The following is a 115,343-nucleotide window of genomic DNA, read 5'->3' as shown; positions in this document are numbered from 1 at the left end:
GCCACAGCTTGACCGTGATCCCCGCGTGCGCGAGCGAGGGCGCCACCTCGTCGGTGAAGCAGCGCGAGTGGCGGGCGGTGAGCTCGGCGGTGGTGCGGCTGATCAGGTCGAGCTGCTCGCGGGCGGTCAGCCCGTCGGCCGAGCGGACGGCCAGCCTCGTGGCGTGCCGGCGCATCAGGCCGGCCACCCGGACCATGTAGAACTCGTCGAGATTGCTCGCGAAGATGGCCAGGAACTTCGCCCGTTCCAGCAATGGGGTCGAGACGTCCTCGGCGAGTGCGAGGACACGGCTGTTGAAATCAAGCCAGGACTTCTCGCGGTTGATGTAGCGGTCCGGCGGGAGGTCCGAAGGGGTCGGCGTGCGGGGCGCCTCCAGGGGCTCCAGCAGCGCGCTTCGGGCCTTCCGCTGCGGCTGATCCGGGCGGGTCGCCACCAGCTCGCTCATGCTTGTCCATGCTGCCAGGCTTGAGTGAACGCGGCAGCCTCGAAGTATGACGATGTGAGGTAATCATGAGGATTGGTTGTGCCGTCCGGGCTGCTGAGATGTCCTGTGCCGCTGCCGTTCGGTGACAGTCGTGCCGCGATGTGGCATTTGTTAACGGACGGGAAACAGGCCAGAGTGACGATCGGTGGCGTGGTGGAGACTCCTGGGGCACCCGGTGGCCGGCTCACGCCCGCCGGGCCGGCGTCTGCCGTGCCCGACATCGCGGGCGCGCAGCGGGTCACCTACCGGGTGAGCCAGCGGTTCCGGTACACCTACGACGGCAGCGCGACGAACCTCGACCACCGGCTTGTCGCGGTGCCCCCGGCGCGGCACGGCGGCCAGTTCCGCCGGTCCGTCGACCTGCGGGTCTCCGCCCCGGAGGCGCGCACGACCTGGCAGCGCGGGCCGGACGGCCTTCAGATCGCCAACATCCGGATCGACGTCGTGCCGCCGACGCTGGACTTCGATGTCACCGTCGTCGTCGAGCGGATCGCCCGGGCCGGGTGGCCGACGCTGCCGGCGTCCGCGCTGAGCAGCCGGCGCCTGCTGACCGCCACCGCTCTCACCGCCCCCACCCCGGCGATGATCGACGCGGCGCGCTCGATGGCCGGGCCCGACCCGGTCGCCACGGCCCGCCGGGTGTGCGGATGGGTCCACGAGCGCATCGCCTACGTCTCGGGCAGCACCGACGTCGGGACGACCGCCGCCCAGGCGCTCGCCGGCGGGCGCGGCGTCTGCCAGGACCAGGCCCACGTGATGATCGCGATGTGCCGCGCGGCCGGTATCCCCGCCCGGTACGCACAGGGGCACATGCTGGGTGAGGGCGCCTCGCATGCCTGGGTGGAGGTGCTGGTGCCCGCGGCCCTCGCTCCGCCCGTCGGCGGGGCCTCGCCCGTCGGCGGGGCTGACGCGCTCGCCGGGGCGGGGGCGGTCGATCCGGGGCCGGCCGAGGCGTTCACCCCCGGCGGTGTCGGCGCGGCCGCGGTGGCCTTCGACCCCTGCCACGACCGGCTCGCCGACCTGCGGTACGTCACGGTGGCGGTCGGTCGCGACTACCAGGACGTCGCACCGACCTCGGGTCGCTACGTCGGCGCGGGCCGCGGCGTCCTGGTCGCCACCGCGCGGGTCGACGTCGTCTAGAGGGCCGAGCTACTTCCGACTCAGGACCAGCCCGCCCCGCCACCGCCACACCGACCGGCCGACCGGCACTACCACTGTCGCCGGCCCGGTCGGCGCCGGCGCGACTGCCGGCGCCGGCGCCGATGCCGGTGTCGCGGCGAACCGGCGCTCGTCCGGTTTGGCCGTCCGCGACGTCTCGTCTGACGCCATAGGGTGCCCGACGCGCCGCGCGCACCACAGGTGGACACTCTTTGTGTTTGCCTGATCACAAGATACGGTGACCCGAGGGGCTCTCCGACGAGCTGGTCTCTCGGCGTCGATTGATCGAACACGCACGAGCTGTCCTGGTTCGCGGGAGTTCCCGACGAGCGTGCCGCGGCCTGCGCCGCGGTCAGTGACCCCTCGCGAGTGATCAGGCCCAGCGGGTCCTGATCACCCGCGACGCACCGTCATCCGCGAAAGCCGTCATAACCCTCGGTCGCCGCCGGCTGACCCCACGGACGTCGGTGCGCAGAGAACCGGCCCAGGTGCCGGTGGGGCGGACCACCGGACCACAGGGGGAGGAGGGTGGGCGTGCCTCTACTGCTCGACGGCGTCGGGATCGCGGCGGGTCTCACCGCGGCCGCCGGCTGCGTGTGGACAGGCCGCCGGCTCGGGCGGGCCCACGGCAGATGGCTGATCTGGGTCGCCGCGGCGCTGGTGGCGTGGACGGCCAGCCAGTCGGCGTGGGTCGCCGACGGGCGTGACGGCCAGCGGCCCCGCCGGCCGTCCCTGGCGGACGTCGGCTACCTGGCGATGCCCGTCCTGGCACTCGCGGCGCTCGCCGCGACCCCGACCGCGCGGGCGCGCCGGCCGGTGAACCAGCCGGATCTGCCGCCCCTGCCGGCGGGTGTGCCGATCGCGGGCGGGCCGGGGACCTCAGGTGGCTTCGGCGGTTCCGGTGGCTTCGGTGGTTCCGACCGGGTCCGCCGGTCGCGGGCGGAGCGCACCGGTGACGGCGTCGCGGGCCTGGTGGACCGGCTGCTGCTTGCCTGCTCGGTGATTCTCGTCGGCTGGGGGCTCGGGGTGCGCCCCGCGCTCGCCGCCGCCGGCACGGACGGGTGGAGCCGTGCCGTGGCGGCCGTCTATCCCGCCGGGGCGGTGCTGCTCGTCGTCGCCGCGCTGCACGCCACGGCGTTCCGGCGGCCTCCGGACCGGGTCCGGATCCTCGCGGCCGCCGTGGGCCTGTTCCTGATCGTCGCCTCGACCTCATGGCTTCGCGGGCCGACCGACGCCGCCGCCTTCCCGGCGGTGGTCGGGGTCGTGCCGATCGCCGGCTGCGCGTTCGTTCTGCTGGCCGTGCTGCGCGCGGCCGGCGGCGCCCGGATCGGGACGGCGGGCTTCGTACTCCCGGCGGCCGCGCACGCCGCGGGTCCAGAGCACGCCGCGGGGCATGCGCACGCCATGGACTTCGGTCACGCCGCGCGGTTCGGCCATGCCGTCGGGTACGGACACGCCGTGTCGACACGCGCCGGCACCGGCGGCGTTCGCGGGGCAGGCGGTGGACGGGCGGCTGGCGGCGGAGGGGCGGCCGGGGGCGTTCGCGGGGCCGGCGGCGGTCGCGGAGCCGGCGGCGCCGACGCGGGCGACGGGTCCGAGCGCTGGGGCTTTCTCCTGGTGCCCACGCTGGTCGCCGGCTGCGCGACGGCGACGGTGCTGGCCGGCCTCGCCGGCGGCCACCGCCTCGACGGCGTCGAGATCGGGCTGGCCGCGGTGGTAGTCGCCGGGATGGTGGCCGACCGCCTGGTGGCGGCCCGCGCGGGCCGGCGGCTCGCCCAGCGGGTCCACGCCGCCGAACGGGAGATCCACCACCGGGTCTTCCACGACCCGCTCACCGAGCTGGCGAACCGCGCGCTGTTCCAGCACCGGCTGCGCGGCGCCCTGACCGACCGCTGGCGCTCCGGCGACGACCGGTCCGGTGGCGGCATCGCCATCCTGTACTGCGATCTTGACGACTTCAGCGCCCTCAACGACAGCCTCGGCCCGGCGGCCGGTGACCATCTGCTGCGCACCGTCGCGCAGCGGCTGCGGCACTGCGTGCGCACCACCGACCTGGTCGCCCGGGTCGGCGCGGACGAGTTCGCGGTACTGCTGGCCGGCGGCGACGAGTCGCCCGAGGTGGTCGGGGAGCGGGTGCTGGCCGCGCTGCGCCACCCGATGGCGGTCGGCGGGCGGCCGCGCTCGATCCGCGCCAGTGTCGGGCTCGCCGTCGCCCGCCGCACCCACGAGACCGGGGAGTCGCTGCTTCGGCACGCCGAGACGGCCGTCCACGTGGCCAAGTGCTCGGGCAAGAACCGGCTGGTGACCTACCGGCCGGGGATGGCCTCGCCGGAGGCTGGCGCGCACCTGGCCGACGCGCTGGCCACGGCGCTGCGCCGCGGCGGGCGCTCGGCGGGCTTCGACGTCCACTACCAGCCGATCGTGCGGCTGCGGGACGGGCACCCGGTGGCGCTCGAGGCCCTCGCCCGCTGGACCGACCCCGGGCGCGGGCCCGTCCCGCCCGGCACGTTCGTCGCCGCCGCCGAGAACGGGGGGATGGTCGGCCTGCTCGACGACCTGGTGCTCACCCGGGCGTGCACCGAGGTCGCGCTGGCCTACCCGGCCGGCTCGCGGCTGCGGCTGCACGTGAACGTCTCGGCGAGCCGGATCACCGACACCAGGCTGCGCGACAGCGTCGCCCGGGTGCTCGCCGCAAGCCGGCTCGACCCCCGCCGGCTCGTCGTGGAGGTCACCGAGACCAGCCGGATCGCGGACCTCTCCGCCGCGGCCGACGTGCTCTCGGGCGTGCGGGACCTGGGGGTGGCGATCGCGCTGGACGACGTCGGCGCGGGCAACACGAGCCTGGCCGTCCTGCACCGGCTGCCGGTGGACGTCGTCAAGCTGGACCGCACGCTCATCGAGTCCCCGATGGACGGCAGCCGGGTCTCGAACCTGCGTCGCTCGATGATCGACGTCGCCCACGCGCTCGGGGCGGTCGTGGTCGCCGAGGGCATCGAGCGGGAGTCGCAGCTGGTGGAGCTGGACCGTCTCGGCTGCGAGCTCGGCCAGGGTTTTCTCTTCGCGCGGCCCGGGCCGCTGTCGGGTCTGCCGCCCATCGGCGGCGGTCCCGGCGGCGGTCCCGGTGACGGCGAGGACGGCTATGGCTCCGGCGGGGGGGAAGGTGGGTCCCAGAAGTGGTGAGGCCCGGTCCAGCGGCGCCTCGTGCCCTGGCGGTGGGGCGGGATGAGCCCGAACACGGTGGCGGCCGAGCCGGAGCCGGCGCGGTTGACGGCGCCACCCGCCAGCACCCAGGCCCCGATGGGCGGGAGCGCCTCGAGGTGCGCCAGGTTCTCCAGGGAGACGCGGTGCTCGCGGTAGAGCGCCCTGGAGACCGCGTACGTGTCGTCCGAGCCCGGGTCGGGGCCGAAGGTGTCCGACCCCAGGGCACCCCGCCGCCCGAGCCGGCCGGTCTCGATCAGCCAGCGCACGGCGGCCAGCCCGAAGCCGGGCTGATGGATGCCTCCGTGCCCGTCCAGGTTCGGGTAGGCGGGCGTACCCCAGCGGCGGTCCCATCCCGTCCACGCGATCACGGCGGCACCGGCGGGGATGCGCCCGTGCCGGCGCTCGAACGCCGCCAGGTCCGCCAGGCTCACCTGGTAGTCGGGATTCTCGGCCGCCGCGGCGCGGACGTCGATCCGCACCGCGGGCAGGAACAGGTCCGCCGGGTGCAGCTCGTCGGCGAGCGCCCCCGCGGGGTCGAAGTGGCCGGGCGCGCCCCAGTGGGTGCCGGTGTGCTCGCCGCGGCGCACCAGCTGGAGATAGTAGCCGTCCCGCTCGATGGTCGCCGCGGTGGTCAGGGTGAACTCGGGATCGCCGGGGAACACCGGCGTCGTCGCCGGGTCGTGCACGTGCGCCAGGCTGACGACGGTCACCGCGCCGAGGCCGTCCCCCGCACCCCCCGCGCGGGCGGTGCGGGCCCAACGGGGCCGGTTCACGCAGCGGTGCGCGGGGACGGGTCGGCCGCGAGCGCTCGGGCGGTGGCCGGGCCCAGCCCGAGGGCGCGGGCCGTGTTGAGATCGGCGACGGTGTCGACGTCCCGGCGCAGTCCGGGAACCGTGTCGGCGAGCAGGGCGGTGAGGTCGACGGCCCCCGAATCGAGGTGCGCCTCGAAGCTGCCGGGGCCGAACGAGGGACACAGTGAGGCACCGGGAGCGGCGCTGAGTAGCACCGTGCCGGTGCCGACCGCGTCCGCGAGCACGCCCCTACCGGACGGCGGCGCGGCCGCCAGCGCCCGTCGCAGCTCGGTCGGGCGCAGCGCGGGGAGGTCGGCGGAGACCGCGGCGACGGCGCATCCCGGGTGTATCCGGCGGGCGAGCGCGGCGCCGTGCGCGAGCGCCGGGTTGAGCCCCCGGTTCGGCTCGTCCGCGGCCACCAGCAGCCGGCCCGTCCGCGTGAGGCCGTACATGCCGCCCACACCGGTCGTGCCGCCCACGCCACCCGCGCTGCCGCTCCCTGTGCTGTCAGTGCCGGCCGGGATCTCGGACCGGTCCCGCGCGAGCTCGGTGAGGGCGCGCCGCGCGCGGGGGTCGTCTGTGACGACGACGAGGCCCACGACGCCCTCGCCGGCGTCGAGCACCGCCCTCGCGGTGTCCAGAGCCATGGCCAGCGCGAGCGCGCCGCGGTCCGGCCGGTCGAGCCGGGACTTCGCGGCGGTCAGCGGCTTCAGCGGGACCAGGACGACCCAGGGCGGGGCGGTCTCGGTGGTCAGCACAGCGCCGACGATAGGACATCCGACCCGCCGCGGGCGGTCCCCGCGGCGTCCGGCATCCGCCCGCGAGGCGCCGGGCGACGGGCCCGCCGGCGGTGCCCGGGTCCTCCCGTCATGGCACGAACTCGACAGTCTTCCCGGCGCTGAGCAAGACTGCCCACTCATGGGACGACCATGGCGGGGCGGGTTCTGGATCGCGCTCGCCGCGGCCGTCATCCGTCCGCTGTCCTGCCTGCTGACCCGCCGGCGCTGGTCGGGGCAGGGGAACATCCCCGCGTCGGGGGGCGTCATCCTGGTCGCCAACCATCTCTCGACGGTGGACCCGCCCCTGCTCGCGCACTATGTGTACGCCGCCGGGCGCAGTCCCCGGTTCATGGCGAAGAGCGACCTGTGGGAGGTTCCGATCCTGCGGCGTGTGCTGGCGGGCGCCGGGCAGATCCCGGTCTACCGCCGGGATCCCAGCGCGGGCGGCGCGCTGCGTGACGCGGTCGCGGCGCTGCGCGCGGGGCGCGCGCTGGTCATCTACCCGGAGGGCGGCATCACCACCGATCCCGACTACTGGCCGATGCGCGCCCGCACGGGCGTGGCCCGGCTCGCTCTCGCGACGGGCGCGCCGGTGATCCCGGTGGCCCAGTGGGGCGCGCAGCGCATCTGGGGGCGCGACCGGCGGCCGCACCTGTTCGCCCGCCCGGAGATCCGCGTCCACGCGGGCCGTCCCGTCGACCTGAGCCGTTTCGCCGCCCGGTCCGGTGCGCCGACCGACCCGTCCGGTGTGGCTGACCCGTCCGGTGCGTGGCTGCTGCGTGCGGTGACCGACGTGGTGATGGCCGATCTCACCGCGGTGGTGGAGCTGGTCCGGGGCGAGCCGGCGCCGCCGCCGGCCGGTTCCGCGGTGCCGGCTGATCCTGTGCCGCCGGCCGGTTCCGCGGAACCGGGTCCGGAGATTCCCTGTCAGCCGGAGGCGGCGGCGTCGCCCGGGGCCCGCCCGCCCGACCCGGACGCGCCGCGGGCCGGGAGCGCGCGGTGAGGCGCGCGGCGGTCCTCACCGCCGGCTCCTGGGGGACGGTCTTCGCCAAGGTGCTGGCCGACGCGGGCGCGCGCGTCACGCTGTTCGCCCGAGACCGGGCGATCGCGGACGCGATCAACGGCCGGCACGTCAACCCTCGCTACCTGGCGGACGTCCGCCTGCCGGACCTGGTCCGCGCCACCTCGAGCCCGGAGCGGGCACTGTGCGAGGCCGACCTGGTGGTGCTCGCCGTCCCGTCGCAGGCGCTGCGCTCCTGCCTCGTCGAGTGGGCGCCACTGGTGGGGCCCGGCGCCGTCTACGTGAGCCTGATGAAGGGCATGGAGGCCGGGAGCAGCCGGCGGATGAGCGAGGTGATCGCGCAGGCAGCCGGGGTCGGCCCGGAGCGCATCGCGGTGGTGAGTGGCCCGAACCTGGCCCGCGAGATCGCCGTCGAGCACCCCGCGGCCACCGTGGTGGCCAGTGCGTCCGCGGCCACGGCGCACGCCGTCCAGGCCGCCTGCTGGACGCCGTACCTACGGCCCTACACGAACGCGGACGTCCTGGGCTGCGAGCTCGGCGGGGCGGTGAAGAACGTGATCGCGCTCGCCGCCGGGATGCTGGAGGGCATGGGCTTCGGCACCAACAGCCTGGCCTCGCTGATCACCCGCGGGCTCGCCGAGACCGCGCGGCTCGGCACGGCGCTCGGCGCGGACCCGATGACGTTCGCCGGGCTGGCCGGTCTCGGGGATCTGGTGGCCACCTGCGGATCACCGCTGTCGAGGAACCGGAGCTTCGGCGAGAAGCTCGGCCGCGGCATGACCCTCGACCAGGTGCTCGCCGAGCAGCGCCAGGTGGCCGAGGGGGTGCGCTCCTGCCGGCCGCTGCTGGCGCTGGCCGACGGGCTCGGGGTCTCCATGCCGATCACCCGCCAGGTCGAGCGGGTGCTGTACGAGGGGCTGCCGCCGCTGGAGGCGGTCAAGGACCTGATGAGCCGCGAGCCCGGCCCCGAGTACCACCTTTGACGCGGCGCGGAGCGCGGCGGCGGTGCCGGGAATCCGATGGACGGTAAGTCACGGGTCTGTCACGATGTGGCGCATTATGGGATTCTTCGAGGATGTCCCGCAGCCCGTGCCGGCGGCGCCCCTGCCGGTCTCACTGACGGCCTCACTGACGGGGCCCGTGCGCGCTCCCTGGCTGGCGCCGCCGGACCACCAGCTCGGCGGGGTCGTCGCGGCGCCACCCTCGCTCGGGGTCACCGGGGACACCGCCGTCTCGATCGGTGGTGTCGTCGCCTACCCGAGCGGGGTGGAGATCACTCTGGAGGTCCGCCTGCGGCCGGGGACGGCGGCCGGCGCCGATCCGCGGCTGTCCGTGGCCTGGGCACGGGAGGCGCAGCGGATGGTCCGGTTCGGCGTCGTGCTCCCCGGCGGGGCCCGGGTGATCGCGGCCGATCCCGGCGTGCCCCTCGCCGCCCGGCTCGACGCCACCGCGGACACCTCGGGCACGCAGGACGACCCGTTGCTGACCGTCGTGGACTCCTGGGGCCCGGTGGAGGACTGGGCTGGCCCCGGCTTCGTCCAGCCGCCGCAGCCGGCCTACGGGTACGGGTACGGGCCCGGCCTCGCGTATCGCACGTTCACGGCCGGGTTCGCCGGTGGGCGGGCGCCGGACGTCCACCGGCTGCGGTACTGGCTGTGGCCGCTGCCGCCGGCCGGGCCGCTCACGCTGGTCGTCGACTTCCCCGCCCGCGGGCTGGCCGAGTCGCGCGTCACCGTGGACGGCTCCGCGTTGCGCGCGGCTGCCGAGCGGGCCGTGACGCTGTGGCCCGCGGGGGACGGGCTCGACGAGCCCGGCACGCCGCCGGTGGACGTCCCGACCGAGGCCGCGCGGGTGCGGGCGGCCTTCCGGCGCGCCTTCACCGGCGGGCAGGGTGAGGACCACGCCCTGAGCGCCGTCGAGGGCGGGCCGGGGCTGCGGGACGTCCTGGAACGGGTGCGGGAGCGGTTCCCGAGGCAGACCACGGGCGCGCGGGTACTGGTCGGCGAGCCCGTCTTCGTCGATCCCGGGCACGCGCGGGTGCTGTTCGAGGTCGTGGTGCCGGGAGCCTCGCTGGGCGGGGTCTCCGTCGGCGCCGCGGTGCTCGTCGCCGGGGACTGGAAGGTGACGACGCAGACCTACACCGGGGTGCTCGCCCGGTCCGGGATCGGGGTGTTCGCCGGCTGACTCGACCAGGCCGGCCGGCCTGGTCGAGTCAGCCGGCCTGTCGGGTTGTCCTCCGCTCCGGTGGTCAGATGTTCACCGTGCGGATGCGACTCCCGCCAGTCGGGGCGGTGTGGCCCGCCCGTAGGATCACGGCTCGTGGTTGGGCTGCTGGGGCTCACGTCCCTGGTTCGAGGCTTTTCCTGTTCGCCCCTGACCCGGCGGTGCGTCGATGAACGAGGTTGACCTGGCGCGGCTTGCCGCCGTCCTGCCGGACTACACGCTCGGCGACCCGTTGGGGAAGGGCGCGTCCGGCCTGGTGCTGGCCGGGTGGCACCGCGGCATGCATCGTGACGTCGCGGTCAAGGTGATGGCGCGCGGCTACGGCCGGGCGGACGACGGGTTCGCCGCCGAGGCGCGCATCGCGGCCCGCTTCGACCATCCGCACGTCATCCGCGTCTATGACTACGTCGAGCGGGACGGGCTGCGCGTGCTCGTCATGGAGATGCTCGCCGGCGGCACGCTGACCCGGCGCCGCGCCAGGATGAGCCCGCAGGCGGCCTGCGCGGTCGGCCTCGCGGCGGCGTCGGCGCTGACCTACGTCCACGGCCGCGGCGTGCTGCACCGCGACATCAAGCCCGACAACATCCTGTTCGACGCCGCCGGGCAGCTCAAGGTGGCCGACTTCGGGATCGCGAAGATCGTCGACGGGACGAGCCCGGGCGCGAGCACGGTGATCGGGACCCCCCGCTACATGGCGCCCGAACAGCTCTCGGGCGGTCGGCTGATGCCCGCCAGCGACCTCTACTCGTTGGGAGTCGTGCTTCTCGAGCTGCTGACCGGTGCGGAGGCGTTCGACCCGGCGACCTTCGTGCGGCCGGCGGGCGGGCTCGACCGGCCGGCGGGCGGGTTCGGCCCGCACCATGTCGCGACGCCGGCGGCGGACATCGCCGGCCCGGTCGCGGCGGTGGTCGCGAGCACGCTGGCCCGGGACCCGCAGGCGCGGCCGGAATCGGCGAAGGCGTTCGCGCTCTCCCTGGCCCGGGCAGCCGCCGCGGCGTACGGACCGGACTGGTTGGACCGCTGCGGCCTGCCGCTGCACCTCGACGCGGACGTCCGCTCCGAGGCCAATCGCCGCCTGCCGGCGGGGGCCGGGCCGCGGGCGTGGCGCCAGGGGCCGGCGCCGGCCCCAGCCATCGCCGCGGCTCCGGCCCTGACCCCACCTCCGGCCGTGGGGTCCGCACCCGCCGAGGCGGGGTCCGGGGCGCGCGGCCGGACTCCCACGGTGGCCGGGAACCCGACCGTCCGGGGCACGGGGAGCCGCTTCGGCATCGGGCGGCGGGTGGCTCCGCGTCCGGCCGGCCCGCCGCTGGCGGGTCACGCCGGCTGGGTCCTGGCGGCGGACTTCTCCTCGGACGGAGCGATCATGGCCACCAGCGCCAAGGACGGCGAGGTGCTGCTGTGGGACGTCGCCGAACCGGCCGCGCCCCGGTCGATCGGGCGCCTGCCGGACGGCCCCGACGACGGCGTCACGTCGGTCGTGTTCTCGCCTGACGGGCGCACCCTCGCCGGCACCAGCTGGGACGGCTCGCTGCGGCTGTGGGACGTCACCCGGCCCGGTGCTCCCCATCTGCTGGGCAGGCCGCTGAGGGCCCACGCGGGGCCCGTGCGCTCGGCGGCGTTCGCCACCGACGGCCGCATGCTCGCCACCGGAAGCGACGACCGGTCGGTCCAGCTGTGGGACATGGCCGACCGTGGCGCGCCCCGTCCGCTGGGCGGGCCGGTGACCGGCGCGACCTCGTTCGTGACCTCGGTGGCGTTCGCCCCGGACGACCACCTGCTCGTCGCCGCCGGCTACGACCGGGACGTGCTGTTCTGGGACATCACGAACCGGCACGCGCCGCGCCGGCTGGCACGCACCGTCGCCGGGCCCACGTCCGCGCTCGTGGCCGCGTTCGCGCCGGACGGACGGACCCTCGCGACCGGCGGCGTCGACGGTGTGATCCGGCTGTGGGACGTCACCGTCCCGGACCGCCCGACCGCGCTGGGCCGTCCGCTGGCAGGGCACGACAACCGTGTCTGGGCGCTCGCCTTCGCCCCGGACGGCCGCACCCTGGCCAGCGGTGGCTTCGACAATGTGGTCCGGCTGTGGGACACCTCCGAGCGGACCCGCGCGCGGCCGCGTGGCCGGCCGCTGGCGGGCCACGCGGACTGGGTGATGTCGGTCCGGTTCGCCCCGCACGGCCGGATCCTGGCCAGCACCGGCAAGGACCAGACCATCCGGTTGTGGTCCCTGCCGTGAGCCGTTCGCCGGCTCAGCCGGTGGCGCGGCTCCCCGCGGCGCCGGTGCTGTCGGTGCTGTCGGGCGGAACGTCCGCGGGCACGGTCTCGATCAGCGCGCCGATCGAGCGGAGCTTGCCCACCGGGTCCTCGTATCCGCGCTCGAGGAACCGGGTGCCGCTGATCAGGCTGGACCCCTCGGCGACCAGGGCCGCCATCACATAGGCGAACCCGGCACGTAGATCGGGGATCTCCAGGTCGGTGCCGCGCAGCCGGGTGGGACCGCTGACGACCGCCGAGTGCTCGAAGTCCCGGGACGCGAACCGGCACGCCTTGCCGCCCAGGCAGAACGTCGACAGGGCGATGTCCGCGCCCATCTCGTTGAGCTGGCGGGTGTAGCCGAAGCGGTCCTCGTAGATCGTCTCGTGGATCACCGAGGCGCCCTTGGCCTGGGTCAGCAGCACGGCCAGTGGCTGCTGCCAGTCGGTCATGTACCCGGGGTGGACGTCGGTCTGCACGTGCGTCGCGGTGAGCTCGCGCGCCCGGTGGAAGGTCAGCCCGTGCGGGCTCACCTGGAACTCCCCGCCGAGGCGGCGCAGGTGGTTCAGGAAGGTCGCCACGTGCTCCTGGCGGGCCCCGACGACGTCCACCCGGCCGTTGGTCGCGACGGCCGCAGCGGCGAACGAGGCGACCTCGATGCGGTCGGGGATGGCCTCGTGCGTCGCCCCGCGCAGCGCCTCGACGCCCTGCACGACGATCGTGCGGTCGACCTCGACGTCGACCAGCGCGCCCATCTGCTGCAGGAAGAGGATGAGGTCGATGATCTCAGGCTCCACCGCGGCGTTCGAGATCACCGTGGTGCCCTTGGCCCGCACGGCGGCCAGCAGCAGGTTCTCGGTGGCCCCGACGCTCGGGAACGGCAGCGTCACGTGCGCCCCGTGCAGGCCCAGGGTCTTGACCTCGACCGAGCGGAGCTGCTCGATGATCTCCGCGCCCATGGCGCGCAGCCCGCGCAGGTGGAAGTCGACCGGCCGCTTGCCGATCCGGCAGCCGCCGGGCAGCGGGACGACGGCCTCACCGACCCGGTGCAGCAGCGGGCCCATCATCAGGATGGGGATGCGGTTGACCCCGGAGTAGGCCTCGGCGAGCGAGGCGTCCTCGATGCGCGGGGTCGTCACCCGCACCGTGTGCGAGTCGAGCCACTCGACCTGCGTTCCCAGCTCGGCGAGCATGCCGAGGACGACGTCCACCTCGACGATGCGCGGCACCCGGCTCAGCGTGCAGGGCTCGGGGGTCAGCAGGGTGGCGACGAGCAGCTTGGTGACCGAGTTCTTGGCGCCGGAGACCTCGACGGACCCGGTGAGCGGCGCACCGCCGACGATCCTGTACCAGTGGCGGTCCGAACCCGCGGGTGTGGTCGTACCGGAACTGGGTTCCCTCACGGGCTGCCTCCACGGCGATGAGTCGGATGCGCCAGGTTTTCGGTGCGTCAGCTCCTGGCTGAAGCCGGGGAGATTCAATCAGACCGAGTGACCGGCGCCACGGGGCGTCCGGGCACGTGCCGCGGTGGCGCGATGGGCGAACATGTGTTCGAATACGTTCCGTGCGGATGATCGCGGAGAGCTACCGGCCCGGACCACTGCCGCCGGCGACGCCCCGCCGTGGGTGGCGGAGGTCCGGATCAGACGGTGCCGGCCCGGGTCAGATGGCCGTGGTCGACGGGCCCGATCCCGGCGCCGAGCGGGAAGCCGGCGGCGAGCGCTCCGGTCACATATGTCTTGGCCGCCCGCACCGCGGTCGGGACGTCGTCGCCCCGCGCCAGGTGCGCGGCGATCGCGGAGGCGAGCGTGCAGCCCGTCCCGTGGGTGTGCTCGCGCGGCAGCCGTTCGGCGCGCAGCAGGATGTCGGTCGACCCGTCGGTCAGCAGGTCGACGGCGTCGCCCGGCAGGTGGCCCCCCTTGACCAGCACCCACGCCGGGCCCAGGGCGAGCAGGGCCGCCGCGGCGCGATGCAGGTCGGTCTCGTCGGTGACCTCGATGCCGGTCAGCAGTCGCACCTCGTCCAGGTTCGGGGTGACGACGGTCGCGCGGGGGAGGAGCTCGGTGCGCAGCACGTCCACCGCGTCGGCGGCCAGCAGCGGGTCGCCGTGCTTGGAGACCCCCACCGGGTCGACCACGCACGGTGCCCCCAGCCCGGCGAGCTCCCGCGCCACCACCCCGACGAGGGGCGCGGAGGAGAGCATCCCGGTCTTCACCGCGTCCACGCCGATGTCGTCGGCGACGGCGCGGATCTGTGCGCGCACCGCCTCCGGGGGGAGGTCCCAGACGCCCTGCACGCCGAGGGAGTTCTGCGCCGTCACCGAGGTGATCGCGCTCATCCCGTGCACACCGAGCGCCAGCATCGTTTTGAGATCCGCCTGGATGCCGGCGCCGCCCCCGGAGTCCGATCCGGCGATGGTCAACACCCGGGGCGGGGCCGGGTTCGGTGGTATCGCTGGCGTCATGGCGTGTGGATCCTCACAGTGAGGTCTGGAGCGGGCCTGGCGGGCCTGAAACGGCCGAGTTCACCGGCTGAGGGGCGCGGTTCCTCCGTGCCAGTCGGGCGATCAGAGCAAATTCCTCGCCGCAGACCCTCTCATCCGGCCCGTTTGCCTGTTACCTTCTGTCAGCCCGTGTCTGCTCGACGGGCTGTCGACGTCCGACGAGGGAGCGTCTGTGGTCCACGCGTATATCCTTATCCAGACCGAGGTCGGCAAGTCGGCATCGGTGGCCAAGGAGATCGAGCAGATCCCGGGGGTCACCCAGGCCGAGGATGTGACCGGTCCCTATGACGTCATTGTGCGCGCGCAGGCGGCCAGCGTCGATGACCTGGGAAAACTCGTGATGTCACGAGTCCAGTCGGTTGACGGCATCACTCGTACCCTGACGTGCCCCGTCGTCCATTTCTGACTCGGCACGACCCGTCCGCCGGCTCGTGCCCCAGGGCACGGGCTGCGCGGCGGGTCCGGCTTCTCCCGCTCTGTATCGCGGGTCTGACGGGTCTGGCGGGTCCGCTCACCGCGTGTGGTGGGCCCGGGCCTGTGGCGATCACCGGCGCGCCCGCGCCGGCCGGTGCGGACCGGGCGTCCTGCGAGGCACTGACCGCCGCTCTGCCCGACTCGCTGGGTGACGGTCTCGACCGCCGTGAGGTGGAGCCTCCCGTTCCGACCACGGCGGCGTTCGGGTCCGACCCGGTCGTTCTCACCTGTGGAGCCTCCGGCGTCGCGGCGACCTACCGGCCTGACTCGACCCTCTCCGAGGTCGACCAGGTCGCCTGGTTCACCGAGGACGTCGGTTCCCAGGTCCGCTACTCCACCCCGACCAGGACCCCTCAGGTGGTGCTGACCCTGCCGGCGGACCGGCAGGCGTTCGAGGTCCTGGTGGCCCTGGCGCCGGCGGTTCGCGCGCACACCAGGTCCACGACCGCCTGACGCCGGGTCCGGGGCGGGCCAGGCTCTGGGCTCAGGCCGCCGGGCCCCGGGTTCGGGTCCGGGTGGCGTCGGGCCTCGCCTCACGGTGGCGTCAGGCCGGCGTCAGCGAAGGCCCGCGCCGTCGCGCAGGGCGAGCTGGACGAGGCGGTCCACCAGGGCCGCGTAGTCGATCCCGGAGGCCGCCCACATCCGCGGGTACATCGACATCGGGGTGAACCCGGGCATCGTGTTGACCTCGTTGAGGACGATCTCGCCCGAGGGCGTGACGAACATGTCGACCCGCGCCAGCCCGGCGCAGTCCAACGCCTCGAACGCGGCGACCGCGGTCGCGCGGACCCGCTCGGTCAGCTCACCCGGCAGGCGCGCGGGCACGTCGAAGACGGCTCCGTCCGAGAGGTACTTTGCCTCGAAATCGTAGAAGCCGGCCGACGAGGTGATGGTGACCTCGGCCGGCACGCTCGCCTGTGGGCCGGAGCCGTCGAGGCTGTCGAGAACGCCGCACTCGATCTCGCGGCCGACGACCGCCGCCTCGACGAGTGTCTTCGGGTCGCTGGCCCGGGCTGTCTTCAGCGCCGTGTCGAGGTCGGCCCAGGCGTCCACCCGGCTGATGCCGATGCTGGAGCCGCCGCGCGCGGGCTTGACGAAGACGGGGAGCCCGAGCCGCTCGCGGTCGGGCTCCGACAGCGAGCGGCCGGGCCGCAGGACGGCGTAGGGGCCGACGGGCAGGCCGGCTGCGGCGAGCATGCTCTTCATGTGCTGCTTGTCCATGGCCGCGGCGCTGGCGAACACTCCGGAGCCCACGTAGGGCAGCCCGGCCATCTCGAGCAGGCCCTGGATCGTGCCGTCCTCGCCGAACGGCCCGTGCAGCAACGGGAAGACCACGTCAACGGGGCCCAGGTCGCGCAGCGCCGCGGACGGGTCGTGCACCACCACCGGCGCCGCGGACGGGCTCGGGGGCAGCGTGACGGCCAGGCCGGTCGACGCGTCGACGACGGGGAGATCCGTGCCCACCGGGGCGAGCGCCGGACTGTCGTCGGGCAGCACCGCCCAGCGGCCCTCGGTGTCGATGCCGACCGGGATCACGTCGTAACGGGACCGGTCGAGCGCCCGCAGCACCCCGCCGGCGGACACGCACGAGATCGAATGCTCCGTGCTACGGCCGCCGAACAGAAGGACGAGCCGAACCCTGCGCGTGGAGGCTCCCATGCCGGGACAGTAGCCGATGCCCATGGAGCCCTGGCCGAAGCCCTCCAGAGGGCCGCCCGGCCTGTCTACAGGCCGCCGCGGTGCCGCCCGGTCAGGTCGCTGTGGCGGGATCCGGGCGCCGGCCGGGTCAGCCGCGGGTGACCTTGCCCGCCTTCAGGCACGAGGTGCAGACGTTGAGCCGCTTGGGCGTACGGCCGACCATCGCCCGGACGGTCTGGATGTTGGGGTTCCAACGACGGCGGGTGCGCCGGTGGGAGTGGGAGACCGACATGCCGAAGCCCGGCCCCTTGCCGCAGACGTCACACACCGAAGACACGAGAACACTCCGTCAATCGCGATGGCCGGGAACTGCCGGCCGCTCTAGCCTGTAGTCGACTGCGAGGCTACCCCAGTCGTGGCGATCGAGGTCGCCGCGGCCTGCGCCGGTGGGTGAGAGACCCGCGCCGATGGGCGGAAGAGGCGATCGGCCTGCCCGGGCGTCCGTGGCGGGGACGAGCCGGCTGTCGAGAGTGGCCGGCCCCCCGACGTCCGAGACCGGGACGAGCCGGCCACCGAGAGTGTCGGTGGTGCGGTGCAGTATCGAAGAGTGCTCGACCTTGACACCCCGCTGAAGGGCCCGCTGGGAACGCGCACCGCCGCGCTGCTCGCCGACGGCCTGGAACTCGACACCGTCGGGGATCTCCTCGACCACCTCCCGCGGCGCTACCACGAGCGCGGCGAGCTCACCGATCTCCACGAGCTCGCCGTCGGCGAGATCGCCACCGTGCAGGCCCGGGTGACGAAGGTCGTCCGGCACCAGGGCCGGCCCGGGTCGGGCGGCGGGCCCCGCCGGCGCGGCGGTGGTGGCCGCACGGAGATCACGGTCACCGACGGCCGCGGTGAGCTCTCGCTGGTGTTCTTCAACCAGCAGTGGCGGGCGAAGGAGCTCGTCCCCGGCACGACCGCGCTGTTCGCCGGCAAGGTGGCCGAGTTCCGCGGCCGGCGCCAGCTCATCCATCCCGAGGTCCATCTCCTCGACGCGCCAGACCCCGAAGACGACGCCGACGGGGCCGACGGCATCGACGGAGCCAGCGGTGCCGATGGAGTCGGCGTCGTCGAAGGAGCCGGCGGTGCCGGGAGCGGCGCCGCGGCGGCGGGCGAGCCGGCCCCGGTGGCCGCCGGATTCGCCGGCTCCCTCGTCCCGATCTACCCGGCCACGGCGAAGATCACGAGCTGGACGCTGGCGCGCTGCCTGCGGCTGGTGCTCGACTCGCTCGGCGAGCTGGACGATCCACTTCCGGCGGTGCTGCGGTCCCGGCATCGCCTCGCCAGCCTGCGCAGAGCCTACGAACTGGCCCACCGCCCGACCTCGCGGGCCGACATCGCCGTCGCCCGCACCCGGCTGAAGTGGGACGAGGCGCTCGTCGTGCAGGTCGCCCTCGCCCAGCGGCGCCGGCGCGCGGAGCTGGCCGCCACGGTGTCCCGGCCGGGGTGCGCCGGCGGCCTGCTCGACGCGTTCGACGCCGCGCTGCCGTTCGCGCTGACCGACGGCCAGCGCGAGGTGGGGGAGACCATCGCGGCCGAGATGGCCAGGGCGTTCCCGATGCACCGGCTGCTGCAGGGCGAGGTCGGCTCGGGCAAGACGGTGGTCGCCGTGCGGGCCATGCTCACCGCCGTCGACTCGGGCGGCCAGGCCGTCATGCTGGCACCCACCGAGACGCTGGCGGCCCAGCATCACCGCAGCCTGCTCAAACTGCTCGGCGACCAGGCCCGGGCCGGTGAGCTCGGGGTGGACGGCCCCGCGACCAGGGTGGCGCTGCTGACCGGCTCGATGCCGGCCCGGGCCCGGCGCGAGGTGCTCGCTGCCGTCGCCGACGGCAGCGTCGGCCTCGTCGTCGGCACCCACGCGCTGCTCGGCGCGGACGTCGCCTTCGCCGACCTGGCCCTGGTCGTCGTCGACGAGCAGCACCGGTTCGGCGTGGAACAGCGCGACGAGTTGCGCTCGCGGGGCCGGCGCCCGCCGCACCTGCTCGTCATGACCGCGACGCCCATCCCGCGCACCGTGGCCATGACGGTGTTCGGTGATCTCGAGGTCTCCACGCTGAACCAGCTCCCGGCGGGGCGCTCGCCGATCTCGACCTTCGTCGTCCCCGCGGCGAAGAGTCACTTCATGGACCGGATGTGGGGCCGGGTGCGCGACGAGGTCGCCGCCGGGCACCAGGCGTACGTGGTGTGCCCCCGGGTCGGCGACGGCGAGGGCGGCGAAGGCGGAGACGGCGGCGAGGAGCCGTCCGGGCCGCCCGCGAGCGGGGCCGGCCCGCGGGAAGGGGAGCGCGTCGGCGCGACGGTCACCGAGGTGCTGCCCCGGCTCGCCACGGGCGAGCTCGCCGGCCTGCGCGTCGAGGGCCTGCACGGGCGGCTGCCCTCCCCGGTCCGGGACGAGATCATGACCCGCTTCGCCGCCGGCGAGGTGGACGTCCTGGTGGCCACCACAGTGATCGAGGTCGGCGTGGACGTCCCGAACGCCACCGTCATGATCATCATGGATGCCGACTGGTTCGGGGTGTCCCAGCTGCACCAGCTGCGCGGCCGGGTGGGGCGGGGCAGTGCGCCCGGGGTGTGCCTGCTGCACACCTCCGTCGACGGCGCCGCGCCGGCCGCCGAGCGCCTGCTGGCCGTCGCCGCGACGTCGGACGGCGCCGAGCTGGCCCGGCTCGACCTCGCCCAGCGGCGGGAGGGCGACGTCCTCGGTGCGGCCCAGTCCGGCGGGCGCCGGTCGCTGCGCCTGCTCGAGCTGCTGCGGGACGAGGACCTCATCCGCGCCGCACGCGAGGAGGCCGGGGCGCTCGTGGCGGCGGACCCCGAGCTCGAGGGCCAGCCGGCCCTGCAGCGCCGGCTCACGGCCGCGTTGGACGAGGCCAGCGCGGCCTTCCTGGAGAAGGGCTGACCTGGCGATGACGCGGATCGTGGGCGGGCACGCCGGGGGGGCGGCGGCTGGTGGTGCCGCCGGGCGGCGCGACCAGGCCCACCTCCGAACGGACGAGGGAGGGCTTGTTCAACACACTCGCGACGCTGGTGGATCTCGCTGGAGCAAGGGTCGCGGACCTGTACGCGGGCTCCGGCGCGGTCGGGTTCGAGGCGTTGTCCCGCGGCGCGGTGCACGCCCTGCTCGTCGACCGGGACGCGACGGCGGTGCGCACCCTGCGCCGCAACGCGGAGGCCCTCGGCCTGGCGGGCGCCGAGGTGGTGCGCTCGGCGGTGGAACGGGTCCTGTCCGCCACCCCGGCCGAGGCCTACGACGTGGTCTTCCTCGATCCGCCCTACGCCCTGCCCGGCGCCGAGCTCGACGGCGTGCTCGGGCAGCTGGTCGGCGGCGGCTGGCTGGCCCCGGGCGCGGTCTGTGTGGTCGAGCGCGCGTACCGGAGCGGTCCCGTGACCTGGCCGGACGGCCTCATAGCACTGCGTGAGCGCAGGTACGGAGAGGGGGTCCTCTGGTACGGTAATCGATCATGAGGAGGGCAGTCTGTCCCGGATCGTTCGACCCCATCACCAACGGTCACCTCGACATCATCGTCAGAGCGAGCAAGCTCTTCGACGAGGTCGTCGTCGCCGTTCTGATCAATAAATCGAAGGCACATCTGTTCACGATCGAAGAACGGATCGACCTCATCCGGGATGCGGTGCGCAGCCATCCCGACGCACCCACCAACGTCGTAGTGGACTCGTCGCACGGCCTGCTGGTCGACTTCTGCCGGGTGCGCGGCATCCAGTCCATTGTCAAGGGCCTGCGGGCCGTCAGTGATTTCGACTACGAGCTGCAGATGGCGCAGATGAACCACTCGCTGGCCGGAGTGGAGACCCTGTTCATGAGTACGAACCCGCAGTACGCGTTCCTCTCCTCGAGCCTTGTCAAGGAAGTCGCCCGCTACGGCGGCGACGTCTCCGGGCTGGTGCCGGACGTCGTCCTCAAGGGCCTGCGGGACCGCTCCGCGCCCTAGTCGCCCGAGTGTGGACCGATCGCCGGCGGCACCCCTGTGGGTGCCGCCGGCGGGAGTCTGCCATCAAGTAGTCGTTGTGTTTCTGTTGTGATGGCGTGTGCGTGGCGGGGTCGTATCGTCGCGTCGCGTCGATATCGGGCTTCCGGGTCCTCCTGGCGGGTCCGTGTCGGTTAGCGGAGTGTCGCTGCCGGGTGCTCCGTCGGCCGGTCGTAACCTACCGGTCATGGATGATCTCGCTGAGCGCCTCGACCTGATCATCGCTGTGGTCGAGGGGGCGCGGGCGATGCCGCTGACGACGTCCTGCGTGCTCAACCGCGCCGAGATGCTCGAGGCGCTGGAGGACCTGCGGGCGCGGCTGCCCGAGCGGCTGGCCGACGCCGACCGGGTACTGGCGGACAGCGAGGCGATCATCGACGACGCGCACCGGCGGGCCGCCGCGATCGTGGCCGACGGCCGGCGCGAGGGCGTCCGACTGGCCTCGGGCAGCGCGGTGGTCGCCCAGGCGGAGGCCGACGCCGCGGCGATCATCGCGGCCGCCCGCCAGGCGTCGGACGACATGCGCAGCCAGATCGACTCCTACGTCGACGGCAAGCTGGCCGGGTTCGAGGAGGTCCTCGACCGCACGCTCGCCTCGGTCGCCCGGGGCCGTGAGCGGCTGGCCTCCCGTGGCGCTGTGGCGGGCGGGGCCGGCGCCCACGGCGGGGCCGGCGGTCCGGCCGGCCCGCACCAGTTCGGGGGAGTGGGGCCGGCGGCGGCCGCACCGGTGGGCTCGTGGTCGGCGGCGGTCGGCGCCGGCGGAACGGACCTCCACCCGGCGGTCTCCGGCGGCCAGGCGGGCCCGGAGGCGGCTTTCTCCGGCGCTGGCGGTCCGCACGCTGGCGGTCCGCACGCTGGCGGTCCGCACGCCGACGGGATGCACGGCGGTGGGATCGATCCGGCTGGCGTCAACGCCGCCGGCGCCGGCCCGGCCGGTCTCGGTGGGCCGCTGAACGCCGCCGCCGCGCCCGGGCAGCGGATGGACCCCGACCGGCCGGAGGACGGCGAGCGGTGGGCCGGTGTGCCCGCCGCGCGCGGTGGCATGACGGGCCATGTCCGGCTGACCTCCGGCGCGGGAGCACCGATCGGATAGTCTGGTGGTCCGTGCCCGGTGACGTGGGCGCGTCCTCTCGACACATCCAGGTCGTCACCCAGGTCGTTCGGCCTCCGGGCCGGGCCGGCCGGCGTCCACGCCGATCGGTTCACGGCCGGCCGGGTGGCGGCGATTCGGGAGGCTCGGGGCGGGTGTATTCCGGGTCCGTACGACCGGTGCCCGTCCCCAGGTCACTCCGACACCGACCGCGACGTGAGAACATCTGCTGTGACAGCCATGACCACACAACGAGCCCGTCGGCGCGCCCCCAGGGGGCCCTACGTCCTCGACACCCGAGAGCTCGGCCGCCGGCCGGGCTCGCTGCGGCGTGTCGAGACGACGATCATCCAGCCGTCGGATTTCGGCACCGAGCTGGTGCGCGTGCCCACCGGTGCCGCCGTCGAGCTCGACCTGCGGCTCGAGTCCGTCATGGAGGGCGTCCTCGTGAGCGGGGTGGTCACCGTCCCCCTCGTCGGCGAGTGCGGCCGCTGCCTCGACGAGGTCTCCGACTCGGCGTCCGTGGAGATCCTCGAGCTGTTCTACTACCCGGAGCGGGCCGTCGAGACCGAGGACGAGGACGACACCAGCGTCCTCGTGGACGATCACGTCGATCTCGAGCCGGTGGTGCGTGACGCCGTCGTGCTCAGCCTCCCGCTGTCGCCGGTCTGCCGTCCCGACTGTGCCGGCCTGTGCGTCGACTGCGGTGGGCGGCTCGACGATCTCGGGCCGGACCATTCCCACACCCAGCAGGACCCGAGGTGGGCGGCTCTGTCCGGCCTTGCCGAGGCCCCTGCCACCACCGATAACAAGGAGAAGGACTAGTGGCAGTCCCGAAGCGGCGCACCTCGCGCAGCAACACCCGGTCCCGTCGGGCGCAGTGGAAGGCCAAGGCGCCGGCGCTGGCCAAGTGCTCGCGCGGGCACACGATCCGGCCGCACACCATGTGCCCGACCTGCGGCCGTTACAACGATCGCCAGGTGCTCGACGTCTGACCACGGTATGGCACGTGTCGCTGTCGACCTGATCGGAGCGGGCTCCCCGCCGGGCGACCTGCTCGGCGAGATCACCGCCGTCCTCGATGCCGATCCGCGGGTGACCCTGACCGTGGTGGCGCCCACGGACACGGTCGCCCCCGTGCTCGCCGAGTACGGTGTGCTCGAGGGCGGCCGCGTCCGGCTGGTGAACGCGTCACGTGGCGTGGCGCCGGGCCCCGAGGCGCTGCGTGAGGTACGTGCGCTGCGTGAGGCCGGGGTCCGCGTCGCGGCCCGTCTCGTCCGGGACGGCCACGCCGACGCGATGGTCTCCGTGGCCCCGCTCGAAGCGGTCATCGCGGCGGCCGGGTTCACGTTCGGGCTGGTGCCCGGCGCGACCCGGGCCGCCGCGGCCGCGGTCGTCGGGCCGGCCGAGTCCCCGGTGATCCTCTGCGACGCGGGCGGCTCGGTCGACGTGACCGCCGACGAGCTGGCCCAGTTCGCCCTCGCGGGCGCATGCCTGGCGCGCGTCCGGCACGGTGTCGGCGCTCCGGCGGTCGGGCTGCTGTCGGCGCGGCCAGCCCTCCTGGACCCGCTGCGCCGCTCGGCCGGTGACCTGCTCGCGTCGCTGGGCCTCGACCTCGTCGGTCCGGTAACCGCCGACAGGCTCCGGACCGGAACCGGCGTCGACGTCGTCGTCACTGACGGATACACCGGTGACGTGGTGCTCTCCGCGCTGTACCCCAGCGCGCGCCGGGCACGGCCCGAGACGGACCCGGCCTGCTGGCAGGCGAACAGTTCGGACCTTCAGGGGGGAATCATCGTGCTGGGAGTGGACGGTACGGCCGTCCGAGCGGGTGGGCCGGCCGCGACGGCCCCGGTGGGGCCGGGAGCGCTGCCGGAGGCTGTCCGCGCCGCCGTGGGCGCCGCGCGCGCCGGGCTTTCCGGGGCGGTGCGGCAGGCCATGGCGACGCTCGTCGACCGCCGCCGGGAACTGGCGGGGCTGTCCCGATGAGCCGGTCGCAGTCGGTTCCCCCGCCGCGGGACGGATTGGTCGAGGCGCTCGACGTCCACATCGACCCCGAGCTGCTCGACCGCGCGCTGACCCACCGCTCGTACGCGTACGAGAACGGCGGGCTGCCCACGAACGAGCGGCTGGAGTTCCTCGGCGACGCGGTGCTCGGTCTGATCGTCACGGCCGCGCTGTTCCGCCGGCATCCCGACCTCCCCGAGGGGCAGCTCGCCAAGCAGCGTGCCTCGGTGGTGAACATGCGGGCACTGGCCGACGTCGCGCGGCTGATCGGTACGGCGGGTATCGGGCCGTACCTGCTCCTCGGTCGCGGCGAGGAGGCGACCGGCGGGCGGGACAAGCCCAGCATCCTGGCCGACACGCTGGAGGCGGTGATCGGGGCCGTCTACCTTTCGAACAGCCTCGACGTGGCCTCCGGGTTCGTCCACCGGCTCTTCGACCCACTCCTCGACGAGGCGGCCGGGCGCGGCGCCGGGCTGGACTGGAAGACCTCGCTGCAGGAGCAGACGGCTCTGCTGGGCCTCGGCCCGCCCGACTACGCCGTCACCGAGGCCGGCCCCGATCACGCGAAGCGGTTCACCGCGTTCGCGCGGGTCGCCGGCGAGGTGCTCGGCGAGGGTGAGGGCGGTAGCAAGAAGGAGGCCGAGCAGCGCGCCGCGGCCGCCGCCTTCGCGGTGCTCGAGAAGCGCTCGGCGGTGAACGCCGAGGACGAGCTGACGGCCGGCGCGGCCGCCGATCCGGGCGATACCGCCACCGCTTCCGGCAAAGGCGCCTCCGCTCCGGGTAACGGCGCCGCCGGACCGGGTGGCACCGCCGCCGGTTCGGGTAACGGAGCTGCCGCTTCGGTCAACGGCGCCGCGTCGGGCCGGGCGTCCGCGGTGGACGGAACGGGGCCGGCGAGCGGTGCGGACGTGGACGTGGCGGTGAGGGCCGGCGCCGCCCAGGGCGACTCGACGCCGGCAGCGCGGGACTCCCGATGACTCTCGCCATTGGTGATGCCTGAGCTGCCCGAGGTCGAGGTCGTCCGCCGGGGCCTCGAGCGCGGGGTGGTCGGCCGCACTGTCGCCGAGGTGGAGGTCCATCACCCGCGGGCGGTCCGCCGCCATCTCGCCGGGGCCGACCACTTCGCCGCCTCGCTTGTCGGGCAGACGGTGGCCACGGCGCGCCGGCGCGGCAAGTACCTGTGGCTCGGGTTCACGCCGTCTGAACCGCCCAGGCCTCCCGAGGCGCTCAAGCCGTCTGAACCGGCCGAGCTGTCCGAACCGGGCGGCCCGGCGGTCGGTGACGCGCTGCTCGGTCATCTCGGGATGAGCGGCCAGCTCCTCGTGGTTCCGGCGGACAGCCCGGACCAGGTACACCTGCGGGTCCGTTTCCGGTTCACCGACGAGGGCCGCGAGCTGCGCTTCGTGGACCAGCGGACGTTCGGTGGTCTTGCTGTGGTCTCGGGCGGGGCGGAGCTGCCTGCCCCGATCGCCCACATCGCGCCCGACCCGCTCTCCGTCGACTTCGACCCGGAGCGTTTCGTCGACGCGCTGCGCCGCCGGCGCACCGGCCTCAAGCGCGCCCTGCTCGACCAGACGCTGATCAGCGGCGTGGGCAACATCTACGCGGACGAGGGCCTGTGGGCCGCGCGCCTGCACTACGCCCGCCCGACCGAGACGGTGACCCGCGCCGAGGCGCTGCGGCTGCTTGACGCGGTCCGCACGGTGATGACGGCGGCGCTGGCCGCCGGCGGTACCTCCTTCGACCGGCTCTACGTCTCGACCGAGGGCGTCAGCGGGCTGTTCGAACGCTCGCTGGAGGTCTACGGACGCGGCGGCCAGGCGTGCTCCCGCTGTGCCTCGACCATCCGCCGGGACGCGTTCATGAACCGCTCGAGCTTCAGCTGCCCGGCGTGCCAGCCCCGGCCCCGTCGGGTCCGGTGATATTCTTCGAACACACGTTCGAATCGCTTCGCGTCGAATCGCTTCGCGTCGGATCGGGAGCAAGCCGGTCCAGCACAGGTCGGTCCAGCACAGGTCGGTCCGGCACAGGTCGGTCCGGCACGCGGCGGTCGGGCGGGAAGCAGGATCCCGCAGGTATTCGACTCAGCCTCGTCGGTGGCCGTGACCGGGGGCGCTGGCGACGACAGCCATGCCCGGTCCGGCGGGGCCTCACAGACTGTGTTCTCTTCTGGTATCCACTCCGGAGGAGGACCGTGGACGGAGGCGCCATGAACCCCGACGCTCTGCTCGGCCGCGTGCGCAAGCTGCTGGCGATGGCGGAGGCCGAGGGCCTGCCTGACGCGGCCCGGGAGAGCTACAACGCCAAGGCGGCGGAGCTCATCGCCCAGTACGGCATCGACCGGGCACTGATCGAGGACGGTTCTCCCACCGGCCCGGCCGCCGGCGACGTCGTGATGGGCATCGACGCGCCGTACGCGCGGGACAAGATCTCTCTGCTCGCCAGCGTCGCCGACCCCCTGGGCTGCCGGCTCGTGCACCGCACGGCGCCGTCTCCGGCGGGCAGCGGCGGAGCAACCCTGCACTCCGCGCATCTGTTCGGCATGGCGGTCGACATCGAGCGGGTGCAGATGATCTACACCTCGCTGCTCGTCCAGCAGGCGCACGGCCTCGCGGCGGCCCGTCCGCCGGCCTGGGAGGATCCGCGAGCTTTCCGCCGGTCCTGGATGGCGGGCTTCGCCGTCGCCGTCCGGGACAGGCTCGCCCAGGCCGAGGAGGCGGCGCGCCGCAGAGCGGAGGAGAGCCGGGCGGCCGGCCCGGCCGCCGCCGGGCCGGCCGCCCGGCGTTCGGTCGCGGTCGTGCTGGCCGGTCGGGAGGGCCTGGTCGAGGCACATCTCGCCCGCGTCTATCCGCGTTTGCGTACGACCCGAACGAGGCAGCTCTCCGGATCCGGCGGTCGGGACGGCTATCAGGCCGGCCAGCGGGCAGACCTCGGGGAGGGCAGGCGGGTGCCGTCGCAGCGGCGGGCGCGGCGGCAGATCAGTTGACCGGATGACGGGGCCGTGCGCAGATCCGCCCGAGGGCTGACCTGGAGTCGGTGTGGCGCCAGGAGTCGGTGCGACCAGGACCCGGCCGCACCGACTCGTCAGATACCTACAGCTTGCCGCCGGGCAGGTTGGGCACCGCGGTCTGAGTCGGCCGCTCGCCGCGAGGCGGCGCGTAGCCCGGCCCGATCACCTCCTCGGAGGGTGCCGGGGCCGGCGTCACGGTGCGGACGCCCTCGGTGCTGGCGTGCGGAACCGGGGTGACCCCACCGTCCTGATGAAAGTCCTGACCACAACCGGAGAGGAGGAGTGCGGCACCTATCGAGCCCGCGGCGGCGGCACACGCGAGAGATCGCCGAATCGCAGATCGCCTCGGCGTGTGCACGCGGTCACCAACGGTGGTCTCGCTTGACGGCGTCCCACGTCGCGGCCCGGCCTGAACGGTGGCCTGGGCGTCCCTGTTGAGCTGCGCGCTCTCGATGCACATGGTGTCCACAATGGCTAGTACCCTACCGCCCCGATGAACGAGGTTCGCGCGACGAAGGACGCCTCCGGCGGGGACGTGGTCCGCCTCACCGCCCGGGTCGAAGGTCTTGTCCAGGGAGTCGGGTTCCGTGACTACGTGCGCACCAAGGGCCGTCGTCTCGGGCTGGTCGGCTCTGCCACCAATCTGCCCGACGGTGCCGTAGCGGTGATCGCGGAGGGTGAGCGGGGCGCCTGCGAGGCGCTGCTCGAGCTGTTGGTGACCGGTCACACCCCGGGGCACACCGAGCGGGTCGATCATGTCTGGGGCGAGCCGCGGGGCGGATTGGCTGGCTTCCTGCGGCGCTGAAGCGCGTCGGACGAAGGGCGCGAACGCGTCGATTGAACAGACGCGCAATCTGCGGCGACGCGTGTACGAACGGCGGCGAACTTCGCGGAGAAGCCTTCGGCGGCGTGAGTGCGTTTTTGCCCGGTGGGACCACGCCGTCACCGCGTCGATTGTTGATCAATGCTGTCCGCTGTCACTTCGCGCCGCCCTGCTTCCCTTGCGGCATCGCATGATCGTGGCTGGTGGCAGGCCCGAACGTGGGAGGAAGGGGATGAGGAACAAGCCACCTGTCGAACTCGCCACATGGCGGAGCGGGGGTGAACGTGCTGCAACTGGTCCCGGGTCATGTGTCCCGTCGGGTGTACGCCGGCGAGGATTTTCCGATGTTCGGCGGACCGGGCAGGGGCCTTGTGGCATGCTCTTGACTTTCGGTCGCCTGACGTGGGATTCTTAGGTCATTCTCTGGGCCGCGCTCCGATCTTTCTGGTCCCGTCGCGCCCAACATCCCGCTAGGTCACTCATCGTGGAGGACCATCACCATGGCGAAGGCCCTTTTCGGCCACGTCGGTTCCGGCAGCGACATGCGTCTCTCGTACGAGGTACGCCGTCTTCGCGCCCGAGTAGCTGAGCTCGAGTCAGAGCTTGCACGCGTCCGGGCGGTGAACGAGGCACTCGTGGACGGTGTCGACGTCCCTGCCGACGTGCGCGCGCTCGACGTGGAGCCTGCGCTCACCTGAGCCCCCGAGCCCCGACATCCGGGCACCCTGTGTGCCCCATATGCAGTGTCCAGCACGGCACGGACCCCCCTGGTTCATCAGCCGGGCAGGCTCCGTCGCGCCTGCGTGCGTCCCACTCGGGTGTGCCCTAGTGTCCCACGGGCACACCCAGGTGCGCCCGTGGGCGATCATGCCTAATTTCCATCGCTCAGGGTAGGCGTTATGTAGCCTTGAGTCTATTTGGTGTGCTCGGGTGCTGATCCACCGCTGGCTCCGCCTTTGTGGACGGTGCCCTCGCGGGCTGGCGTGCCGCCTTCGCGCACACGACAGCGGCCGTATGACTGCGGCCGCACATACGGATCGGGCTGCCGGTTCTCCGGTCGGCGCGGTCCCGCTCACGGTGCCGTGCGGTCCCGCGGCGACGTGCGGGGCAGGACGACGCTCGCCGGGGCGCCGGGCGTCCCTCGGTACCATGAGCGGGACGAATGTCGGTCGATCTTCGTCCGGGTCGGTGGTCGCCGGCCCGGTAGCGGGGGTTGCCGTTCCCTCCGCCGCCCGGAGCCCGGTGCATCTCAAGAGCCTTACCCTGCGGGGTTTCAAGTCGTTCGCGAGCTCGACCACCTTGCATCTCGAGCCCGGTATCACCTGTGTCGTGGGTCCCAACGGCTCGGGCAAGAGCAACGTCGTCGACGCGATCGCCTGGGTGCTGGGTGAGCAGGGCGCCAAAGCCCTGCGCGGCGGCACCATGTCGGACGTCATCTTCGCCGGCACGCCGTCGCGCCCCGCACTGGGCCGTGCCGAGGTCCTGCTGACGATCGACAACACCGACGGCGCGCTGCCGATCGAGTACTCCGAGGTCACCGTCGGGCGGTTGATGTTCCGCAGCGGTGAGAGCGAATACACCATCAATGGCACCACCTGCCGGCTCCTGGACATCCAGGAGCTGATGAGCGATTCCGGCATCGGTCGCGAGCTGCACGTGATCGTCGGCCAGGGCCAGCTCGACGCCGTCCTGCACGCCCGGCCCGAGGACCGCCGCGCGTTCATCGAGGAGGCGGCCGGTGTCCTGAAGCACCGCAAGCGCAAGGAGAAGGCGCTCCGCAAGCTCGAGGCGATGGCCGCGAACCTCACCCGCCTCACCGACCTGTCCGCCGAGCTGCGGCGTCAGCTCGGGCCGCTCGGTCGCCAGGCGGAGATCGCGCGCAAGGCGGGCGTGATCCAGGCGGCGCTGCGCGACTCCCGGCTCCGGCTGCTCGCGGACGATCTGGCCACCGCCCGCTGCGCGATCGCCTCCGACGCCGCCGACGAGGACGTGCTGCGGCTGCGGGTCGCCCAGACGGAGAAGGCGCTGGCCGACGGGCAGCGACGGGAGGCTGAGCTCGAGGCGCGGCTGGCCGCGGTCGTCCCCCGGGCGGCGGCGGCGGCCGAGACCTGGTACGGCCTGGCCTCGATCCGGGAACGGCTGCGGGGGAGCAGGTCGCTCGCCGCCGAGCGCTCCCGCCTGTTGGGCTCGGCGGAGGAGCACCGCGGCGGTCGCGACCCGGAGGAGCTGGAGCAGGAGGCGACGGCCGTCCGAGAGCAGGAGCTCGCGCTCACCGAGCGTCTCGAGCTGGACCGGGAGACCCTCGAGGAGGTCGTCGCCCGCCGGGGCTCGCTGGAAGAGGAGCTTGCGCGGGAGGAGAAGGTGCTTCTCGCCGCGGCGAAGGCGGCTTCGGACCGCAGGGAGGGAATCGCGCGGCTCGGCGGGCGGGTCGAGGCCGCCAGGTCCCGTGCGGGGGCCGCCGAGGCGGACATCGTGCGGATGACCGAGGCACTGGATGCCGCCCGCGCCCGGGACGCCGAGACTGCCGGGTCCCGCTCTGCGCTCGACACGGAGCTCGCGAGGATCGAGACCGCCCGCGACGAGGTCGCGCAGCGGCACAGCGAGGCCGTCGCCGTCCATGAGGCGGCGAGCGAGCGCCTGGAGGTCCTGCGCGACGCCGAGCGGGCGGCGGAGCGCGACCGTGCCTCCTGGCAGGCGCGCCGCGACGCGCTGGAGCTCTCCCTCGAGCCGGCGGACGGGGCCAGCGCCCTGCTGCGCGCGGCGGCAGGGGAGACGACACCGGCCGACGCTGGTACCGGCGCCGCCGGCGATGGCGGCAACAGCGCGGGAGAGGGGGCTGGGGGCGGTGGCCGCAAGCGCCGGCCGGGCCGTGGCGGGCGGAACGACCCGCGGCAGGCGGTTCCCGCGCAGCTTCCGCCGCTGGAGCCCTCCGTCCAGGTCATCGGCCGGCTCGCCAGCTTCGTCACCGTCGCGCCGGGTGCGCAGGCGGCGATCGCGGCGGCGCTGGGCCCCGCCGCCGACGCGCTGCTCGTCGGTACGCCCGCCGACGCGCTGGCCGCCCTGCGCTGGCTGCGTACCGCCGACGCCGGCCGAGCCGCCCTCGTCCCGGCCGACCGCGTGGACCAGCCCCACCGGGCTGATCAAACGGATGGGGTCGACCCGGCCGATCAGGCGGACGGGGCCGACCGGGCCGAAGCGGGCGGTGGTTCCCCGCAGGGACGTCCCGCGGACCGGAAGCCGGACCTGCCGGCCGGCGCCGTGTACGCGTTCGACCTGGTCACGGTGGTCGACGCCCGGTACGCCCCGGCCCTGCGGGAGCTGCTCGCCGACACGGTCGTCGTCGACGACCTCGACGTCGCCGGGCGGGTGATCGAGCACAGTCCGGAGGCCAGGGTCGTCACCCGGGACGGGGACGTCGTCGGGCCCCGGTCGGCGGTTGGCGGCAGCGCCACGCCACCGTCGGTGCTCGAGATCCAGACCGCCGCGGACGAGGCCGACCGCGGCGCGACCGAGGCGTCCGCCCGCCGCGAGGCGGCCCGTGAGGAGATGGGCCCTGCGCGGGCCGAGGTCGAGCGGGCCCGCGCCGCGATCGACGCCGCGCTCGCCGAGCGCCATGCCGCCGACGCGCGCCACCGGGCCCTGTCCGAGCACCTCGCTCAGATCGAGCGGACCAGGGGCTCCGCCGCCGGGGAGATCAGCCGGCTCGAGCGGTCCAGGCTCGCCGCGGAGACGGCCCGCGACCAGGCCTACGGGGCGCTCACCGAGCTGGAGTCGCAGCTGGCGGCCAGCTCGTCCGAACCGGACGTCGGGGAGCGCTCGCCCGCGGAACGCGACCGGCTGGTCGCGGCGACCTCCGCGGTCCGCGCGGCGGAGGTCGAGGCGAGGCTGTCCGTGCGGACCAGTGAGGAGCGCGCCCGCAGCCTGCACGGTCGGGCCGACGCACTCATGCGTTCGGCGGCCAACGAGCGGGCGGCCCGGGCCGCCGCGGCCCGGCGCCGGGAGGTCCGCGAGCGCCAGTCCGCGACCGCGGCCGCGTTGGCCGACGCGGCGGGCGTCGCGCTGGAGGCACTCGAGAGGTCGCTCGCCGCCGCCGCGACCGAGCGGGAGACGGCCGAGACGGCGCGGCGGGACACCGAGGCCGAGCTCGGCACGGTGCGTGAGCAGGTCCGCGGCCAGGCGACCGAGCTCGCCGCGCTGCGCGACGCCGCGCACCGCGACGAGCTGGCGCGGGCCGAGAAGCGCCTGCGGGTCGAGACCCTGGAGGCGAAGACCCTCGAGGAGCACGGCGTCGCGGCGGACGACCTGATCGCCGAGTTCGGCCCGGACGTCCCGGTGCCGCCCGACGAGCCGGACGGCGTGCCGACGCCGTTCGACCGGGCCGAGCAGGTGGCGCGGGCGGGCCGGGCGGAGAAGCAGCTCGCCCGGCTCGGGAAGATCAACCCGCTGGCCCTGGAGGAGTTCGCCGCGCTGCAGGAGCGCGCAGCCTTCCTCTCCACCCAGCTGGACGACCTGAAGAGCACCCGGCGTGATCTTCTGCTCGTGGTCGACGAGGTCGACGCGCGGGTCCGGGAAGTGTTCGAGACAGCGTTCGCCGACACCGCGCGTGAATTCGAGGTGGTCTTCGCCACGCTCTTCCCGGGCGGTGAGGGACGGCTCGTCCTGACCGATCCGGACGACATGCTGACCACCGGGATCGAGGTCGAGGCGCGTCCACCGGGGAAGAAGGTCAAGCGGCTGTCACTGCTCTCCGGCGGCGAGCGCTCGCTCACCGCCCTCGCGCTGCTGCTCGCGATCTTCCGGGCCCGGCCCTCGCCGTTCTACGTCCTGGACGAGGTCGAGGCGGCCCTGGACGACCGGAACCTGGGCCGCCTGCTCAACGCCGTGGAGGGGCTGCGGCAGAAGTCGCAGCTGATCATCATCACGCACCAGAAGCGCACGATGGAGATCGCTGACGCCCTCTACGGTGTGTCGATGCGCGGTGACGGCGTCACCACGGTGATCAGTCAGCGGCTGCGCCAGCGCGCCTCCGCCTGACAGTCGGTGACGGCTGGTAGTGGCCGCCGAGTCGGGGGCTGTGCCCTGTCGCCGGCCCCGCTGCGGGCCGCCGGACGGCCAAACCACACCGCGAGCCGGTAACGAGGGCGCGTGACCACTCCTCCGGGCCGCCCCGCTTGCGGTGGTCACGGGGTGGGCGAGCGATGGTTGCCCGGCGATCTGTAAGGATCGTGTCGTGGAGCTGGTCATCCTCATCGTTGTGATCGCCGTGGTCCTGGTCGGCATGGTCGGCCTCGTGGCCGGCACCGCCCTGCGCTCACGCTCCCGTCGGGGCGGGTCGCGGGACGCGGACCGGCCGGACGCGGGCGCCGCGCCGTCCGCTCGGTCGGGTGTCGCCACACCGACGATCCCGCCGACATCCCCGCAGACCGGTGCGGCCCCACCCGGCCGGTCGGGCCTGCCCGGCGAGACGGCGGACTCGCCGGCCGGGCTGGTCGGGCAGGGCGGGCCGGCCCCCGCCGGCGCGGCGGGCACGGCGGGCGCGGACAGCGTGCCGGTCACCGGGCCCGAGATCGTCGCCCCGCGGGCCCCGATCGAAGTGCCCGCGCCCGCGACGGGCCGGATGGTACGGCTGCGCGCCCGGCTCGCCCGTTCGCAGAACGCGCTCGGCCGCGGTCTGCTGGCGCTGCTGTCCGGGGACAACCTGGACGAGGAGGCGTGGGAGGACGTCGAGGCGACACTGCTCGTCGCCGACGTCGGAGTCACGGCCACGGCCGAGATGGTCGAGGCGCTGCGCGAGCGCACCAGGGTGCTCGGGGCGCGCACGGCGGCCGACGCCCGGCTGATGCTGCGCGACGAACTGCTCGCCCAGGTCGGCACGACCACCGACCGGTCGCTGCGGACGTCCGCGCCGGACCGGCCCGCCGTGGTCCTTGTCGTCGGCGTCAACGGCACCGGAAAGACCACAACCTGCGGCAAGATCGCTCGGCTGCTCGTCGCGGACGGCCGCTCGGTCGTGCTGGGCGCGGCGGACACCTTCCGCGCGGCCGCCGCCGACCAGCTGGAGACCTGGGGCGGCCGGGTCGGGGCGACGACCGTGCGCGGCGCGGAGGGGGCGGACCCGGCGTCGGTCGCCTTCGAGGCCGTCAAGCGCGGGATCGACGACGGTGCTGACACCGTGCTCGTCGACACGGCCGGGCGGCTGCACACGAAGGTCGGCCTGATGGACGAGCTGACGAAGATCAAGAGGGTCGTCGGCAAGCAGAGCCCGGTGGACGAGGTCCTCCTGGTCCTGGACTCCACCACGGGGCAGAACGCCCTCGTCCAGGCCCGGGTGTTCACCGAGGCGGTGGACATCACCGGCGTCGTGCTGACCAAGCTGGACGGCACCGCCAAGGGCGGGATCGTCATCGCTGTGCAGCGGGAGCTCGGTGTCCCGGTCAAGCTGATCGGCCTCGGTGAGGGCCCGGACGACCTGGCGCCCTTCGAGCCGGAGGCGTTCGTCGACGCGCTGCTGGGCGAGCCGGCCTGACGGCCGCGCGACCGTCAGGCCGCGCCTTTACGTGGCCTCCGCGGTGCGGCCGCGGTTCCGCGGAACCGCGGCCGCACCGCGGCGCGCCTGCTCACTGCGAGGGGGCACCGGAGGACCACAGCTCCGGCCGCTCGAGCCACTTCCGCTCGGACCTGGGTTGATCTAGTCTTTCCGCCTGTGCGGATCCATCGGGATCCGCGGACAGCCGCGCCCCAGGCCGCGACCGGGTCTTGATCGGTCGGGCATGTGAGCCTCCGGCGAGGTGTCTCGCCCTCCTCAGCGCAGAGGGCGGAGCCGGCCGGCGTCGTGCCGGGATCCGTGCGGGCACGCCTCGCCGGGCCGGGCGTCCCGTCCACGGCGGGCCTCACGTCGTCCCGGGTCCCGGTTCCGGATCGGCGCGGGGTGCGTACGCTGGTGCCTGCGGTCCGTCTGCGATCTCGGAGTGTGTGCGCGTGTTCGACACCCTTTCCAGCCGCCTCGACAAGGTCTTCACGTCGCTGCGTGGCAGGGGGCGGCTGACCGACGCCGACATCGACGCCACCGCCCGTGAGATCAGGGTGGCGCTGCTGGAGGCCGACGTCGCGCTGCCGGTCGTCCGCGGTTTCGTCGCCGCCATCCGCGAGCGGGCCCGCGGGGCCGAGGTGAGCACCTCGCTCAACCCGGCGCAGCAGGTCATCAAGATCGTCAACGAGGAGCTCGTCGCCATTCTCGGCGGCGGCACGACCACGTTGCGCTTCGCCAAGACGCCGCCGACCGTGATCCTGCTCGCCGGCCTGCAGGGAACCGGCAAGACGACCCTCGCCGGCAAGCTCGGCCGCTGGCTGCGAGCCCAGGGGCACACGCCGCTGCTCGTCGCCGCCGACCTGCAGCGCCCGAACGCGGTGAACCAGCTCCAGGTCGTCGGCCAGCGGGCCGGGGTCGAGGTCTTCGCCCCGGAGCCCGGCAACGGTGTCGGTGACCCGGTGCGGGTCGCCCGCGACGCGCTCGCCCACGCCCGTCGCCACGTCTTCGACGTGGTGGTCGTCGACACGGCCGGCCGCCTCGGTGTCGACGAGGAGCTGATGCGCCAGGCCGCCGACATCCGCGACGCCGTCTCGCCGGACGAGATCCTCTTCGTCCTCGACGCGATGATCGGCCAGGACGCCGTCTCCACGGCCCAGGCCTTCGCCGACGGAGTCGGCTTCACCGGTGTCGTGCTGACCAAGCTTGACGGTGACGCGCGCGGTGGTGCCGCGCTGTCGGTGGCCCGGGTGACCGGGGCGCCGATCATGTTCGCCTCCACCGGCGAGACCCTCGACGACTTCGACGTCTTCCACCCCGAGCGGATGGCCTCGCGCATCCTCGGCATGGGCGACATGCTCACGCTCATCGAGCAGGCCGAGAAGGCGTTCGAGGTCGAGCAGGCCGAGGCGATGGCGGTCAAGATGGCCAACTCGGAGTTCACGCTCGAGGACTTTCTCGAGCAGATGCTCACCGTTCGCAAGATGGGCCCGATCGGCAACCTGCTCGGGATGCTGCCCGGAATGGGGCAGATCAAGGACCAGCTCGCCCAGGTTGACGACCGTGACCTCGACCGGGTCGTCGCCATCATCCGGTCCATGACGCCGGCCGAGCGGCGGGACCCGAAGATCCTCCAGGCATCCCGCAAGGCCCGGGTGGCGCGCGGGTCCGGCGTGACCGTCACCGAGGTCAACCAACTACTGGACCGCTTCGGTGAGGCGCGCAAGATGATGCGGCAGATGGCCGGCGGCGCCGGCCTGCCGGCGGGAATGGCACGCGCGAAGGCGGCCCAGGCCCGCAAGGCCGCCAAGAAGGGCAAGGGCGCGCGGCGCAGCGGAAACCCGGCGGCACGCGCCGCGCAGGCGCAGGACCGCCGCAACGCGCCCCAGGACGGCCCGCCGGCGCTCGGCCTTGGGGGCGACGGCCTGCAGGGCATGCCTGACCTGTCCTCGCTCATCCAGCAGGGTGGCTTCGGGGGCGGCGACACCCCGCCGCGGCGTCCCCGCCCAGGCCGCTGACCCGCGCGAACCCACCCGCCCGGCGGGGGCCCTGGCGAAGACCCGGGTGCCCCGGGCGTTGCGTCGGCAGGTGATCTGGCAGACTGTAAGGTCATACAGGCCCTGCCTGCCGGCGTCGGCGTGGCCGCTCTCAGGTGAGTTCCCTCAGGGACCTCCGTGGTGGCTGGTCGTCGGCGGTGTTCTCCCGCCATCGGGGCGTCACGGCTAGTCCGTGTGTTCCGGTGGTCATCGATATGTCTGGAGCCGTACGACCACCGTGGCAACAAAGATCAAACTTCAGCGCCTCGGCAAGATGCGCGAGCCGCACTACCGCATCGTCGTCGCCGACGCCCGCACCAAGCGGGACGGCCGGGTCATCGAGGCCATCGGGCAGTACCACCCGAAGTCCGACCCGAGCATCATCAAGGTCGACCCGGACCGCGTCGGTCACTGGCTCTCCGTCGGCGCCCAGCCGACCGAGCCCGTGCTCGCGATCCTCAAGGTGACCGGCGACTGGCAGAAGTTCAAGGGCCTGCCCGCTCCCCCGCCGATGAAGGTCGCGGCTCCCAAGCCCGACAAGCGGGAGATCTTCGCGGAGGCGGCCCGCGCCGCGGCCGCGGCGGACGACAAGCCCGCCACCACTCCGAAGAAGGCGAAGAAGTCGGCCGCGGCCGACGGTGCCGAGTCGGCGCCCGCCGAGTCCGCCGCGGGGCAGTAAGTGCTCGAAGCGGCCCTCGAGCACCTCGTCCGAGGCATCGTCGACTATCCCGACGATGTCCGGGTGGATCTGTCGAGCAACCGGCGCGGCCGGACGCTGGAGGTCCGGGTGCACCCCGACGACCTCGGCAAGGTCATCGGCCGGCGCGGCCGGACGGCTCGGGCGTTGCGCACCGTGATGGGCGGTGTGGGCGGTCGCGGTCTGCGGATCGACGTCGTCGACGTGGACCGGTAGCCGTGTGCGCTCATCGTCTCCGTGCCCATCGCCTTCATGGGCACGTGGCCGCGTCCCATGGGTGAGCCTGTCGTCGTCGGGCGGGTCGGCCGTCCGCACGGCATTCGTGGCGACGTGACCGTCGACGTCCGCACCGACCTGCCGGAGCGCCGTTTCGCGCCGGGGGCCCGCCTGGTTCGCCAGGTGGCCGATGGGCCGGCCTCGCGGCCGGCCGCGGGCGCCGCCGGCCCGGCTGACGCCGCGGGTGCGGCGGACGCCGCGGGTGCGGCGGACGCCGTCGGCACGGCGGCTGGTCCTGGCTCGGCGGGCGATTCCGGCGCCGCCCGGGCCGCCGGGCCGCCGGGCGCGACGGTGCTGTCCGTCGTGGCGTCCCGGTGGCATTCCGGCCGTCTGCTGGTCCACTTCGACGGGGTCACGGACCGTGACGCCGCCGAGGCGCTGCGGGGCAGCTTCCTCACCATCGACTCCGACGAGTGCGGCCCGGCGGTCGACCCCGACGACGAGGACGACGACGGCGAGCTGTGGTGGGATCGCGACCTGGTCGGCCTGCACGCGCGCACGCCTGCCGGGGACGTCCTCGGTGAGGTCGTCGACGTCATCCATTCCCCGGGCGGGGAGATCCTCGCGATCGGCCGTCCCGAGGGCGGGGAGTACCTGGTGCCGTTCGTCCGGGAGATCGTGCCCACCGTCGACCCAGCGGCGGGGCACATCGTGGTGGACCCGCCTCCCGGCCTGCTCGACCTCGACTGATTCGGCGCTCCCGCCCGGCCGGCGCTCCCGGCTCCGTCACCGCCCCGTTTCGAGGCGCCGCCCACCGGGTGCGGCCCACCTCCCTCTGACGAAGGCAGCGGATGCGCATCGACGTCGTGACGATCTTCCCGGACTATCTGCGCCCGTTGGAGCTGGCCCTGGTGGGCCGCGCCGCGTCCCGGGACCTCGTCGACATCCAGACCCACGACCTGCGCGCGTGGACGCACGACGTCCACCGCACCGTCGATGATTCCCCGTACGGCGGGGGGCCGGGCATGGTCATGCGCCCGGAGCCGTGGGACGCGGCGCTGCGCGACATCGTGGCCCGTGATCCGTCGCGTCGTCCCCGAGTCGTGGTGCCCACCCCGGCCGGTGTTCCGTTCACCCAGAGCTACGCCGCCGAGCTGGCGGAACAGGACTGGCTGATCTTCTGCTGCGGCCGCTACGAGGGCATCGACGGCCGGGTGGTGGACGCCTGGGCCGACGACGAGATCTCGATCGGCGACTACGTGCTCGCCGGCGGCGAGGTCGCCACACTCGTCATGGTCGAGGCGGTGACGCGGCTGCTTCCCGGCGTCGTCGGCAACGCGGAGTCGATCATCGATGACTCCTTCGCCCACGGGCTGCTCGAGGGGCCGGTCTACACCAGGCCCCCGGTGTGGGAGGGCCGCGCGGTGCCCGAGATCCTCCGCTCCGGCGACCACGCGGCGATCGCCCGGTGGCGGCGGGAGGAGGCGCTGCGCCGGACCCGCCGAAGGCGCCCGGAGCTGCTCGACCGGATCGAGCTGTCGGACGCCGACCGCGCGGTGGTGGCGAGCACCATCGTGGCCGCCCATGGCGGCGGGGACGACCCCCCTGTAACGGGTGTCGAGGACGCGGTGACGGTTGCCGGGAGAGGCACGATCGGTGACGGGCCGGCTCCGTCGGGTTGTGCGTCGAGCCACTGTTCCTGAGCTTCCTGAGTGCTCCGTCGCCTGACTTCTTCGCCGTCCTCCGCCATCGCCGAGCCGGGCGGCCGACATCGAGCCGCCGACCAGCCTGGCCGCGAGGTGTGGACGGGGCGGGGCGTGAGCCGGCCCGTGGTGGCCGGGTCGGCCGCGCCGCGCGTGGTACTGGGGAGGGGCCTGGCGACCGGACGTCGCGATCGTGTGGCACAGTAGGATGCGGTGTCCGCCGGTTCTCTGGCCGACGTTGTCGTGACTGATGCGGTCGTGACCGATGCTTTGATGATCGACATAGCTGTGACCGGCCCTGCCGCGATCGGAGTTGTCGTGAGCGGCGTCGTAGCGACACGCGATATCGTGATCGGCGCTGTCGGTCCGCCGATCCGGCGCCCCGGTCGGTTCGCCGACCCGGCGTAGCCGCTGTTCCGGTTTCCGCCGTCCCGGCGTGTGCTCGCCCGGCCCTGGGTCGGTGCGGTGCCCCGCGTCGAGTGGCGTGCCGGTCGACGCGGCCCGCCGGGCACGTTCCGGCGTTCATGCATTTGACTGTGACAACCTCTGAGGAAGCGACTGCCATGCACACCCTGGACAGCCTCGACGCCGAGTCGCGCAGGACCGACGTGCCGGAGTTCTGGCCGGGCGACACGCTCAAGGTCCACGTGCGTGTGGTCGAAGGTAACCGCCAGCGCATCCAGGTCTTCCAGGGCGTCGTGATCCGCCGCCAGGGGGGCGGCGTGCGCGAGACGTTCACCGTCCGCAAGGTGAGTTTCGGTGTCGGTGTGGAGCGGACCTTCCCCCTCCACAGCCCGATCGTCTCGCGGGTCGAGGTCGTGACGCGCGGTGACGTCCGCCGGGCGAAGCTCTACTACCTCCGCCAGCTCCGCGGCAAGGCCGCGAAGATCAAGGAGAAGCGCGAGCCGGTCGGCCGCTGATCCCGCGCGCGGGCCGGCAGCCCGGTGACCTCGTCGCAGGACTTCCGGCGACTGGCCGCTCACCAAACCACTTCGCCGCGTGAGCGGTGCAGCAGGATGGTCAGGTCGTGGGTCGAACCGGTCAGGCCACGGCCATGGGCGGGTGTCGACCCGTTCCGTGACGAATGACGGCCGACCTCGCGAGGTGGCGCAGTGAGTGGATCGGACCGGGGCACGCCCGAGCCGTTCGGTGGTCAGGCGCAGGGCGGTCTGCCGTCCGACGGCCCGGCCTCAGGCGCTGCGGCGGGTGGTCACGGGCAGCGCGGTGACGCGGCTCTCCCCTGGGACACCGGCACCGACGTCTCGGACTCCCGGCGCGCTGCGGATTCCGGCCTGGCCGATTCCGGGCTGGCCTCGGACACCCGCGGCCGGGATGAGCGCGGTGACCTGACGGGCGACGCCGTGCACCCGCCAAACGGGCCGGACGGGCCTACCGGAACGGCCGGGCACGAGGGCGCGGCCGGGGGCGGGGGCGGTGAGCCTGCGGCGACGGGCCGGCGGATCTCGCGCCCGCCGGCGGGGCGGGACCGCGGGCGCGGCTCCTTCCTGCGCGAGCTGCCGGTCCTGGTGCTGGTCGCGTTCCTGCTGGCGCTGCTGATCAAGACCGTGTTCGTCCAGGCGTTCTGGATTCCGTCCGAGTCGATGGAGCGGACGCTGCTCATCGACGACCGGGTCCTGGTGAACAAGGTCATCTACCATTTCCGGGACGTGCACCGGGGCGAGATCGTCGTGTTCAACGGCGAGGGCACCGGTTTCGAGCGGGAATCGATCGTGGCCCCGCCGGCCAACGGCCTGAGCAGGTTCATCCGCGGCGCACAGGAGCTGCTGGGCCTCGGCGCGCCGAGCGAGAAGGACTTCATCAAGCGGGTGATCGGCGTAGGCGGTGACGTCGTCGCGTGCTGCGACGCCGCCGGGCGGGTGACGGTGAACGGCAAGGCGCTGGACGAGCCGTACGTCTACGAGAACGACTTCCAGGCGTTCGGGCCGTTCACGGTCCCCGACGGGGACCTGTGGCTGATGGGCGATCACCGCTCTCGCTCGTCGGATTCCCGCCAGAACGGCCCGGTCCCGCAGGACAAGGTGATCGGCCGGGCGTTCGTGCGGGTGTGGCCGCTCGGCCGGTTCGGCCTGCTCACGGTGCCCGGCACGTTCTCCGGCATCCCATCGGCCTCCGCCGCGCCTGCTCGGACGCCCGCTCCGACGTCCGACGAGACGGCACCGAGTTCGCCGCCGGGCGCGGTCGGCGTGCCCGGAAGCACCGGATCCGCGGATCTGCTGATCGCCCCGGTCGGCGCACTCGCCCTCGCCGTTCCCGCGAGCCGGCGGCGGCACTCGGGCGGGCGGCGGTCGACCGGCGGGCGGTCCATCGGCTGGTCGACGCGGGCGAGCGGGGAGCGGCGCTGCGGCCCGCGCAGGCGGTGGGCGAGACGGCGCGGCATGGGCGGTTCACCCTGATCGCGATGGACGTGCGTGGCACGGCGATCCGCTCCGACGCCGGCCTCTTCGGCTACGAACGGGCGCTCGTCCGACGCGGGCTCGGGCCGGTCGCAGGTGTGGACGAGGCCGGCCGGGGAGCCTGCGCCGGGCCGATGGTGGTGGCCGCCGTCGTCCTGGATCAGCGTCGTCTGGGGCTGCTCAGGCGGCTGGCCGACTCGAAGCTCCTCACCGAGCGGGTCCGCGAGGAGGTCCACGCGGATGTTCTGGCAGCGGCGGCGGCGGTGTCGACCATCGTCATCCCCGCCGCCGAGATCGATCGGAACGGCGTGCACGTCGCCAACATCATGGGGATGCGGCGGGCGGTGGCGGCGCTCGACGTCCGGCCGAGGTATGTGCTCACCGACGGGTTCGCGGTCGCGGGTCTTGGGGCCGAGTCGCTGGCGGTGATCAAAGGCGACCTGATGGTCGGGTGCATCGCCGCGGCGTCGGTCGTGGCCAAGGTGACCAGGGACCGGATCATGCGTAGTTTGCACAAGCGGTATCCCGAGTACGATTTCGCGCAGCACAAGGGCTACGTCACAGCGGCGCACACCGCCGCGATGACGCGGTACGGGCCGTGCGAGCAGCACCGACTGTCATATGTCAACGTCGCCGCGCTGGCGGCGCCGGCAGGGGAAACACGATCGTTGCGGCTGGAGGACAGGGTTGCTATGACCAGCCTGCGTGGCGTCACGGAGACCGCATGAGCGCGGAGGATCTCGAAAAGTACGAGACCGAGATGGAGCTCCAGCTCTACCGCGAGTACCGCGACGTGGTCGGGTTGTTCTCGTACGTGATCGAGACGGAGCGTCGTTTCTATCTCGCGAACGATTATCAGATCGAGGTCCGGAACAGTACGGACGGCGAGGTCTTCTTCGAACTGACCCTGCGGGACGCCTGGGTGTGGGACATGTTCCGTCCCGCCCGATTCGTGAAGAACGTGCGAGTCGTCACCTTCAAGGACATCAACGTCGAGGAGCTCACCAAGGCCGAGCTCTGAGCGACGGCGCGCCACCGGTTCGCGTGCCGTCGCGGACGGTGGTGCCCCGTGGTGCCCGTCGCGCGGACCGCTCCGGGTGACCCTGTGGACGAGAAAACCTTGTCCACAGGTCTCCCTTCAGCGGCCACCGACGGCTCGCGCACGCGGAACCTGATCTCACCGGCGGGCGACCGACCCCCGGTGGGACGGAGCCTCGGATGCGGGTCAGTCAGCGGCTCGGCAAGTTCGGTGAGGACGTCGCCGCGCGCCACCTGAGCGCCGACGGTGCGGAGATCCTTGCCCGGAACTGGCGCTGCCGGGACGGCGAGATCGACATCGTCGCCCGCCACGGCGACACGCTCGTCTTCTGCGAGGTGAAGACGCGCAGCGGCGCGGACTACGGGAGCGGCCCGGACGCCGTGGTCGGCCGCAAGGCGGCGAGAATCCGGCGGCTGGCCGTGCGGTGGCTGGCCGAGCACCCGCATCCACCGGCGATCATCCGTTTCGACGTGCTGTCGGTCTACCGGGAGCGGCAGGGGTCCGTCCGGGTGGAGCACCGGCGGGGTGCCTTCTGATGGCGCTTGCGCGGTCGCTGGCCGTCGCGGTCGTCGGTATCGAGGGCCATCTCGTCGAGGTGGAGGCCGACCTGGCCCGCGGCCTGCCCGGGCTGACGCTCATCGGCCTTCCGGACGCGGCACTCCACGAGGCCCGGGACCGGGTGCGGGCCGCTGTCGTCAACTCGCGTGAGCGCTGGCCGGACCACCGGATCACGGTCGGCCTGTTCCCGGCGACCCTGCCCAAATCCGGCAGCGGCTTCGACCTGGCCATGGCCGCCGCGATCCTGGGCGCCGCCGGCGTGGTCCCCGCAGCCGCCCTCGGTAGCAGGGTCCTGATCGGTGAGCTCGCGCTCGACGGCCGGCTTCGGCCGGTGCGCGGGGTGCTGCCAGCCGTTCTCGCTGCGGTCGAGGCCGGCCTGGCGAACATCGTCGTGCCCGAACCCAACGCGGGCGAGGCGTCGTTGGTCCCGGGCGCGGTCGTCGAGTCCATGCCCGACCTCGCCAGCGTGCTCGGCCTGCTACGCGGCCGCCCACGGCTCGGCCTGGCCCGGTTCCCCGCGGCATTGGCACCGGCACGGGTGTCGGAGCCCGCATCGGTGTCGGCATCGGCGGCGGCGCCGCCGGAGCGGGAGCCGGAGCCGATCGGGCCTGATCTCGCGGACGTCGCCGGCCAGAGCCGGGGGCGCCTGGCCGTGGAGGTGGCCGCCGCGGGCGGACACCACCTGTTCATGCAGGGCCCGCCCGGCTCGGGCAAGACCATGCTGGCCGAGCGGCTGCCCGGGCTGCTTCCGCCGCTGGACACCGCCGCCGCGCTGGAGGTCACCGCCGTGCACTCGGTGGCGGGCGTTCTTCCCGTCGGCCGCCCGCTGGTCACGCGGCCTCCCTTCCGTAGCCCGCATCACTCCGCCACGCCGGCGGCGCTTGTCGGCTCCGGCTCCGCGGTGATCCGCCCGGGGCTGGCCAGCCAGGCGCACCACGGCGTCCTGTTCCTCGACGAGGCACCGGAGTTCGGCCGAACCAGCCTGGACGTGCTGCGCCAGCCGCTCGAGAGCGGTGTCATCGAGGTGGCGCGGGCCCGGGCCACCACCCGGTTCCCCGCCCGCTTCCTGCTCGTGCTGGCCGCGAACCCGTGTCCCTGCTCGCGGGCCCGCGGCCCCCGTGACAACACCTGCGACTGCCCGAGCACGGTGCGCCGGCGCTACCTGGCGAGGCTGTCGGGGCCGCTACTCGACCGGATCGACATCCAGGTGGCGTTGACCGCGCCGAGCCGTGCCGAGCTGCGGGCCGATCGGGGGCTTGGCACCTCCTCGAGCGTCGTCGCCGAGCGCGTCGCTTCGGCCCGGGCCGCGATGCGGCGCCGACTCGCCGGCACGCCGTGGCGGCGTAACGCCGAGGTGCCCGGCCCGTCACTGCGCCGCCAGTGGCCGCTGCGGCCGGCTGCGACCCGGCTCGCCGACCGTGCCTTCGAGCGGGGCCTGCTCACCGCGCGTGGGCTGGATCGGGTGCTGCGCGTCGCCTGGACGGTGGCGGACCTCAAGGGCGAGGACCGGCCGGGCCCCGACGAGATCGGGCTCGCCCTGGACCTACGCCTTCCCGGGGGATCAGCGTGAGTGCCGGGGCGGGCGAGGTGTCGTCCCCGATTGGTGCTCCTGCGCCCGGCGGCGACGAGCCACGGCGCCTTGCGCGGATCGGGCTGAGTCGCATCGCCGGCCCGGATCTCTCCTCGCTTCCCGAACAGCTGCACGGGCTCGGAGATATCGCGCTGTGGGAGCGCCTGAGGCCGCAGCACCCCGGTGTCGACCCGCGCCAGGACGTCGAGACCGCCGCGCAGGTCGGCGCGCGTCCCATCTGCCCAGGTGACCCGGAGTGGCCCTCCTGTGTCGACGCCCTCGATGAGGCCCGTGGCGGCGGCCGGGAGGTCGGCGCCCCTCTCGTGCTGTGGGCTCGGGGGGCGGGCCGGCTCGATCACCTCAGCCAGCGGGCCGTGGCCGTCGTCGGCTGCCGCGCGGCCACGGCGTACGGCGTCCACCAGGCGGAGGAGCTCGGGTACGGGCTCGCCGGGCGCGGCTGGACGGTGGTCTCCGGCGCGGCGTTCGGAATCGACGCCGCCGCACACCGCGGCGCCCTCGCTGCCGCGGGGCCGACAATCGCGGTCCTCGCCGGGGGTGTGGACGTGCCCTACCCTGCCGCGCACGCCGACCTGCTCGACGAGATCGCCGCCTCCGGCCTGGTTCTCAGCGAGACCCCACCGGGCAGCCCGCCCTACCGGCGGCGGTTCCTCACCCGAAACCGGGTCATCGCCGCGCTGTGCGCGGGGACGGTGCTCGTTGAGGCCGGGCTCCGCAGCGGTGCGCTGAACACCATCCGCCATGCCCGGCGGCTCGGCCGCACCGTGATGGTGGTGCCCGGGCCGGTGACGAGCGCGATGAGCGCCGGCTGTCATCGCCTCCTGCGGGACCATCGCGAGGAGGCGGTGCTGGTCACCAGCGCCGGTGACATCTGCGAGGAGATCGGCCCGATCGGCGAGCTGGAGCCCCGCTCGACCGGCCCGGCCCGGGCGCGCGACGGTCTCGCGGATCTCGTGCTGGAACTGCTCGACGTGATGCCGGCCCGCTCCACGATCGGCGTCGCCGAGCTGGCCCGCCGCGTCGGCAGGCAGCCTGGGGCGATCCTCGCCCTGCTGGGCCCGCTCGCGGTCGAGGGGCTGGTGGAGGCGACCCACTCCGGGTATCGGCTGACCGCGCTCGGCCGCTCCTCCTCGTCCCCGCCCCGAGGCCAGCCAACCTCGCCCGAGGGCGCGCCGCCGGCGGCGTCCGGCTCCACGCCGCCTTGACGCCTCGCCATTCCGGCGGCCAAGGTCGCGCAATGGGGACGGGTGGCGATCCCGCGGCCACGGCCCGCGGTGGCCGTGGTGACAGCGCTGGTGGCGGCAACGGCGGTCGCGCTGGCGCAGGTCCTGGTGACGGTGATGGAGGCAGTGGCGGCGACGGCTGGGCGGGTGCCGTCGAGGTTTTCGTGCGCTATCTGGTCGCCGAACGGGATCGTTCGCCGGAAACCGTCCGGGCCTATCGCGCAGATCTCGCGGGCCTACGTGCGCACGCCGCCGCGGCCGGCCGTACGGATCTCCTGGACCTGGATCTCGCCGTGCTCCGCGGGTGGCTGGCCGGCATGCGTTCCGCCGGAGCGGCACCGGCCACCATCGCCCGCCGTGCGTCCCTCGCCAGGGTGTTCTCCGCCTTCGCCGCGCGGCGGGGATTCCTCCCCGATGACGTCGGGGCGCGGCTGGCGACCACCCGGGCGCCGCGGCGGATCCCCCAGGTACTCACCGCGGCACAGGCGGACCGGCTGCTGGAGACACGGCCTCGGGGCGATCGTGCGCAGGAGCCGCGCGACGTCGCGCTGAACCTGCGTGACGATCTGGTTCTGGAGATCCTCTACGGCAGCGCGGTGCGGGTCTCCGAGCTGTGCCGGCTCGACATCGGTGACGTCGACCACGAGCGGCGCCTCCTGCGCGTGCACGGCAAGGGCGGCCGCCAGCGCAGTGTGCCGTTCAGCGTGCCCGCGGCGGGCGCGCTCGACGTCTGGCTCACCAGGGGCCGGCCCTACCTCGCGACGCGCGTCGAGGCGGCGCTGCTGCTCGGTACCCGTGGCGGCCGGCTCGACCCGCGTTCCGTGCGCCGGCTCGTCCAGGCGCGTGGCGCCGCCGCGGGGGTTCCCACCGGTCTGACGCCGCACGGCCTGCGCCACGGCGCGGCCACCCACATGGTCGAAGGCGGCGCGGACCTGCGCTCCGTGCAGGAACTGCTGGGACACGCCAGCCTGTCGACCACGCAGATCTACACCCATGTCACCCCGGAGCGGCTGCGCGCCGCCTTCGACCAGGCCCATCCGCGGGCCTGACGTCCGCGCCACCGACCGATCCCCGTAGCGGACCGAGCCGCATGACGGAGTGCTCCCGTTCGGTGGCGTCCCCGAGTACCGGGCCGGCCTGCCATCGGCGGTTCAGGGGCATCGGCGGTTCAGGGGCATCAGCCATCCAGCGGCAGCAGCCGTGGCGGGACCCGGTGGAAGAAGGAGAGGGGATCGAGGTACTCGGAGCCGCGCAGCACGCCCCAGTGCAGGCAGGCGGCACCCGGGCAGCCCGGGTGGCCGGCCTCGAGAAGCCCGAGCTGATCGCCACCGCCAACCGTCTGGCCTTCGTGGACGAGGGGGCGTACCGGCTCGTAGGTGGTACGCAGCGCGCCGTGGACCACCGTCACGACCCACCTGTCACCGACCCATCCGGCGAACCCGACGACACCCGGCCGCGCTGCCCGGACACCGACACCGGGATCGGAACGAAGATCCACCCCACGGTGGCCCGGGCCGTAGGGATGCGTGGGAGCGCGGAAGATCCCGGCCACCGTGACCGGCTCCGGCAGCGGCCAACGCCACCTCTGGTCGCCGTCCCGCGCCCGCGCCGGGGCCGGGGCCTGCGCCGGGGACGAGGTTGGGGCGTCGGGCGTGGGTTCAGTCGGCGCCGCGGCTGTGAGCCCGCCTGGGGAGTCGTTGACCGCCGGAGCCGCGGTGGGCTCGGAGGAGGCCGTTCGGGGGATCGCCACCGTCGTCGCGGGTGTGTCCGCCGGTGACCTTGAGGTCGTGGCGTCCGGGCTCGTCGGTGCGGCAGGGATCGCGGCCGTCACGGGCGGTGCCGGGGTTGCCGGAGCGGTCAGCACGTCCGGTGCGCCCGCGCCGAACGACCCGCGGATCGGTACCCGCCCGGGGCAGCCCAGGGCGATCATCAGCGCGAGAGCGGGGATCACGAGCCAGTGCGGGTCGAAACGCGGCGGGTGGGGCACGGCGGTTCGCCTCCGGATTCGGCAGCCGACCGCGGCAGCCCGACACGGCGGCCATGAGTGACCGCTGATGGCCGACAGTGATCGGCTGGCTGCGATCGGCGCCGGCCGGCGTCGTCGCCGCGGGCGGGGTGGGGGAGCGAGGCTCCGTGGACGGTGTGGGGGCGGCGGCCGGGTCCGGTCGGGGGTGGGCCCGGCCGCCGCCTTGCTGGCTCGCGGGGGCTCGGTTTGCCAGCAACATCAGGATGCGTGCATGCGGCGGCAAATGCAGCTACCCAACGGCAAATGTGGATAACCGAAAATGAAAGAGCGAAGACGGTGTCTTCGGGTGTCTCTTGGCGCTTATGGTCGGGTATCGCCGGCCGCCGAGAGCGGGCTCCACCATGCGGGCCGAGGGGCCGCTCCGGCCTTCCGTGGGCGAGTCGCGGCCGGCCTGTGATCGATGGACCGCACCGCCATGGGTGTCCCGCCCGCACCTTGTTCCGCCGCCCCGGACCGCTCCGGTCCGTGCCCACCCGCCCCGCCCCGGCCCAGTGCCGCGTGGCATATCCGGCCGTGCCCCATGCTGAGCTGGGCCGGGCGGGGGCCGGCGTCGCTGGTTCGGGGAGTGGGGATTCGGGGAGTGGGGAGTGGCCACGGCGGCCGGGTATCATCGACACGGAGTCCGTTGGTCGGTGCGTTCCCGGCTTCCTGGACGTCGCGGTGGTCCTGCGGCGCAGTTGTGCCGTGTCGCGGTCTCGTCGCGGTGTTCCTGATGCTGAGGTGTTCTCGGCGCTGTGGTGTTTCACGGTTTTCTACAGCGCCGTCGGCGCCAGGTGCGTCTCCGACGGCGGTCGGGTGGCGGTCGTTCGGTCGATCTCCCACCGCTCGCGGGCTCAGTTCGCACGCCCACTCCCGGCACTGGCCGGGAGGGCCTCCTCGGTCCGTCGCCTCGCGGCGGCCACGGCCATCCGGGCGTCAGGGGCTCCGGTTTTCCGCCGGGGCCGTCACAACCGAGGCGTCCCGGCCCGCGGGCCGGGCGGGAAGGGAGCGACGGATCATGGCCGTCGTCACCATGAAGCAGCTCCTCGAGAGCGGCGTGCACTTCGGGCACCAGACCAAGCGCTGGAACCCGAAGATGAAGCGCTACATCTTCACGGAGCGCAATGGCATCTACATCATCGACCTCCAGCAGACGCTGTCGTACATCGACCGCGCCTACGACTTCGTCAAGGAGACGGTCGCCCACGGCGGCACCGTCCTCTTCATCGGGACGAAGAAGCAGGCACAGGAGGCGATTGAGGAGCAGGCCCAGCGGGTCGGCATGCCCTTCGTCAAGGAGCGTTGGCTCGGTGGGATGCTGACCAACTTCTCCACGGTCTACAAGCGGCTCCAGCGGCTCAAGGAGCTTGAGGAGATCGAGCTGACCGGCGGCACGGAGGTGCGCACCAAGAAGGAGCAGCTCGTCCTGACCCGGGAGAAGGCGAAGCTCGAGCGCACCCTCGGTGGTATCCGCGACATGGCCCGCGTGCCGAGCGCGGTGTGGGTCGTGGACACGAAGAAGGAGCACATCGCCGTCGGTGAGGCCCGCAAGCTGGGCATCCCGGTCGTGGCGATCCTCGACACCAACTGCGACCCCGACGAGGTCGACTACCCGATCCCGGGCAACGACGACGCGATCCGCAGCGCGGCGCTGCTGACCCGTGTCGTCGCCGACGCGGTGGCCGAGGGTCTGATGTCGCGGGCCGGCGCGTCGAGCAACGCCGAGGCCAAGCCGGAGCAGTCCACCGGCGAGGAGCCGCTCGCCGAGTGGGAGCAGGCCCTGCTGCGTGGGGACGCCGCGGCCGAGGCGCCTGCCCCCCCCGCCGCCCCGGTGGCGGCCGAGGCCGCCGAGCCGACCGAGCCGACCGAGGCGGTCGCGGCTGTCGAGACGGCCACCGAGGAGCAGCCCCAGCCGGACGCGGTCGGCACCGCCGTCTGACACATCCTGGTCTCACGCGGGTTCTCCGGGGGCGTGACCACGTCCCCGGAGAACCCGTTCCAGCCCCGGTAGGGCCGTCCGTGCGACTGTCGGGGCGGGCGACCCCTGGGAGGACGGACGTCGACCGCCGCGGGCGGGCGACGAGCGGCCCCGGGGGCGCCTCCGCGCGGCGGCGTCGCGTGTGTTTCGGCGCCGAGACAGAACGCCCACCATCGCCAGCAATCGGAACTGACGAGAAGAGCACCATGGCAGACATCACAGCCGCCGACATCCGCAAGCTCCGGGAACTGACCGGCGCGGGGATGAGCGACGTCAAGAAGGCGCTCGTCGACCACGACGGTGACTTCGAGAAGGCCAAGTCCTGGCTGCGCGAGAAGGGCCTCGCGCAGGTCGCCAAGCGCGCGGGCCGCAGCACGGCGAACGGGCTGGTCGAGTCGTACCTGCACCGCACCGACCCGCAGCTCCCGCCGACGCTCGGCGTGCTCATCGAGCTGCGTTGCGAGACTGACTTCGTCGCCAAGACCGACGACTTCAAGCAGCTCGCGCGGGACCTCGCCCAGCACATCGCCGCGGCGGACCCGCTGTACGTGACCGCCGAGCAGATCCCGAACGAGGTGCTCGAGCAGGAGCGGAAGATCTACGAGGCGGCCGCCCGCGAAGAGGGCAAGAACGACAAGGCCATCCCGAAGATCGTCGAGGGTCGGGTCAACGGCTACGTCAAGAGCGTCGTCCTGCTGGACCAGCCCTGGGTCAAGGACGGCAAGCTCACGATCCGCGCGCTGCTGGAGCAGGCCGGATCCGCGCTGGGTGAGAAGATCGAAGTGGGCCGGTTCGCCCGGTTCAACATCAAGCAGGCCTGAGCGCGAGCGCACCGCGCCGGGCGACGTGACACGGCCGGGCACCCGGTGGGGGAGGACCTCCGCGGGTGTCGGGCCGGAGTCCGTGCGGGGCCCGGGTGCGGCGCGTGGGCGCGAGCGACGTCCGTGCTGTGGGCGCGAGCGACGTCCGTGCTCGCCGGCGGGTGACCGCGGCGGTTGAGCCCGCCACGGTTCGCGCTGGTCGACGCGCCACGCGGGGCCACGGGCAGCCGTGCCGGAGTCGTGCGGCAGACTGCTGTCAGCATGAACATCCTTGGCCGCTGATCCCGGCCGCCGGCGAAGGAGCCGCCTGTGACCGATGACGCCGACAGTGCCGTTGGAGGGGTGGATCCCGCCGCCCGCACCGAGCCCGGGCCGCGGTGGACCCGCCTCCTGCTGAAACTCTCCGGCGAGGCCTTCGCCGGTGGTGAGCCGCTCGGGATCGACCCGGTGACGCTGGCGACGATCGCGCGCCAGATCGCCCAGGTGAGCCGCTCGGGCATCGAGGTCGCCATAGTCGTGGGGGCCGGCAACATGTTCCGCGGCCAGGCGCTCGCCGAGCGGGGCATGGACCGCGCCCGCGCCGACTACATGGGCATGCTGGGCACGGTCATCAACTGCCTGGCCCTGCAGGACGTCCTGGAGCGCGAGGGGATCGTCACCCGCGTGCAGACGGCGATCGCCATGGGCCAGGTCGCCGAGCCCTACCTCCCCCTGCGCGCGATCCGGCACCTGGAGAAGGGGCGCGTGGTCATCTTCGGCGCCGGCCTCGGGGCACCGTTCTTCTCGACGGACACCACCGCCGCCCAGCGGGCGCTGGAGATCAAGGCGCAGGCGGTACTCAAGGCGACGAAGGTCGACGGGGTCTACGACTCCGATCCGGCGACGAACGCCGGCGCCGTCCGGTTCGACAGCCTCACCTACAGCGAGGTCCTCGCGCGCGGCCTGAAGGTCATGGACGCGACCGCGATCAGCCTGTGCATGGACAACGACCTGCCCATTGTCGTTTTCGACCTCCTGACCGAGGGGAACATCTCCCGCGCCGTCCGGGGTGAGAAGATCGGCACGCTGGTCGGAGTCGAGACGTACGGAACGGAAGGTGCGCGGTGATCGACGACACGCTCCTCGAGGCCGAGGAGAAGATGGACAAGGCCGTCTCGGTCGCCAAGGACGACTTCGCCAACATCCGCACGGGGCGGATCACGCCAGCGGTTTTCGGGAAGGTCCTGGTGGACTACTACGGCGCTCCCACGCCGGTGCAGCAGCTCGCCTCGTTCCACATCCCCGAGCCGCGCATGGTCATCATCACCCCGTACGACAAGTCGTCGCTCGGCGCGGTGGAGAAGGCCGTCCGTGACTCCGACCTCGGGGTCAACCCGAGCAACGACGGGACGATCATTCGGTGCGTCTTCCCGGAGCTGTCCGAGCAGCGCCGTCGTGACCTGGTGAAGGTGGCCCGCACCAAGGCCGAGGAGGCCCGGGTCAGCATCCGCAACATCCGCCGGCACGCGAAGGACGCGATCGACCGGATCGTCCGCGACGGCGAGGCCGGCGAGGACGAGGGACGCCGCGGGGAGAAGGACCTCGATGAGGCCACCCACCGTTACGTCAGCCAGGTCGACGAACTGCTTCGCATCAAGGAGTCGGACCTGTTGTCGGTCTGACCCTCGACCAGCGCCCGTCCGCGTGCGACGCCGTGCCCATCCGCTGTCCCGGCCCCTGCGCCCGGGTTCCCGTCCCCGTCTCCGTCTCGTCGGCAAGCTGGCGGGCGGCCGGTGGACGGCGGACCTCGCGGCGCCGTGAGCGTCTCGGCCCTGGGGGTTCCTCCCGAGGACGCCTCCGTGACTGACCGCGCGGACACCCCCGACGGGGGGCGGGGGAACGCCGGCGACGTGCCGGTGCATCCCCGCCCGGTCGACCTGGCCCCGGCCGACCCCGTTCCGGCCGGTCCGGCACCGGCCAACTCCGCCTCGGGCACAGCGGCAACGCCGGACGCGGCTGCGCCCCCGGAGACAGCCTCGGAGCCGCCGCGCGGCGGCCGGGCCCCGCGGAACGGCCGGCGGGTGATCCGGGCCGGGCGCGACCTGCCCGCGGCGATCGCCGTCGGGGTCGTGCTGGGCGCGGTCATCCTCGTCCCGCTGTTCACGCTGTACCCGATCTGGGTCGCGGTGGTCAGCGCCGCCGTGGCGGTCGGCACCTACGAGGTGGTCCGTGCCCTGCATGTCGCGGGGATGAGCGTGCCGCTCGTCCCGCTGGCCGCCGGGGCGATCGCGATGCCCGTGGCCGCCTACACGTCCGGCACCAACGGGCTCGCGCTCGCGCTCGCGGGCACGACCCTGGCCGCCGTCGCCGTCCGCGCGGTGCGCGACCCGGCCGGCGGCGGGCGTCACGGCGGCGGGCGTCAGGCGCGGCTGCGGGACGCCGCGGCCTGCGCGTTCACCTCCGCGTATGTCGGCTTTCCGGCTGGGTTCGCCACGCTGCTCACCTCCGCCCCGGACGGCCACTGGCGCACCATCGCGTTCCTCGGAACCGTCGTGGCCAGCGACATCGGCGGCTACACCGCGGGTGTGCTGTCGGGCGGGCGGCACAAGCTCGCGCCCAGCGTGTCGCCCGGGAAGTCCTGGGAGGGGTTCGCGGGATCGGTGGTGGGCTGCGTCGTCGTCGCCAGCGTGCTGATGGCGTGGCCGCTGGGCGCCGAGATCTGGCAGGGCGCGCTGCTCGGCGCCGCCGTCGCCTGCACGGCGACCGTGGGCGACCTCGGTGAGTCGCTGCTCAAGCGGGACATCGGCATCAAGGACATGGGCAACCTGCTGCCCGGCCACGGCGGCCTCATGGACCGGCTGGACTCGCTGCTGTGTACCGCGCCCGTTGCCTGGCTGCTCATCACCGCGTTCCTCGGCTGACCGATCACCGATTCGTCGCGTGCCCGGGGCTCCTGGCAGACTGGACTGGCCATGACAGCCACGACCGCCGAATCCGGAAACCTCCTGCCACTGGTGTCAGGGCGGTCCAGGCCGCCGCGCCACCTCGCGGACCTCTCCCGGGACGAGCGGCGGGCCGTGGCCACGTCACTGGGCCTGCCGGCGTTCCGCGCCGACCAGCTGGCCCGCCACTACTTCACCCACCACCTGCGTGCCGACGACGCAGACCTGATGACGGACCTGCCCGCCTCGATCCGCCCCGCGCTCGTCGAGGCGATGCTGCCGAGGCTGCTCACGCCGGCCACCGCCCTCGACTGCGACGGTGGCCAGACCCGCAAGACCGTCTGGCGTACCGTCGACGGCGCCAAGATCGAGTCGGTGCTGATGCGCTACCCGCAGCGGGCGACGGTCTGTGTCTCGAGCCAGGCGGGCTGCGGCATGGGATGCCCGTTCTGCGCGACGGGCCAGGGCGGGCTGACCCGCAACCTCTCGACCGCCGAGATCGTCGAACAGGTGGTGGACGCGGCTCGAACGATGGCGGCCCGAACGACGGCCGAGGGTGGCCTGCCCGGTGGTCCCGGCAGGCTGTCGAACGTGGTGTTCATGGGCATGGGGGAGCCGCTGGCGAACTACGCCGCCCTCCTCGCCGCCCTGCACCGCCTCATCGACCCGGTGCCCGACGGGCTGGGCCTCTCCGCCCGCGGGCTCACGGTCAGCACGGTGGGCCTGGTCCCGGCGATCCGTCGCCTCGCCGGTGAGGGGCTGCCGGTGACCCTCGCCGTGTCCCTGCACGCCCCGGATGACGAGCTGCGCGACGAGCTGGTCCCGATCAACACCCGATGGCCGGTGGCCGAGGTGCTCGCCGCCGCGTGGGAGTACGCCCGGGTGACGGGGCGGCGCGTGAGCATCGAGTACGCCCTGATCGACGGCGTCAACGACTCGCCCGAGCGCGCGGACGCGCTGGCCGCCCTGCTGGCCGGCCAGCTCGCGCACGTGAACCTCATCCCGCTCAACCCGACGGGCGGCTCGTCCTGGCAGGCGAGCGCCCCGCGCGGCCAGCGTGTCTTCGTGGAGCGCCTGCGGGCCCGCGGGGTGGCGGCCACCGTCCGGGACACCCGGGGCCGGGAGATCGCCGCGGCCTGCGGGCAACTCGCCGCGGAGCCGCCCGTGCGCTCGAGGGCGGGCCGGTAGTCGTGGCCACCGGGAACTCCGCCGGTCGTCGGCGTAGCCACGGCCGGGCCGGGGCCGGCTCCGCGCGGTCGGGGGCCGCCCGGCAGGGGCTGGCCCGGTCGAGCGCGCTGCGGCACGGGTCGCGTCCGGCGAACACGCTGTGGCTGCCGCTCACCGCGGCGGCGGGGGTGCTCCTGCTCCTGGTCTGGTACGCGATGTCGCAGGATCCCGGGGAGGCGACCGGTTCCTCGTCCCCGGTCGCGTCCGCGCTGGGCGGAGCGGGCGGTGCCTCCGGCGGGCCCGCCGCCCTGGCGGCACCGACCGTCCCGCCGCCACCGCGCAGCGGCTGCGAGACCGGCAGCAGCCTGCCGGCGGGCGTCACCACCGAGACCATCCACGTCGGCGACGTCGACCGGCAGTTCCTGCTGGCCGTCCCGCAGGGCGGCGGGGCGGGTACCGCACTGCCGCTGGTGCTGAACCTGCACGGTTACGGGCAGCCCGCACAGGAGCTCGAGCAGTACACCCAGATGGCGGACAGCGGCACCCGGGCCGGCTACGCCGTCGCCATCCCGGTCGGGGCGTCGAACCGGTGGAACTTCACCCGCTCGGCCAAGGTGGGCCCGGATGACGTTCTCTTCGTCGGCGCGCTGCTCAACGACCTGACCGGCCGGATGTGCCTGGACCCGAAGCGGGTGTTCGCCAGCGGCTTCTCCGACGGCGCCGACATGGTCCTCGCGCTGGCCTGCGCGCTGCCCGAGCGCTTCGCGGCGGTGGTCACGGTCGCGTCGAGCCGCTTGCCGGATGCCTGCGCCGCGCCACGGGCCAGCCTGCTCGAGCTGCACGGCACCGACGATCGGATCGCGCCGTTCAACGGCGGGGGCCAGGCCCGCACCGCCCCCTACAACGGGCTCGTCGCCCAACCGGTGGAGGCCCGCACCGACAGGTACGCGCGCGCTCTCGGCTGCGGCGGCGAGCACTCGACGGCGCAGGACTTCACCCACGTCGCGCGGACGAGCTGGACGACCTGCCCGGCCGGCAAGGACGTCGGCACCCTGGCGATGCAGGGCGGCGGGCACACCTGGCCGGGCGCGGCACCACGGCCCGAGCTGGGTGGCACGGTGACGAACCTGAGCGCGACCGTCGTGGCGCTGGCCTTCTTCAGCGGCCACCCGGCCGACGGCCGGACGGTGACCGGTGGCGGCTCGGGAGGCGGCGCGCCCGCGACGGGCGGCGCGGCCACGGGCGGCGCCACCGCGCCGACCCAGCCGCCGGCGGGGGCACCCGCGACCACCCCGCCCGCCTCGGCGGCACCCGGTGACCAGCCCGAGCCCACACCGACCGGGGCGAGCGACGATCCCGACCCGGCGCCGTCGGCGCCGCCCGGCCCGTCCACGAGCGCGACGCCGACCGGTGAGACGCCCGCAGGCGCCGGGTAGTCGCACGGACGGGTACGTCGCTTCTGGTGATGCCTCGTCGGGCGGCGGGCAGGGGCACGAACGGGCACGTCGCTCCTCGTGACGGTTCCGCGGGCGCCGGGTAGGGGCACAGACGGGCACGTCGCGCCCGGTGAGACGTCCGCGGGCGGCGGGCAGGAGAACGAAGATGCTGGTCACGCCCGGTGAGACATCCGCCGCCGGGGGGTACGGACAGGGGCGGGCAGGTCACGCCCGGATGCTCCGGGTGTTGACCAGTCGTAGGCGCGGCTACACCCATTGCGCACCTTCGGGCCTCACCTGTCATGAACCGAACAGGCCTCGGTCGAAGCGTCGAAGGGCCTGCGAGAATAGGCAGCGTGGCGGAGGCTTCGGTCCAGCGTGAGGTTGTTCTGCTCGGGTCCACCGGCTCGATCGGGACTCAGGCGATAGATGTCGTACGCCGCAACCCGGACAGGTTCCGGGTGGTGGCGCTGATGGGAGGCGGGTCGCGGGTCGACCTGCTCGCGGCGCAGGCGCTCGACCTGAGGGTCGAGGCGGTCGGTGTGGCCGCGGCCTCGTCGGCGCAGGACCTTCAGCTCGCGTTCTTCGCGGAGGCGTCCAAGCGCGGCTACCGCCGTGGCGAGTTCGCCGTCCCGAAGATCCTCGCCGGGCCCGATGCGGCCAGCGAGATCGCGTCCTGGCCGGCGGACATCGTCCTCAACGGGGTGTCCGGCTCGGTCGGGCTCGCGCCGACGCTGGCGGCCCTCAAGGCCGGCGCGACGGTCGCGCTGGCGAACAAGGAGTCGCTGGTCGCGGGCGGCCCGCTGGTGCTCGACGCGCTCGGCGGCAACCCGGACCGGCTCGTCCCGGTGGATTCCGAGCACTCGGCGCTCGCGCAGTGCCTGCGCGGGGGGCGGCGTGAGGAAGTCCACAAACTGGTGCTGACCGCCAGCGGCGGGCCCTTCCGTGGCCGGAGCAGGAACGACCTGGCCGGGGTCACCCGGGAGCAGGCACTGGCCCATCCGACCTGGGCGATGGGCCCGCTGGTCACGATCAACTCGGCGACGCTGATGAACAAGGGCCTCGAGCTGATCGAGGCCCACCTGTTCTTCGGCGTGCCGTATGACGACATCGAGGTCGTCGTCCACCCGCAGTCGCTGGTCCACTCGATGGTCGAGTTCAACGACGGGTCGACCATCGCGCAGGTGTCGCCGCCGGACATGCGGCTCCCGATCGCGCTGGCCCTGGGCTGGCCGGACCGGGTGCCGCTGGCCCAGCCGCCGATGGACTGGACGCGCGCCCAGTCGCTGACCTTCGAGCCCCTGGACACCGTCGCGTTCCCCGCGGTGGACCTCGCCCGGACGGCGGGCCGCCTCGGCGGGACCGCGCCGGCCGTGTTCAACGCGGCGAACGAGGAGGCCGTCGCGGCCTTCCTCGCCGGGCAGCTGCCCTTCGTCCGTATCGTCGACCTGGTGGCCGAGGTGGTGCAGGCACACGAGGTGATCGCCCGTCCGACGCTGGACGAGGTGTTCGCCGTCGAGCGTGAGGCCCGCGCCGCCGCGAACCGCCTGATCGAGAAGGCCGGCGGGCATCCCGTGGCGGCCGGAGGACATGGTTGATGGCAACTCTGGGCATCGTCGCCTTCGTCCTCGCCCTGTTCGTCTCCGTCGTCCTGCACGAGGCGGGGCACTTCGTCACCGCCCGCTACTTCGGGATGAAGGCGTCCCGTTTCTTTGTCGGCTTCGGCCCCACCCTGTGGTCGAAGCAGCGCGGGGAGACCGAGTACGGCATCAAGGCCATCCCCGCCGGCGGGTTCGTCAAGATCGAGGGGATGACCTCCCTCGAGGAGATCGACCCGGCGGACGAGCCCCGTGCCTTCTACAAGGCGCGGGCGCGGGCCCGGCTGGTGGTGATGTCGGCGGGGTCGTTCGTGCACTTCGTCATCGCGATCGTGCTGATCTACGGGGTGCTGGTCACCATCGGCACCACCCAGCAGAGCCAGACGATGATCGGGCGCACGAGCTGCGTGGCGACGACGTCCGCCTGCACCGGCCCGGGGCCGGCGGCGGCAGCCGGGCTGCGGGTCGGCGACCGGGTGGTGAGCTTCGACGGTGTGGCCGTCACCACCTGGGAGAAGTTCACCCGGCTCGTGCGCGATCACGGGCCGGGCCCGGCGGTGCTCGTGGTGTCCCGCGACGGCGCGGACGTCACGCTGCGGCCGGACCTCGTCGAGGTGCTGCGCGACCGCGAGACCGGCCTCGCGGGCAAGGACCCGGTCGGCGCCCTGGGGGTCAGCCCCGGTCAGGAGACCGTCGACTACGGCCCGCTCTCGGCGGTTCCCGAGACGTTCTCGGTCATCGGCTCCGGGTTCACCGGGATGTACGAGACGTTCACCGAACGGATCGATGACATTGGCCGCATCTTCGGTGACAACCGCGACGAGAGCGGTTTCATCAGTGTGGTCGGCGCGGCCCGCCTCGGCGGTGAGGTGGCCGCGGCGGACGACGGCTGGACCGACCGGATCCGCGGTTTCCTGATCCTCGTCGCCGCGATCAACCTCGCCATCGGGATCTTCAACCTGTTGCCGCTGCTCCCGCTCGACGGCGGGCACATCGCGGTGCTCGGCTTCGAGCAGGCCCGACACGGCCTGCGTCGGCTGCGTGGCTATCGAGGCCCGGTGCAGCCGGTGGACTTCGCCAAGCTGTTACCAGCCACGTACGCCACGGTCGTCGTTCTCGTCGGGTTCAGTCTGATCATTCTGTCCGCCGACATCGTCAACCCCATCCGCATCAATCAGTAGCTGCCGTGTACCCGCGGTGGCGCGCGGTGGTGGTCTGCGGACGTCCCGGTCGCCGGTAGTTCCGGTGCGGGCGTCGCGTCTGGCCGTCGTGAGTGCGCCGCCCCGCACGACGCCGACTGACCCGGACGATCCCGTCCGTGACGGGCCTGGCCGGGTCGCCATCTGACGATCAAGCATCCGACACGCCAGTGAGGACATCGTGACCGTAACTCTGGGCATGCCCGCCGCTCCGCCTCGTCCGGTCGGAACGCGGCGGCTCAGCCGGCAGATCCACGTGGGCAACGTCCCGGTCGGAGGTGACGCCCCGGTCTCCATTCAGTCGATGTGCACCACGCTGACCTCGGACGTCAACGCGACCCTTCAGCAGATCGCCCAGCTCACCGCCGCCGGATGTCAGATCGTGCGGGTGGCGGTGCCCAGCCAGGACGACGCCGACGCGCTCCCGACGATCGCCCGCAAGTCGCCGATCCCGATCATCGCCGACATCCACTTCCAGCCGAAGTACGTCTTCGCCGCGATCGACGCCGGGTGCGCCGCCGTCCGGGTGAACCCGGGCAACATCAAGCAGTTCGACGACAAGGTCGGCGAGATCGCCCGCGCCGCCAAGGCGACCGGCACCCCGATTCGGATCGGGGTCAACGCCGGGTCGCTCGACAAGCGCCTGCTGGAGAAGTACGGGAAGGCCACTCCGGAGGCGCTGGTCGAGTCGGCGCTGTGGGAGGCCTCGCTGTTCGAGGAGCACGACTTCCGGGACATCAAGATCTCGGTGAAGCACAACGATCCCGTGATCATGATTCAGGCCTACCGGCTGCTGGCCCAGGCCTGTGACTACCCGCTGCACCTCGGTGTCACCGAGGCGGGCCCGGCGTTCCAGGGCACCGTGAAGTCCGCGGTGGCCTTCGGCGCGCTGCTGTCCGAGGGAATCGGCGACACGATCCGGGTCTCGCTGTCGGCGCCGCCGATCGAGGAGATCAAGGTCGCTTCGGCGATCCTGGAGTCGCTCGGGCTGCGCGAGCGCAAGCTGGAGATCGTGTCCTGCCCGTCCTGCGGCCGCGCCCAGGTGGACGTCTACACCCTGGCCAACGAGGTCAGCGCCGGGCTGGAGGGCATGGAGGTGCCGCTGCGGGTGGCCGTCATGGGCTGCGTCGTCAACGGCCCCGGCGAGGCCCGTGAGGCCGACCTCGGTGTCGCCTCCGGCAACGGCAAGGGACAGATCTTCGTGCGCGGAAAGGTCATCAAGACGGTGCCGGAGGCTCAGATCGTGGAGACTCTCATCGAGGAGGCCATGCGGCTGGCCGAGCAGATGGAGGCCGACGGCGCGGCCTCCGGCTCGCCGTCGGTGTCCGTGGCCTAGTACCTGGAAGGGCTGGATGGGTCTGCCGCTTCGCTCCGCTCCGACCCGGCTGCTTGACGATCGGGATCTGCCCGCGGTCACCCAGCTGCTGGGCCGCAACCCGGTAGCCGATGTCTTCGTCGCGTCGCGGGTGGCGGCGTGCGGTCTGGACCCCTGGCGCCTGGGCGCCGAGGTGTGGGGCCACACGGTCGACGGGACCCTGACCGCCCTGTGCTACTCAGGCGCCAACCTGTGGCCCGTGGCGGCGGGCCCGGCCTCGGCGAAGCTTTTCGCCGAGCGGGCCCGCCGGCAGGGCCGCCGCTGCTCGTCGATCGTGGGCGTCGGCTCGGCCGTCACCGCCATGTGGCGGCACCTGGAGCCGGTGTGGGGCCCGGCCCGGGAGATCCGCGCCGACCAGCCGTTACTCGCGATCCAGGCCCCGCCGCGCATCGCGCCGGACCCGGCGGTGCGCCAGGTCCGGCCGGACGAGCTGGACGTGCTGCTCCCCGCCTGCATCGCCATGTTCACCGAGGAGATCGGGGTCTCCCCGGTCGGGGCCGACGGCGGCGCCCTCTACCGTTCGCGCGTCGCCGAGTTCGTCGGCCAGCGCCGCTCGTTCGCCCGCATCGAGGACGGCCGGGTGCTCTTCAAGGCCGAGATCGGCGCCGTCGCCGGCGACGTCTGCCAGATCCAGGGCGTCTGGGTCGATCCGGCCCTGCGTGGCCGTGGCCTCGGCGCCGCCGGGACGGCCAGCGTCGTGGCGCTCGCCCAGGCGACGTTCGCCCCGGTGGTCAGCCTGTACGTGAACGACTTCAACCACCCCGCCCGGCGCGCCTACGAGCGCGTGGGGTTCGAGCAGGTGGGGACCTTCGCCTCGATCCTGTTCTGACCAGAGCGCGCTGGTGACCGACGTGCACTGAGCGGCCACGTTCCGCGCATCTTTCCGCCCGGTTTCGTCCGGCGCCCGCCAGCTGCGAGCGCCCTACGCGACCGGGCGTTCACGCGTGGTGGGAAATCGTGTCATCCGTGTGAATTCCGGTGACGGGAAGACCCTTGGTCTGGCATCCTTACTTTCCCGATGTGTCCAATCGACTTGATGCGCTCGATCGACTTTGTGTAAGGCGCCGTGCGTGTGGGAAAGGGAAACGTGATGAGGCCCAAGAGGCTGTGGCAGCGGTTCGTGCCACTGGTTGCTGCCGGTGCGTTGGCGCTGGCGGTCACCGCCTGCTCGGGCGACGACGGGGGAACGGAGTCCGTGTCGGCGTCCGGGGAGGTGACCGGGACCCTGCGGCTGGGGTACTTCCCGAACCTCACGCACGCCCCGGCGCTCGTCGGCGTGGGGCAGGGCATCTTCGCCAAGGAGCTGGGGTCCGGCGTGAAGCTGGAGCCGTCGACCTTCAACTCGGGCACCACGGAGGCGGAGGCGATCCTCTCCGGCGCGCTCGACGCCGGCTTCATCGGCCCGAACCCCGCGGTGAACACGTTCATCAAGTCCAAGGGCGAGGCCATCCGGATCGTCTCCGGCGTCACCTCCGGCGGGGCGGCCCTGGTCGTCAAGCCCGAGATCACCTCGGTCGAGCAGCTGCGTGGCAAGACGCTGGCGACCCCGAGCCTGGGCAACACCCAGGACGTCGCGCTGCGGTTCTACCTGAAGAAGAACGGGCTCGTGACGGACACCAAGGGCGGCGGTGACGTCTCGATCCGCCCGCAGGAGAACTCGGTCACGGTCGACGCCTTCAAGTCCGGCGCCATCGATGGCGCCTGGGTGCCTGAGCCGGTCGCCTCCCGGCTGGTCGCCGAGGGCGGCAAGGTGCTCGTCAACGAGGCCGACGAGTGGCCTGACACCGACGGGAAGTTCGTCACCACCCTCCTGATCGTCCGCACGGAGTACCTGGAGAAGAACCCCGAGATCGTCCGCCGGCTCATCGCCGCCAACATCACGGCGATCGAGCAGCTCAACGCCGACCCGGCCGCCGGGCAGACTGCCGCGAACGAGGCGCTGGACAAGCTCACCGGCAAGCCGCTCGCCGACGGCGTCGTCACCTCGGCCTGGAAGACGCTGACCTTCGGCCCGGACCCGATCGCCAAGTCGCTGTTCCTCTCGGCGGCGCATCAGGAGGAGCTCGGGCTCATCGAGGACCCCAAGCTCGACGGCATCTTCGACCTGAAGATCCTCAACGAGCTGCTGGCGGACGCCGGCGACCCCGCGGTCTCGGACAAGTAGGCCTCCACACAGGTAGGTCTCCGCACAACTGAACCTCTGCACAACTGAACCTCTGCACAACTGAACGACCGATCGACCGCGGCTCGGTGGGCGCCTCCCGTCCGCCGGGCCGCGATCCGGGCTCTGCCCCAGCCCGGCGATGCCGCGACCGAGGCTGCGCGGCCGGTGCCACACCGGCCGCGCAGCCCGTTCCGCGTCCAGATCACGACATACCCTGAGGGGAGCAAGCTGTGACCGCGCTCGCGACGGACACGGCGCTGCGGATCGACGGCGTCAGCCGGGTCTTCGGTGCCGGCGCCGGTCAGGTCCACGCCCTCGACGGCATCCACCTGGATGTCCGTCCCGGCGAGTTCGTCTGTCTGCTGGGGGCGTCGGGCTGCGGCAAATCGACCCTGCTCAGCCTGGTCGCCGGGCTCGACCGGCCGACCGTGGGCACCGTCGACACCGGTGGCCGCCAGGTCGGGATGATGTTCCAGGACTCGGCCCTGCTGCCCTGGCTCACGGCCGGCGGCAACGTCGAGGTGCCGCTGAAGCTGCGCCGGGTGCCGAAGGCGACGCGCCGGGCCCGGGTCGACGAGCTGCTCGGCATGGTCCGCCTGGCCGGCCAGGGCGACCGCCGCCCGCACGAGCTCTCCGGCGGCATGCGCCAGCGGGTCAGCCTCGCCCGGGCGTTCGCCCAGGAGGCGGACATCCTCTGCATGGACGAGCCGTTCGGTGCCCTCGACGCGATGACCCGCGACCTGCTCCACGACGAGCTGGAGCGGATCTGGCGCGAGACCGGGGTCACCGTCCTGTTCGTCACCCACGACGTCCGGGAGGCCGTGCGCCTCGGTGACCGGATCGTCCTGCTCTCCTCCCGGCCCGGACGGGTCGCGGAGATCTTCGACGTCGCCATGGATCGCCCCCGCCGCATCGACGAACACCAGGTATCCGAGCTCGCCTCCGTCGTGACGGCGCGGCTGCGGCAGGAGGTCGCCCGCCATGGCCACTGACACCGACACGGTCACCAGCCGCTCCCTGGAAGCCGGTAGCGGGACCGATGGCCGGAACCTCGGCCCCGGGCCCGGCGGCGACCCCGCCACCGGCGACCCCGCCACCCCGGCGCAGCGGACGTCCGACGAGGCGCTCGCCGGCCTGGACGCCCTCGACCTCCCCGTCTCGTCCGGGCGGCCGACCGCGGGCCGGATCTGGTCGGTGACCTGGCCGAAGATCGCCGCGCTCGCGCTGTTCCTGCTCGTCTGGCAGATCGTCGTCTGGTCGGGGTGGAAGCCCACCTACGTGCTGCCCGGCCCCGGCGACACGCTGCCGGAGTTCTTCGACCAGCTCGGCACCGCCGAGTTCTGGGACGCGTTCGGCCGCACGCTGACCCGCGCCGGCGAGGGCTACGCGGTGGCGGTCGTGCTCGGTGGCGTCGTCGGCCTGGTGGTCGCCCGGTTCGGCCTGCTGCGCGCGGCGGTGGGGTCGTTCATCACCGCGTTGCAGACCATGCCGTCGGTGGTCTGGGTCCCGCTCGCGATCCTGCTGTTCAAGCTCAACGAGTCCGCGATCATGTTCGTCGTGGTCCTGGGCGCCGCCCCGTCCGTGGCGAACGGCGTCATCTACGGCGTCGACTACGTCCCGCCGCTGCTCGTGCGGGTCGGGCGCAGTATGGGGGCGCGCGGGTTCTCGCTGTACCGCCACGTCGTGGCGCCGGCGGCGTTCCCCTCGGTGCTCGCCGGGCTCAAGCAGGGCTGGGCGTTCGCCTGGCGCAGCCTGATGGCCGGCGAGCTGATCGTCATCGTGCCCGGGCACCCCTCGATCGGCGCCGACCTGCAGAACGCCCGGGACCTGTCGGACACCGTCGGCGTGCTGGTGTCGATGCTGACGATCTTCGCGATCGGCGTCGCCGTCGACGCGGTCTTCAACATCCTCGACCGGCGGATGCGTGAGCGCCGCGGCCTGCTCTCCGAGGGCTCGAACGCGGTGAGGGCGGCTCGTGGTCCTCGGAACGGTCGTCCGAAGGAGGATCCGACCGGTCCGACCGGGCCGGTCGGACCGCTCTCCGGCGCGGACACGTCAGCGGTCTGACCTTCGTCCGGCCCTCGCCCGGTGTCGGCCGGACGGGCGGTCCGGCCGCCCATGAGGAGCCCACGGGAAGCCCGCCCGCAGTGCGGACGGCAAGATGGGGGACATGCAGATCTCCGCCCGGGCCGACTACGCACTGCGGGCCCTGCTCACGCTCGCCGCGTCGGACGGCAGCCTCGTGAAGGGGGAGACGCTCGCCTCGGCCCAGGATCTTCCCCTGCGCTTCCTCGAGAACATCCTCACCGACCTGCGCCGCAGCGGCCTCGTGCAGAGCCGCCGCGGTGCCGACGGCGGCTACCAGCTGTGCCGCCCAGCCGAGGAGATCACGATCGCGACCGTGATCCGGGCGACCGACGGCCCGCTCGCCAGCGTGCGCGGCCGCCCTCCGGAGAACGCCCAGTACGAGGGCGCGGCCAAGCACCTGCAGGACGTCTGGATCGCCGTCCGGGTCAACCTGCGCCGGGTGCTCGAGTCGGTGACCCTCGCGGACGTCGCCAGCGGGAAGCTGCCCGACATCGTCCGTGACCTGAGGGACGAGCCCGACGCCTGGGTCACCCGATAGCGCGGGCGCCGGTGGGCTTCTCCTGGTTCGCCCCGGACGCGGTGCCGGCCGTCGACGGGACATCCCTCCCGGACGACCGCAAGCCGCTCGCGGCCGTGGTGTTCGACTGGGGCGGGACGCTCACCCTCTTCCACGACGTCGACCTGCTCGACCTGTGGCGGATGACCGCGCTGGAGATCTCGTCCGCGCACGCCGACGAGATCACCGCGATCCTGGCTGGCCTGGAGACGAGCTGGTGGCATGCCCGGGACGGCAGTGACGGCCTGGCCGGCAACGGCGCGGCGGGCGGTATGACCGGGTCGGTCACCGAACTGCTCGCGGCCGCCTCCGCGGCCCTCGGCGTGGACGTGGCCGCGGCCGTGCTGCGCGCGGTCAGCCGGCGCGACCTCGCCGCCTGGACCCCGCACACGGTGTGCGATCCCGAGGCGCTGCTGCTCGTGCACCTCGTGCGTGCCCGCGGCCTGCTCGTCGGCCTGCTCACCAACACCCGCTGGCCACGGGCCTGGCACGAACGCCTACTCGAACGCGACGGCCTGCTCGACCTCTTCCACGCCAGGATCTACACGAGCGACCTGCCCTTCGACAAGCCACACCCGATCGCCTTCCAGGCGGTGCTGGCCGCGCTGGGCGTCACCGACCCGTCCCGGGTGCTCTTCGTCGGCGACCGGCTGCGGACGGACATCCGCGGCGCGCGGGCGGCCGGCATGCGGGCTGTGCTGGTCGCGGACGGTGGCTCCGCGGACGGCGGATCGGCGGACGGCGCCGCGGCGGGCCTCGGCGGTGGTCCCGACGGGGTGGTCCTCGATCCGCGTGATCCCCTTGGGCTGGCGGTGGCGGGCCGCGATCTCGCGGGGCGGGCCGACCTGGGCCGCGACCCCGCCGCGCGGGATCTGCCCGGTGCGGACGGGGCCGCGGCCGGGGCGTCCGCGTCGATGTTCGCGGATGCGGTGATCGGCCGCCTCGGCCACCTGCTCGAGGTCCTCGACCTGCTCGGCGCTCCCGGGCCTGGGTCACCCGCCCCACGTCGCTGAACGGCCTCTCCGGACGCGCCCGGCGGGAGAGCCGCCGAGCGTGTTGTCCGGGCCGGGTTGTGTGCTGCTCGTGTGACTCGCTTCGGGGCGGGCGCGGGTCAGCTTCCGGGAAGCGCGGGGACCGCGGAGCCCGGTGGGGTTCCCGCGGCGAGGCGGGCGCGTTGGCCACGGAGGGTCATCGCCACCAGGGCGTCGACGGCGAGTTCGCGGTCGGCGCCGGTGAGGACGCCGACCGCGTCGTGGGCGGCCACGGCCGAGCGGTCCTCGACCCTGGCGAGCAGGTCGAGTGACCCGGCGACGCCGGCCGGCTCGACCGGCAGCCGGTAGGCGGCGAGCGCGGCCGGCGGCGTCGCCCCGCGGGCCCGCAGCGCGGCGACCAGCGAGTCGCGCAGCGTCCGATGATCATCGTGTGCCACCCGGGCGAGCTCGCGGGCCGGTCCCGCGGCGGCCCCGAGCGGGGCGAGGACCCCGCCCGCGGTCGCCGTCGCGTAGACCGCCGCGTGCGCGGCCGCGAGCATCGAGGACAGGGCGACGACCGCGGCGTCTTCGGCGGTCATCCGGCCGCCCCCGGTGCGCCCAGTGCCGCGACGAGTTCGGCGTGCGCGGACTCGGCCGCGCACAGGCTCGCCAGCAGCGGCGCCAGGCCGGCACCGGCGGCGAGGCAGCCGGTGCGGTGCGCCGCTGCGGTCGTCCGCTCAAGCTCGGCCAGCGCGCTCAGTGTGGTGGCCCGGGTCTCCGGAGTGTCCGATCCGGCCGGCGGGGGAGTGTCCGCGGCCGGGGAGGAACGCAGGCCCGCCCCGGACGGCGTGCTCGCCCCGGCCGGCGTGCCCGTCGTGCCCGCCGCGGTCGCGGCCTCGGGCAGGCCCTGGGCGACCAGCTCGCGGGCGTGTTCGGCGTGCTGGGCGCGGATCGCCCGCAGCGTCTCCGCGAGGCCCGGGTGCTGGTCGATCGCGCTGTCGTAGGCCTCGATCAGCGCGGTCTCCCGGGTGTGTGCCGCTCCCGCGGCGGTGACGTCGGCGGGGGTGACCCGGCTGGTGGAAGCGCCGCCGGTCGAGGTGGTGCAGCCGGACATCCCGGCGAGGAGCAGCCCGCCCGTCCCGGCCAGTGGCAGCACGGCCAGAAAGGCCCGGCGGGACGGACCGGGACCGGCGGCGGTGGGCACGGCTGGCAGCTTCGCACATCGGCGTGCTGCCGTCGGCGCGCCGGTGGCACCGGTCGGCAGGCGAGCCGGACCGGGCCCCGATTGGAGTGCTCCGCCGGCGGACGTAGGCTAAGGGATCTCGACCGTGTGACGCTCGACGCCCGCTTCCACGGGCACGCGCATCCGGGACGACGGTGCCGTCGATCTCCGCCGCTGCCGCGGCCGGTCACCGAAGGCACCGGTCGGGGCGACACCGGGTGGGGCCGAGCGGTCCACGGGCACGGGCGCCGCGTCGGCGCGGGAAGGAACGGGCGAGGTGGCTAGGGCGGGAGAGTCCGGCCGGGCGGGGGTCCGTCGGTCGACGGCGCCGTCCCGGGGCACGGGCGGAGCGCGGGCCGCCGCGGACGCGGTGCGTGCGGAGCTGCGCCGCCGTCTGGAGCCCAGTCTGGCGACAGCCGGCTTCGACCTTGAGGACATCTCCGTCACGCGGGCCGGGGCACGCAGCGTGGTCCGCGTCGTCGTGGACCGGGACGGCGGCGTCGATCTCGACGCCGTCGCGGACGCCAGCCGGCTCGTCTCGGCGGTCCTGGACGGCGAGGACGTCGGCACCGGTGGTGCTGACGGTGCTGGCGGTACCGGTGGCGCCGCGGGTGGCTCGGGCGCGAGCCCGATCTCCGGGGCCTACGTGCTCGAGGTGACCTCGCCCGGGGTCGACCGGCCGCTGGTGGAGCCGCGGCACTGGCGTCGCGCGGTCGGCCGGCTGGTGGTGGTCCGCCGGGCGGACGGCGTCGAGGTCGAGGGCCGGGTGCTCTCCGCCGACGACGAGGGCGCCGATCTGGCGGTGCCGACGGCCCCGGCCCGGCGTGGGCGTCCCGTGCGCCGGCGGATCGAGCGGGTGGTCTACGCGACCGTGGCACGCGCGGCGGTTCAGGTCGAGTTCGGGTCGGCGACCGACGCCGACGGCGACGGCGACACCGATGTTGACGCCGATGCCGGCGCCGCGCTCCCCGCCGGCGCAGATCTCGGCCTTGACGCCGAGAGCGATGTCGATCTCGACGAGGGTCTCGAGGACGACGAGGGTCTCGAGGACGAGGACGAGGACGATGAGGACGGTCCTGAGGACGAGTACGGCGCCGCCGGCGGTGGCGCCCCCGCCGCGTCGGCGGCGGACGAGGTAGTGGAAGATCATGGTGCCGTGGACACGGAAGCGGGCCTGATCGGCCGGCCCGGCAAGGAGATGAACCGGTGAAGCTCGACGTCGCTGCGCTGCGGGGAATCGAGCGCGAGAAGGAGATCGCCTTCGACACGCTCGTCGAGGCGATCGAGACCGCGTTGTTGACCGCCTACAAGCACACCACCGGATCCGCCGACGACGCTCGGGTGGTGATCGACCGGACCAGCGGCGAGGTCGCGGTCTTCGCGCGGGAGAGCGGCCCGGACGGGACGTCCCGCGAGTGGGACGACACCCCGGCGGACTTCGGTCGGATCGCCACGATGACCGCCAAGCAGGTCATCATGCAGCGCCTGCGCGAGGCCCAGCAGGAGGTCACCTACGGCCAGTACGCCGACCGCGAGCACGAGGTGGTCTCGGGCGTGGTCCAGCATCACGAGCAGCGGGCCGGTTCCCGCGTCGTGCTGGTCGATCTCGGCACGGTGGAGGGCGTGCTGCCCCCGGCCGAGCAGGTTCCCGGCGAGCGCCTGGAGCACGGTGACCGGATCAAGTGCTACGTGGTGCACGTGGCCCGCGGGATGCACGGCCCGACGGTCACCCTCTCGCGGACCCATCCAGAGCTGGTGAAGGGCCTGTTCCGGTTGGAGGTGCCCGAGGTCGCCGACGGCACGGTCGAGCTCGCCGCGATCGCCCGCGAGGCCGGTCACCGCACGAAGATCGCGGTGCGTTCGAAGGCGGCCGGGGTGAACCCGAAGGGCGCCTGCATCGGCCCGATGGGCAGCCGGGTGCGTGCCGTGATGGCGGAGCTGCACGGAGAGAAGATCGACATTGTCGACTGGTCGGCGGATCCCGCGTCCTTCGTGGGCAGCGCGCTCTCGCCGGCCAGGGTGTCCCGGGTGGAGGTCACCGACCTGGCGAGCCGTTCGGCGCGGGTGGTCGTTCCCGACTACCAGCTCTCGCTCGCGATCGGCCGGGAGGGGCAGAACGCCCGGCTGGCCGCCCGGCTCACCGGATGGCGGATCGACATCCACTCCGACACCGAGGGTAGCGAGCCGCGCGCGGAGCGGCCGGCCGGGGAGGCCCCCCGTCGTCCGGGGACGGGGACCGGGCCCCGGAGGTCCTCCGCGACGGGCGGCCACTCTCGGGGCGCAACGGGATAGACTTGATGTGGCGCGCCGTGCGGAGCCGACTGCCATGCAGAGCCGAGTCGTTTTGCCGGGTCGATTTGCAGGGTCCAGTGGTCCTGGAGGGTCCAGTGGTCCTGCAGAGCTCAGTCGTCCTGCAGACCCGAGTCCTCGAGTGACCCCCGACCGAGCACCACGTTCGAACGCCGAGCGGGGTTCTCTCCGGGACTCTGGACCGATTCGTACCTGTGTCGGTTGTCGAACCCGGGCGGCGCGGTCGAGCCTGTTGCGTATCGTCGTAATCGGCGGGGAGCTCCTTCCGGACGTTCGCCGTCGGATGCCTGGCCGGGGCGCCCATGTGCACCCCGATCCGGCTTGCGTCGATCTCGCGGAGCGCCGCAAGGCGTTCCCGCGGGCGCTCAGGGTTGCGGGGCCGCTCGGGCTGAAGCAGGTCAGAGCGCACCTGGAACAGCGCACGCGCAACGTGTGCATGTAGAACAGTGGTACGGCCCGCGTGTCCTGACGCGGGGGCCGGTGGGACAGCGGAGCGGCGGCCAGGGCCGAGAGATCGGTCCCGGGTGGCCGCGCCGGCAGGCGACGCCAGATCGACGTCGACACGGAAGCAGGTCGAGACAGCGATGACCGCGCAGTGAGAACGCAGCCATGATCACGACCGGCAGGTAACGAGGTCACGCGGGCACGGACCGCGGGCCGAAAGAAGGAGCACCGTGGCAGGAAAGGCCCGCGTACACGAGCTTGCGAAGGAGCTCGGCGTCGACAGCAAGACCGTGCTCGCCAAGCTCAAGGATCTCGGTGAGTTCGTGAAGTCCGCCTCGTCCACAGTCGAGGCACCCGTGGTTCGGAAACTGAAGGAGGCCTTCCCCGCGGAAGGCTCCGCTCCGTCCTCGCGTCCCGGCGGTCGTCCGGGCAACGGCGCGCGACCGATGCCGCCGCCCCGTCCGGGGCCCGCCATCGGCCGTCCCGGCCCAGGTTCCGGCACCGGTCCCCGGCCCGGCCCTGGTGGCCGTCCGGTTCCCGGTCGCCCCGGTCCGGCCCCGCTGCCCGGGGCATCGCGCCCGTCCACCCCGACGGCCGCGCCCCAGTCCCAGCCGGCTCAGTCCCAGCCGCCCCAGTCCCAGCCGGTGGCGCCGCAGCCGTCGCAGGCTCCGCGCCCCGCCGCGGCCGCGGCATCCGCCGCGCCGCCCGTGGCGCCGGCCCCGGCACCCTCGGCTCCCGCCCCGGCTCCGGTCACCTCGGCCCCGACGGCCGCCACGCCGCCGGCCGCACCGCAGCGGCCGGCTCCCGGTGGCCCGCGTCCGGGTCCCGCCGCGCCGGGTCGTCCGCGTACCGGCGGCCCCGCTGGTCCTGGTGGCCCCGGCGGCGGCCCGCGTCCCGGGCCCCGGCCCGGCCCGCGGCCGGCCGCGCCCGGTAACAACCCCTACACCTCCCCGGCGGCCGGCCCGCGTGCCGCGTCCGGTCAGGGTGGTTCCCCCTCGGCACCGCCGCGTCCCGGCGCGCCGCGTCCGGGCGGTCCGCGTCCGGGCGGTCCGCGTCCGGGTGGGCCCGGTGGCCAGCGTCCGTCGCCGGGGCAGATGCCCCCGCGTCCGGGCGGCTCCGGCGGTCCCCGGCCGACCCCGGGCCAGATGCCCCCGCGTCCTGGTGGCTCCGGTGGCCCGCGGCCGAACTCGAACATGTTCCAGCCCCGTCCGGCAGGTGGCGCCCCGGGCCGTCCCGGTGGCGGTGGCGGCCCCGGCCGTCCCGGTGGCGGTGGCGGTGGCCCGCGTCCCGGTGGCGGTGGGTTCGCTCCCCGTGGGGGAGCCCCCGGCCGTCCCGGTGGCGGCGGTGGCGCTCCGGGTCGTCCCGGTGGCGGCGGTCCCGGTGGCGGCGGTCGTCCGGCCGCCGGTGGCCGTGGTCGCGGCGGGACGACGGCGGGTGCCTTCGGTCCTGGTGGCCGTGGGCGTCCCGGCCGGCAGCGCAAGTCCAAGCGCGCGAAGCGGCAGGAATGGGAGAGCGGGCTCGAGGCGCCGCGCATGGGGGCGATGGTCCCGCGCGGTAACGGGCAGGCGATCCGGCTGCCGCGTGGCGCGTCGCTCGCCGACTTCGCGGACAAGATCGACGCGAACCCCGGTGCCCTCGTCCAGGTGGTCTTCACCCAGCTCGGCGAGATGGTCACGGCGACGCAGTCCTGCACGGACGAGACCCTGCAGCTGCTCGGTGTGACCCTGGGCTACGAGGTCCAGATCGTCAGCCCCGAGGACGAGGACAAGGAGCTGCTGGAGAGCTTCGACCTGTCCTTCGGCGGCGACTACGCCGACGACGTCGAGCTGTCGGCCCGTCCGCCGGTGGTGACCGTCATGGGTCACGTCGACCACGGCAAGACGAAGCTGCTCGACGCGATCCGGTCCACGGACGTCGTCGGCGGCGAGGCCGGTGGCATCACCCAGCACATCGGCGCCTACCAGGTTCGCGCGGTGGTGGACGGGACCGAGCGCCCGATCACCTTCATCGACACCCCGGGCCACGAGACCTTCACCGCGATGCGTGCCCGTGGTGCGCAGGTGACGGACATCGTGGTCCTGGTGGTGGCCGCCGACGACGGTGTGAAGCCGCAGACGATCGAGGCGCTGAACCACGCGCAGGCGGCCAACGTGCCGATCGTGGTGGCGGTGAACAAGGTCGACAAGGAGGGCGCGGACCCGGCGAAGGTTCGCGGCCAGCTCACCGAGTACGGCCTGGTCGCGGAGGAGTACGGCGGCGACACGATGTTCGTCGACGTCTCGGCCCGCAACCGGACGGGCATCGACGAGCTGACGGAGGCGGTCATCCTGACCGCCGACGCCTCGCTCGACCTGCGCGCCCCGACCGGTACCGAGGCTCAGGGCGTCGCGATCGAAGGTCGTCTCGACCGCGGTCGCGGCCCGGTGGCCACGGTGCTCGTCCAGCGTGGCACGCTGCGTATCGGTGACTCGGTCGTCGCCGGCGAGGCCTTCGGCCGCGTCCGGGCGATGCTCGACGAGAACGGCGCCCAGGTGTCCGAGGCGGGGCCGGCGCGGCCGGTGCAGGTCCTCGGTTTCACCAGCGTCCCCGACGCCGGCGACAACTTCCTGGTTGTGCCGGAGGACCGGGTCGCCCGCCAGATCGCCGAGCGCCGACAGGCCCGCGAGCGCAACGCCGAGCTGGCGCTGAGCCGTGGCCGCCCGACGCTCGAGACGATCCTCGAGCGGATGAAGGAGGGCGAGAAGACCCAGCTCAACCTCATCCTCAAGGGCGACGTCTCCGGTTCGGTGGAGGCTCTCGAGGACGCCCTGCTCAAGATCGACGTGGGCGACGAGGTGGGTCTTCGGATCATCGACCGCGGTGTCGGCGCGATCACCGAGACCAACGTCATGCTGGCGTCGGCCTCCGACGCGGTCATCATCGGCTTCAACGTCCGGCCGCAGGGCAAGGCGACGGAGCTGGCCGACCGCGAGGGCGTCGAGGTCCGCTACTACTCGGTGATCTACCAGGCCATCGAGGACATCGAGAACGCCCTCAAGGGCATGCTCAAGCCGGTGTACGAGGAGGCGCAGCTCGGCACCGCCGAGGTGCGCGAGGTCTTCCGCGTACCGCGGGTGGGCAACGTCGCCGGTTCGCTGGTCCGGTCCGGCATCATCCGCCGCAACACCAAGGCCCGCCTCATCCGGGACGGCGTCGTGGTCGCGGACAACCTCACCGTCGAGTCGCTCAAGCGGTTCAAGGACGACGCGACCGAGGTCCGCGAGGGCTACGAGTGCGGTATCGGGCTCGGCTCGTTCAACGACATCAAGGTCGATGACGTGATCGAGACCTTCGAGCAGCGGGAGGTTCCCCGCACCTGACCCCGAAACGCCTGGGGCCGGCCGGATGACCATTCCGGCCGGCCCCGGTGCGCCGGGCGCCCTGGCGGGAGACGATCATGTGGATCGGGAGCCTGACGCTGGACATCCTCCTCGGGGATATCCATTCCCTGAAGGAGAAGCGGTCGGTCGTCCGGCCGGTGGTCGCCGAGCTGCGCCGGCGGTTCGCGGTCAGCGCCGCGGAGACCGGCGGCCTGGACCTGCACCGCCGCGTGGAGATCGGGGTCGCGGTGGTCGCCGCGGACCGCGCGCACTGCGCGGAGGTCCTCGGCGCGTGCGAGGAGCTCGTCGCGCGGCGGCCGGAGTTGGAGATCCTCTCGGCGCGAGTACGGTACCTCTCCGAGGACGACGCCGACGACATGGCCCGTCCTGAGGTGATTTTGCCGTAATTGGCGGATCGGTGTCCGGTGTGCGTGACCCAGGACCGCCGGGCCGCGCAGCCCCGAGCTGCTCAGCCCGGCCGGCTCGCGTCGCGGGCGCATCGCCGCTCCCGCGGGGTACACGGAACAAGGGTGCCCGGCACGCGGGCCAGGGGCATGGTGCAGGGGCACCGAGCAGGGACAACAGCAAGGGCAGAAACAGTGAGGTGTCGACCGGTTCGGCCGGGCACCGTGGTGTCCGCCACCCGGGTCGACCGGGCGACGAGGGAGGTGGACGGTGGCTGATCCGGCTCGTGCGCGCCGGTTGGCGGTGCGGATCCGTGAGGTCGTCGCGTCCACGCTGGAACGCGGTGTGAAGGACCCCCGGCTGGGGATGGTGACGATCACCGACGCGCGGGTCACCCCGGACCTGATGGACGCGACGGTCTTCTACACGGTCTACGGCGACGACGTGGCACGGCAGGCGTCCGCCGCCGCGCTGGAGTCCGCCAAGGGCATGCTGCGCAGCCAGGTGGGCCGGGCGACCGGGATCAAGGTCACCCCGACGTTGACGTTCGTGCACGACCGGCTGCCGGACGACGCGCGGCACCTGGAGGACCTGCTCGACGTCGCCCGCCGGCGCGACGAGGAGCTCGCCCGGGTGCGCCAGGACGCGACGCCCGCCGGCGAGCCCGATCCCTACCGGCGCCCCCGGGACGCCGACGAGCTCGACGGCGACCCGCTGGACGGCGACCCGCTCGACGCCCTGGCGGATGCCGGGCCCGGCGACGGTCTCACTGACGGATTCGGTGACGGGTTCGGCGGTGACGGACCGCAGGCCGGTGGGGACACCACAGTCGCCCGGCAGGAGTCGGCGTCATGACGGTCATGTCCACGGGCACGGAGTCCGCCGGTCGCCCGGCTTCAGCCGGAGGGTCGGGCGGCGCCTCGGCGCCCACCGCGGTCCAGCTCGCGTCGCGGCACGCCGCCGAGAGCCTGGCCGAGGCTGTGCGGGCGCTGCGCGGCGCGGTCGACTCGGGCGGGGGGATCCTCCTGCTCGCGCACGTCAACCCGGACGGCGACAGCCTCGGGTCGGCGATCGCGCTCGGGCTGGCGCTGCGCCGCCTCGGCGCGTCCCCGCGGGTCTCGTTCGATGCCGACCCGTTCGTCGTGCCCCGGACGCTGCGCTTCCTGCCGGGCCAGGACCTGCTCGTCGCGCCCGGTGACCTCGGGGACAGCCCGGAGCTGGTGGTGACCCTGGACGCGGGCAGCGAGGAGCGCCTGGGCTGCCTGGCCCGCCGACTCGCGGTGCCGCGCTGCATCGTCGTCGATCACCACGCCTCGAACACCCTGTTCGGCGACATCAACGTCGTCGACATCGAAGCGGCGTCCACCAGCGTCATGGTGGTGCGCATCATCGACGCGCTCGGTGTCGAGCTCGACCAGGACATCGCCGCCGCGGTCTACACCGGGCTGGTCACCGACACCGGCTCGTTCCGGTTCGCCGCCACGACACCGGCCGTCCACGAGCTGGCCGCCCGCCTGCTGGCGACCGGCATCCGGCACGACCTGATCGGCCGGACCCTGTGGGACACGCACCGTTTCGGCTACCTCAAGCTGCTCGGGCAGGCGCTGGAACGCGCCCGCCTCGAACCCGAGTTCGACCTCATCTGGACCTGGTGCACCGAGGCCGACCTGCGGGTGGCGGGCATCGGCTACGACGAGATCGAGGCGGTCATCGACACCGTCCGCACGGTGTCCGAGGCCGAGGTCGCCGTCGTCTGCAAGCAGGACGGCGACGTCTGGAAGATGTCGGTCCGCTCCAAGGGGGCGGTGGACGTCGGAGCGGTCTGCACCGCGCTCGGTGGCGGCGGGCACCGCTTCGCGGCCGGCATCTCGTCGTCGGCGCCGCTGGAGACCGTGATGCGTGTCTTCCGCGAGGAGCTCACCCGCGCTCCCCGCCTCGCCGGGTGATCCCTCCCGTGCCTTCTTCTGAACGTCCCACGGCGGCCGAGCGTCCCGCGGCCGTCGACGGCCTCGTCGTCGTGGACAAGCCCGCCGGCTGGACGTCACACGACGTCGTCGCGCGGTCCCGGCGCCTGCTGGGCACCCGCCGCATCGGCCACGCCGGCACCCTGGACCCGATGGCGACCGGTGTGCTCGTGCTCGGCGTCGGCCGAGGAACCCGCCTGCTCGGCCGGCTGGCGCTGACCGCCAAGGTGTACGAGGCCACGATCCGGCTCGGCCGCACCACCACGACGGACGACGCCGAGGGCGACCCGGTGGCGGACCGCCCGGTCGATGTCGGCGCCGGCCCGCTCGCAGCGGCGATGGCGGAGCTGACCGGGGAGATCGACCAGGTCCCGTCCAGTGTCAGCGCGGTGAAGGTCGCCGGGGTGCGGGCCTACGACCGGGTCCGGGCCGGCGAGGAGGTGACGCTCGCGCCGCGGCGGGTCACCGTCAGCCGGTTCGAGCTGCTCGCCCGGCGCGGCGAGACCGACCTGGACGTCGTCGTCGCCTGCTCGAGCGGGACGTACATCCGCGCGCTCGCCCGGGATCTGGGGGCCGCGCTGGGCTGCGGCGCCCACCTCACCGCGCTGCGGCGCACCGAGGTCGGGCCGTTCGGGCTGGCCGAGGCGGTGACCCTCGACGCGCTCGCCGAGGCCGCGAACGCGGCCGTCGTGCCGCTGGGGGCCGCGGTGGCGGCGACCTTCCCGCGCCGCGACGTGGACGGGGAGCAGGCCCGGGACGTCGCCTACGGGCGGCGGCTGCCCATGCTCGGCAGCCCGGGGCCGTACGGCGTGTTCGGGCCGGACGGAGCGCTCCTCGCGCTGTTCGAGGAACGGGACGGCACGGCCCGCCCGATCGTCGTCTTCGCGCCCGCGTAGCGCCCCGCCTGCGCTGTCACCCGCGCTCACCTGGTGTTCCGTCGGTGTGCGGACCCGGCGCGTCCACCCGGCGTGCGCATCGGGCGCGGGTCCGTCGCCGGCGCCCGGACCGGCCGTCCGCCGTGGCCGCCCGGATCGCGATCGTAGATCGACTCGTGATGCCCTAGGCTTCGGCAGGTGCGACGTTGGCGCGGAGTGGAGAACACCCCGGACGACTGGCCGGGAGGAATCGTCACCATCGGCTTCTTCGACGGCGTCCACCTCGGGCACCGGCGGATCATCGGCCGGGCGGTGGAGCTGGCGCGCGAGCGCGGGCAGCAGGCGGCCGTGGTGACGTTCGACCCGCACCCGGCGGAGGTGCTGCGCCCCGGCACCCATCCCGCGCTGCTGACGACCCTGCGACACAAGGCCGAGCTGCTCGAGGGCGTCGGCGTCGACGCGCTGTGCGTCGCCCCGTTCACCCTCGACTTCAGCCGGATGACCGCCGAGGACTTCGTCCACGAGATCGTCGCCGGGCAGCTGCGCGCGACCGGCGTGGTCGTGGGGGAGAACTTCACCTACGGCCACCGCGCCGCGGGGAACGTGGAGACGCTGGCCCGCGGCGGCCGTTCCGAGGGCTTCACCGTGGAGGGGATCGGCCTCGTCCACGCGGACGAGCAGGTGCTCTCCTCGACGGCGATCCGCCGGCGGGTGGCCGACGGCGACGTCGAGGGCGCCGCGGCGGCCCTCGGCCGGCCGCACCGGGTCGAGGGCGTGGTGGTGCACGGGGACGCGCGTGGCCGGCTGATCGGCTACCCGACGGCGAACCTGCAGTGCACGCCGTGGGCGGCGGTTCCCGGCGACGGGGTGTACGCGGGCTTCGCACGGTGGTCCGGCCAGCGGCGGGCGGCCGCGATCTCGATCGGCACCAACCCGACCTTCGAGGGCCGTGACCGCCGGGTCGAGGCGTTCCTGCTCGACTTCGACGGCGACCTCTACGGCGAGTACATGGTCTACGAGTTCACCCACCGGCTGCGCCCGACGCTGCGCTTCGACTCGGTCGACGAGCTCGTCCTGCAGATGGCGCGGGACGTCGACGCCACCCGCGCGGCCACGCTCCCCGTCTGACACAGCGCGTCCGCGCCGGGGGTGCCGACGGTCGGTGCCGGGGCGGGTCTCCCGGGGTTGATAAGCTTCCCCTTCAAGCGGGAGCGGTGTGTCCGGTGACGGCGTGCCGGTGGTTGGCTCGTGGCGGTTGCTGATGTTCGCAGGTGTTGACGCTCGTGCGCAGGTGTTGACGCTCAGTGGTCGCTGAGGCTCGGCGGTGGTCGGGAGATTCGGCGAAGGTCGATGTTCCCGGGCGGTCGCCGGCGGTGGAGCCACGGCCGACGGCGTACACCGGCAGGAGGCTCGGGTGATGCAGACCCCGAGCGCGCGCCGTCCCGGATGAGGAACGAGGTGGAGCGTGCCGCTCTCTGGCGACGTCAAGCAGAAGATCATGTCGGACTACGCCACGGTCGACCGGGACACCGGTTCGCCCGAGGTGCAGGTCGCGATGCTGACCCGTCGCATCAGTGACCTGACGGAGCACCTGAAGGTCCACAAGCACGACCACCACAGCCGGCGCGGGCTGCTCCTGCTCGTCGGGCGCCGCCGGCGGTTGCTGAACTACCTGGCGAAGACGGACATCAACCGTTACCGCGCACTGATCGAGCGACTCGGTCTGCGTCGATAGTCAGGAGAGGGAGCGCCCCGGTGGCGCTCCCTCGGCACATCGGGGGTAGATACCGGTGTGCCGGGCCGTCGGCGGCCAAGGGCCGCCGGCGGTCGGCAGGACCCAGCCGGGTCCGCGCGGCATGAGCCGCCGGTCCTCGGTCGTGGCCGCCGGAACGAGCGCCGTCGGCGCCGCCCCGGAGACTTCGACTGAGCACCGGCATCCTCCATGGCGCGGGCACGGCCCACGATGAGGATGGAGTATCGAGTGGACGACTCGACACAGGCGGCAGAGGCCGTCATCACGACCCCGGCCGGGGCCCGTACGGTCCGTTTCGAGACCGGTCGGCTGGCCCGGCAGGCCGCTGGCGCGGTCGTCGCCCACCTGGGCGACACGATGGTCCTCTCGGCGACGACGGTCAGCCGCTCGCCGAAGGAGCAGCTGGACTTCTTCCCCCTGACGGTGGACGTCGAGGAGCGGATGTACGCGGCCGGGCGCATCCCCGGCTCGTTCTTCCGCCGCGAGGGCCGCCCCAGTGAGGACGCGATCCTCACCTGCCGGCTCATCGACCGGCCGCTGCGGCCGTCGTTCACCAAGGGGCTGCGCAACGAGATCCAGGTCGTGGCGACCGTGCTCGCCCTCGACCCCGACACCCTGTACGACGTGGTCGCGATCAACGCGGCGAGCGCGTCGACGATGCTGGCCGGGCTGCCCTTCAGCGGGCCGATCGGCGCCACCCGGGTCGGCTACGTCGACGGCGACTGGATCGCCTTCCCGACGCACAGCGAGCTGGAGCGGGCGACTTTCGACATGGTCGTGGCCGGCCGCGTTCTCGAGGACGGCTCCGACGTCGCGATCATGATGGTCGAGGCGGAGGCGACGCCGGGCACGGTGGCCCTGGTCGCCGGGGGCGCGCCGGCACCGACCGAGGAGGTCGTCGCCGCGGGGCTGGAGGCCGCCAAGCCGGCCATCCGCGAGCTGTGCCGGGCGCAGAGCGAGCTGGCCGCGGGCGCGGCGAAGCCGGTGCGTGAGTTCCCGCTGTTCGTCGACTACCACGACGACGTGCTGGAGACCCTGACGGCCGCGGTCGGCGAGGAGCTGGCGGCGGCGCTGCGCATCGCCGGCAAGGCCGAGCGCGAGACCGAGCTGGAGCGGGTCCGGGCGCTGGCCGTGGAGAAGGTGTCCGGCCAGTTCGAGGGCCGCGACAAGGAGATCGGCCCGGCCTACCGCGCGCTGACCAAGAAGCTGGTCCGCTCGCGCATCGTCACCGACGGCGTGCGCATCGACGGCCGCTCCACGACCGAGATCCGCGAGCTGTCGGCCGAGGTCGACTACATCCCGCGGGTGCACGGCTCGGCGCTGTTCGAGCGGGGCGAGACGCAGATCCTCGGCGTCACGACGCTGGCGATGCTCCGGATGGAGCAGACCGTCGACACGCTCAACCCGGACCGCACCAAGCGGTACATGCACAACTACAACTTCCCGCCGTACTCCACCGGTGAGACCGGCCGGGTGGGCTCGCCGAAGCGGCGCGAGATCGGCCACGGCGCGCTCGCGGAGCGGGCGCTGCTGCCGGTGCTGCCCAGCCGCGAGGAGTTCCCCTACGCGATCCGCCAGGTCTCCGAGGCGCTGAGCTCCAACGGCTCGACGAGCATGGGCTCGGTCTGCGCGAGCACGCTGTCGCTGCTGAACGCCGGTGTGCCGCTGAAGGCCCCGGTCGCGGGCATCGCGATGGGCCTGATCCGGGAGGGCGACGCCTTCGTCACCCTGACCGACATCCTCGGGGCAGAGGACGCCTACGGCGACATGGACTTCAAGGTCGCCGGCACGCAGGAGTTCGTGACCGCCCTGCAGCTGGACACCAAGCTCGACGGCATCCCGGCGTCGGTGCTCGCCGGCGCGCTGCAGCAGGCGCGGGCGGCCCGGCTGACGATCCTCGAGGTGATGGCCGAGGCCATCGGCGGGCCGGACGAGATGTCCGCGCACGCCCCGCGGGTCATCTCCGTGAAGATCCCCGTTGACAAGATCGGCGAGGTCATCGGGCCTAAGGGCAAGATGATCAACCAGATCCAGGCGGACTCCGGTGCGGAGATCACCGTCGAGGACGACGGCACGATCTACATCGGTGCCGCCGACGGGCCGGCGGCCGAGACCGCCCGCTCCGCGATCAACGCGATCGCGAACCCGCAGATGCCCGAGGTCGGCGAGCGCTACCTCGGTACCATCGTGAAGATCACGAACTTCGGCGCCTTCGTCTCGCTGACGCCCGGCAAGGACGGCCTGCTGCACGTCAGCAAGCTCAAGCAGCTCGCCGGCGGCAAGCGCGTCGAGAAGGTCGAGGACGTGCTGTCGGTGGGCCAGAAGCTCCAGGTGGAGATCACCGAGATCGACGCCCGCGGCAAGATCAGCCTCGCGCCGGGCGCGGAGTCCATCGACACCGTAAGCGCCGGATCCTGACAGGAGCGCAGTGACGGAGACGGATCTGTCCACCTCGGACGACCGCACCTCGGACGGTCGCACCTCGAACGACCGCACCCCGGGCCTGGCCGGGCCGGAGCACGCCTCCGGCCCGCGCCCGGCCCGGGTGGCCGAGCTTCTCGCGGCGGGTCCCGGTTCCGAGGTCCTGCTCGCCGGGGCCGTGCGCCGCACGGTGCTGCCGGGCGGCCTGCGGGTCGTCACGGAGAAGGTCCCCGGGGTCCGGTCGGTGGCGATCGGGATCTGGGTGGGCGTCGGCTCGCGGGACGAGACGCCGCTCACCGGTGGCTGCTCGCACTACCTGGAGCACCTGCTGTTCAAGGGCACCCCGAGCCGGGACGCCCTGTCGATCAGCGCCTCCATCGAGGCCGTCGGCGGTGATCTCAACGCCTTCACCGCCAAGGAGTACACCTGCTACTACGCGCGGGTGCTCGACGTGGACATGGACCTGGCCATCGACGTCGTCTGTGACATGGTCGCCAACTCGCTGGTGACCGCGGACGACGTCGAGGCCGAGCGGGGCGTGATCCTCGAGGAGATCGCCATGCACGAGGACGACCCCGGCGACGTCGTGCACGACGTCTTCGCCGATGCCGTCCTCGGCTCCTCCGTCCTGGGCCGGCCGGTGCTCGGCACGGTCGACACCATCGAGGCGCTCGGCCGGGAGACGGTCTTCGACTACTACCGCGAGCGGTACGCCCCGCCCGCGCTGGTCGTCTCGATCGCCGGCAACATCGAGCACGACCACGCCCTGGACCGGGTGGTGGCCGCGTTCGCCGACCGGCTCACCGGGCCCGCGCGGCCCCAGGAGGTGCGCCGCGGCGAGTACCCGTTCCCGCCGCCGCCGGGCATCGTCGTCACCAACCGGCCGACCGAGCAGGCCCACGTGGTGCTCGGCACGGCCGGCCTGTCCCGGCACGACCCGCGCCGGTACGCGCTCGGCGTGCTGTCGACGGCCCTCGGTGGCGGGATGAGCTCGCGGCTGTTCCAGGAGGTGCGGGAGAAGCGCGGGCTGGCCTACTCCGTGTACTCCTTCGACAACCAGTTCGCCGACGCCGGGCTGTTCGGCGTCTACGCGGGCTGTACCCCGGGGCGCGCCGACGAGGTGCTGGAGATCTGCCGCGAGCAGGTACACCGGATCGCCGAGCACGGCATCACCGCGGAGGAGCTCGAGCGGGCCCGCGGGCAGAACCGCGGCGGCCTGGTGCTCAACCTGGAGGACACCGGGTCGCGGATGAGTCGGCTCGGCAAGAGCGAGCTCGTCCACGGCGAGCTGCTCTCCGTCGACGAGGTGCTCGCCCGGGTCGAGGCCGTCACACTCGACGACGTGCGGGCCGTCGCCGGCGAGCTGGTCGACCAGCCGTGGGCGCTCGGCGTCATCGGCCCGTTCGAGGACCACGACTTCAGCGCGGCCGTAGCGCGGTGACCCGCGCGGCCGCTGGCGGTACCGGACACGTGGAGGGCACGGGATGATCGGCGTCGGGGTGCTCGGAGCCCGTGGCCGGATGGGCGCGACCGTCTGCGACGCCGTCCGCGCGGCGCCCGACCTGGAGCTGGTGGCCGAGGTCGACGCCGGCGACGACCGCTCGCCGGCGGCGAAGGCCGACGTCGTGGTCGACTTCACCCATCCCGACGCGGTCATGGACAACCTGCGGTGGGCGGTGGAGAACCGCGTCCACGCGGTCGTCGGGACGACCGGGTTCGACGACGCCCGCCTCGCGACGCTGCGCGGCTGGCTCGCCGCCGAGCCGTCGGTGGGCGTACTGGTGGCGCCCAACTTCGGGATCGCCGCCGTCCTGATGATGATGTTCGCCGCCCGCGCGGCGCCGTACTTCGAGTCGGTGGAGATCGTCGAACTGCACCACCCGGGCAAGGCCGACGCCCCGAGCGGCACGGCGCGGCGCACCGCCGAGCTGGTCGCCGCGGCCCGCGCCTCGGCCGGGCTGCCCGCCGCCGGTCCCGACGCGACCACCTCCGCCCTGGACGGGGCGCGCGGGGCGCGGGTTTCGGGTGTACCGGTGCACGCCGTCCGCCTCGGTGGGCTCGTCGCCCACCAGGAGGTGCTGCTCGGTGGGGCGGGCGAGACGCTGACGATCCGTCACGACTCGCTGGACCGGGAGTCCTTCATGCCCGGGGTCCTGCTGGCGGTGCGCGAGGTGGCTGCCCGCCCGGGGCTGACGGTCGGCCTGGAGTCGTTGCTCGACCTCGGCTGACGTTGCTCGACCTCGGCTGACCACCTCCCGAACCGGGCCTGATCACCTCCCGGACACCGGTGTCGTCAACCCGTCACCCGGTCCGGTAGCAGTCCGGCACTACCCGGATGGATAGGTTTCGGGTGTGGTGCGACAAGCGGGCGGGCGGGCGGGGCCGAACACCGGCACGGTCTTCGGCATCGATCTCGGGACGACTTTCAGTTGTCTGGCGCGGGTCTCCGGCGCCGGGGACCCCGAGATCATCCCGTTGATGGACGGGTCGCGGACCCTGCCGAGCGTCGTCCTGTTCGTCGGCCAGGACGACTACATCACCGGCGAGACCGCGCGCCGCCTGGCGCGAGCCCGTCCCGACGACGTGTGCGCCCTGGTCAAACGGCGGATGGGCGACGGCGACTGGCGGTTCGTGACGCACGGCGCCGCCTGGTCCGCCCCGGCGGTGAGCGGGCTGATCCTCAAGGCGCTCGTCTCGGACGCCGGCCTGACCACCGGCGAGCCCGTCCGGGACGTCGTGATCACCGTCCCCGCCTACTTCGGTGACGAGGAGCGGCGCGCCACGGTGCTCGCCGGCGAGTACGCCGGCCTGAACGTCGTGGACGTCATCAACGAGCCCACCGCCGCCGCGCTGTCCTACGGATTCGCCCGCTTCGAGGTCGGCAGCCGCCGGACGCTCACGGGCCCGGGCACGATCGCCGAGGAGGTCGCGCTCGTCTACGACCTCGGCGGCGGGACGTTCGACGTCACCATCGTCGAGCTGGCCGACCGCAGGGTGTCCGTCGTCGCCACCGACGGTGATCACCAGCTCGGCGGGGCCGACTGGGACGAGAAGATCGTGCTGTTCCTCTCCGACCGCTTCCTCGAGGCCCATCCCGAGGCCGACGACCCGCTCGACGACGGCGAGGCGGCGCAGGAGCTGCAGCTCGCCGCCGAGCGCGCCCGCCTGGAGCTGACCGAGGCGACGTCCACGGTGGTGACGGTCAGCCACAGCGGCAGGTCGCTGGACATCACGCTCACCCGCGACGAGCTGGAGCGCCTCACCGCCGGCCTGCTCGACCGCACCGTCACGCTGACCCGGGCCGCGATCGACGCGGCCCGGGAGCGCGGGGTGCGTGGGATCGACCGGGTGCTGCTCGTCGGCGGGGCGTCGCGGATGCCGGCGGTGGCGCGGCGGCTGGGGGCGGAGCTGTCCGTCCCGGTGGAGCTGACCGACCCGGATCTCGCCGTCGCCCGCGGCGCCGCGATCTACGGTGAGAAGAAGGCGCTGGAGCGGATGGTCGCGGCCGACCTGGTCACCCGCGGCCAGCTCGTGGACGGCGCCGCCGTCGACACCGCTGCCGCCGCGGACCTTGATGCCGCGTGTCGACGGCTGGCCGAGGCCCTCGGGCTGTCCGCCGAGCGGGTCCGGCGGACGGTCGAGGTCCAGGTCGTCAACGTGGTCTCCCGTGGCTTCGGTGTGCTCGCGCTGAACCGGTTCGGCGACCAGGGCGCGGTCTTCCTGGTCCACCGCAACGACCGGCTACCGGTCGCGGTCCGCCGTCCGTTCGGGACGGTACGTGACGATCAGGACACGGTGACTGTCTACGTGGTGGAGCAGGCCGGCGGGGTCGCGTCGCCGCGGGTCGAGGACAACAAGGTCATCGCCGAGGCGGAGATCACCGGAATCCCACCGGGCTATCCCGCCGGAACCCAGATTGAAATCATGTTCCGGATGGGCTTTGACGGCATCCTCGAGGTGACGGCACGACACGAGGGGCTCGCCGACCGGCCGCTGACCGTCCGGGTGGAGACCTCGGCGGCGCTGAGCCAGGCCGACGTCGCCCGCGAACGGGAGCAGGTCGCTCGGGCGCGGCGTGAGCGGGGTGAGGGGCCTTTCGGCTCCGGGGCGTCCGGTGGCGGGCCGTCCGGTGGCGATCCGTCCGGGGCGGGCGGCGGGGAGGACCCGCTGCGCAAGGGCCGGCCCGGGGACGACCGCGGCGGGCTGGGCGGCTCGCCCGGCGCGCCCGGCTGGACGTAGCCGCCGCCCTGTGCTGGTGGCGCCGGTCAACCCTGAAGGGGCGGGGCCGGCGCCGGACGGAACGGCCGGAGAGCGTCACGGAAAGGGAGTCCACGGTGCTGCCCTTCGACTCGAACGACTACCGGCGGCGCGTGCTCGCGGCCGTGCATGCCCGCGGCGGCGCCGAGCAGAGCGACCCCTTCGAGCTCTACGACATCCCGATCGAGGAGGCCCCGCGGCTCAGCGATGAGCAGGTCCGGGTGCGGGTCGACGCCGTCTGGGCGTTCTGGCAGCGCAGCCGGGACCATCCCCGCTACCGGGGTGTGATCATCGCGTTGCTGGGCCTGCACGACGAGCTGTCCGCGGCGCTGGCCACCGCCGCCTCCCGCGCCGAGCTCGCCGCCCGGGTCGGCGCCGCGCGCGAGGCTCGCGACGGTGAGCGCTTCGCCGAGCTCGACGCCGCCGTCCGCCGGCTGGTCAGCCGGTTCGGCGGCCTCCCCGAGGACAAGCTGGCCGGGCTGCGCGCCCTCGCCGCCGCGCACGGTGTTGACGACGCCGCGTTCGCGCTGCGCACCCGCAGGTACCGGGTGCTGCCCGCGGGCACGCCCGAGCGGGCGGACGCCACGTCGACGCGCCGGCCCGTCCCGGCCGAGGTGATACGCCAGGTGCGAGCCGACCTCGACGAGCTTGGCCGGATCGCGGGCGTGACCCCGCCGCGGAGCCTGTTCGACCTGCTGGGGATCGCGCCGGGCGCCAGCCGGGAGGAGATCAGGGCCGTCCGCGACGCCGCTGCCGCCCGCAACCGCGAGCGCCGGCCGGACCGGCGGCGGGCCCTGCTGGACGACCTGCTGACCGCCGTGCGGGCCCTGCTCGTCGACGGCGACCCCGAGGCGTATCTGGACGCGCTGGTCGAACCCGTGAAGATTGTGCTGCGCCCGCGGGTCGCCACCGCCGTGCTCATCGAGGACCGCCTGCTGCCCTCGGCCGCCGCCGAGCTTGTCGCGGCGGCCGAGACGGAGGGCCTCGACCCCGGCCGGGCGCGCGCGGTCGTCGCCGACCTCGCCCGCGAGCACGGCGTGGACGCCCCGGTCGTGGCGCGCACCCCGCGGTCGGGGGCCGGCTCGCCCGCCGGTGGGCCGTCCACGGGCGCGGCCTTCGACGGGGACGCGGGCGACGGTCCGGGGAGCGACGGTCCGGGAAGCGGTGGTCGGGGGAGCGGTGGTCGGGGCGGCCCGTCGCCGGTCAACCCGGTGCCGGTGCGTCCTGAGCCGGTGCGTGCCGCCGACTGGCAGAGCGCGCTCTCCCGGGCGCGGGCCGCGCTGCGTGCCGGCCGCCCGATCGCCGCCAGCGACGAGATCACCCGCGCCCGTGAGATCGCCGGGGAGACATTGCCCCCGATCCGGGCGGTCGGCGACGAGGTGGAGCGCGCCATCCGGGCGGCCGGCGAGCGTTGGCGCGCGATCGTCGCGGAGCTCGCCGCCAACCGCCAGCACGCGGTGGTCCGTCTCGCCGACGAGCTGGCCCGCCTCGGCGCGGACGTGCCGGGCCCCGACGGACGCGTCCTCGACGAGGTGCGCGCGGCGGCCCAGGCTCGGTGCGCCCGGGCGGATGACCTCGTCCGGCGGGCCCGGGCGCAGTCCGGCCCGGAACGGATCCGGCTCGCCCGCGAAGCCCTGGCCCTCGCCGCGGACCACGACGAGGCACAGGAGCTGGCGGGGACCTCCTCATCCGGCGCCCATCAGCCGCAGCCGCAGCCGCAGCCCTCGCCCTCGGCCTCGGCGTCGACCGCGACGGCGGCCTCGGACGCGGCAGCAGCGGTGGGATCCGGTGCCGATCCGCTCCCGGCTTCCAACCGGCCGGGCAGGCCGCCGGCCGGACAACCGGCGGGTCAGCCGTCCGGGCAGCGGGTCGAGGCCGGCCGGACCGCGGAGGCCGAGCGCGTCGTCGAACCGCCGAGCGGCGTGGCCGCCCGGTGGGACGGCGCCTCCGTGGTGATCAGCTGGCGGCCGACGACCACCCCCGGCGAGGCCCGCTACCGGATCCGCCGGATCACCGCGGACGGCAACTCGCGCGCGGTCGGGGTCACCTCGGCCACCACCATCGAGGACGGCGGTGTCTTCCGCGGCGCGTCGATCCCCGAGTACGAGGTGATCGCCGGGATCGACGGCGCCTGGTCGCGCCCGGCCCGCTGGCCGAGCCCGACTCCCACCCTCGTTCCCACTCCCACTCCCACGCCCGTTCCCATTGCCACGCCCGTCCCCGGCCCCGCGACCGCTCCGGGTACCGGGCCGGCCCGAGCGCCGGAGCCTGCGCGGGACGCCGCCACGCGGCCGGAACCCGCGGCTGCCACATCCGGGGCACACGCTGAATCCGGCGGGCACGTCGAGCCTGGGCGGCGCGTCGAGCCCGGGGCGCACGCCGAATCCGCTGCGCGCGTCGAGGCCGGGCCGCCGTCCGGGCTGCCGTTGTTCGTGGTGCCGCCGCCGGGGCCGCACACCGCGGCCGACGACGTGGGGCCCGTGCCCGACCTGCGGATGGTCGACGGGCGTCTGTGCTGGACCTGGCCGGTCGGCTGCACGGAGATGATGGTCACGGCGCGGGCGGACCTGCCTCCGGCGGGCGCGCAGGAGCTCGGCTCCACCACACGCAAGGTGACCAACACCCGCTATGACATCGACGGTGGCTTCCTGCTGCCGGCCGTCCGTCCACTGCATGTCGCGCTCTTCGCGTGCGTGCGGGTCCGCGGTGAGCTGGTCGTCGCGGGCACGGCGGCCGGGCGGTGCCTGGTCGATCCCGCCGGTGGGCTGACGGTGGTCGGCCCGGAGCCGCACGGGGGCGCCGGGGCGGCGGCCGCGGGCGTCGCCGGGAGCAACCAGGGGCCCGAGAGGACCACATAGAGGTCACGCGGCCACCGGGGGAGCGCCGGAGCCAGACCGGCCGGTGCGACCCGGTGGCTGCACCACTCGCCGTCCGGAGGGACCCGCGGGCGGCGTTGTATGGTTTCGATCGTGCTTCTCCTGTCTCGACATCGGTGATCGCCGCGCTCTCAGGGTCCGATGAGTGCGCCTCGCCCAGGCGCGCGCACGCAACAGTGTCGAGAACGAGGAGTTTGTCCCGGCCATGGCCGACGCACCGATAGTCCGTCCCACCCCGGTCAGCGGGTTCCCCGAGTGGCTTCCCGACGTCCGGATGGTCGAGCTCCGCTGGCTCGACACCATCCGTGCCACCTTCGAGCGGTACGGGTTCTGCTCCGTGGAGACCCCGTCGGTGGAGGCCCTCGAGGCCCTGATGGCCAAGGGCGAGACGTCGCAGGAGGTCTACACCCTGCGCCGCCTGCAGGCGGAGGACGACGACGACAGCGCGCGCCTCGGCCTGCACTTCGACCTGACCGTGCCGTTCGCCCGGTACGTCGCCGCCCACTTCAACGACCTGGTCTTCCCGTTCAAGCGCTACCAGATCCAGCGGGTGTGGCGGGGCGAGCGGCCGCAGGAGGGCCGGTTCCGAGAGTTCACTCAGTGTGACATCGACGTCATCAACGTCGACAACGTCCCGCTGCACTTCGACGCCGAGCTGCCCCGGATCGTGCACGAGGTCCTCACGACGCTCGCCGTCCCGTCCTGGACGTTGAACATCAACAACCGCAAGATCCTGCAGGGGTTCTACGAGGGGCTCGGTATCGGTGACCCGCTCGCCGTCATCCGCGCCGCGGACAAGATCGACAAGATCGGCGCGCGGGGGGTCGAGGCGCTGCTGACGGGGCCGGTCGGGCTCACGGCCGAGCAGGCGCGCGCCTGCCTCGACCTGGCCCAGGTCCGGGGCTCCGACGCCGGGGTCATCGACGAGATCGGCCGGCTCGGGGTCAAATCCGAGCTCCTGACGGAAGGGCTCGAGGAGCTGGCCCGGGTGCTGGACGACCTGGCCGACCTGCCGGCGGGCGCCGTCGTGGCCGACCTGTCGATCGCCCGCGGCCTGGACTACTACACCGGCACCGTCTACGAGGCCAAGTTCGTCGATGCGCCCGGGTACGGCAGCATCTGCTCCGGTGGCCGGTACGACGACCTCGCGGGCACCTTCATCCGGCGCAACCTCCCCGGTGTCGGGATCTCGATCGGTCTCACCCGGATCTTCGCCAAGCTCGTCGCGGACGGCCTCATCGGCGCGGGTCCGTCCAGCCCGGCCCAGGTGCTCATGGTGATCCCGAGCGACGAGCGCCGCGCCGAGGCGCTGGCGACCGCCCGGCTGCTGCGCGGCCGCGGTCTCAACGTGGAGACCTACCACCAGGCCGACAAGCTGGCGAAGCAGATCAGGTACGCCTCACGCAAGGGCATCGGGCACGTCTGGTTCCCGCCGTTCGCCGACGACCGCCCGCACGAGGTGAAGGACATGGCCACCGGCGACCAGGGCCCGGCCGACCCGACGGCGTGGAGACCCGCGGGCTGACGGCCGACACGGCACCGCACGGCCGACACGGCACCGCACGGCCCCGCGCGATTCACGGTAGGCGCCGAGCGCCACGCGGCCGCGCCGTCGGCCGGCGGCGCGGGAGACGGGCCGGTCGGCAGTCGCGGCCGCGTGGGAGACACGGTGCCCGCCGCGGCGCGGGACCGGCCGGGAGCTGACGGGGGCGGAGACCCCCGGCCGGACCGCGCCACTCGGGCGGGCACCGGACCCCTCGCCGACTGTGGCGAGGCGCCCACATCCGGTGTACCACGGTGCGTCGCCAGTGCCACCGCTGTGTTCCGGACGGGTCACCGGACGGGTAAGTGGGTGACGACACGGGCCGGTTGGGCGGTTCGAACGTAACCGGTCCGGTGCATGCCGATGCCGGTCGGCGGGCGCGGGTTGGTTTCTCGTCGTGGCTCCGTCGATGCTGCTTCCGGATGGCGTGGGTGGAGCCGATACCGTGGGGCGCAGCCGCTCGAGTCCCGCGCCGAGCGGTTTGGACGTCGCCGACCGCGTGCTCACGCTCCGGCTGAGTGCGCACGCCGCGGCTGCGCGCAGGCGATCGGTGCGTGAGCACGGTCTGGCCGCACGGGCGCGGTCCGGCGCGTGAACACGGCTGGCGTGAACACGGTCCGGCTGCGCGGACGTCCACGAGTGGAGACGGTGGAGGTCGCTGTGGTGGAGGTCGGAGTGCCTGACGAGATCGACGAGACCGCCGGGTCGGAGCAGCTCGACGAGCCGAGCCCCGGCCCCGCGGCGGCCCGGATGAAGGTCCAGGTCATAGCCCGAACGGAGTTCCTCCCGCCGGACGACGTCCCGTGGAGCACCGACGCCGAGGGCGGCCAGGCACTCGCGGAGTTCGCCGGTCGCGCCTGCTACCAGAGCTGGAACAAGCCGAACCCGGCGACGGCGACGAACGCCGGCTACCTGCGGCACATCCTCGACGTCGGCCACCTGTCGGTGCTCGAGCACGGAACGGTCTCGCTGTACATCACCGGTGTCTCCCGGAGCCTGACCCACGAGCTCGTCCGGCACCGGCACTTCTCCTACAGCCAGCTCTCCCAGCGCTACGTCCCCGAGCACGATGCGGCCGTCGTCGAGCCCGAGGTGATCGCCACCGACCCCGAGCTGCACTCCCTGTTCACCGAGGCGGCCGCCGCGTCCATGGACGCGTACGCGCGGCTGCTGGAGGGCCTCGAGAAGCGTTTCGCGGACGTGTCCGCGCCGACCTCGCGCCGCAAGCAGGCTCGTCAGGCGGCCCGTTCGGTGCTGATGAACGCCACCGAGACCAGGATCGTCGTCACCGGCAACTACCGTGCCTGGCGGCACTTCATCGGGATGCGGGCCAGCGAGCACGCCGACGTCGAGATCCGCGGGCTGGCGATCGCCGCGCTGCGCGCCCTGCGGGATGTGGCACCGAACGTCTTCGCGGACTTCCGGGTGACCACCCTCGACGACGGCACGGAGGTGGCTTCCAGCCCGCTGGTCGGCGAGGGCTGACCCAGGCCGGGGCTGACGAAGCCGGGCGGGCCCGTTCCGGGCGCGCCGGAGCCCGTCCCGCCGTCCACGCTGGACCATGCCGCCCATGTCCGTCCATGCCGATCGGGGATGCCCGTCGGGAAAGCCGTCCTGACCGCGTCGCGTCCAAAGGGCCGTCAGGCCAGGGCCGTGTCGACGCCCGCAAGGGACCACCGGCCCGGCGTTCACGCGACGTTCGCCCGGGTTTTGTCCGGGCGGAGTTAACCGGGTCCAGCCTTACAACGGATCAGCGTTCCGCCCGGTGTCGAGGGAACGATGGTGGGGTCGCCGGTAACGGCACCCACGCGGTAACGACACATGCGAGGCACGGTACAGACGAGGCAACGGCGCCGAGGCGGGACCAGCAGAGAGGGCGGGCATGATCAACGTCGCCGAGATCGGCGCGGAGTCCGGTGTGCAGAGCACGGGGCCGCTGTCCACCGAGGAGCTGCGACTGATCGACGCCTATTGGCGCGCCGCCAACTACCTCGCGGTGGGGCAGATCTACCTGCTCGACAATCCGTTGCTCACCGAGCCGCTGCGGGCCGAGCACATCAAGCCACGGCTGCTCGGGCACTGGGGTACCACGCCCGGGCTCAACCTCATCTACGCCCACATGAACCGCGTCATCCGCCGCAACGACCTCGACGCGATCTACGTGATCGGCCCTGGCCACGGCGGGCCGGGAATCGTGGCCAACACCTACCTCGAGGGCACGTACAGCGAGATCTACCCCTCCGTCACCCAGGACAGGGAGGGGCTGCGCCGGCTGTTCCGGCAGTTCTCGTTCCCCGGGGGAATTCCCAGCCATGTGGCGCCGGAGGTGCCCGGTTCCATTCATGAAGGCGGTGAGCTGGGGTACGCGCTCACCCACGCCTACGGCGCCGCCTTCGACAACCCGGGCCTGGTGGTCGCCGCCGTCGTCGGTGACGGCGAGGCGGAGACCGGCCCGCTGGCGGCGAGCTGGCACTCCAACAAGTTCCTCGACCCGGTGCGCGACGGCGCGGTGCTGCCGATCCTGCACCTCAACGGGTACAAGATCGCTCAGCCGACGATCCTCGCCCGCATCCCCGAGTCGGAGCTCGACGCGCTGATGCGCGGCTACGGCTACGAGCCGCTGCACGTCACCGGCGATGACCCCGCCGACGTCCACCAGCAGTTCGCCCGGGTGCTCGACACCGCCGTCTCGCGGATCTTCGACATTCAGGACCGCGCCCGCCGCGGCGGCGACTCGTCCCGCCCGGTGTGGCCGATGATCGTCCTGCGCACGCCGAAGGGGTGGACGGGTCCGTCGACGGTCGACGGCCGGCCGGTCGAGGGGAACTGGCGCTCGCACCAGGTGCCGATCGCCGAGCTGCACAACAACCCCGAGCATCTCGCCCTGCTGGAGTCGTGGCTGCGCAGCTACCGGCCCTGGGAGTTGTTCGACGCCGACGGGCGGCTGGTCCCGGAGCTCGCGGCGCTGGCTCCCGTCGGCACCCGCCGGATGAGCGCCAACCCGCACGCCAACGGCGGTGAGCTGCTGCGTGACCTGACGTTGCCGGACTTCCGCGACTACGCCGTCGACGTTCCCCAGCCGGGAGTGGGCTCCAACGAGGCGACGCGGGTGCTCGGCGGCTTCCTGCGCGACGTCATGCGCTCGAACCCGAACACCTTCCGCGTGATGGGCCCGGACGAGACCGCGTCGAACCGCCTCGGGGCGTTGTTCGAGACCACGTCCCGGGCCTGGAACGCCGAGACGGTGCCGACCGACGAGGACCTCGCCCCGGACGGCCGGGTGATGGAGGTGCTCTCCGAGCACCTGTGTCAGGGCTGGCTGGAGGGCTACCTGCTCACCGGCCGGCACGGCTTCTTCTCGTGCTATGAGGCGTTCATCCACATCGTCGACTCGATGGTGAACCAGCACGCGAAATGGCTGAAGGCGACCCGGCACATTCCCTGGCGCCGACCGATAGCCTCCCTGAACTACCTGCTCACCAGCCATGTCTGGCGCCAGGACCACAACGGCTTCTCGCACCAGGACCCGGGCTTCATCGACCACGTGGTCAACAAGAAGGCCGAGATCATCCGGGTCTACCTGCCACCGGACGCGAACACGCTGCTCTCGGTGGCCGACCACTGCCTGCGCAGCCGGCATTACATCAACGTCATCGTCGCCGGCAAGCAGCCGGCACTGAACTACCTGCCGATGTCGGACGCGATCGCGCACTGCACCCGCGGCCTGGGTATCTGGGACTGGGCGAGCAACGACCACACCGAGGACGGCGACGGCACCCCCGACGTCGTCATGGCCTGCGCCGGGGACATCCCGACCCTGGAGACGCTGGCCGCGGTCGACATCCTGCGCCAGAACTTCCCCGAGCTGAAGGTGCGGGTCGTCAACGTCGTCGACCTGATGTGCCTGCAGGCGGAGGCCGAGCACCCGCACGGCATGTCCGACGCGCGCTTCGACGCGCTGTTCACCGAGGACCGGCCGATCATCTTCGCCTACCACGGCTACCCGTGGCTGATCCACCGCCTCACCTACCGGCGGCGGAACCACGGCAACCTGCACGTCCGCGGCTACATCGAGGAGGGCACGACGACCACGCCCTTCGACATGGTCATGATGAACAACCTCGACCGCTTCCACCTGGTCGTGGACGTGATCGACCGGGTCGCCAGCCTCGGCGCCCGCGCGGCGCACGTCAGGCAGCGAATGATCGACGCCCGTCTCGCCGCCCGCGCCTACACCCGCGACCATGGCGAGGACGACCCGCGCATCCGTGACTGGACGTGGCCTTACTGACAGAGGCTTTACCGGGCGGCTGGCCGACCGTCTGACTGGAGGCCTTGCTGGCCGACCGACCCGACCGTCTGACTGGGGCCTTGCTGGCCGCGACCGCACTGACCGAGGGCATGCTGACCGAGAGCGGCACGCGCCCACCCCGCCGGGAAGGACCGATAGACGTGGCGGACGTCCCGACGCGGGTTCCGGCCGGCGCCGTCGCGGCGGTGAACGTGCTCGTGGTGAACGCGGGCTCGTCCAGCGTGAAGCTGCGCCTGCTCGGCTCGGACGACCGGGTGCTGGCCGCCCACGACCTGCGCGCCGTGGCGGGGCGGCCCGACCCGGCGGAGCTGGAACAGGCCGTCGACGCCCTCGCGCACGCCGGCGAGGTCACCGTCACCGGACATCGCGTCGTGCACGGCGGGTCGACCTTCACCGACCCGGTGCTCGTCGACGAGCAGGTCGAACGGCGCCTGCGGGAACTCGTCTCCCTGGCGCCGCTGCACCAGCCGGCCGCGCTGGCGGCGCTGGCCGACGTGTCGGAGGCGCTCCCCGGTGTCCCACGCGTGGCCTGCTTCGACACCGCCTTCCACTCCCGGATGCCGCTCGAGGCCATCACCTACCCGGTCCCGGCCCGATGGCGAGAGCAGTACGGCGTCCGCCGCTACGGGTTCCACGGCCTGTCGCACGCCTACGCCGCCCGGCGGGCGGCCGAGCTGACAGGAGCGCGCCGGGTGGTCACCGCTCACCTGGGCTCGGGCGCGTCGTTGGCCGCCGTGCGGGACGGCGTCAGCATCGACACCACAATGGGCTTCACCCCGCTGGAAGGCCTGGTGATGGCCACCCGCTCCGGCACGGTCGACCCGGGTCTCCTGCTCTGGCTGCAGACCGAACAGGGGATGACCGCTCAGGAGCTCACCGACGTGCTGTTCCACGAGAGCGGCATGACCGGCCTGGTCGGGTCGGCGGACATGCGGGCCATCCTGACCGGCGCGCGCCGGGCGGGCACCCCCGAGGCACTCGGCATGGCCGTCTACCTGCATCGACTGCGAGCCGAGACAGCCGCGATGACGGCATCGCTCGGCGGCCTGGACGCACTCGTCTTCACCGGCGGCGTCGGGGAGCACGCCGGCCCGGTACGTTCCGGGGCCGCCACCGGCCTCGCCTTCCTCGGGATCGCGGTCGACGAGGAGCGCAACCTCTCCTACACCGGCGGCGACCTCGACATCAGCGCACCGGACGCACCTGTGCGCACCCTGATCATCGAAGCGCGCGAGGACATCGAGATCGCCCGCGCCGCCCGCGAACTCCTGGCCTCCCTGACCTGAGGCCCCACCCCGGGATAGGTCGCCCGAAGCCCTTCACCCAAGGGCTCCGGTCCCGGGGTTTGCCGTCCGAACCTCTCCACCTGGGGCTCTGGCTGGGGCTCTGGGCTGGGTCCGTCGGTGGCTGGCTGGAAACTGTGGGCTGCTACGGTCTCGTGGTGTGATCGGCACATTCCGGAGTGTTTCTCCCGGTTCCCGGGGCGGGGGCCGCTGAGTGGCGGGCTCGGGCGGCGGCGGCTTCGGCGGATTCGGTGGCTTAGGGGGTTCAGGCGGTTCAGGCGGTTCAGGGGGTTCAGGGGGTTCAGGCGGTGCCGGGGGAGCCGGCGGTGCCGGCGGCTCGGGGGCCGTCAGCCGGCTACGCCGGTGGAGCAGGCGGGATGACGCCGACAGCGCCCCGGTGCTCGACCTCACCGACGTCGACGAGGTCACCACGATGTTGCTCGCGCCCCCAGCCGAGTACGCGGGGCTGCGCCGGCGGGTCGTCGACCAGTTCACGATCGTCAGTGCCAACCGCTGTCGGCTTACCCGCTCGGTGAACTGGGGCCCGCTCGACGGGCTGCTGAACAGCATTGTTCCGGGTACCGGGCGGCTCGACACCGTCGGCCGGCTGCCGCCCGAAGTCTGCCTGCTGCTGCCGATCTCCACGTTGCCCAAGCGTGCCCTGGTCGGATTCAATCTCGCCGGTCCGAGTGGCTCCGACGCCCACCTGATGCCGTACGGGACGTCCGTCGCGATCCAGGGCAACCTGATCGCGCTGCTCGCCGACGCCATCGGCTGCCCACTGCCCGGCCCGGCGCGCCGCGTCGTGGACGCGATCTCCAGGTTCCGCCCGGGGCGGCTGTCCGGCAACCTGCCTGGGCTGGTGCCCCGCAAGGGACGTCCGCTCTCGCTCGAGGCCGTCGCGACCTATCTTGCGCGCGAGGCGGATCTGTCGGTGCCGGATGTGACACTGCGGTCGTGGCAGGCGCTGCTCGAGCCGGCCCAGCTTCTGCTGCGCTCGGCGCTGGCGGAGCCCTTCGACCCGCTGAGCAGTGCGGACACGATGCTGCTCGCCGCCGGCGAGCTCTGGCGTGATCCGGACGTCCCCACACCGCTGGAGGTCGCGCACATCGGTTACTACCTGCGGGAGTTCACCGCCTGGATCGACGAGCTGAGCCTGGCGGGCCCGGCCGCGGTGCCGGTGCTGAGCACGGTGGCGGAGTACGGGCGGCGCTGGGAGGCGCTCGCCGCCGTCACCCTGGACCCGTACCGCCCCTGCCTGATCAAGATGTCCGAGGAGCGGCGGACGGTGCTGGCTCGGCGTTGCCCTGTCCGTGATGAGTCACTCACTCTGCGGCAGCGGTGGCTGGCGCCGGTGGCCCTCGTCGACATCGACCCGGGCGGCCCGGGCAGCTACCACGTGAGCGTGGGCACCGACGACACCAGTATCGAGCTGAGCACGCCGATCACGGTCGACCTGGAGCACCGCCGGATCGCCCGGACCTACGTCGAGGACGTCCACCAGAACCGTGAGGTGTACGCGTTCTACACCACCGATGCGCGCCGGGCGGCGCGGGCGAAGCTGGTGGTGGGCCTCAGTGTCTCGCCGGACGTCGCCCGCGTCACGCTGGCGATCCTGGTCCTGATGTGTCTCACCGTGGCCTTGTCGGCGTTGCCGTTCGAGCTCGGAGCCGACGCGGTCGCGGTCGTCGCGGTGCCGTCGTCGTTCGCCGCGACCCTGCTGCTGACCAGGGAGCGGTCGAGCCTCGCGGCCTGGGTGCTCGGCCCGGCCAAGCAGGCACTGCTCGCGCTGCTGGTGGCGCTGGCCGTGCTTTCGGGGCTGCGTGCCCTGGGCTGGCACACCCCGCCGGCGGACCCGGGCGGGTCGATCATGTCGGTTCCGGGAGTGTCGTCCCAGCTAGGGACGCTGGCCCCGGCCGTGCCACCGGGGCGTTCGGTGAGCTTGTCCGCATTGGTGGCCGCGACGGACCAGCCGGGCACGTGGCAGGTGGGAGGAGCTGGTCCGCGCCGGTGAACGGCGACCGCCGCACCGGCTGTGGCGGTACCCTGAACACACTGTCGTGCGAGACGGGGCGGTGGGTATGCCGAAGAACTACGGCGCGGGCGTCACGGGTGGCGCGGCCGCCTGTGGCGCGGCTCGCGTGGGCGGCCCGCTGTCGTTCGTCCGTCTCGGTCGTCGTGAGCTGTGGATGCGGCTCGACCGAAACATGGTCGCCGGTGCCCGTCGAGGGTCTACGAGCCATCCTCCCGCCGCCTCCCCGGGCGCGGCGAGGGTGGCATCCGGGTCATGAAAGCCGCTCAGAAGTAGTTCCTGGTTCCTGCCCCGGCCCGCCGGTGCGGCGGCCGACCCGGCGTGACCGTCCGGTCGGTGCCGCCCGCCCGCGGTGGGGGGGCCGCCGACTGGCGCCGCTTGGCGACTGTCGGAGGAGATGTCGGAGGTGCCCGCTAGCGTGGCAGGTATGTCAGCATTGCCCCCGGCCCCGTTCGGGCGGATGATCACGGCGATGATCACGCCGTTCACCGCGGACGGCGGGCTGGACGTCCCCGGCGCCGCGGCACTCGCGGGGCATCTCGTCGACGCCGGTAATGACGCGCTGGTCATCAACGGCACCACGGGCGAGTCGCCCACGACCTCGGATGCCGAGAAGGACATCCTGGTGCGCGCCGTCCGTGACGCGGTCGGCAGCCGCGCCCAGGTGATCGCCGGCGTCGGCACGAACGACACCCGGCACACCGTCGAGCTGGCCGAGGCGGCCGAGAAGGCGGGCGCCGACGGCCTGCTCGTGGTCGCGCCGTATTACAACAAGCCGCCGCAGGCCGGGCTGCTCGCGCACTTCCGGGCAGTCGCCGACGCGACATCCCTGCCTGTGATGATCTACGATATTCCCGGCAGGTCCGGTGTACCGGTCGCGACCGAGACTCTCCTGAAGCTGGCCGAACACTCGCGTATCGTCGCGGTCAAGGACGCCAAGGACGATCTCTCCGCGTCTTCGTGGGTACTGGCCAACACCGGCCTCGCCTACTACTCGGGCACGGACGTGCTCAATCTTCCGCTTCTGTCCGTCGGTGCGTGCGGTGTGGTCAGTGTCGTCGGTCACGTGGCCAGCCCCGCCATTCGGGCGATGATCGAGGCCTTCGGGGCCGGTGAGGTGGGTCGGGCGATCGCGCTCCACAAGGGCTTGCTGCCCGCATATCAGGGAATCTTCCGCACTCAGGGTGTGATCACGGCGAAGGCGGCGCTGGCCATGGCCGGCCTGCCCGCGGGGCCGGTCCGCTCCCCGCTCGTCGACGCGACGGAGGCCGAGCGAGCCCAGCTGCGTGCCGACCTGGCCTCGGCCGTGCTCGATCCCGGGCCCCCGCCCGGGCCCGCGGGGCCGGGCGCCGCCGCGGTCGTCCCGGGGACGGCGGCTTCATGATGCATCCGCACCCGGAGCTGGGCCCCCCACCGCCGCTGCGTGCCGACGGCCTGAGGATCATCCCGCTCGGCGGCCTCGGTGAGATCGGTCGCAACATGACCGTGTTCGAGCATGCCGGGCGGCTGCTCATCGTCGACTGCGGGGTGCTCTTCCCCGAGACCGACCAGCCCGGCGTCGACCTCATCCTGCCGGACTTCACCGCAATCCGGGACCGCCTGCAGGACATCGAGGCGGTCATCCTCACGCACGCGCACGAGGACCACATCGGCGCCGTCCCGTACCTGCTGCGCGAACGGCGTGACATCCCCCTGGTCGGCACCCGGCTGACGCTCGCGCTCATGGTGGCCAAGCTCGCCGAACACCGCATCCAGCCGGTGACCCTGCAGATCCGCGAGGAGGAGAGGCACTCGTTCGGTCCCTTCGACCTCGAGTTCCTCGCCGTCAACCACTCCATCCCGGACGCGGTCGCGGTCGCGATCCGCACCGACGCGGGCCTGGTGCTGCACACCGGCGACTTCAAGATGGACCAGCTCCCGCTGGACGGGCGGCTCACCGACCTGGGCGGCTTCGCCCGGCTCGGCCGCGAGGGCGTCGACCTGCTGCTCTCGGACTCGACCAACGCCGAGGTCCCCGGCTTCGTCGCCTCGGAGCGCGCGATCGCCCCCGTGCTCGACAAGGTCTTCCGCGAGGCGGACAGGCGCATCGTCGTCGCGTGTTTCGCCAGCCACGTCCACCGCGTGCAGCAGGTGCTCGACGCCGCCGAGTCGCACGGCCGGTCGGTCTGCTTCATCGGCCGGTCGATGGTCCGCAACATGGGTGTCGCCCGTGATCTCGGCCTGCTGCGCGTGCCGCCCGGTCTGGTGATCGACAGCCGGGACGTCGACTCGCTTCCCGACCGCAACATCTGCCTGGTCTCGACCGGGTCGCAGGGCGAGCCGTTGTCCGCGCTGTCCCGGATGGCCAACCGGGACCACGCGATCCGGATCCAGGAGGGCGACACGGTCGTCCTGGCCTCCAGCCTGATCCCGGGCAACGAGACAGCCGTGTTCCGGGTGATCAACGGCCTGACCAGGTGGGGCGCCCGGGTCGTACACAAGGGCGTGGCGATGGTCCACACCTCCGGGCACGCCCCGGCCGGTGAGCTGCTCTACGTGCTCAACGCGACCAAGCCGTCGAACATGATGCCCGTCCACGGTGAGTGGCGGCACCTACGTGCGCACGGCGCGCTCGCGGAGGCCACCGGCGTCCCACCGGACCGGGTCATCATCGCCGAGGACGGCATGGTCATCGACCTCATCGACGGCCAGGCGGAGATCACCGGGGCGGTGCCCTGCGGGATGGTCTTCGTCGACGGGCTCGCCGTCGGCGACGTCGGGGAGTCGAGCCTGAAGGACCGGCGGATTCTCGGCGAGGAGGGCTTCATCACGATCACGGTCGTGGTGGACGCCGCCGCCGGCAAGGTCGTCGTCGGCCCGGATCTCTCCGCCCGTGGGTTCTCCGACTCCCGGGCCGCGTTCGAGGAGGTCCGCGGCAAGCTCGCGGACGCCCTCGCCGACGCGATGCGCTCCGGCATGACCGACACCAACGCGCTGCAGCAGCTCGTCCGGCGCACGGTGGGCCGTTGGGTCAACGACCGCTACCGCCGCCGCCCGATGATCCTCCCGGTCGTCCTGGAGGTCTGAGCAGGTCCTCCCGGCCCTGGACCAGCCCCATGGTCCAGGGCCGGTTCTTTGTCCTGATGGTCAATTGGTCGATATATACCGTGCGACGGTATATCTTCGCGCGTATGGCTATGGAGGACATGCGGGAACCGACGTTCCTGGTGCTCGCCGCGCTGGCTGACGGTCCGCGCCACGGGTACGCGGTGATCCGCGAGGTCACGGACATCTCGGGCGGTCGGGTGACCATGAGGCCGGGCACGCTCTACGGCGCGCTGGACCGCCTCGCCGGCGAGGGCCTCGTGCGGGTCGAGCGAGAGGAGGTCGTCAACGGGCGGCTGCGGCGGTACTACTCGCTGACCGATGACGGGGCGGGAGTGCTCACGGAGCAGACCGAGCGGCTGCGGGCCAACGTCGCCGAGGCTGACCGCAGGCTGCGCCTGCGCGTCCGGCACGCCACGGGCCCGGCGACGGCGTTCGCACGGGTGACCAGGCTGGCGCCCCCGAGCGTGCCGGCGATCGGCTGAGGGCGCGGCGGACGATGAGCGTGGAGAAACCTGACCCGCGGTCGCACCAGGGCGACGCCGAACCGCCCGGTGCCGAACCGTCCAGTCCGGAGACCGCCTACCGCCGGTTGCTGCTCTGCTACCCGCGCCGCTGGCGGGAGGCCCGCGGCGAGGAGCTCCTCGGCACGCTGCTCGACGGCGCCGAGGCGGCCGGGCGTACCCGGCCGAGCAGGGCGGAGGCGGTTGACCTCGTCGTGCACGGCCTGGCGACCAGGTGCGCTGTCGGCGTCGGCGTTCTGCCGGCCGGCGTACGCGGCGCGACCGCGGCGCTGGCACTGGCCATCGGCGCGGGGCTCAGCGCGGTCTGCCTGGTGATGGCCGAGCGGCAGCCGGCCGTGGATCAGCGCCTGGCGGCCTGGCCCACCGTCGCGCACCCATGGACGGACCGGGGGCTCGGGCCCTTCCTCACCACCGGCCCGCTGGTCTTCGTGCCCTGGCTGGTCGCGCTCGCCGCCGCCGTCGCCGGCCGGCGACGGATCATGCTGGTGGCCCTCGTGGTGACGTATCCCGCCACCGGGGCGGTGCTCGCGCTCGGCCGTCACACCGACCTGCTGCGCCCACCGCTGTCGCTGCTTCTGGTGCTGGCGGTGCTGGCCGTCCCGGCACTGGCGGGGGCCGCGGTCACCCGCGCGCCCGGTCGCCGGGGCGCGGGCCCCCGGGGCCTGGTGGCGGCGACGGGCGCCGTCCTCGGCTGGGCCGCGCTCCTCGGCGCCTTCGGCTACCAGTTCGGATTCTGGACGGCGCCCGGCGGTGGCTTCCTCAGCACGGTGCGACTGTCCTCGACGGGCTACTGGAGCAGCTCCTTCTACGGATCGCTCGCCGAGACGGTGCCGCAGGGGCTGCTCGCGGGCGGCCTGCTGGGCGTGATCGCGGGTGTTCGGCGGCCGGGCTGGGTGGCCGCGGTCTTCGCCTGCGGCGTAGTCCTCTGCGTGCTCCCGGTGCTCAGGGCGTGGGTCGACCACTGGAGCTTCTACCAGCGGGTCACCCAGATCGCTCTGACACTGGCCGTTCTGCTGTCCGCGGGGCTGGTCGACGCGTGGCGGGCCCAGCGGATCCTGTCGACCAAGGGCCCCGCGGGCCCGGCTGGCGTACCGCCGACACTGATCTGACGGCTTCTCGTCAGCTCAGCGCTCAGCCGAGGCGGGTGGATGGCCCGACCGGGCGGGGAGGATGCCCGGGGCCACAGATGTGGCGCGCCCGGATAGTCTGGGTTGCAGCGACTCGCGTCACTTCCCGGGTACCTTCTCCGCGTGGCCACACGCACGTCCAACGCGCGCACGCAGGCGCAACCCAAGCCGCGGACGGCCACGGCGCGATCCGGCGGCTCGGGCGGCTCCGGCGGTACCGGCCGGGCTCCGGCCAAGGGCCGCGCCGGGTCGCCCACCCGAGGCGGTGCCGCCCGTGGGGCGAGCACCCGCCGGCGGACGACCGCGCCGCGGGCGCCCGTCCAGCTGCTGATCGCCCAGGCGGTGATCAAAGCTGTCTACCACGGCTGGATGGCCGCCGCCGGCATGCTCGGTGGTCTGCTGCGCCGTTTCGGCCGCGGGACGCGGGATCTGCGCATCGACTCCGGGCACCGGCGGGACGGGCTCGGCCTGGCGGCGTTCGGCGCCGCGATTCTGCTCGGTGCCGCGTTGTGGGGCGGGGCCGGGGGCCCGATCGGCGCCTTCGTCGCCGCGGGGGTGGAACTGTTCGTCGGCGTCGGCGCGCTGGCGGTCCCGCTGTTCTGCCTTGGTGCCTCCTGGCGGCTGGTGCGCTCGCCGTCCGATCCGGACAGCCGTGGCCGGGTCGTGATCGGCTGGGCCGCGGTCGCCGTCGGGATCCTCGGCGTGCTGCACATCGGCCGTGGCCTGCCGGACTTCGCCGACGGCACAGGCAGGCTGCGTGACGGCGGCGGCATGCTCGGGCTGCTCGGGAGCGCGCCGCTGGCCAGCGCCGTGACCCCCTACGTGGCCGTCCCGCTGCTGCTGCTCATCGCCTTCTTCGGGCTGCTGGTGGTGACGGCGACGCCGGTCCGCCAGGTGCCGGAGAAGCTGCGTGAGCTCGCCGACCGGCTCACCGTCCCGATCCGGGCGCCCGGCGATTCCTACGACGAGTTTGACGACGAGTACGACGATCTCGACGCCGACGGTGATGCCGCCAACGGTGTCATCGACGAACTGCTCGAGGACGAGGCGCCGCCGCGGGGCCGGCGCGGACGCGGTCGCGCCGGAGGCTCCCGGTCCGCCGAGGGCGTCTTCGACCTCGACGCCGAGCTGGCGGGCGCCGGTCCGGCAGGCGCGCAGGACGAGCCGGCCGGCGCCGGGCGTTCCCGGCCGGGCCGGTCCCGCCGGGCCGCGGTGCCGGACGCCGAGGCCATGGATCCCTCGGATCTGTTCGCCGACGTCGCCGGGCTGACCGATGGCGAGGAGGAGGCGGACGGCGTCGCCCCGGTCGTCGGCGCGGGCGGCGCGGGCGCCGGTTCGCGGCGGGCGCGTGGCCGGGCGGGCGCCGCCGCGGGCGACGCGGCCGCGGGGTCCGTCCCGTCCCCGGCCCAGCCGCCCGGCCCGGATGACATCGAGTACCTCGTCCCGCCGACGGACGGTGCCTACCGGCTGCCGTCGCCGACGCTGCTGCGCTCCGGCACCCCGCCGAAGGTGCGCTCGGCGGCCACCGACGGTGTCATCGCCTCCCTGACGGACGTCTTCACGCAGTTCAAGGTGGATGCCAAGGTCACCGGGTTCACCCGTGGCCCGACGGTGACCCGGTACGAGGTGGAGCTGGGCTCGGCGGTGAAGGTCGAGCGCATCACCCAGCTCGGGAAGAACATCGCCTACGCGGTCAAGAGCCCCGACGTGCGGATCATCAGCCCGATCCCGGGCAAGAGCGCGGTGGGCATCGAGATCCCGAACACCGACCGCGAGCTGGTGTCCCTGGGCGACGTCCTGCGCAGCGGTGAGGCGACCGGGAACCCGCACCCGCTGGTCGTGGCCCTCGGCAAGGACATCGAGGGCGGCTACGTCCTGGCGAACCTGGCGAAGATGCCGCACATCCTCATCGCGGGCGCCACTGGGGCGGGTAAGTCGACCTGCATCAACACGCTCATCACCAGCGTGCTGGCCCGTGCCACCCCGGACCAGGTCCGGATGGTCCTCGTCGACCCGAAACGGGTCGAGCTGACGAGCTACCAGGGCATTCCCCATCTCATCACGCCGATCATCACCAATCCCAAGAAGGCGGCGGACGCGCTGCAGTGGGTGGTGAAGGAGATGGAGAACCGCTACGAGGACCTCGCGGCCTGCGGTGTTCGCCATGTCGACGACTTCAACCGGAAGGTGCGGGCGGGCGAGATCGTCGCGCCGCCCGGTTCGGAACGGGTCTACACCCCGTATCCGTACATTCTTGCCATCGTCGACGAGCTGGCGGACCTCATGATGGTGGCCCCGCGCGACGTCGAGGACGCGATCTGCCGGATCACGGCCATGGCCCGGGCGGTGGGGATCCACCTGGTGCTGGCGACACAGCGGCCCTCCGTGGACGTCGTCACCGGTCTGATCAAGGCGAACGTGCCGTCCCGGCTGGCCTTCGCCACGGCGTCGCTGGCCGACAGCCGGACGATCCTGGACCAGGCCGGCGCCGAGAAGCTCGTCGGCCTCGGGGACGCGCTGTTCCTGCCGATGGGGGCGAGCAAGCCGGCCCGCATCCAGGGCGCGTTCGTCTCCGAGGACGAGATCTCCGCGATTGTCGACCACACCAAGGAGCAGGCGCAGCCCACCTTCGTGGTCGACGTCTTCGAGGGCGGCGGCGAGGCGCGCAAGGACATCGACGAGGAGATCGGCGACGACATGGCGCTGTTCCTCCAGGCCGTCGAGCTGGTGGTGAGCACCCAGTTCGGGTCGACGTCCATGCTGCAGCGCAAGTTGCGGGTCGGGTTCGCGAAGGCCGGCCGCCTGATGGACCTGATGGAAAGCCGCGGGATAGTCGGGCCCAGCGAGGGCTCCAAGGCCCGCGACGTACTCGTGATGCCCGACGAGCTGGAAGGACTTCTCACGACACTCCGCAGCGGATAAGAAAGTCAGGATAGGTCCGTTGCCAGCTGTCGGAGGTCGGCCGGCGACCGTAATATCGGCTGGCGCACGCCAGCGGCGCCAGTGGCATAACGGGTGCGGAGGTTCGTTCATGCAGTCAGCGGACGAACCGGCGACCCCCGGGTCGGCGAGTCCCGGGTCGGCGGGCACCGCGCCGTCGAGTCCCGGGTCGGCGGGCACCGCGCCGTCGAGTCCCGGGTCGGCGGGCACCGCGCCGTCGAGTCCCGGGTCGGAGGTTCTCGAACCGGTGACCGCGAAGCCGGCGGCCCCGGGCCCCGCGGTCCAGATCCCGGCGCCCCAGCAACCGGTGCCTCCGGACAAGTCGGCTCCGGGTGGGGCGGCTCAGGAATCCCTGGGCTCGGTCATCGCGGCGGCGCGCCGGGCCGCGGGCCTGACGATCGACGACGTGAGCGACCGGACGAGAATCCGCGCCTCGCTGATCGAGCGGATCGAGCAGGACGACTTCTCCGGCTGCGGCGGCTCCGTCTACGCGCGCGGGCACCTGCGCAGCATCGCGACGACGCTCGGGCTCGAGCCCGGCCCCCTGCTGGCGGTGTACGACGCCGGGCACGAGCACGTGCCGTCCCCGGTCGTGGTCGCCTCGCCGGAGTTCGACCCGCTGCACGGTGGCGCGGGGCGCAACCGCGGCCTTGGCGGCTTCCGCTGGGCACCGGCAATGATCATCTCGCTGGTGGTGGTGTGCGCGCTGGCGCTCGTCGCGCTGCTGCTGCCCTCGGGCGGGGGCGACTCGGACGACTCGGCCACGCCCCGGCCGAGCGCGCCGCCGAGCGCCCCGGCCGCCACGGCACCCCCCGGCCCGGCCCCGGCGCCCACCACCCCGCCGCCCCCCGGGGTGAACGTGCGGGTGGAGGCCCGCGACGCGCAGAGCTGGCTGGAGGTCCGCGACGACAGCGACAAGGTGCTGTTCGCGCAGCTCCTGCAGCGGGGCGACAGCCGTGAGGTGTCCTCCGAGGGCGCCCTGGAGATCAAGATGGGCAACGCGGGCGCCGTCGACCTCTCCTGCAACGGCACGAGCCTGGACCGGGCTGGCGGGCCGGGCGAGGTCGTGACGATCCGACTGGCGCTCGCCGCGACCGGCGGCGGCTGCACGGTCGACGGGCCGGGCACGGGCGGCCTCGCGGCCGGCGGCCTGGCGATGACGGCCCCGCCGACCGGCTGACGTCGGGCTTGGCGGGCTGGCCCGGGGCTCGGGTCGGCCACGCCGGGCCGGGGCCGTCGGCGCGTTGTCCGCGGGCGCCCCGGTAGCCTGAGTCCGTGTCTCCTCGTCCTGCACGCCGGGTAGCTCTCGTCACGCTCGGGTGTTCCCGTAACGAGGTGGATTCGGAGGAGCTCGCCGCCCGCCTCGCCGCCGACGGCTGGGACCTGGTCGACGACGCCGCCGACGCGGACGCCGTCCTGGTCAACACCTGCGGTTTCGTCGAGGCGGCTAAGAAGGACTCGATCGACGCCCTGCTCGCCGCCGACGCACTGCGCGGGCCCGGTGACAACGGGCCGGGTGACAACGGGCCGGGTGACGGTGAGTCCGGCGATGACGGGCCGGGCGGCGGCGCGACCACCGGGCAGGCGACCGCGTCGGGCGGGCCGCGCGCGGTCGTGGCCGTGGGCTGCATGGCCGAGCGGTACGGCCGGGAGCTCGCCGACACGCTGCCCGAGGCGGACGCCGTCCTCGGCTTCGACGCATATCCGCGGATCTCGGCGCACCTCGACGCGGTGCTCGCCGGCTCGGCGCCGGCCTCGCACACCCCGCGTGACCGGCGCACGCTGCTGCCGATCTCTCCGGTGGAGCGGGGCGACGCCTCCCGCGCGGCGCACTCGCCGCACATCCCCGGTCACATCCAGCTCCCCGGTGGTGGACGTGTCCTTCCGTCGCCGGACGGCCGACCGGCGGCGAACAGCCGCCCGGCAACGGACCTGGCGGACCTGGCGGACGTGGCCGGCCGGGCGGAGCCGGCGGGGGAGGGCGCGGCCGGTACCGGCCGGCGGCGGCTCACCTCCAGCCCGGTCGTGCCGCTGAAGCTGTCGAGCGGTTGCGACCGCCGTTGCGCGTTTTGCGCCATCCCGTCCTTCCGCGGCTCGCACGTGTCCCGCCGGCCGGAGGAGGTGCTGGCCGAGGCCGAGTGGCTGGCCGGGCAGGGCGCCCGCGAGCTTGTCCTGGTCAGCGAGAACTCGACGTCCTACGGCAAGGATCTCGGCGATCTGCGGGCGCTCGAGAAGCTGCTGCCCCGGCTGGCCGCCGTTCCGGGGATTGTTCGTGTCCGCACCGTGTATCTCCAGCCGGCCGAGCTGCGGCCGTCCCTGCTCGAGGTGCTGCTGACGACGCCGGGCCTGGCGCCCTACCTTGACCTGTCGTTCCAGCACGCCAGCCCGGCGGTGCTGCGGCGGATGCGCCGGTTCGGCGGCTCGACCGACTTCCTGGACCTGCTGCGGCGGGCCCGCGCGCTGCTCCCCGACCTGGGCGCCCGCTCGAACGTGATCGTCGGCTTCCCCGGTGAGACCGACGAGGACGTCGACATCCTGGTGAATTTTCTCGAGCACGCCGACCTCGACGCCGTCGGGGTGTTCGGCTACTCCGACGAAGAGGGGACGGAGGCCGCCGGGATGGCGGGCCACGTCGACCCCGAGGAGATCGAGAGCCGGCGGGCCGAGGTCACCGACCTCGTCGAGCAGCTCACCGCAGGCCGCGCCGAGCGCCGCATCGGCACGACCGTCGAGGTGCTCGTCGAGGAGGTGGCCGGCGGTCTCGGGTACGGCTGCGCCGGGCACCAGCAGGCCGACGCCGACGGCTCCTGCACGGTCCGCCTGCCCGCGGGCGGGCCACCGGGCGGCGTGTCCGTCGGGGACCTCGTCGCGGCCCGGGTCGTGGCGGCCGAGGGCGTCGACCTGATCGCGGAGTTCACCGGCGTGCTCGACCGCGCCGGCGCCGGGCTGGCCAGCGCTGGGTCGGCCGGGGCGGGTTCCGTGCTGCCGCCGATCCCGGACGGGGTCGGCCCGATGGACGCGGTGGGCCACCCTTCGGGCGTGGCGTGACCGGCACCGGCGACCTGGTGGCGCCGAAGCCGCCGGTCCTCAACATCGCGAACATCCTGACGATCATCCGGCTGGCCCTGGTGCCGGTCTTTGTGGCCTTCCTGTTCGCCGGCCCGGACACCGACGGCTGGCGCTACACGGCGTTCGGCGCCTACGCCGTCGCCGCGATCACCGACCAGATCGACGGCTCGATCGCCCGCCGCCGCGGCCTCGTCACCGACTTCGGGATTCTGGTGGATCCCATCGCGGACAAGGCGCTTACCGGTGCCGCGCTGGTCTCGCTGTCGATCCTCGGTGAACTGCCCTGGGTGGTCACCATCGTGGTCGCCGTCCGCGAGATCGGCGTGACGCTGCTGCGGCTGTGGGTCATCCGGTACGGGGTGATCGCGGCCAGCCGGGGTGGTAAGGCGAAGACGCTGCTCCTCAACATCTCGCTCGGGCTCTACGTCCTGCCGCTGGAGGGCGTGGCGGCCACGGGACGGGCGGTGATCCTCGCCTGCGGTGTCGTCGTCGCCGCGGTGACCGGGGCGGACTACGTCTACCGGGCGCTGGCGCTGCGCCGCCGGGCCACCGCGGCGGCCCGGCCGGGCGGCGCTCCCGACGTGCCGACTCCCGACGTGCCAAACCTGGGCGAGCCGGCTGTGGGTGAGGACCAGGGGGCCGTGACCGGGCCCGGAAGACCCGGAAGAGGAGAGATCGATGCGCGCTGAGCTGCTGGCGGTGGGGGACGAGCTCCTCTACGGGGACATCGTTAACGGCAACGCGGCCTGGCTGGGACGCCAGCTCGCCGACGTCGGGGTCGAGGTGGCGACGTCCACCGTGGTCGGTGACCTGATCTCGGACATCGCGACCGCTATCGGTGTCGCGCTGGGACGCGCCGACGCCGTGATCATGACGGGCGGGCTCGGCCCGACCCAGGACGACCTGACCCGCGAGGGGATCGCCCTGGCCGCCGGCGTGGGCCTGCGCCGGGACGAGGCCGAGGAGGCCATCCTGCGCCGCCGCTTCGAGGAACTGGGGCGATCGCGTTCGGGCACGGGGGGCCGTGGGGTCCCGGAGATGAACTTCCGGCAGGCCGACCTGCCCGTCGGCGCGCAGCCCCTGCCCAACGGCCCGGGCACCGCGCCCGGCGTCCGCATGGAGATCGGCTCCGGTGTCGTCTACGCCATGCCCGGCGTCCCGTTCGAGATGCACGACATGTTCACCCGCAGCGTGCTGCCGGACATCCTGCGCCGGGCCGGTCAGCCCGCGGTGGTCGTGCACCGGGTGCTGCGCACGGCGGGCATGTGGGAGTCGATGGTCGCCGAGGCGCTCGCGGACGAGGTCGCGCGGCTCGAGCCGATCGGGAACCCGCGCATCGCGTTCCTCGCCAGCGGCGGCCAGACCCGGGTGCGGATCACCGCCCGGGCCGCCGACCGGGCGGCCGCGGAGACGCTGATCGCCCCGGTCGAGCAGGCGGCACGCGCGGCGCTCGGCGCCGGCGTCTACGGCGGGGACGACGAGTCGCTGGAGGGCGTCGTACTGGAGCTGCTGCGGGCCGAGGGAGCGACGCTCGCCGTCGCGGAGTCGCTCACCGGCGGGCTGCTGGCGGGCCGGCTGACGGACGTCCCCGGCGCCAGCTCCGTGTTCCGCGGCGGGGTCGTCTCGTACGCCACCGAGGTGAAGGGGAGCGTGCTCAACGTCGACCGGGACGTCCTCGCGACCGAGGGTGCGGTCTCGTCCGCGACGGCCGAGGCGATGGCGGCCGGGGCCCGTGACCTGCTCGGAGCCACCTACGGGCTCGCCACCACCGGCGTCGCCGGCCCGGAGGAGCAGGAGGGCAAGCCGGTCGGCACCCTGCACGTGGGGCTGGCCGGTCCGGACGGTTCGACGTCCCGCTCGCTGCGGTTGCCCGGTGACCGGCCGCGGGTCCGCGAGTTCGCCGTCGTGCAGGCCCTGGACGTGCTGCGCCGTGCCCTGGAGGGCCGCCCGGGCGCCAGCGGCTCGAGGCTGCCGGAGCAGGCCCGGGCGCACTGACCTCCGCCGCCGGCCGCCCGATGGTGGGGCGGACGGCGACCGATCGGCCGGGTGGTGGCGCCGATCCCCGTTTGGGGGTGCTTACAGCGTTACAGTCCTATCAACGATGCCCCGGAGGGGCGCCCGGCGGGTATACGGTGAACGCAGCCCGTGGACGAAGGAGGAGGCTCGATGGTCCTGCTCCGACGCGTGATCGGCGAGGCGTTGCGCCGCCGCCGACAGGATCAGCACCGGACACTGCGGGAGGTGTCGTCGGCGGCGAGAGTGTCGCTCGGCTACCTCTCGGAGGTCGAACGCGGCCAGAAGGAGGCGAGCTCGGAACTGCTCGCGTCCATCTGTGACGCGTTGGGAGTACGGCTGGCGGACCTTCTTCGCGAGGTCAGTGACGACCTGGAGCTCGCCGAGCTGGCAGCGAGCGCGCCGACACCGGTCGGTGGCCCGTCCGCCGTGGTCGTGCCGGCCCGCCCGGCGGTGGTCGACCGCGCCGCCTGAGCCGGGTCGCCTGAGTTCGGTCGCCTGAGGTCGGCCGGTTCTGCCACGCGGGCTGAGCCTGACCGGCGTACGGATCTTCTCTGCGGGCACGCCTTTCGCGGACGTGCCCGAGCTCCAGAGAGAGGATCATCATGAGCGCCATCCGCAGTCCGCTGTCAGACGAGGCGCGCACGGTCACCGGCGAGGCTCTCCAGGGCGCCGTCGTCGACCTGGTCGATCTGTCGCTGTTGGGCAAGCAGCTCCACTGGAACGTGATCGGCCGCAACTTCCGCACGGTGCACCGCCAGCTCGACGCCGTGGTCGACCTGGCCCGGCGCTACACCGACATGTGTGCCGAACGCGCCGCGGCGATCGGGGTGAACCCCGACGGCCAGGCCAGCACCGTGGCCCGCAGCAGTCACCTGCACGGCGTCGAGCCCGGCTACATCGGTGACGAGAAGGCGATCCGGCTGATCACGGACGTCCTCGCCGGGATGATCACCAGGATGCGCACCCGGATGGACCTCACCGCCCAGCCGGATCCGGTGACCCAGGACCTGTTCATCGATGTGGTCCGCGACCTCGAGGAACAGCACTGGATGTTCCAGGCGATGGTCTAGGTACCCCGGCCCGCCTCGACCCGGCCCGGCCATGCTCCGGACTGTCGCCTCGGTGTGCCGCCGCGCGGGCCGGGGCAGCGGGCCGTCCCGGGCCGTCCCGGGTGGTTCCGGCGGCGGTGATCGGGTCATCCGGCTGGAGTCGGGGCGAATCGGGTGCAGCGTCGGGAATCGGACAGCTCTCGGCACGGCCCGGGCGCGGAACGAGGCCGTTGGCGGCTCACCAGATCGGTCTCGCCGTGGGACGATCGAGGTATGGCGAATGTCGTCCGCAAGGCCCTCCGCTACCTGTCAAAGCGGGCTGAGATCGAACTGGAGAACCGCGCGGATCCGCGGGTCCAGATCGACCAGGCCATCGAGGCGGCACGCCAACAGCACGAGAAGCTCGTCTCGCAGGCCGCGCTCGTCGTGGGGAACCAGCGTGAGATCGAGATGAAGATGGCCCGCCAGGTCGAGGAGGTCACCAACCTCACCGAGTCGGCCCGCTCCGCCCTGATGCTCGCGGACAATGCCCGCGCCGCGGGCGATCTGGCCACAGCGGTCCAGTACGAGCAGACCGCGCAGGCGTTCGCCAGCAAGCTGATCGCCTCCGAGACGGCGCTGGAGGATCTGAAGGTCCTCCACGAGCAGGCCGCGGCGTCGGCCGCGCAGGCCCGCGTGGCGGTCGAGGACAACACCGCCCGCATGCACCGCCAGCTCGCCGAGCGGACCCGCCTGCTCACCCAGATCGAGCACGCCGCCATGCACGAGCAGATGAGCAAGGCGATGGAGGGGATGTCATCGCTGCCCCCGGCCGGTGACACGCCGACGCTGGCGGAGGTGCGGGACAAGGTCGAGAAGCGCTACGCCGTGGCGCTCGGCCGCCAGGAGCTCGCCTCGCAGGGCATGGAGGCCAGGATGCTCGAGGTGCGGCGCGCGACCATGGACGCGCAGGCCGCCGGGCGCCTCGCCGAGCTGCGGGGAAGCATGGCCGGCGGCCACGGGGCCGGCGCGCCCGGGCAGACGGGCCGGCCCGCGATGCCGCCCATGCCGCCCACACCGGGCATCTCCGCCGGCCGGGTGCCGGGTGGCACCGGCGACGAGCGTCTGTCGTTGGGTAAGGCAGCGGGCGACTCCGCGCCGTCGCAGGGCGGCGGCACACCGCCCGCGTCCGGTACCCAGGAGGCTCCGCCGGCCTGAGCCGGTGATGATGACCGTTGGGCCGTGGTGACTGCGGGAGGCTGTCGATGACCGACGCGGGCGCCGACCCCACCGCCGTGGACCCCTCAGGCGGTGTGCCGCCGGGTTCGGCCGTGCCGACGGGCTGGCAGGCCGGCCCGGAACCATCCGTATTTCCCGGGACTCCGGTTACGAACGGTGATTCCGGTCAAAGTGTGCGCGGGAACCAGTCGCATTGGCAGCGTAAAGGAAGAAATTCTTTTCACTTCGCTGATTCGGTCGACAGGGCCGCGCTCGAGGGTTATCGGATCCGCGCCACGGAACTCGCCGCGGCGGTCACACCGGCGTTGCCCGACTGGATCAGGGCTGACGTCGAACGCCGGTCGCTGGAAAGGTCGGAGCGCCGTTTCGGGCGCGCCACCCGGCGCGCGCGGCGACGCGCCACCTTTTCCACGCAGGCCTGGACGGCCGCCGCCGCCGCGTCACCTGCGGCGGCCTTCATCGACCACGCATGGGGATGGTTCGTCTTCGGGGGAGCGGCGCTCGTCCGGGCAGGCCTGTCCTATCGGGAGCTGCGGGCATTCCGCGACAGGGACGACGCGCTTCCCATGCCGGCCGTCCCCGCGCCGGGGGCGGTGGCGCTGCGCCGCTCGGCGGCCGCGCGTCCGCTGCGCCGGGGGGAGGCGGGGCTGGCCGCGCTCGTCGCGCTCGCCCGGTCGGTGGAGGACCGCCCGCCCGCGGCCCCGGTGCGCACGGCGGTGGCGGGCGCCGTTCGGCTGGTGGACGGCCTGCGGGTGAGTGCCGGGCAGGTCCTGGCCTGCGAGTCCGCGGCGCGGGCAGTGGCGGATCCTGTGCGGCGCGCGAACATCCTGGCCACCTCGGCCCAGCTGCTCGACGGCATGAACCGCGCCGCCGACGCGCTGGACGGCCTGCTGGCCGCCGCGACCGAGATCGTCGGGACCGTCGCGGCGCCCGCGGCCGAGCTGCACCGGCTCACCGAGGACGTCGAGCGGCTGCGCGCCTACGCCGATGGGCTATCCGAACTGATGGGAACCACCGGGCGAGGCCGCCCGACCTGAACCGGCACGATCTTCTTAGGTGTCACATCGGGTTAACGTCCGGGCGGGGTCGGCATGCTATTCGGCCGGGTGCCGACCGGCCGTTGTGCCTGCCCCGCAGCGACTTTCCGCCGACCGGGTCAGATAAAGGTCATCCGCTTAAGTGCACAGTGACTATGCAGATTTACCTTCCCATTCGACCCGGTGTACACCCGGGTTAGCACCTTGGGGTGGGAGATGGGTTTGAATATGTGACGGGGGTTATGGCGCGCACGCTGCGATTGCCTTAATGTCCCACATGTCCGATCGGCGATTGTGGCGTCGGGTGACGAGGGGAGCGTCGTCCACGTTTTCATCGCCGCCGTGCGATAGCCAGACCGGCGGTCCCGGACGTCCGGATGGCATGACGCAGCCAGGCAGGTGGAAGTGCCATGACGCTAATTATTGGGGAAGAGAACGAGTCCCCGACCTCGCAGCCGGCCCGGCAGGCACCTCAGGCGGCACCTCTCGCTGCCGTCGACCAACCGTTCAGCGGTGACCGGTGGTCGCTCGTCCTGCCGCACCGCGAACGACTGGTGCACATTGCGCGCAGGCGGCTGCCCAGCACCGCCGACGCGGAGGACTGCGCGCAGGAGGCACTCGTGCGCGCGGCGGGGTTCCGTAACCTCGACAGCCACCGAGTCGGTCAGTTCCTGACCACAACCGTGCTCCGGCTGTGCGTTGATCATCACCGTGCGCGGATGCGCGCGGACCGTGCGATGGCCCGCAGCGTCGCGGCGCCCAGTGACCCCGGCCCCGAGGACTCGACCTGCGACCGTGCGGAGGCGCTCTGGTTGCTCGACCAGACCCGTCGCCTGCGCGGCCGCGAGCGGCAGATCATGATGGCCCGCGCCGCCGGCCGGACCACGCGACAGGCCGCCGACGACCTGTCCATCAGCGTGAAGGCCGCCGAAGGCGCGTTCACCCGGGGTCGTGCCCGCCTGCTGGCGGCCAGCCGGGTGTGACGTCCCGGCGGCGGGGGCCGACGTCCCACCGGCCGGCCGCGGCCCCCGGGACGGGGCCGGGCTGGCAGGTCGGGCACCACGCGGTGACCCGACCGTCCTGGACCGCACCGTCCTGGACCGCACCGTCCGGAACTGCATCGTCCGGAACTGCACCGTTCTGAACCTCGATGTCGACGGACCCGCCGACGTCGCGTGCGAGCCGGCCACCGTCACGCCGGCCGCCCACGCGCCGGTCGTGGTCACGCCGGGCACGGCTGTGGGACCCCTGATCACGGGGCCCGGCGGCGCGCGCCGGCGATCCGCGCCCGGGCGAACTCTGGGTGACCGTCCGCTGCTCCTGACGGCGGACGAGCGTGCCGCAGCGCCGACAGGGCCTGCCTGCGCGCCCATACACCCAATGCTGTTCGCCCGGGCGGGCGGACCCGGTAGTCACCTGGTGCCCGCCCCGTGCCCCGGCCCTGATCATCGCCTGGGCGCGGCGGACCAGTCCTTCAAGATCGTTCACCTCGCCGGCCGGGGTCCACGGGCTCACTCCGGCGAGGAAGCACGCCTCCGTCCGCCAGATGTTGCCCAGACCGGCCAGCAGCCGTTGGTCGAGCAGCGCTGAGCCGATCTCCCGGGTGCAGGTTGGCGACGGCGCGGTCGAGGTCCCAGCCGTCGCCGAGGACGTCCGGGCCCAGGTGCCCGACGACCCGGTTCTCCTGCGCGGTCGGCAGGATCTCGACGACCGGCAGCCGGTAGCCGACGGCCACCTGCTCCGCGGTGACCAGCACCACCCGGACCTGCCAGGCCGGCCCCCCGGACCAGCGCGAGCCGGGCCGGTAGAGGTGCCACGATCCCTCCGTCAAGATTTCCCGAGGGGGCTGGCGCCTTCAGACGTCAGGGGAGTTGGGCACGGATCGTAACCGTATGTGTGCATCGCTGGTATGTTCGGATCATGGTTCGGGGGGTGATGGTGGGCGCGGGTGGTGTCTACGACCTTGGGTATCGCAGGGTGTGGTGCCCGAAGTTCCGCCGCCCTGTGCTCGCTGGTCCCGTCGGTGACCGCTGTGCGGAGCTGGTCCGGCGGAAGTGCGCCGGGCATGAGTGGATGGTCGTTGCGTGGGAGGTCATGCCCGACCATGTGCACCTGTTCGTCAAGCTTCACCCGAAGCACTCCCCGTCGTCTGTCGCCAACCAGCTCAAGGGGTTGACGTCCCGGGTGCTGCGCGTGGAGTTCGGGCATCTGTGTTCCCGGTTGCCGGCCATGTGGTCGCGGTCGTACTTCGCCGCCACCGTCGGCGTGGTGTCCGCTGAGACTGTCCGCCGGTACGTTGACACCCGGTACGAGTGGCCGTGGCGTGTGGAGCGGGCCCGGTGAGGCGGGCGTTCAAGTTCCTGCTCCGCCCGACGGCGCGGTAGGCCGCCGCGCTGACGGCGATGCTCGATGATCATCGGGCGCTCTACAACGCCGCGTTGCAGGAACGACG

General features: G+C 73.4%; 97 protein-coding genes and 2 pseudogenes (1 of these 99 running past the window's edge). 87 read left to right on the top strand and 12 right to left on the bottom strand.

Annotated elements, in window-relative coordinates:
• Window positions 1–445, bottom strand: partial view of an RNA degradosome polyphosphate kinase gene (locus E0504_RS23680; RefSeq protein WP_112105285.1) — the beginning only. It extends 1,772 nt beyond the left edge of the window; only the first 445 of its 2,217 coding nucleotides appear in the window; the start codon lies at window positions 443–445; its stop codon lies beyond the left edge, outside the window.
• 192 nt (window positions 446–637) lie between these two features.
• On the opposite strand from E0504_RS23680, the gene E0504_RS23675 reads away from it, so the two are divergent.
• Both E0504_RS23675 and E0504_RS23670 read left to right on the top strand, forming a co-directional pair.
• Window positions 638–1,624 (top strand): transglutaminase family protein, encoded by a 987-nt coding sequence (locus tag E0504_RS23675; protein WP_112105308.1) that lies wholly within the window; start codon window positions 638–640, stop codon window positions 1,622–1,624.
• Between the two features lie 552 nt (window positions 1,625–2,176).
• Window positions 2,177–4,822, top strand: a complete 2,646-nt coding sequence (locus E0504_RS23670; RefSeq protein WP_131625904.1) for a bifunctional diguanylate cyclase/phosphodiesterase — start codon at window positions 2,177–2,179, stop codon at window positions 4,820–4,822.
• On the opposite strand, the gene E0504_RS23665 is transcribed toward E0504_RS23670, so the two are convergent.
• Both E0504_RS23665 and cofC read right to left on the bottom strand, forming a co-directional pair.
• The gene (locus tag E0504_RS23665) at window positions 4,780–5,616 is read right to left on the bottom strand and encodes a cyclase family protein (RefSeq protein WP_112105287.1); all 837 of its coding nucleotides are present in this window, start codon (window positions 5,614–5,616) and stop codon (window positions 4,780–4,782) included. The two genes, E0504_RS23670 and E0504_RS23665, sit on opposite strands and share 43 nt — an antisense overlap.
• Entirely contained in the window at window positions 5,613–6,392 is a 780-nt protein-coding gene (gene cofC / locus E0504_RS23660; RefSeq protein ID WP_131625903.1) for a 2-phospho-L-lactate guanylyltransferase, read from the bottom strand. Before cofC ends, E0504_RS23665 begins: the two co-directional genes overlap by 4 nt.
• A 160-nt stretch (window positions 6,393–6,552) precedes the next feature.
• Between cofC and E0504_RS23655 the strand changes: the two genes are divergently transcribed.
• The 4 genes from E0504_RS23655 (at window position 6,553) to E0504_RS23640 (ending at window position 11,896) form a co-directional block, all read left to right on the top strand.
• On the top strand, window positions 6,553–7,416 hold the full coding sequence (locus E0504_RS23655) for a 1-acyl-sn-glycerol-3-phosphate acyltransferase (RefSeq protein ID WP_071060635.1): 864 nt from the start codon (window positions 6,553–6,555) through the stop codon (window positions 7,414–7,416).
• Entirely contained in the window at window positions 7,413–8,417 is a 1,005-nt protein-coding gene (locus tag E0504_RS23650; protein WP_112105289.1) for an NAD(P)H-dependent glycerol-3-phosphate dehydrogenase, read from the top strand. Before E0504_RS23655 ends, E0504_RS23650 begins: the two co-directional genes overlap by 4 nt.
• Before the next feature lie 76 nt (window positions 8,418–8,493).
• Window positions 8,494–9,618: a hypothetical protein gene (locus E0504_RS23645; protein ID WP_243657595.1), complete on the top strand. Its 1,125-nt coding sequence runs from the start codon at window positions 8,494–8,496 to the stop codon at window positions 9,616–9,618.
• A 208-nt stretch (window positions 9,619–9,826) separates the two neighbouring features.
• Complete coding sequence (locus E0504_RS23640; RefSeq protein WP_131625901.1) at window positions 9,827–11,896, top strand: WD40 repeat domain-containing serine/threonine protein kinase; 2,070 nt, start codon at window positions 9,827–9,829, stop codon at window positions 11,894–11,896.
• A 13-nt stretch (window positions 11,897–11,909) separates the two neighbouring features.
• Here the strand turns inward: E0504_RS23640 and murA are convergent, their stop codons facing one another.
• Together murA and thiD are read right to left on the bottom strand one after the other, a co-directional pair.
• Window positions 11,910–13,316, bottom strand: a complete 1,407-nt coding sequence (murA, locus tag E0504_RS23635; RefSeq protein ID WP_071060631.1) for a UDP-N-acetylglucosamine 1-carboxyvinyltransferase — start codon at window positions 13,314–13,316, stop codon at window positions 11,910–11,912.
• Between the two features lie 239 nt (window positions 13,317–13,555).
• Window positions 13,556–14,377 carry a bifunctional hydroxymethylpyrimidine kinase/phosphomethylpyrimidine kinase gene (gene thiD / locus E0504_RS23630; protein WP_112105292.1) on the bottom strand — a complete coding sequence of 274 codons (822 nt, stop codon included), beginning with the start codon at window positions 14,375–14,377 and terminating at the stop codon, window positions 13,556–13,558.
• Window positions 14,378–14,588: 211 nt separating this feature from the next.
• On the opposite strand from thiD, the gene E0504_RS23625 reads away from it, so the two are divergent.
• Both E0504_RS23625 and E0504_RS23620 read left to right on the top strand, forming a co-directional pair.
• Complete coding sequence (locus E0504_RS23625; protein ID WP_018504536.1) at window positions 14,589–14,822, top strand: Lrp/AsnC family transcriptional regulator; 234 nt, start codon at window positions 14,589–14,591, stop codon at window positions 14,820–14,822.
• On the top strand, window positions 14,819–15,343 hold the full coding sequence (locus E0504_RS23620) for a DUF3515 family protein (protein WP_373693930.1): 525 nt from the start codon (window positions 14,819–14,821) through the stop codon (window positions 15,341–15,343). The genes E0504_RS23625 and E0504_RS23620 overlap by 4 nt, the downstream gene beginning before the upstream one ends.
• Before the next feature lie 102 nt (window positions 15,344–15,445).
• Here E0504_RS23620 and E0504_RS23615 read toward each other — a convergent pair whose 3' ends face one another.
• Together E0504_RS23615 and rpmB are read right to left on the bottom strand one after the other, a co-directional pair.
• A complete protein-coding gene (locus E0504_RS23615; RefSeq protein ID WP_112105309.1) occupies window positions 15,446–16,549 on the bottom strand; it encodes a D-alanine--D-alanine ligase family protein in 1,104 nt (367 codons plus the stop codon).
• A 127-nt stretch (window positions 16,550–16,676) separates the two neighbouring features.
• Window positions 16,677–16,865 carry a 50S ribosomal protein L28 gene (gene rpmB, locus E0504_RS23610; protein WP_006545176.1) on the bottom strand — a complete coding sequence of 63 codons (189 nt, stop codon included), beginning with the start codon at window positions 16,863–16,865 and terminating at the stop codon, window positions 16,677–16,679.
• Window positions 16,866–17,135: 270 nt separating this feature from the next.
• Here rpmB and E0504_RS23605 point away from each other — a divergent pair, with 270 nt between their 5' ends.
• The 27 genes and pseudogenes from E0504_RS23605 to E0504_RS23470 all read left to right on the top strand — a co-directional run bounded on the left by E0504_RS23605 (window position 17,136) and on the right by E0504_RS23470 (window position 46,541).
• Entirely contained in the window at window positions 17,136–19,475 is a 2,340-nt protein-coding gene (locus E0504_RS23605; protein ID WP_112105294.1) for an ATP-dependent DNA helicase RecG, read from the top strand.
• A gap of 7 nt (window positions 19,476–19,482) precedes the next feature.
• Window positions 19,483–20,041: pseudogene (rsmD, locus tag E0504_RS23600) on the top strand (16S rRNA (guanine(966)-N(2))-methyltransferase RsmD).
• On the top strand, window positions 20,038–20,526 hold the full coding sequence (gene coaD, locus E0504_RS23595; RefSeq protein WP_020458767.1) for a pantetheine-phosphate adenylyltransferase: 489 nt from the start codon (window positions 20,038–20,040) through the stop codon (window positions 20,524–20,526). The pseudogene rsmD and the gene coaD overlap by 4 nt, the downstream one beginning before the upstream one ends.
• A 223-nt stretch (window positions 20,527–20,749) precedes the next feature.
• On the top strand, window positions 20,750–21,655 hold the full coding sequence (locus tag E0504_RS23590) for a hypothetical protein (RefSeq protein ID WP_131625899.1): 906 nt from the start codon (window positions 20,750–20,752) through the stop codon (window positions 21,653–21,655).
• Between the two features lie 237 nt (window positions 21,656–21,892).
• Window positions 21,893–22,477 (top strand): DUF177 domain-containing protein, encoded by a 585-nt coding sequence (locus E0504_RS23585; protein ID WP_020458769.1) that lies wholly within the window; start codon window positions 21,893–21,895, stop codon window positions 22,475–22,477.
• Window positions 22,477–22,647 (top strand): 50S ribosomal protein L32, encoded by a 171-nt coding sequence (gene rpmF / locus E0504_RS23580; RefSeq protein ID WP_020458770.1) that lies wholly within the window; start codon window positions 22,477–22,479, stop codon window positions 22,645–22,647. Before E0504_RS23585 ends, rpmF begins: the two co-directional genes overlap by 1 nt.
• 7 nt (window positions 22,648–22,654) lie before the next feature.
• Window positions 22,655–23,641, top strand: a complete 987-nt coding sequence (locus E0504_RS23575; RefSeq protein ID WP_112105296.1) for a phosphate starvation-inducible protein PhoH — start codon at window positions 22,655–22,657, stop codon at window positions 23,639–23,641.
• On the top strand, window positions 23,638–24,636 hold the full coding sequence (rnc, locus tag E0504_RS23570; RefSeq protein WP_112105297.1) for a ribonuclease III: 999 nt from the start codon (window positions 23,638–23,640) through the stop codon (window positions 24,634–24,636). The genes E0504_RS23575 and rnc overlap by 4 nt, the downstream gene beginning before the upstream one ends.
• Window positions 24,637–24,651: 15 nt before the next feature.
• Window positions 24,652–25,581 (top strand): bifunctional DNA-formamidopyrimidine glycosylase/DNA-(apurinic or apyrimidinic site) lyase, encoded by a 930-nt coding sequence (gene mutM / locus E0504_RS23565; protein WP_112105298.1) that lies wholly within the window; start codon window positions 24,652–24,654, stop codon window positions 25,579–25,581.
• Window positions 25,582–25,868: 287 nt separating this feature from the next.
• Window positions 25,869–26,645, top strand: coding sequence for a DUF2786 domain-containing protein (locus E0504_RS23560; RefSeq protein WP_112105300.1), 777 nt, complete (start codon window positions 25,869–25,871; stop codon window positions 26,643–26,645).
• Between the two features lie 517 nt (window positions 26,646–27,162).
• Complete coding sequence (locus tag E0504_RS23550; RefSeq protein WP_071060615.1) at window positions 27,163–27,474, top strand: acylphosphatase; 312 nt, start codon at window positions 27,163–27,165, stop codon at window positions 27,472–27,474.
• Between the two features lie 518 nt (window positions 27,475–27,992).
• Complete coding sequence (locus tag E0504_RS23545) at window positions 27,993–28,190, top strand: hypothetical protein (RefSeq protein WP_018504552.1); 198 nt, start codon at window positions 27,993–27,995, stop codon at window positions 28,188–28,190.
• A gap of 544 nt (window positions 28,191–28,734) precedes the next feature.
• Window positions 28,735–32,526, top strand: a complete 3,792-nt coding sequence (locus tag E0504_RS23540; protein ID WP_112105301.1) for a chromosome segregation SMC family protein — start codon at window positions 28,735–28,737, stop codon at window positions 32,524–32,526.
• Between the two features lie 196 nt (window positions 32,527–32,722).
• On the top strand, window positions 32,723–34,018 hold the full coding sequence (gene ftsY / locus E0504_RS23535) for a signal recognition particle-docking protein FtsY (protein ID WP_071060611.1): 1,296 nt from the start codon (window positions 32,723–32,725) through the stop codon (window positions 34,016–34,018).
• A gap of 452 nt (window positions 34,019–34,470) precedes the next feature.
• Complete coding sequence (gene ffh, locus E0504_RS23530) at window positions 34,471–36,036, top strand: signal recognition particle protein (RefSeq protein WP_071060714.1); 1,566 nt, start codon at window positions 34,471–34,473, stop codon at window positions 36,034–36,036.
• 256 nt (window positions 36,037–36,292) lie between these two features.
• Complete coding sequence (gene rpsP, locus E0504_RS23525; RefSeq protein WP_026240110.1) at window positions 36,293–36,733, top strand: 30S ribosomal protein S16; 441 nt, start codon at window positions 36,293–36,295, stop codon at window positions 36,731–36,733.
• The gene (locus tag E0504_RS23520; RefSeq protein WP_006544182.1) at window positions 36,734–36,967 is read left to right on the top strand and encodes an RNA-binding protein; all 234 of its coding nucleotides are present in this window, start codon (window positions 36,734–36,736) and stop codon (window positions 36,965–36,967) included.
• A gap of 57 nt (window positions 36,968–37,024) precedes the next feature.
• Window positions 37,025–37,717 (top strand): ribosome maturation factor RimM, encoded by a 693-nt coding sequence (rimM, locus tag E0504_RS23515; protein ID WP_131625898.1) that lies wholly within the window; start codon window positions 37,025–37,027, stop codon window positions 37,715–37,717.
• 101 nt (window positions 37,718–37,818) lie between these two features.
• Window positions 37,819–38,670 (top strand): tRNA (guanosine(37)-N1)-methyltransferase TrmD, encoded by an 852-nt coding sequence (gene trmD, locus E0504_RS23510; protein WP_112105302.1) that lies wholly within the window; start codon window positions 37,819–37,821, stop codon window positions 38,668–38,670.
• 563 nt (window positions 38,671–39,233) lie between these two features.
• A complete protein-coding gene (rplS, locus tag E0504_RS23505; protein WP_020458783.1) occupies window positions 39,234–39,590 on the top strand; it encodes a 50S ribosomal protein L19 in 357 nt (118 codons plus the stop codon).
• Between the two features lie 192 nt (window positions 39,591–39,782).
• Window positions 39,783–41,084, top strand: a complete 1,302-nt coding sequence (gene lepB, locus E0504_RS23500) for a signal peptidase I (RefSeq protein ID WP_112105303.1) — start codon at window positions 39,783–39,785, stop codon at window positions 41,082–41,084.
• Window positions 41,085–41,089: 5 nt separating this feature from the next.
• Window positions 41,090–41,812 (top strand): ribonuclease HII, encoded by a 723-nt coding sequence (locus E0504_RS23495; protein WP_071060710.1) that lies wholly within the window; start codon window positions 41,090–41,092, stop codon window positions 41,810–41,812.
• Window positions 41,809–42,105 (top strand): DUF2469 domain-containing protein, encoded by a 297-nt coding sequence (locus tag E0504_RS23490; protein ID WP_011606858.1) that lies wholly within the window; start codon window positions 41,809–41,811, stop codon window positions 42,103–42,105. Before E0504_RS23495 ends, E0504_RS23490 begins: the two co-directional genes overlap by 4 nt.
• A gap of 197 nt (window positions 42,106–42,302) precedes the next feature.
• Window positions 42,303–42,659, top strand: coding sequence for a YraN family protein (locus tag E0504_RS23485; RefSeq protein WP_071060603.1), 357 nt, complete (start codon window positions 42,303–42,305; stop codon window positions 42,657–42,659).
• A complete protein-coding gene (locus E0504_RS23480; protein ID WP_112105305.1) occupies window positions 42,659–44,251 on the top strand; it encodes a YifB family Mg chelatase-like AAA ATPase in 1,593 nt (530 codons plus the stop codon). The genes E0504_RS23485 and E0504_RS23480 overlap by 1 nt, the downstream gene beginning before the upstream one ends.
• Window positions 44,248–45,474 carry a DNA-processing protein DprA gene (dprA, locus tag E0504_RS23475; protein ID WP_112105306.1) on the top strand — a complete coding sequence of 409 codons (1,227 nt, stop codon included), beginning with the start codon at window positions 44,248–44,250 and terminating at the stop codon, window positions 45,472–45,474. The genes E0504_RS23480 and dprA overlap by 4 nt, the downstream gene beginning before the upstream one ends.
• Before the next feature lie 182 nt (window positions 45,475–45,656).
• A complete protein-coding gene (locus E0504_RS23470; protein WP_306769264.1) occupies window positions 45,657–46,541 on the top strand; it encodes a tyrosine recombinase XerC in 885 nt (294 codons plus the stop codon).
• A 128-nt stretch (window positions 46,542–46,669) separates the two neighbouring features.
• Here the strand turns inward: E0504_RS23470 and E0504_RS23465 are convergent, their stop codons facing one another.
• Entirely contained in the window at window positions 46,670–47,479 is an 810-nt protein-coding gene (locus E0504_RS23465) for a M23 family metallopeptidase (RefSeq protein ID WP_131625896.1), read from the bottom strand.
• 1,036 nt (window positions 47,480–48,515) lie between these two features.
• On the opposite strand from E0504_RS23465, the gene rpsB reads away from it, so the two are divergent.
• From rpsB to E0504_RS23385, 16 genes are all read left to right on the top strand, one after another.
• Complete coding sequence (gene rpsB, locus E0504_RS23460; protein WP_112105086.1) at window positions 48,516–49,436, top strand: 30S ribosomal protein S2; 921 nt, start codon at window positions 48,516–48,518, stop codon at window positions 49,434–49,436.
• A gap of 245 nt (window positions 49,437–49,681) precedes the next feature.
• Window positions 49,682–50,296, top strand: a complete 615-nt coding sequence (locus tag E0504_RS23455; RefSeq protein ID WP_041253727.1) for a translation elongation factor Ts — start codon at window positions 49,682–49,684, stop codon at window positions 50,294–50,296.
• A gap of 309 nt (window positions 50,297–50,605) precedes the next feature.
• Window positions 50,606–51,403: a UMP kinase gene (pyrH, locus tag E0504_RS23450; protein ID WP_071060590.1), complete on the top strand. Its 798-nt coding sequence runs from the start codon at window positions 50,606–50,608 to the stop codon at window positions 51,401–51,403.
• Complete coding sequence (frr, locus tag E0504_RS23445) at window positions 51,400–51,957, top strand: ribosome recycling factor (RefSeq protein ID WP_020458794.1); 558 nt, start codon at window positions 51,400–51,402, stop codon at window positions 51,955–51,957. The genes pyrH and frr overlap by 4 nt, the downstream gene beginning before the upstream one ends.
• Window positions 51,958–52,068: 111 nt before the next feature.
• Window positions 52,069–53,196: a phosphatidate cytidylyltransferase gene (locus E0504_RS23440; RefSeq protein WP_112105087.1), complete on the top strand. Its 1,128-nt coding sequence runs from the start codon at window positions 52,069–52,071 to the stop codon at window positions 53,194–53,196.
• 51 nt (window positions 53,197–53,247) lie between these two features.
• The gene (gene rlmN, locus E0504_RS23435) at window positions 53,248–54,405 is read left to right on the top strand and encodes a 23S rRNA (adenine(2503)-C(2))-methyltransferase RlmN (RefSeq protein WP_131625895.1); all 1,158 of its coding nucleotides are present in this window, start codon (window positions 53,248–53,250) and stop codon (window positions 54,403–54,405) included.
• 2 nt (window positions 54,406–54,407) lie between these two features.
• Complete coding sequence (locus tag E0504_RS23430; RefSeq protein WP_112105089.1) at window positions 54,408–55,820, top strand: PHB depolymerase family esterase; 1,413 nt, start codon at window positions 54,408–54,410, stop codon at window positions 55,818–55,820.
• 302 nt (window positions 55,821–56,122) lie between these two features.
• Window positions 56,123–57,418 carry a 1-deoxy-D-xylulose-5-phosphate reductoisomerase gene (gene dxr, locus E0504_RS23425; protein WP_235013702.1) on the top strand — a complete coding sequence of 432 codons (1,296 nt, stop codon included), beginning with the start codon at window positions 56,123–56,125 and terminating at the stop codon, window positions 57,416–57,418.
• A complete protein-coding gene (locus E0504_RS23420; protein ID WP_071060582.1) occupies window positions 57,418–58,599 on the top strand; it encodes an RIP metalloprotease in 1,182 nt (393 codons plus the stop codon). The genes dxr and E0504_RS23420 overlap by 1 nt, the downstream gene beginning before the upstream one ends.
• 199 nt (window positions 58,600–58,798) lie before the next feature.
• Window positions 58,799–59,953, top strand: coding sequence for a flavodoxin-dependent (E)-4-hydroxy-3-methylbut-2-enyl-diphosphate synthase (gene ispG, locus E0504_RS23415; RefSeq protein WP_112105090.1), 1,155 nt, complete (start codon window positions 58,799–58,801; stop codon window positions 59,951–59,953).
• 16 nt (window positions 59,954–59,969) lie between these two features.
• On the top strand, window positions 59,970–60,821 hold the full coding sequence (locus tag E0504_RS23410; RefSeq protein WP_131625894.1) for a GNAT family N-acetyltransferase: 852 nt from the start codon (window positions 59,970–59,972) through the stop codon (window positions 60,819–60,821).
• Between the two features lie 261 nt (window positions 60,822–61,082).
• On the top strand, window positions 61,083–62,156 hold the full coding sequence (locus tag E0504_RS23405; protein ID WP_112105098.1) for an ABC transporter substrate-binding protein: 1,074 nt from the start codon (window positions 61,083–61,085) through the stop codon (window positions 62,154–62,156).
• A gap of 230 nt (window positions 62,157–62,386) precedes the next feature.
• A complete protein-coding gene (locus E0504_RS23400) occupies window positions 62,387–63,148 on the top strand; it encodes an ABC transporter ATP-binding protein (protein ID WP_112105092.1) in 762 nt (253 codons plus the stop codon).
• On the top strand, window positions 63,138–64,223 hold the full coding sequence (locus E0504_RS23395) for an ABC transporter permease (RefSeq protein ID WP_112105093.1): 1,086 nt from the start codon (window positions 63,138–63,140) through the stop codon (window positions 64,221–64,223). Before E0504_RS23400 ends, E0504_RS23395 begins: the two co-directional genes overlap by 11 nt.
• A 103-nt stretch (window positions 64,224–64,326) precedes the next feature.
• On the top strand, window positions 64,327–64,782 hold the full coding sequence (locus E0504_RS23390; RefSeq protein WP_020458805.1) for an Rrf2 family transcriptional regulator: 456 nt from the start codon (window positions 64,327–64,329) through the stop codon (window positions 64,780–64,782).
• Window positions 64,783–64,793: 11 nt separating this feature from the next.
• Window positions 64,794–65,813: an HAD family hydrolase gene (locus E0504_RS23385; protein WP_112105094.1), complete on the top strand. Its 1,020-nt coding sequence runs from the start codon at window positions 64,794–64,796 to the stop codon at window positions 65,811–65,813.
• Window positions 65,814–65,911: 98 nt separating this feature from the next.
• Here E0504_RS23385 and E0504_RS23380 read toward each other — a convergent pair whose 3' ends face one another.
• Together E0504_RS23380 and E0504_RS23375 are read right to left on the bottom strand one after the other, a co-directional pair.
• Window positions 65,912–66,370, bottom strand: coding sequence for a DUF4439 domain-containing protein (locus E0504_RS23380; RefSeq protein ID WP_112105095.1), 459 nt, complete (start codon window positions 66,368–66,370; stop codon window positions 65,912–65,914).
• Complete coding sequence (locus tag E0504_RS23375) at window positions 66,367–66,975, bottom strand: hypothetical protein (protein ID WP_235013703.1); 609 nt, start codon at window positions 66,973–66,975, stop codon at window positions 66,367–66,369. Before E0504_RS23375 ends, E0504_RS23380 begins: the two co-directional genes overlap by 4 nt.
• A 295-nt stretch (window positions 66,976–67,270) precedes the next feature.
• Here E0504_RS23375 and rimP point away from each other — a divergent pair, with 295 nt between their 5' ends.
• The 34 genes from rimP to E0504_RS23195 all read left to right on the top strand — a co-directional run bounded on the left by rimP (window position 67,271) and on the right by E0504_RS23195 (window position 113,874).
• Window positions 67,271–68,203, top strand: coding sequence for a ribosome maturation factor RimP (gene rimP, locus E0504_RS23370; RefSeq protein ID WP_131625893.1), 933 nt, complete (start codon window positions 67,271–67,273; stop codon window positions 68,201–68,203).
• Window positions 68,200–69,285 carry a transcription termination factor NusA gene (gene nusA / locus E0504_RS23365; RefSeq protein WP_020458810.1) on the top strand — a complete coding sequence of 362 codons (1,086 nt, stop codon included), beginning with the start codon at window positions 68,200–68,202 and terminating at the stop codon, window positions 69,283–69,285. Before rimP ends, nusA begins: the two co-directional genes overlap by 4 nt.
• 34 nt (window positions 69,286–69,319) lie before the next feature.
• A complete protein-coding gene (locus E0504_RS52215) occupies window positions 69,320–69,745 on the top strand; it encodes a YlxR family protein (RefSeq protein WP_235014206.1) in 426 nt (141 codons plus the stop codon).
• 232 nt (window positions 69,746–69,977) lie between these two features.
• Window positions 69,978–73,106, top strand: a complete 3,129-nt coding sequence (gene infB / locus E0504_RS23355) for a translation initiation factor IF-2 (protein WP_112107156.1) — start codon at window positions 69,978–69,980, stop codon at window positions 73,104–73,106.
• Between the two features lie 77 nt (window positions 73,107–73,183).
• Window positions 73,184–73,513, top strand: coding sequence for a DUF503 domain-containing protein (locus E0504_RS23350; protein WP_112107168.1), 330 nt, complete (start codon window positions 73,184–73,186; stop codon window positions 73,511–73,513).
• Between the two features lie 268 nt (window positions 73,514–73,781).
• Window positions 73,782–74,366 (top strand): 30S ribosome-binding factor RbfA, encoded by a 585-nt coding sequence (gene rbfA / locus E0504_RS23345; protein WP_071060558.1) that lies wholly within the window; start codon window positions 73,782–73,784, stop codon window positions 74,364–74,366.
• Entirely contained in the window at window positions 74,363–75,457 is a 1,095-nt protein-coding gene (locus tag E0504_RS23340; RefSeq protein WP_112107158.1) for a bifunctional oligoribonuclease/PAP phosphatase NrnA, read from the top strand. Before rbfA ends, E0504_RS23340 begins: the two co-directional genes overlap by 4 nt.
• An 8-nt stretch (window positions 75,458–75,465) precedes the next feature.
• Window positions 75,466–76,371, top strand: coding sequence for a tRNA pseudouridine(55) synthase TruB (gene truB / locus E0504_RS23335; protein ID WP_071060703.1), 906 nt, complete (start codon window positions 75,466–75,468; stop codon window positions 76,369–76,371).
• A gap of 177 nt (window positions 76,372–76,548) precedes the next feature.
• Window positions 76,549–77,478, top strand: coding sequence for a bifunctional riboflavin kinase/FAD synthetase (locus E0504_RS23330; protein ID WP_071060550.1), 930 nt, complete (start codon window positions 76,549–76,551; stop codon window positions 77,476–77,478).
• 337 nt (window positions 77,479–77,815) lie between these two features.
• The gene (gene rpsO / locus E0504_RS23325) at window positions 77,816–78,085 is read left to right on the top strand and encodes a 30S ribosomal protein S15 (protein WP_020458818.1); all 270 of its coding nucleotides are present in this window, start codon (window positions 77,816–77,818) and stop codon (window positions 78,083–78,085) included.
• 246 nt (window positions 78,086–78,331) lie between these two features.
• Window positions 78,332–80,521 carry a polyribonucleotide nucleotidyltransferase gene (locus tag E0504_RS23320; protein WP_071066376.1) on the top strand — a complete coding sequence of 730 codons (2,190 nt, stop codon included), beginning with the start codon at window positions 78,332–78,334 and terminating at the stop codon, window positions 80,519–80,521.
• A 10-nt stretch (window positions 80,522–80,531) separates the two neighbouring features.
• A complete protein-coding gene (locus E0504_RS23315; RefSeq protein ID WP_112107160.1) occupies window positions 80,532–81,965 on the top strand; it encodes a pitrilysin family protein in 1,434 nt (477 codons plus the stop codon).
• 43 nt (window positions 81,966–82,008) lie between these two features.
• Complete coding sequence (dapB, locus tag E0504_RS23310; RefSeq protein WP_112107162.1) at window positions 82,009–82,752, top strand: 4-hydroxy-tetrahydrodipicolinate reductase; 744 nt, start codon at window positions 82,009–82,011, stop codon at window positions 82,750–82,752.
• Between the two features lie 124 nt (window positions 82,753–82,876).
• Window positions 82,877–84,763, top strand: a complete 1,887-nt coding sequence (locus E0504_RS23305; protein ID WP_131625892.1) for an Hsp70 family protein — start codon at window positions 82,877–82,879, stop codon at window positions 84,761–84,763.
• A gap of 95 nt (window positions 84,764–84,858) precedes the next feature.
• Window positions 84,859–87,639, top strand: a complete 2,781-nt coding sequence (locus E0504_RS23300; RefSeq protein ID WP_131625891.1) for a hypothetical protein — start codon at window positions 84,859–84,861, stop codon at window positions 87,637–87,639.
• Window positions 87,640–87,862: 223 nt separating this feature from the next.
• Complete coding sequence (gene hisS / locus E0504_RS23295) at window positions 87,863–89,182, top strand: histidine--tRNA ligase (RefSeq protein WP_131625890.1); 1,320 nt, start codon at window positions 87,863–87,865, stop codon at window positions 89,180–89,182.
• Between the two features lie 768 nt (window positions 89,183–89,950).
• Window positions 89,951–90,685 carry an FAD-dependent thymidylate synthase gene (gene thyX, locus E0504_RS23290; RefSeq protein ID WP_071066395.1) on the top strand — a complete coding sequence of 245 codons (735 nt, stop codon included), beginning with the start codon at window positions 89,951–89,953 and terminating at the stop codon, window positions 90,683–90,685.
• Window positions 90,686–91,082: 397 nt separating this feature from the next.
• On the top strand, window positions 91,083–93,491 hold the full coding sequence (locus E0504_RS23285) for a phosphoketolase (protein WP_071066382.1): 2,409 nt from the start codon (window positions 91,083–91,085) through the stop codon (window positions 93,489–93,491).
• 161 nt (window positions 93,492–93,652) lie between these two features.
• Complete coding sequence (locus E0504_RS23280; RefSeq protein ID WP_112107275.1) at window positions 93,653–94,798, top strand: acetate/propionate family kinase; 1,146 nt, start codon at window positions 93,653–93,655, stop codon at window positions 94,796–94,798.
• A 211-nt stretch (window positions 94,799–95,009) separates the two neighbouring features.
• Complete coding sequence (locus E0504_RS23270; protein WP_207974587.1) at window positions 95,010–96,809, top strand: hypothetical protein; 1,800 nt, start codon at window positions 95,010–95,012, stop codon at window positions 96,807–96,809.
• Between the two features lie 415 nt (window positions 96,810–97,224).
• Complete coding sequence (gene dapA, locus E0504_RS23260; RefSeq protein WP_112107271.1) at window positions 97,225–98,211, top strand: 4-hydroxy-tetrahydrodipicolinate synthase; 987 nt, start codon at window positions 97,225–97,227, stop codon at window positions 98,209–98,211.
• A complete protein-coding gene (locus E0504_RS23255; RefSeq protein WP_112107269.1) occupies window positions 98,208–99,893 on the top strand; it encodes a ribonuclease J in 1,686 nt (561 codons plus the stop codon). Before dapA ends, E0504_RS23255 begins: the two co-directional genes overlap by 4 nt.
• A gap of 119 nt (window positions 99,894–100,012) precedes the next feature.
• Entirely contained in the window at window positions 100,013–100,396 is a 384-nt protein-coding gene (locus tag E0504_RS23250; RefSeq protein ID WP_373693928.1) for a PadR family transcriptional regulator, read from the top strand.
• Window positions 100,397–100,410: 14 nt separating this feature from the next.
• Window positions 100,411–101,544 carry a hypothetical protein gene (locus tag E0504_RS23245; protein WP_112107266.1) on the top strand — a complete coding sequence of 378 codons (1,134 nt, stop codon included), beginning with the start codon at window positions 100,411–100,413 and terminating at the stop codon, window positions 101,542–101,544.
• Between the two features lie 141 nt (window positions 101,545–101,685).
• Entirely contained in the window at window positions 101,686–104,484 is a 2,799-nt protein-coding gene (locus E0504_RS23240; protein WP_235014217.1) for a DNA translocase FtsK, read from the top strand.
• 265 nt (window positions 104,485–104,749) lie between these two features.
• Window positions 104,750–105,682, top strand: a complete 933-nt coding sequence (locus E0504_RS23235; protein ID WP_373693927.1) for a helix-turn-helix domain-containing protein — start codon at window positions 104,750–104,752, stop codon at window positions 105,680–105,682.
• A gap of 95 nt (window positions 105,683–105,777) precedes the next feature.
• Window positions 105,778–107,550 carry a MiaB/RimO family radical SAM methylthiotransferase gene (locus tag E0504_RS23230; protein WP_112105501.1) on the top strand — a complete coding sequence of 591 codons (1,773 nt, stop codon included), beginning with the start codon at window positions 105,778–105,780 and terminating at the stop codon, window positions 107,548–107,550.
• Window positions 107,547–108,260: a CDP-alcohol phosphatidyltransferase family protein gene (locus tag E0504_RS23225; RefSeq protein WP_112105500.1), complete on the top strand. Its 714-nt coding sequence runs from the start codon at window positions 107,547–107,549 to the stop codon at window positions 108,258–108,260. The genes E0504_RS23230 and E0504_RS23225 overlap by 4 nt, the downstream gene beginning before the upstream one ends.
• Window positions 108,250–109,566: a competence/damage-inducible protein A gene (locus E0504_RS23220; protein ID WP_112105499.1), complete on the top strand. Its 1,317-nt coding sequence runs from the start codon at window positions 108,250–108,252 to the stop codon at window positions 109,564–109,566. Before E0504_RS23225 ends, E0504_RS23220 begins: the two co-directional genes overlap by 11 nt.
• Window positions 109,567–109,737: 171 nt before the next feature.
• Window positions 109,738–110,058 (top strand): helix-turn-helix domain-containing protein, encoded by a 321-nt coding sequence (locus E0504_RS23215; protein ID WP_018504616.1) that lies wholly within the window; start codon window positions 109,738–109,740, stop codon window positions 110,056–110,058.
• A gap of 131 nt (window positions 110,059–110,189) precedes the next feature.
• The gene (locus E0504_RS23210; RefSeq protein WP_020458838.1) at window positions 110,190–110,657 is read left to right on the top strand and encodes a Dps family protein; all 468 of its coding nucleotides are present in this window, start codon (window positions 110,190–110,192) and stop codon (window positions 110,655–110,657) included.
• Window positions 110,658–110,909: 252 nt separating this feature from the next.
• Complete coding sequence (locus tag E0504_RS23205; protein ID WP_071066392.1) at window positions 110,910–111,833, top strand: PspA/IM30 family protein; 924 nt, start codon at window positions 110,910–110,912, stop codon at window positions 111,831–111,833.
• 326 nt (window positions 111,834–112,159) lie between these two features.
• Window positions 112,160–112,891, top strand: a complete 732-nt coding sequence (locus E0504_RS23200) for a hypothetical protein (RefSeq protein WP_165938595.1) — start codon at window positions 112,160–112,162, stop codon at window positions 112,889–112,891.
• A gap of 410 nt (window positions 112,892–113,301) precedes the next feature.
• Window positions 113,302–113,874, top strand: coding sequence for an RNA polymerase sigma factor (locus E0504_RS23195; protein ID WP_020458841.1), 573 nt, complete (start codon window positions 113,302–113,304; stop codon window positions 113,872–113,874).
• Here the strand turns inward: E0504_RS23195 and E0504_RS23190 are convergent.
• Window positions 113,831–114,439, bottom strand: a complete 609-nt coding sequence (locus tag E0504_RS23190; RefSeq protein WP_243657597.1) for a hypothetical protein — start codon at window positions 114,437–114,439, stop codon at window positions 113,831–113,833. The two genes, E0504_RS23195 and E0504_RS23190, sit on opposite strands and share 44 nt — an antisense overlap.
• On the bottom strand, window positions 114,366–114,722 hold the full coding sequence (locus tag E0504_RS52210; protein WP_235013802.1) for a hypothetical protein: 357 nt from the start codon (window positions 114,720–114,722) through the stop codon (window positions 114,366–114,368). Before E0504_RS52210 ends, E0504_RS23190 begins: the two co-directional genes overlap by 74 nt.
• 89 nt (window positions 114,723–114,811) lie before the next feature.
• Between E0504_RS52210 and tnpA the strand changes: the two genes are divergently transcribed.
• Together tnpA and E0504_RS54310 are read left to right on the top strand one after the other, a co-directional pair.
• The gene (gene tnpA / locus E0504_RS23185) at window positions 114,812–115,234 is read left to right on the top strand and encodes an IS200/IS605 family transposase (protein WP_131625888.1); all 423 of its coding nucleotides are present in this window, start codon (window positions 114,812–114,814) and stop codon (window positions 115,232–115,234) included.
• Window positions 115,231–115,343: pseudogene (locus tag E0504_RS54310) on the top strand (helix-turn-helix domain-containing protein); the annotation flags it as partial. The gene tnpA and the pseudogene E0504_RS54310, both read left to right, overlap by 4 nt.

This window comes from Parafrankia sp. BMG5.11, from assembly GCF_004337455.1.
The sequence above is the reverse complement of the archived record's forward strand: the minus strand, read 5'-3'. Positions and strand labels throughout refer to the sequence as shown.

Coding starts and splice junctions, on each gene's coding strand:
- E0504_RS23395 (WP_112105093.1), top strand. CDS start 63,138: ATGGCCACTGACACCGACACGGTCACCAGCCGCTCCCTGGAAGCCGGT.
- E0504_RS23455 (WP_041253727.1), top strand. CDS start 49,682: ATGGCAGACATCACAGCCGCCGACATCCGCAAGCTCCGGGAACTGACC.
- E0504_RS23405 (WP_112105098.1), top strand. CDS start 61,083: ATGAGGCCCAAGAGGCTGTGGCAGCGGTTCGTGCCACTGGTTGCTGCC.
- E0504_RS23380 (WP_112105095.1), bottom strand. CDS start 66,370: ATGACCGCCGAAGACGCCGCGGTCGTCGCCCTGTCCTCGATGCTCGCG.
- E0504_RS23590 (WP_131625899.1), top strand. CDS start 20,750: ATGGATGATCTCGCTGAGCGCCTCGACCTGATCATCGCTGTGGTCGAG.
- dapB (WP_112107162.1), top strand. CDS start 82,009: ATGATCGGCGTCGGGGTGCTCGGAGCCCGTGGCCGGATGGGCGCGACC.
- rnc (WP_112105297.1), top strand. CDS start 23,638: ATGAGCCGGTCGCAGTCGGTTCCCCCGCCGCGGGACGGATTGGTCGAG.
- dxr (WP_235013702.1), top strand. CDS start 56,123: ATGAACCGAACAGGCCTCGGTCGAAGCGTCGAAGGGCCTGCGAGAATA.
- hisS (WP_131625890.1), top strand. CDS start 87,863: ATGGCCGACGCACCGATAGTCCGTCCCACCCCGGTCAGCGGGTTCCCC.
- E0504_RS23250 (WP_373693928.1), top strand. CDS start 100,013: ATGCGGGAACCGACGTTCCTGGTGCTCGCCGCGCTGGCTGACGGTCCG.
- tnpA (WP_131625888.1), top strand. CDS start 114,812: ATGGTTCGGGGGGTGATGGTGGGCGCGGGTGGTGTCTACGACCTTGGG.
- rpsB (WP_112105086.1), top strand. CDS start 48,516: ATGGCCGTCGTCACCATGAAGCAGCTCCTCGAGAGCGGCGTGCACTTC.
- mutM (WP_112105298.1), top strand. CDS start 24,652: ATGCCTGAGCTGCCCGAGGTCGAGGTCGTCCGCCGGGGCCTCGAGCGC.
- rplS (WP_020458783.1), top strand. CDS start 39,234: ATGCACACCCTGGACAGCCTCGACGCCGAGTCGCGCAGGACCGACGTG.
- E0504_RS23245 (WP_112107266.1), top strand. CDS start 100,411: ATGAGCGTGGAGAAACCTGACCCGCGGTCGCACCAGGGCGACGCCGAA.
- E0504_RS23480 (WP_112105305.1), top strand. CDS start 42,659: ATGGCGCTTGCGCGGTCGCTGGCCGTCGCGGTCGTCGGTATCGAGGGC.
- E0504_RS23495 (WP_071060710.1), top strand. CDS start 41,090: ATGGACGTGCGTGGCACGGCGATCCGCTCCGACGCCGGCCTCTTCGGC.
- E0504_RS23550 (WP_071060615.1), top strand. CDS start 27,163: ATGAACGAGGTTCGCGCGACGAAGGACGCCTCCGGCGGGGACGTGGTC.
- E0504_RS23390 (WP_020458805.1), top strand. CDS start 64,327: ATGCAGATCTCCGCCCGGGCCGACTACGCACTGCGGGCCCTGCTCACG.
- rimM (WP_131625898.1), top strand. CDS start 37,025: ATGGGTGAGCCTGTCGTCGTCGGGCGGGTCGGCCGTCCGCACGGCATT.
- E0504_RS23545 (WP_018504552.1), top strand. CDS start 27,993: ATGGCGAAGGCCCTTTTCGGCCACGTCGGTTCCGGCAGCGACATGCGT.
- E0504_RS23210 (WP_020458838.1), top strand. CDS start 110,190: ATGAGCGCCATCCGCAGTCCGCTGTCAGACGAGGCGCGCACGGTCACC.
- E0504_RS23585 (WP_020458769.1), top strand. CDS start 21,893: ATGACCACACAACGAGCCCGTCGGCGCGCCCCCAGGGGGCCCTACGTC.
- E0504_RS23205 (WP_071066392.1), top strand. CDS start 110,910: ATGGCGAATGTCGTCCGCAAGGCCCTCCGCTACCTGTCAAAGCGGGCT.
- rlmN (WP_131625895.1), top strand. CDS start 53,248: ATGACAGCCACGACCGCCGAATCCGGAAACCTCCTGCCACTGGTGTCA.
- thyX (WP_071066395.1), top strand. CDS start 89,951: ATGAAGGTCCAGGTCATAGCCCGAACGGAGTTCCTCCCGCCGGACGAC.
- E0504_RS23255 (WP_112107269.1), top strand. CDS start 98,208: ATGATGCATCCGCACCCGGAGCTGGGCCCCCCACCGCCGCTGCGTGCC.
- E0504_RS23640 (WP_131625901.1), top strand. CDS start 9,827: ATGAACGAGGTTGACCTGGCGCGGCTTGCCGCCGTCCTGCCGGACTAC.
- E0504_RS23410 (WP_131625894.1), top strand. CDS start 59,970: ATGGGTCTGCCGCTTCGCTCCGCTCCGACCCGGCTGCTTGACGATCGG.
- E0504_RS23560 (WP_112105300.1), top strand. CDS start 25,869: ATGAACCCCGACGCTCTGCTCGGCCGCGTGCGCAAGCTGCTGGCGATG.
- E0504_RS52215 (WP_235014206.1), top strand. CDS start 69,320: ATGCAGAGCCGAGTCGTTTTGCCGGGTCGATTTGCAGGGTCCAGTGGT.
- E0504_RS23285 (WP_071066382.1), top strand. CDS start 91,083: ATGATCAACGTCGCCGAGATCGGCGCGGAGTCCGGTGTGCAGAGCACG.
- E0504_RS23350 (WP_112107168.1), top strand. CDS start 73,184: ATGTGGATCGGGAGCCTGACGCTGGACATCCTCCTCGGGGATATCCAT.
- E0504_RS23645 (WP_243657595.1), top strand. CDS start 8,494: ATGGGATTCTTCGAGGATGTCCCGCAGCCCGTGCCGGCGGCGCCCCTG.
- E0504_RS23340 (WP_112107158.1), top strand. CDS start 74,363: ATGACGGTCATGTCCACGGGCACGGAGTCCGCCGGTCGCCCGGCTTCA.
- dapA (WP_112107271.1), top strand. CDS start 97,225: ATGTCGGAGGTGCCCGCTAGCGTGGCAGGTATGTCAGCATTGCCCCCG.
- E0504_RS23420 (WP_071060582.1), top strand. CDS start 57,418: ATGGCAACTCTGGGCATCGTCGCCTTCGTCCTCGCCCTGTTCGTCTCC.
- E0504_RS23615 (WP_112105309.1), bottom strand. CDS start 16,549: ATGGGAGCCTCCACGCGCAGGGTTCGGCTCGTCCTTCTGTTCGGCGGC.
- E0504_RS23195 (WP_020458841.1), top strand. CDS start 113,302: ATGACGCTAATTATTGGGGAAGAGAACGAGTCCCCGACCTCGCAGCCG.
- thiD (WP_112105292.1), bottom strand. CDS start 14,377: ATGACGCCAGCGATACCACCGAACCCGGCCCCGCCCCGGGTGTTGACC.
- E0504_RS23575 (WP_112105296.1), top strand. CDS start 22,655: ATGGCACGTGTCGCTGTCGACCTGATCGGAGCGGGCTCCCCGCCGGGC.
- E0504_RS23215 (WP_018504616.1), top strand. CDS start 109,738: ATGGTCCTGCTCCGACGCGTGATCGGCGAGGCGTTGCGCCGCCGCCGA.
- E0504_RS23655 (WP_071060635.1), top strand. CDS start 6,553: ATGGGACGACCATGGCGGGGCGGGTTCTGGATCGCGCTCGCCGCGGCC.
- coaD (WP_020458767.1), top strand. CDS start 20,038: ATGAGGAGGGCAGTCTGTCCCGGATCGTTCGACCCCATCACCAACGGT.
- E0504_RS23490 (WP_011606858.1), top strand. CDS start 41,809: ATGAGCGCGGAGGATCTCGAAAAGTACGAGACCGAGATGGAGCTCCAG.
- trmD (WP_112105302.1), top strand. CDS start 37,819: ATGCGCATCGACGTCGTGACGATCTTCCCGGACTATCTGCGCCCGTTG.
- E0504_RS23220 (WP_112105499.1), top strand. CDS start 108,250: ATGCGCGCTGAGCTGCTGGCGGTGGGGGACGAGCTCCTCTACGGGGAC.
- E0504_RS23485 (WP_071060603.1), top strand. CDS start 42,303: ATGCGGGTCAGTCAGCGGCTCGGCAAGTTCGGTGAGGACGTCGCCGCG.